This window comes from Pseudooceanicola nitratireducens (assembly GCF_900109195.1).
GTDB classification, from domain to species: domain Bacteria; phylum Pseudomonadota; class Alphaproteobacteria; order Rhodobacterales; family Rhodobacteraceae; genus Pseudooceanicola; species Pseudooceanicola nitratireducens.
On sequence record NZ_FNZG01000002.1, the window covers coordinates 696,733 to 812,075 of the forward strand.

100 protein-coding genes (2 of these 100 only partly in view) are annotated in these 115,343 nt (G+C 64.9%); 50 read left to right on the forward strand and 50 right to left on the reverse strand.

Going from position 1 to position 115,343, the window contains the following annotated elements:
* Positions 1-960, reverse strand: partial view of a polyprenyl synthetase family protein gene (locus tag BMX99_RS09310; protein WP_093450447.1) — the 5' portion only. Its footprint begins 3 nt before the window's first position; the window shows 960 of its 963 coding nt (coding positions 1-960); the start codon lies at positions 958-960; its stop codon lies off the left edge, out of view.
* A gap of 108 nt (positions 961-1,068) precedes the next feature.
* Here BMX99_RS09310 and BMX99_RS09315 point away from each other — a divergent pair, with 108 nt between their 5' ends.
* From BMX99_RS09315 to BMX99_RS09325, 3 genes are all read left to right on the forward strand, one after another.
* Positions 1,069-1,284: a putative signal transducing protein gene (locus tag BMX99_RS09315; protein ID WP_093451294.1), complete on the forward strand. Its 216-nt coding sequence runs from the start codon at positions 1,069-1,071 to the stop codon at positions 1,282-1,284.
* Positions 1,281-2,045, forward strand: coding sequence for a tRNA1(Val) (adenine(37)-N6)-methyltransferase (locus BMX99_RS09320; RefSeq protein ID WP_093450449.1), 765 nt, complete (start codon positions 1,281-1,283; stop codon positions 2,043-2,045). Before BMX99_RS09315 ends, BMX99_RS09320 begins: the two co-directional genes overlap by 4 nt.
* A 110-nt stretch (positions 2,046-2,155) precedes the next feature.
* Positions 2,156-2,323: a YdcH family protein gene (locus tag BMX99_RS09325; RefSeq protein ID WP_093450451.1), complete on the forward strand. Its 168-nt coding sequence runs from the start codon at positions 2,156-2,158 to the stop codon at positions 2,321-2,323.
* A 67-nt stretch (positions 2,324-2,390) separates the two neighbouring features.
* Here BMX99_RS09325 and yddG read toward each other — a convergent pair whose 3' ends face one another.
* The 5 genes from yddG to BMX99_RS09350 all read right to left on the reverse strand — a co-directional run bounded on the left by yddG (position 2,391) and on the right by BMX99_RS09350 (position 7,120).
* Entirely contained in the window at positions 2,391-3,254 is an 864-nt protein-coding gene (yddG, locus tag BMX99_RS09330) for an aromatic amino acid exporter YddG (RefSeq protein ID WP_093451297.1), read from the reverse strand.
* A gap of 135 nt (positions 3,255-3,389) precedes the next feature.
* Positions 3,390-4,112: an acetoacetyl-CoA reductase gene (phbB, locus tag BMX99_RS09335; protein ID WP_093450453.1), complete on the reverse strand. Its 723-nt coding sequence runs from the start codon at positions 4,110-4,112 to the stop codon at positions 3,390-3,392.
* Positions 4,113-4,311: 199 nt separating this feature from the next.
* Complete coding sequence (locus BMX99_RS09340) at positions 4,312-5,487, reverse strand: acetyl-CoA C-acetyltransferase (RefSeq protein WP_093450455.1); 1,176 nt, start codon at positions 5,485-5,487, stop codon at positions 4,312-4,314.
* A gap of 120 nt (positions 5,488-5,607) precedes the next feature.
* Positions 5,608-6,450 carry an EAL domain-containing protein gene (locus BMX99_RS09345; RefSeq protein WP_093450457.1) on the reverse strand — a complete coding sequence of 281 codons (843 nt, stop codon included), beginning with the start codon at positions 6,448-6,450 and terminating at the stop codon, positions 5,608-5,610.
* Between the two features lie 121 nt (positions 6,451-6,571).
* The gene (locus tag BMX99_RS09350; RefSeq protein WP_093450459.1) at positions 6,572-7,120 is read right to left on the reverse strand and encodes a TlpA disulfide reductase family protein; all 549 of its coding nucleotides are present in this window, start codon (positions 7,118-7,120) and stop codon (positions 6,572-6,574) included.
* A gap of 21 nt (positions 7,121-7,141) precedes the next feature.
* Between BMX99_RS09350 and argH the strand changes: the two genes are divergently transcribed.
* The 5 genes from argH (at position 7,142) to BMX99_RS09375 (ending at position 12,983) form a co-directional block, all read left to right on the forward strand.
* Entirely contained in the window at positions 7,142-8,533 is a 1,392-nt protein-coding gene (gene argH, locus BMX99_RS09355) for an argininosuccinate lyase (RefSeq protein WP_093450463.1), read from the forward strand.
* The gene (locus tag BMX99_RS09360) at positions 8,530-8,667 is read left to right on the forward strand and encodes an argininosuccinate lyase (RefSeq protein WP_093450469.1); all 138 of its coding nucleotides are present in this window, start codon (positions 8,530-8,532) and stop codon (positions 8,665-8,667) included. The genes argH and BMX99_RS09360 overlap by 4 nt, the downstream gene beginning before the upstream one ends.
* Positions 8,667-8,981, forward strand: coding sequence for a DUF2834 domain-containing protein (locus tag BMX99_RS09365; RefSeq protein ID WP_093450473.1), 315 nt, complete (start codon positions 8,667-8,669; stop codon positions 8,979-8,981). Before BMX99_RS09360 ends, BMX99_RS09365 begins: the two co-directional genes overlap by 1 nt.
* 23 nt (positions 8,982-9,004) lie before the next feature.
* Positions 9,005-10,270, forward strand: a complete 1,266-nt coding sequence (gene lysA / locus BMX99_RS09370) for a diaminopimelate decarboxylase (protein ID WP_093450476.1) — start codon at positions 9,005-9,007, stop codon at positions 10,268-10,270.
* A gap of 100 nt (positions 10,271-10,370) precedes the next feature.
* Entirely contained in the window at positions 10,371-12,983 is a 2,613-nt protein-coding gene (locus BMX99_RS09375) for a TIGR02302 family protein (protein WP_093450479.1), read from the forward strand.
* A 430-nt stretch (positions 12,984-13,413) separates the two neighbouring features.
* On the opposite strand, the gene BMX99_RS19660 is transcribed toward BMX99_RS09375, so the two are convergent.
* Positions 13,414-14,610, reverse strand: a complete 1,197-nt coding sequence (locus tag BMX99_RS19660; RefSeq protein ID WP_175480270.1) for a zinc-ribbon domain-containing protein — start codon at positions 14,608-14,610, stop codon at positions 13,414-13,416.
* A 145-nt stretch (positions 14,611-14,755) separates the two neighbouring features.
* Here BMX99_RS19660 and BMX99_RS09385 point away from each other — a divergent pair, with 145 nt between their 5' ends.
* Genes BMX99_RS09385 through BMX99_RS09395 form a run of 3 tightly spaced genes read left to right on the forward strand, consistent with a single transcriptional unit; the run spans position 14,756 to position 17,051 of the window.
* Positions 14,756-15,433, forward strand: a complete 678-nt coding sequence (locus BMX99_RS09385; RefSeq protein ID WP_093450481.1) for a cell division ATP-binding protein FtsE — start codon at positions 14,756-14,758, stop codon at positions 15,431-15,433.
* A gap of 5 nt (positions 15,434-15,438) precedes the next feature.
* Positions 15,439-16,332 (forward strand): cell division protein FtsX, encoded by an 894-nt coding sequence (locus BMX99_RS09390; RefSeq protein ID WP_093451299.1) that lies wholly within the window; start codon positions 15,439-15,441, stop codon positions 16,330-16,332.
* Positions 16,329-17,051: a lysophospholipid acyltransferase family protein gene (locus BMX99_RS09395; protein WP_093450484.1), complete on the forward strand. Its 723-nt coding sequence runs from the start codon at positions 16,329-16,331 to the stop codon at positions 17,049-17,051. Before BMX99_RS09390 ends, BMX99_RS09395 begins: the two co-directional genes overlap by 4 nt.
* A gap of 280 nt (positions 17,052-17,331) precedes the next feature.
* Here BMX99_RS09395 and lpdA read toward each other — a convergent pair whose 3' ends face one another.
* The 11 genes from lpdA to BMX99_RS09450 form a co-directional block, all read right to left on the reverse strand.
* Complete coding sequence (gene lpdA, locus BMX99_RS09400) at positions 17,332-18,720, reverse strand: dihydrolipoyl dehydrogenase (RefSeq protein ID WP_093450487.1); 1,389 nt, start codon at positions 18,718-18,720, stop codon at positions 17,332-17,334.
* 132 nt (positions 18,721-18,852) lie between these two features.
* A complete protein-coding gene (locus BMX99_RS09405; protein WP_093450490.1) occupies positions 18,853-19,263 on the reverse strand; it encodes an MAPEG family protein in 411 nt (136 codons plus the stop codon).
* Entirely contained in the window at positions 19,260-19,784 is a 525-nt protein-coding gene (locus BMX99_RS09410) for a hypothetical protein (protein ID WP_093450492.1), read from the reverse strand. The genes BMX99_RS09405 and BMX99_RS09410 overlap by 4 nt, the downstream gene beginning before the upstream one ends.
* Positions 19,785-19,842: 58 nt before the next feature.
* Positions 19,843-21,366: a 2-oxoglutarate dehydrogenase complex dihydrolipoyllysine-residue succinyltransferase gene (gene odhB, locus BMX99_RS09415; protein ID WP_093450494.1), complete on the reverse strand. Its 1,524-nt coding sequence runs from the start codon at positions 21,364-21,366 to the stop codon at positions 19,843-19,845.
* A gap of 75 nt (positions 21,367-21,441) precedes the next feature.
* Positions 21,442-24,411 carry a 2-oxoglutarate dehydrogenase E1 component gene (locus tag BMX99_RS09420; protein ID WP_093450498.1) on the reverse strand — a complete coding sequence of 990 codons (2,970 nt, stop codon included), beginning with the start codon at positions 24,409-24,411 and terminating at the stop codon, positions 21,442-21,444.
* Positions 24,408-24,905 carry a DUF805 domain-containing protein gene (locus BMX99_RS09425; protein WP_093450500.1) on the reverse strand — a complete coding sequence of 166 codons (498 nt, stop codon included), beginning with the start codon at positions 24,903-24,905 and terminating at the stop codon, positions 24,408-24,410. Before BMX99_RS09425 ends, BMX99_RS09420 begins: the two co-directional genes overlap by 4 nt.
* 184 nt (positions 24,906-25,089) lie before the next feature.
* Entirely contained in the window at positions 25,090-25,974 is an 885-nt protein-coding gene (sucD, locus tag BMX99_RS09430; protein ID WP_093450503.1) for a succinate--CoA ligase subunit alpha, read from the reverse strand.
* Positions 25,975-25,978: 4 nt separating this feature from the next.
* On the reverse strand, positions 25,979-27,172 hold the full coding sequence (sucC, locus tag BMX99_RS09435; RefSeq protein WP_093450505.1) for an ADP-forming succinate--CoA ligase subunit beta: 1,194 nt from the start codon (positions 27,170-27,172) through the stop codon (positions 25,979-25,981).
* 303 nt (positions 27,173-27,475) lie between these two features.
* Positions 27,476-28,849, reverse strand: a complete 1,374-nt coding sequence (locus BMX99_RS09440; protein ID WP_093450508.1) for a tetratricopeptide repeat-containing sulfotransferase family protein — start codon at positions 28,847-28,849, stop codon at positions 27,476-27,478.
* 79 nt (positions 28,850-28,928) lie between these two features.
* A complete protein-coding gene (mdh, locus tag BMX99_RS09445; RefSeq protein WP_093450511.1) occupies positions 28,929-29,891 on the reverse strand; it encodes a malate dehydrogenase in 963 nt (320 codons plus the stop codon).
* Positions 29,892-30,122: 231 nt separating this feature from the next.
* Positions 30,123-30,470, reverse strand: a complete 348-nt coding sequence (locus BMX99_RS09450) for a hypothetical protein (protein ID WP_244525511.1) — start codon at positions 30,468-30,470, stop codon at positions 30,123-30,125.
* Between the two features lie 260 nt (positions 30,471-30,730).
* Here BMX99_RS09450 and BMX99_RS09455 point away from each other — a divergent pair, with 260 nt between their 5' ends.
* From BMX99_RS09455 to BMX99_RS09510, 13 genes are all read left to right on the forward strand, one after another.
* Entirely contained in the window at positions 30,731-31,585 is an 855-nt protein-coding gene (locus BMX99_RS09455) for an HpcH/HpaI aldolase/citrate lyase family protein (protein WP_093450514.1), read from the forward strand.
* 42 nt (positions 31,586-31,627) lie between these two features.
* Entirely contained in the window at positions 31,628-32,173 is a 546-nt protein-coding gene (locus tag BMX99_RS09460; RefSeq protein ID WP_093450517.1) for an NnrU family protein, read from the forward strand.
* Positions 32,174-32,182: 9 nt separating this feature from the next.
* Complete coding sequence (locus tag BMX99_RS09465; RefSeq protein ID WP_093450520.1) at positions 32,183-32,386, forward strand: DUF1737 domain-containing protein; 204 nt, start codon at positions 32,183-32,185, stop codon at positions 32,384-32,386.
* 4 nt (positions 32,387-32,390) lie between these two features.
* A complete protein-coding gene (locus BMX99_RS09470) occupies positions 32,391-33,422 on the forward strand; it encodes a MaoC family dehydratase (RefSeq protein ID WP_093450523.1) in 1,032 nt (343 codons plus the stop codon).
* A gap of 372 nt (positions 33,423-33,794) precedes the next feature.
* Positions 33,795-34,466 (forward strand): VPLPA-CTERM sorting domain-containing protein, encoded by a 672-nt coding sequence (locus BMX99_RS09475; protein ID WP_093450526.1) that lies wholly within the window; start codon positions 33,795-33,797, stop codon positions 34,464-34,466.
* A 200-nt stretch (positions 34,467-34,666) separates the two neighbouring features.
* Positions 34,667-35,056, forward strand: a complete 390-nt coding sequence (gene sdhC, locus BMX99_RS09480) for a succinate dehydrogenase, cytochrome b556 subunit (RefSeq protein WP_093450530.1) — start codon at positions 34,667-34,669, stop codon at positions 35,054-35,056.
* An 11-nt stretch (positions 35,057-35,067) separates the two neighbouring features.
* Positions 35,068-35,439, forward strand: a complete 372-nt coding sequence (gene sdhD / locus BMX99_RS09485) for a succinate dehydrogenase, hydrophobic membrane anchor protein (RefSeq protein WP_093450533.1) — start codon at positions 35,068-35,070, stop codon at positions 35,437-35,439.
* A 21-nt stretch (positions 35,440-35,460) separates the two neighbouring features.
* A complete protein-coding gene (sdhA, locus tag BMX99_RS09490) occupies positions 35,461-37,269 on the forward strand; it encodes a succinate dehydrogenase flavoprotein subunit (RefSeq protein WP_093450536.1) in 1,809 nt (602 codons plus the stop codon).
* Positions 37,270-37,383: 114 nt separating this feature from the next.
* Positions 37,384-38,226 (forward strand): class I SAM-dependent methyltransferase, encoded by an 843-nt coding sequence (locus tag BMX99_RS09495; RefSeq protein ID WP_093450539.1) that lies wholly within the window; start codon positions 37,384-37,386, stop codon positions 38,224-38,226.
* A 14-nt stretch (positions 38,227-38,240) separates the two neighbouring features.
* On the forward strand, positions 38,241-39,020 hold the full coding sequence (locus BMX99_RS09500) for a succinate dehydrogenase iron-sulfur subunit (RefSeq protein WP_093450542.1): 780 nt from the start codon (positions 38,241-38,243) through the stop codon (positions 39,018-39,020).
* 258 nt (positions 39,021-39,278) lie between these two features.
* Positions 39,279-40,922, forward strand: a complete 1,644-nt coding sequence (locus BMX99_RS09505; protein ID WP_093450545.1) for an FAD-binding dehydrogenase — start codon at positions 39,279-39,281, stop codon at positions 40,920-40,922.
* A gap of 108 nt (positions 40,923-41,030) precedes the next feature.
* Positions 41,031-41,186: a hypothetical protein gene (locus tag BMX99_RS19665; RefSeq protein ID WP_170848696.1), complete on the forward strand. Its 156-nt coding sequence runs from the start codon at positions 41,031-41,033 to the stop codon at positions 41,184-41,186.
* A 316-nt stretch (positions 41,187-41,502) separates the two neighbouring features.
* Positions 41,503-42,675, forward strand: a complete 1,173-nt coding sequence (locus BMX99_RS09510; protein WP_093450548.1) for a type III PLP-dependent enzyme — start codon at positions 41,503-41,505, stop codon at positions 42,673-42,675.
* Positions 42,676-42,856: 181 nt separating this feature from the next.
* On the opposite strand, the gene yghU is transcribed toward BMX99_RS09510, so the two are convergent.
* Positions 42,857-43,726, reverse strand: coding sequence for a glutathione-dependent disulfide-bond oxidoreductase (gene yghU, locus BMX99_RS09515; RefSeq protein WP_093450551.1), 870 nt, complete (start codon positions 43,724-43,726; stop codon positions 42,857-42,859).
* 116 nt (positions 43,727-43,842) lie between these two features.
* Between yghU and BMX99_RS09520 the strand changes: the two genes are divergently transcribed.
* On the forward strand, positions 43,843-44,718 hold the full coding sequence (locus tag BMX99_RS09520; RefSeq protein ID WP_093451305.1) for an urea carboxylase-associated family protein: 876 nt from the start codon (positions 43,843-43,845) through the stop codon (positions 44,716-44,718).
* Positions 44,719-45,213: 495 nt separating this feature from the next.
* On the opposite strand, the gene deoD is transcribed toward BMX99_RS09520, so the two are convergent.
* From deoD to BMX99_RS09545, 5 genes are all read right to left on the reverse strand, one after another.
* Positions 45,214-45,918 carry a purine-nucleoside phosphorylase gene (deoD, locus tag BMX99_RS09525; protein WP_093450553.1) on the reverse strand — a complete coding sequence of 235 codons (705 nt, stop codon included), beginning with the start codon at positions 45,916-45,918 and terminating at the stop codon, positions 45,214-45,216.
* 358 nt (positions 45,919-46,276) lie between these two features.
* Entirely contained in the window at positions 46,277-46,996 is a 720-nt protein-coding gene (locus BMX99_RS09530; protein WP_093450556.1) for an SDR family oxidoreductase, read from the reverse strand.
* On the reverse strand, positions 46,993-48,546 hold the full coding sequence (locus tag BMX99_RS09535) for an ATP-dependent DNA helicase (protein ID WP_093450559.1): 1,554 nt from the start codon (positions 48,544-48,546) through the stop codon (positions 46,993-46,995). Before BMX99_RS09535 ends, BMX99_RS09530 begins: the two co-directional genes overlap by 4 nt.
* Positions 48,547-48,693: 147 nt before the next feature.
* Positions 48,694-50,661, reverse strand: coding sequence for a protein meaA (locus BMX99_RS09540; RefSeq protein ID WP_093450561.1), 1,968 nt, complete (start codon positions 50,659-50,661; stop codon positions 48,694-48,696).
* Positions 50,662-50,906: 245 nt separating this feature from the next.
* Entirely contained in the window at positions 50,907-51,467 is a 561-nt protein-coding gene (locus BMX99_RS09545; protein WP_093450563.1) for a VPLPA-CTERM sorting domain-containing protein, read from the reverse strand.
* Positions 51,468-51,790: 323 nt separating this feature from the next.
* On the opposite strand from BMX99_RS09545, the gene ccrA reads away from it, so the two are divergent.
* Positions 51,791-53,080, forward strand: coding sequence for a crotonyl-CoA carboxylase/reductase (ccrA, locus tag BMX99_RS09550; RefSeq protein ID WP_093450565.1), 1,290 nt, complete (start codon positions 51,791-51,793; stop codon positions 53,078-53,080).
* Between the two features lie 269 nt (positions 53,081-53,349).
* Here the strand turns inward: ccrA and BMX99_RS09555 are convergent, their stop codons facing one another.
* Positions 53,350-55,842, reverse strand: coding sequence for a GcvT family protein (locus BMX99_RS09555; protein ID WP_093450568.1), 2,493 nt, complete (start codon positions 55,840-55,842; stop codon positions 53,350-53,352).
* Between the two features lie 101 nt (positions 55,843-55,943).
* The gene (gene ggt / locus BMX99_RS09560; protein ID WP_093450571.1) at positions 55,944-57,785 is read right to left on the reverse strand and encodes a gamma-glutamyltransferase; all 1,842 of its coding nucleotides are present in this window, start codon (positions 57,783-57,785) and stop codon (positions 55,944-55,946) included.
* Positions 57,786-58,013: 228 nt separating this feature from the next.
* Between ggt and BMX99_RS09565 the strand changes: the two genes are divergently transcribed.
* Both BMX99_RS09565 and BMX99_RS09570 read left to right on the forward strand, forming a co-directional pair.
* Positions 58,014-58,772, forward strand: coding sequence for an electron transfer flavoprotein subunit beta/FixA family protein (locus tag BMX99_RS09565; RefSeq protein ID WP_093450574.1), 759 nt, complete (start codon positions 58,014-58,016; stop codon positions 58,770-58,772).
* Positions 58,772-59,698: an electron transfer flavoprotein subunit alpha/FixB family protein gene (locus tag BMX99_RS09570; protein ID WP_093450577.1), complete on the forward strand. Its 927-nt coding sequence runs from the start codon at positions 58,772-58,774 to the stop codon at positions 59,696-59,698. The genes BMX99_RS09565 and BMX99_RS09570 overlap by 1 nt, the downstream gene beginning before the upstream one ends.
* A 97-nt stretch (positions 59,699-59,795) precedes the next feature.
* Here BMX99_RS09570 and BMX99_RS09575 read toward each other — a convergent pair whose 3' ends face one another.
* Positions 59,796-60,668, reverse strand: coding sequence for a DUF6473 family protein (locus BMX99_RS09575; protein ID WP_175480271.1), 873 nt, complete (start codon positions 60,666-60,668; stop codon positions 59,796-59,798).
* A 147-nt stretch (positions 60,669-60,815) separates the two neighbouring features.
* Here BMX99_RS09575 and BMX99_RS09580 point away from each other — a divergent pair, with 147 nt between their 5' ends.
* Positions 60,816-61,691, forward strand: coding sequence for a 3-hydroxybutyryl-CoA dehydrogenase (locus BMX99_RS09580; RefSeq protein ID WP_093450580.1), 876 nt, complete (start codon positions 60,816-60,818; stop codon positions 61,689-61,691).
* 40 nt (positions 61,692-61,731) lie between these two features.
* On the opposite strand, the gene BMX99_RS09585 is transcribed toward BMX99_RS09580, so the two are convergent.
* The 12 genes from BMX99_RS09585 to BMX99_RS09640 all read right to left on the reverse strand — a co-directional run bounded on the left by BMX99_RS09585 (position 61,732) and on the right by BMX99_RS09640 (position 75,996).
* A complete protein-coding gene (locus BMX99_RS09585) occupies positions 61,732-62,385 on the reverse strand; it encodes a DUF938 domain-containing protein (protein WP_093450582.1) in 654 nt (217 codons plus the stop codon).
* Between the two features lie 157 nt (positions 62,386-62,542).
* Positions 62,543-63,238 (reverse strand): hypothetical protein, encoded by a 696-nt coding sequence (locus tag BMX99_RS09590; protein WP_139199474.1) that lies wholly within the window; start codon positions 63,236-63,238, stop codon positions 62,543-62,545.
* 347 nt (positions 63,239-63,585) lie between these two features.
* The gene (locus BMX99_RS09595) at positions 63,586-64,671 is read right to left on the reverse strand and encodes a BMP family ABC transporter substrate-binding protein (RefSeq protein WP_093450588.1); all 1,086 of its coding nucleotides are present in this window, start codon (positions 64,669-64,671) and stop codon (positions 63,586-63,588) included.
* Positions 64,672-64,725: 54 nt separating this feature from the next.
* The gene (locus BMX99_RS09600) at positions 64,726-65,646 is read right to left on the reverse strand and encodes an ABC transporter permease (protein WP_093450590.1); all 921 of its coding nucleotides are present in this window, start codon (positions 65,644-65,646) and stop codon (positions 64,726-64,728) included.
* Positions 65,646-66,740, reverse strand: a complete 1,095-nt coding sequence (locus tag BMX99_RS09605) for an ABC transporter permease (protein WP_093450593.1) — start codon at positions 66,738-66,740, stop codon at positions 65,646-65,648. Before BMX99_RS09605 ends, BMX99_RS09600 begins: the two co-directional genes overlap by 1 nt.
* Positions 66,741-66,878: 138 nt before the next feature.
* Positions 66,879-68,393, reverse strand: a complete 1,515-nt coding sequence (locus tag BMX99_RS09610) for an ABC transporter ATP-binding protein (RefSeq protein WP_093450595.1) — start codon at positions 68,391-68,393, stop codon at positions 66,879-66,881.
* Complete coding sequence (gene xdhC / locus BMX99_RS09615; RefSeq protein ID WP_093450597.1) at positions 68,390-69,340, reverse strand: xanthine dehydrogenase accessory protein XdhC; 951 nt, start codon at positions 69,338-69,340, stop codon at positions 68,390-68,392. Before xdhC ends, BMX99_RS09610 begins: the two co-directional genes overlap by 4 nt.
* A complete protein-coding gene (gene xdhB, locus BMX99_RS09620) occupies positions 69,333-71,768 on the reverse strand; it encodes a xanthine dehydrogenase molybdopterin binding subunit (protein ID WP_093450600.1) in 2,436 nt (811 codons plus the stop codon). Before xdhB ends, xdhC begins: the two co-directional genes overlap by 8 nt.
* The gene (locus BMX99_RS09625) at positions 71,765-73,135 is read right to left on the reverse strand and encodes a xanthine dehydrogenase small subunit (protein WP_093450602.1); all 1,371 of its coding nucleotides are present in this window, start codon (positions 73,133-73,135) and stop codon (positions 71,765-71,767) included. Before BMX99_RS09625 ends, xdhB begins: the two co-directional genes overlap by 4 nt.
* A gap of 208 nt (positions 73,136-73,343) precedes the next feature.
* Positions 73,344-74,117: a LamB/YcsF family protein gene (locus BMX99_RS09630; protein ID WP_093451308.1), complete on the reverse strand. Its 774-nt coding sequence runs from the start codon at positions 74,115-74,117 to the stop codon at positions 73,344-73,346.
* Positions 74,114-75,145 (reverse strand): 5-oxoprolinase subunit C family protein, encoded by a 1,032-nt coding sequence (locus tag BMX99_RS09635; protein ID WP_093450604.1) that lies wholly within the window; start codon positions 75,143-75,145, stop codon positions 74,114-74,116. Before BMX99_RS09635 ends, BMX99_RS09630 begins: the two co-directional genes overlap by 4 nt.
* Positions 75,142-75,996, reverse strand: a complete 855-nt coding sequence (locus tag BMX99_RS09640) for a 5-oxoprolinase subunit B family protein (RefSeq protein WP_170848697.1) — start codon at positions 75,994-75,996, stop codon at positions 75,142-75,144. The genes BMX99_RS09635 and BMX99_RS09640 overlap by 4 nt, the downstream gene beginning before the upstream one ends.
* Here BMX99_RS09640 and dnaE point away from each other — a divergent pair.
* The gene (gene dnaE, locus BMX99_RS09645) at positions 75,995-79,495 is read left to right on the forward strand and encodes a DNA polymerase III subunit alpha (protein ID WP_093450606.1); all 3,501 of its coding nucleotides are present in this window, start codon (positions 75,995-75,997) and stop codon (positions 79,493-79,495) included. The two genes, BMX99_RS09640 and dnaE, sit on opposite strands and share 2 nt — an antisense overlap.
* A gap of 77 nt (positions 79,496-79,572) precedes the next feature.
* Positions 79,573-80,502 carry a hypothetical protein gene (locus BMX99_RS09650; protein WP_093450608.1) on the forward strand — a complete coding sequence of 310 codons (930 nt, stop codon included), beginning with the start codon at positions 79,573-79,575 and terminating at the stop codon, positions 80,500-80,502.
* Positions 80,503-80,547: 45 nt separating this feature from the next.
* On the opposite strand, the gene BMX99_RS09655 is transcribed toward BMX99_RS09650, so the two are convergent.
* Positions 80,548-80,742 (reverse strand): SlyX family protein, encoded by a 195-nt coding sequence (locus BMX99_RS09655; RefSeq protein WP_093450610.1) that lies wholly within the window; start codon positions 80,740-80,742, stop codon positions 80,548-80,550.
* 164 nt (positions 80,743-80,906) lie between these two features.
* On the opposite strand from BMX99_RS09655, the gene hisS reads away from it, so the two are divergent.
* Genes hisS through hisG form a run of 3 tightly spaced genes read left to right on the forward strand, consistent with a single transcriptional unit; the run spans position 80,907 to position 84,204 of the window.
* Positions 80,907-82,391, forward strand: coding sequence for a histidine--tRNA ligase (hisS, locus tag BMX99_RS09660; protein ID WP_093450612.1), 1,485 nt, complete (start codon positions 80,907-80,909; stop codon positions 82,389-82,391).
* Positions 82,391-83,512: an ATP phosphoribosyltransferase regulatory subunit gene (locus BMX99_RS09665; protein ID WP_093450613.1), complete on the forward strand. Its 1,122-nt coding sequence runs from the start codon at positions 82,391-82,393 to the stop codon at positions 83,510-83,512. The genes hisS and BMX99_RS09665 overlap by 1 nt, the downstream gene beginning before the upstream one ends.
* Positions 83,509-84,204 carry an ATP phosphoribosyltransferase gene (gene hisG / locus BMX99_RS09670; protein ID WP_093450615.1) on the forward strand — a complete coding sequence of 232 codons (696 nt, stop codon included), beginning with the start codon at positions 83,509-83,511 and terminating at the stop codon, positions 84,202-84,204. Before BMX99_RS09665 ends, hisG begins: the two co-directional genes overlap by 4 nt.
* Positions 84,205-84,329: 125 nt before the next feature.
* Here hisG and BMX99_RS09675 read toward each other — a convergent pair whose 3' ends face one another.
* A complete protein-coding gene (locus BMX99_RS09675; RefSeq protein WP_093450617.1) occupies positions 84,330-84,761 on the reverse strand; it encodes a DUF1489 family protein in 432 nt (143 codons plus the stop codon).
* A gap of 157 nt (positions 84,762-84,918) precedes the next feature.
* Here BMX99_RS09675 and BMX99_RS09680 point away from each other — a divergent pair, with 157 nt between their 5' ends.
* Positions 84,919-87,189, forward strand: a complete 2,271-nt coding sequence (locus BMX99_RS09680; protein ID WP_093450619.1) for an adenosylcobalamin-dependent ribonucleoside-diphosphate reductase — start codon at positions 84,919-84,921, stop codon at positions 87,187-87,189.
* A 116-nt stretch (positions 87,190-87,305) separates the two neighbouring features.
* Here the strand turns inward: BMX99_RS09680 and BMX99_RS09685 are convergent, their stop codons facing one another.
* A complete protein-coding gene (locus BMX99_RS09685; protein ID WP_093450621.1) occupies positions 87,306-88,265 on the reverse strand; it encodes a DUF808 domain-containing protein in 960 nt (319 codons plus the stop codon).
* 224 nt (positions 88,266-88,489) lie between these two features.
* On the opposite strand from BMX99_RS09685, the gene BMX99_RS09690 reads away from it, so the two are divergent.
* The 4 genes from BMX99_RS09690 to rpsD all read left to right on the forward strand — a co-directional run bounded on the left by BMX99_RS09690 (position 88,490) and on the right by rpsD (position 92,609).
* Positions 88,490-89,446 carry an agmatinase gene (locus tag BMX99_RS09690; protein WP_093450624.1) on the forward strand — a complete coding sequence of 319 codons (957 nt, stop codon included), beginning with the start codon at positions 88,490-88,492 and terminating at the stop codon, positions 89,444-89,446.
* 87 nt (positions 89,447-89,533) lie between these two features.
* Positions 89,534-90,520: a lipid A-modifier LpxR family protein gene (locus tag BMX99_RS09695; RefSeq protein WP_093450627.1), complete on the forward strand. Its 987-nt coding sequence runs from the start codon at positions 89,534-89,536 to the stop codon at positions 90,518-90,520.
* A gap of 149 nt (positions 90,521-90,669) precedes the next feature.
* Positions 90,670-91,734, forward strand: coding sequence for a Hint domain-containing protein (locus tag BMX99_RS09700; RefSeq protein WP_093450629.1), 1,065 nt, complete (start codon positions 90,670-90,672; stop codon positions 91,732-91,734).
* Between the two features lie 254 nt (positions 91,735-91,988).
* Positions 91,989-92,609: a 30S ribosomal protein S4 gene (gene rpsD, locus BMX99_RS09705; protein ID WP_093450631.1), complete on the forward strand. Its 621-nt coding sequence runs from the start codon at positions 91,989-91,991 to the stop codon at positions 92,607-92,609.
* A 130-nt stretch (positions 92,610-92,739) separates the two neighbouring features.
* On the opposite strand, the gene BMX99_RS09710 is transcribed toward rpsD, so the two are convergent.
* The 3 genes from BMX99_RS09710 to BMX99_RS09720 form a co-directional block, all read right to left on the reverse strand.
* On the reverse strand, positions 92,740-94,188 hold the full coding sequence (locus tag BMX99_RS09710) for a UdgX family uracil-DNA binding protein (protein ID WP_093450633.1): 1,449 nt from the start codon (positions 94,186-94,188) through the stop codon (positions 92,740-92,742).
* 66 nt (positions 94,189-94,254) lie between these two features.
* Positions 94,255-95,484 (reverse strand): putative DNA modification/repair radical SAM protein, encoded by a 1,230-nt coding sequence (locus BMX99_RS09715; RefSeq protein ID WP_093450635.1) that lies wholly within the window; start codon positions 95,482-95,484, stop codon positions 94,255-94,257.
* Between the two features lie 89 nt (positions 95,485-95,573).
* Positions 95,574-95,966 carry an MAPEG family protein gene (locus tag BMX99_RS09720; protein WP_093450638.1) on the reverse strand — a complete coding sequence of 131 codons (393 nt, stop codon included), beginning with the start codon at positions 95,964-95,966 and terminating at the stop codon, positions 95,574-95,576.
* Positions 95,967-96,134: 168 nt separating this feature from the next.
* Between BMX99_RS09720 and hisC the strand changes: the two genes are divergently transcribed.
* The 3 genes from hisC to BMX99_RS09735 are packed head-to-tail and all read left to right on the forward strand — an operon-like array spanning position 96,135 to position 98,928.
* Positions 96,135-97,223 (forward strand): histidinol-phosphate transaminase, encoded by a 1,089-nt coding sequence (gene hisC, locus BMX99_RS09725; protein WP_093450641.1) that lies wholly within the window; start codon positions 96,135-96,137, stop codon positions 97,221-97,223.
* Positions 97,220-98,140, forward strand: a complete 921-nt coding sequence (locus BMX99_RS09730; RefSeq protein WP_093450645.1) for a prephenate/arogenate dehydrogenase family protein — start codon at positions 97,220-97,222, stop codon at positions 98,138-98,140. The genes hisC and BMX99_RS09730 overlap by 4 nt, the downstream gene beginning before the upstream one ends.
* Positions 98,137-98,928: an extensin-like domain-containing protein gene (locus BMX99_RS09735; protein WP_093450646.1), complete on the forward strand. Its 792-nt coding sequence runs from the start codon at positions 98,137-98,139 to the stop codon at positions 98,926-98,928. The genes BMX99_RS09730 and BMX99_RS09735 overlap by 4 nt, the downstream gene beginning before the upstream one ends.
* Positions 98,929-98,953: 25 nt before the next feature.
* Here BMX99_RS09735 and BMX99_RS09740 read toward each other — a convergent pair whose 3' ends face one another.
* Positions 98,954-99,946 carry a DUF2125 domain-containing protein gene (locus BMX99_RS09740; protein ID WP_093450647.1) on the reverse strand — a complete coding sequence of 331 codons (993 nt, stop codon included), beginning with the start codon at positions 99,944-99,946 and terminating at the stop codon, positions 98,954-98,956.
* Positions 99,947-100,011: 65 nt separating this feature from the next.
* Between BMX99_RS09740 and BMX99_RS09745 the strand changes: the two genes are divergently transcribed.
* The 3 genes from BMX99_RS09745 to BMX99_RS09755 are packed head-to-tail and all read left to right on the forward strand — an operon-like array spanning position 100,012 to position 103,966.
* A complete protein-coding gene (locus BMX99_RS09745; protein WP_093450648.1) occupies positions 100,012-100,554 on the forward strand; it encodes a gamma-glutamylcyclotransferase in 543 nt (180 codons plus the stop codon).
* Positions 100,555-100,606: 52 nt separating this feature from the next.
* Entirely contained in the window at positions 100,607-101,839 is a 1,233-nt protein-coding gene (locus BMX99_RS09750) for a biopolymer transporter ExbB (protein ID WP_093450649.1), read from the forward strand.
* Between the two features lie 3 nt (positions 101,840-101,842).
* A complete protein-coding gene (locus BMX99_RS09755; RefSeq protein ID WP_093450650.1) occupies positions 101,843-103,966 on the forward strand; it encodes a peptidoglycan -binding protein in 2,124 nt (707 codons plus the stop codon).
* 10 nt (positions 103,967-103,976) lie between these two features.
* Here BMX99_RS09755 and BMX99_RS09760 read toward each other — a convergent pair whose 3' ends face one another.
* From BMX99_RS09760 to gloB, 3 genes are all read right to left on the reverse strand, one after another.
* Positions 103,977-104,975, reverse strand: a complete 999-nt coding sequence (locus BMX99_RS09760) for a M23 family metallopeptidase (RefSeq protein ID WP_093450651.1) — start codon at positions 104,973-104,975, stop codon at positions 103,977-103,979.
* A gap of 2 nt (positions 104,976-104,977) precedes the next feature.
* Positions 104,978-107,308: an ATP-dependent Clp protease ATP-binding subunit ClpA gene (gene clpA / locus BMX99_RS09765; protein WP_093450652.1), complete on the reverse strand. Its 2,331-nt coding sequence runs from the start codon at positions 107,306-107,308 to the stop codon at positions 104,978-104,980.
* A gap of 168 nt (positions 107,309-107,476) precedes the next feature.
* Positions 107,477-108,241 (reverse strand): hydroxyacylglutathione hydrolase, encoded by a 765-nt coding sequence (gene gloB, locus BMX99_RS09770; protein ID WP_093450653.1) that lies wholly within the window; start codon positions 108,239-108,241, stop codon positions 107,477-107,479.
* 61 nt (positions 108,242-108,302) lie between these two features.
* Here gloB and BMX99_RS09775 point away from each other — a divergent pair, with 61 nt between their 5' ends.
* A complete protein-coding gene (locus tag BMX99_RS09775) occupies positions 108,303-109,058 on the forward strand; it encodes a class I SAM-dependent methyltransferase (RefSeq protein WP_093450654.1) in 756 nt (251 codons plus the stop codon).
* 335 nt (positions 109,059-109,393) lie between these two features.
* Here the strand turns inward: BMX99_RS09775 and BMX99_RS09780 are convergent, their stop codons facing one another.
* The gene (locus BMX99_RS09780) at positions 109,394-110,923 is read right to left on the reverse strand and encodes a calcium-binding protein (protein ID WP_093450655.1); all 1,530 of its coding nucleotides are present in this window, start codon (positions 110,921-110,923) and stop codon (positions 109,394-109,396) included.
* A gap of 654 nt (positions 110,924-111,577) precedes the next feature.
* Between BMX99_RS09780 and BMX99_RS09785 the strand changes: the two genes are divergently transcribed.
* The 4 genes in view from BMX99_RS09785 to atpD are tightly spaced (at most 18 nt apart) and all read left to right on the forward strand, a layout consistent with a single transcriptional unit that may run on beyond the window.
* On the forward strand, positions 111,578-112,144 hold the full coding sequence (locus tag BMX99_RS09785; protein ID WP_093450656.1) for a F0F1 ATP synthase subunit delta: 567 nt from the start codon (positions 111,578-111,580) through the stop codon (positions 112,142-112,144).
* A complete protein-coding gene (atpA, locus tag BMX99_RS09790; protein ID WP_093450657.1) occupies positions 112,144-113,682 on the forward strand; it encodes a F0F1 ATP synthase subunit alpha in 1,539 nt (512 codons plus the stop codon). Before BMX99_RS09785 ends, atpA begins: the two co-directional genes overlap by 1 nt.
* 12 nt (positions 113,683-113,694) lie before the next feature.
* Positions 113,695-114,573, forward strand: a complete 879-nt coding sequence (locus BMX99_RS09795) for a F0F1 ATP synthase subunit gamma (RefSeq protein ID WP_093450658.1) — start codon at positions 113,695-113,697, stop codon at positions 114,571-114,573.
* 18 nt (positions 114,574-114,591) lie between these two features.
* A protein-coding gene (atpD, locus tag BMX99_RS09800; RefSeq protein ID WP_093450660.1) for a F0F1 ATP synthase subunit beta crosses the window boundary here: on the forward strand, positions 114,592-115,343 show its 5' portion. Its footprint extends 673 nt past the window's final position; only the first 752 of its 1,425 coding nucleotides appear in the window; it begins with the start codon at positions 114,592-114,594; the stop codon falls past the right edge of the window.

Consider the following 115,343-nt stretch of genomic DNA (forward strand, 5'->3'; position numbering starts at 1 on the left):
GCGCAGCCGGGCGACCACGTAATCGGCCAGATCGGACAGATGCGTGTTCAGGATGTGATCCGGCAGCAGGGTCAGCGCAGCCTTGGCGCGGTCGGCCCAGCCAAGCGCGGTGGCGCGGGTCGATCCAAGGGCGTCGTGCTTGTCCAGAAGGGCGCGGGCGGTGGCCAGGTCGTCTTCGGTCTGGCGGCCCTTTTCGATGGTGCGCGTCCAGAAGGCGCGTTCCTCATCATCGGCGGCGGCGATGGCCCGGATCAGCGGCAGCGTCAGCTTGCGTTCGCGGAAGTCGTCGCCGACGTTCTTGCCGGTCTGGGCGGCGTCGCCCATCCAGTCTAGCAGGTCGTCGGCCATCTGGAAGGCGATGCCAAGCGCGTCGCCATAATCATAGAGCGCCTTGATCTGCTCGGGGGTGGCGCTGGCGATCTCGCCTCCGGCTTCGGTGGCGGCGGAAAACAGGGCGGCGGTCTTGCCGCGCACGACCTGAAGATAGGTATCTTCGGTGGTCTTGATGTCCTGGGCGGCGGTCAGCTGCAGCACCTCGCCCTCGGCGATGGTGGCGGCGGCGTCCGACAGGATCTCCAGCACGCGCAGGTGGCCGGGTTCGACCATCAGCTGGAAGGCGCGGGCGAAAAGGTAATCGCCCACGAGGACCGAGGATTTGTTGTCCCACAGCAGGTTGGCCGTCGGGCGGCCCCGGCGCTGTGCGCTTTCGTCGACCACGTCGTCGTGCAGCAGCGTGGCGGTGTGAATGAACTCAACCGTCGCGGCCAGATGCACGTGATAGGGGCCGTCATAGCCGCACATGCGGGCGGCGGCGAGGGTCAGCATCGGGCGAATGCGCTTGCCTCCGGCCTCGACCAGATGGGCGGTGACTTCGGGAATGCGCGGCGCGTGCCGCGAGGCCATACGCTCGCGGATCAGCGCATTCACGGCGGTCAGGTCCTCGGCCAGAAGGCTGGCCATGGCCTCGTGTGGTTTTTCGACGGGTTTGTCCAAAGCCCGCTATCCCCTCACAGTGCTTATCGGCCTTGGCCTCTCGACTTCGGTCAGCGCTGTTCTTATGTCCCGAGTGTGGAACAACTTTTGCGTACAAACAACATGGCGGACATGGCGTTTGCCCAGGCCCTGCTTCAGGGCGAGGGTATAGACTGGTTCGAAATGGACGTAAACATGAGCGTACTGGATGGATCCATAGGTATCCTTCCGCGTAGGTTGATGGTCCGGTCAAAGGATCACGCCCGCGCCGCCCGTGTCCTGCGCGACAACGGGTTCGAGCTGGAGCCATGAGCGATCTGCCCCCCGACAGCGCCGTGACCCGGGATCTGATCCTGGGCGGGCGGGTCGTTCTGAACCAACCGAAAAAGGGCTATCGCGCGGGGGTCGACCCGGTTTTCCTGGCCGCTGCCGTGCCGGCCCGTCCGGGGCAAAGCGTGCTGGATCTGGGCTGTGGCGTTGGCGCGGCGGCGCTGTGTCTGGGCGCGCGGGTGCCTGGCCTTCGGCTGGCCGGGTTGGAGCGTGAACCCGGATATGCCGATCTGGCGCGACAAAATGCGCAGGAAAACGCGCAGGATTTCAGCATCTTCGAGGGCGACTTGGCCGCGATGCCCGCTGCGCTGCGGCAAATGTCCTTTGATCACGTTCTAGCGAACCCGCCCTATTTCCGGCGGGATCAGTCGGTGCGGGCCGATCACGCTGCGCGTGAGGCCGCCATGGGCGAAGAAACCCCGCTTGCCGCCTGGGTTGCCGCCGCCGCGCGCCGCTGCAAGCCGCGCGGCACGGTCACCTTCGTGCATCGGACCGAGCGGCTTCCCGACCTTTTGTCGGCCTTTCAGGCCTGTCTTGGATCGCTGGTGGTCAAGCCGCTGATTCCCCGGCAGGGGCGTGAATCGCAGCTCTGCCTGGTGCAGGGCCGGAAAGAGGGGCGGGCGGCCTTTCGTCTGGCCCATGGGCTGGTGGTGCACGACGGGCTGCGGCACGAACGGGATGGCACGGACTATACCCCTGATGCCGCTAACATTCTTGGCGCGGCAGCCGCGCTAGAGATGTAATCTGGATTTACCTTTTCTTAACCTCGTCGGCGGAAGGTTGCAGGCGCAGCGTGACAGATTTGTAAAACTGTGGTCCACTCGGATCCGTACCCAACAGAGAGGAGACACGAATGAGCTTGAGTTCCCACCTGGAAGAACTGAAGAAGAAACATGCATCCCTCTCGGTCGCTGTGGAAACGGCACAGCGGTCGCCCGGGGTTTCGACCCTGGAAATCAAACAGATGAAAAAGGAAAAGCTGCGCCTGAAAGAGGAAATCAGCCGTCTAGCCATGCACTGAAGGTGCATCCTCGGCGGCCCCTGGCCGCCGTTTCGCCGGGGCGCTCTGGCCGTGTTGTTCCTGGTCCTTAACGCTTACGCAGGCTGGCGCGCGCTGCAAGCGCCGCGCCACCTGTAATCAGAAGTGTCGCCATGGCCAGACGGGCCGTCGGTTCGGCGATGCCCGTCGCCACCAGAACCAGCGTCGACAGCAGCGGGGCCGCGTAAGAGGCCACGCCCAGGATCTGAATGTCGCCGCGTTTCACCCCGATATCCCAGGTATAGAAGGCCAGGCCCACGGGGCCGAGGCCAAGCGCCAGGATCGACAGCCAGCCGATCGTGCCGTTCGGCGCGACGGTGTCTTCCAGCGCAAGGTGCAGCAGCGCCGACAGGGCGGCGGTCAGCAGGCAGAAGATTGTCACGGCACTTGTCGGCACTGCCCCGAAGCGGCGTGACAGTACGGAATAGCCAGACCAGGTCAGCGCGCAGGCCAGCGCCAATGCATATCCGGTCAGGTGATCGGCGGACAGCCCGCTGACCCCGCCGATGATCAGCGCCGCGCCGAAGAACCCGGCCAGCGCGCCGATCAGGTGTCCGGCGCGCAACGTCTCGCCCGGCAGAAGGCCCGAGAAGAGCACGATCAGCAGGGGCCAGAGATAGGCGATCAGCCCGGCCTGGGCAGGGGGCGCATTGCGCAGCGCCGCGAAATACAGCGCGTGGTAGCCAAAAAGCCCGATGGTGCCGAGCGCCAGGGCCGGCAGGGGGATGCGCGTCAGGGTCTTCAGCTGGCCGGTCGCCACGGTCCAGATCAGCCCGAGCGTGCCGCCGACGGCAAAGCACATGGCGTTCAGCTGCAGGGGCGGCACCGGAGCGCTGCCCACGGTGAACAGGGCCAGCAGGGCCCAAAGCAGGATGGCGGTGAAACCGATGGCGGTGGCGCGTGTCTTGGTCATCGCCATGGCATGGCCCGGATGGTGGCCCGGGTCAATCGGTCCAGCGGTCGGAATGCGAAAGGGGCCGGTGCAATGCACCGGCCCCGGGGTCTGCTTGTCGGCCCTTGCAGGCCTCCGCGCGGGTTTCTGCGTGGATCAGACGAAGAACTGACCGCCGTTTGCCGTGATGGTCGAGCCGTTGACGAAACCGGCGTCGTCCGATGCCAGGAAGACCACGCAGCGGGCGATTTCTTCGGGCTCGCCCAGGCGGCCCGTGGGGATCTGACCGATGATGGCTTCGCGCACCTTCTCGGGCACGGCCATGACCATGTCGGTGGCGATGTAGCCGGGGCAGATCGCGTTGGCGGTGATGCCCTTGGCCGCGCCTTCCTGCGCCAGGGATTTCACGATGCCCAGGTCACCCGCCTTGGTCGCGGCATAGTTCACCTGACCGAACTGGCCCTTCTGACCGTTGATCGACGAAATCACGACGATCCGGCCAAAGCCGCGTTCGCGCATGCCGGGCCAGACCGGGTGCACGGTGTTGAAAACACCGGTCAGGTTGGTGTCGACGACCTCTTTCCACTGCTGCGGGGTCATCTTGTGGAAGGGGGCGTCGCGGGTGATGCCGGCATTGGCGACGACCACGTCGATCGGGCCCAGCTCGGCCTCGACCTTGGCGATACCTTCTTTGGAGGCGTCGTAGTCGGCGGCGTTCCACTTGTAGGTCTTGATGCCGGTTTCCTCGGTGAACTTGGCCGCGGCCTCGTCGTTCCCGGCATAGGTGGCGGCCACCGTGTATCCTTCGTTCTGCAGTGCTTTGGAGATAGCTGCGCCGATTCCGCGCGATCCTCCGGTGACCAGTGCCGTACGTGCCATGATTCCTCCTGGGTGTTTAAGGCTTTGGTAATCCTGTTACCTATTTGGTATTAGTTGCGCAACATTATTGCGCGATGAATCTATGCGACTCGGTCTTCGACCTTCGTCGCCCTCCCGGCTTACCATACGGAATGTAAAAACAAATAAGGGTGCCCGAATGGGCACCCTTCGCAGGCGTATGTACGCCGTTTTGCCCGAATTACGGGCGTTCGAGGCACATGGCCACACCCATGCCGCCGCCGATGCACAGGGTCGCGAGACCTTTTTTCGCGCCGCGGCGCTGCATTTCGAACAGCAGGGTGTTGAGGACGCGCGCGCCCGAGGCGCCGATCGGGTGACCGATGGCGATGGCGCCGCCGTTCACGTTCACGATCGACGGATCCCAGCCCATGTCCTTGTTCACGGCACAGGCCTGGGCGGCGAAGGCTTCGTTGGCCTCGACCAGGTCAAGGTCCTCGGGTTTCCAGCCGGCTTTCTCCAGCGCCTTGCGCGACGCGTAGATCGGGCCAACGCCCATGATCGACGGATCAAGGCCTGCAGTGGCGTAGGAGACGATGCGCGCCAGCGGCGTGATGCCGCGCTTTTCCGCGTTCTCGGCGGTCATCAGCAGGGCACCGGCGGCGCCGTCGTTGATGCCCGAGGCGTTGGCGGCGGTCACCGTGCCGTCCTTGACGAAGGCGGGGCGCAGTTTCTGCATCGCCTCGATCGTGGCACCGTGGCGGATGTATTCGTCCTGATCGACGACGGTTTCGCCCTTGCGGGTCTTCACAACGAAGGGGACGATTTCGTCGACGAACTTGCCGGCCTTCTGCGCGGCTTCGGCCTTGTTCTGCGAGGCGAGGGCGAATTCGTCCTGCTGGTCGCGGCTGATCTGCCATTTTTCGGCAACGTTTTCAGCGGTCTGACCCATGTGGTAGCCGTTGAACGCATCCCAGAGGCCGTCCTTGATCATCGAATCGATGTACTTGACGTCGCCCATCTTGTGACCGGCGCGCAGGTGCGCGACGTGGGGCGACAGGGACATGCTTTCCTGGCCACCGGCGGCCACGATGTCCGCATCGCCAAGCTGGATGTGCTGGGCGGCAAGCGCCACGGCGCGCAGGCCCGAGCCACAGACCTGGTTGATGCCCCAGGCGGCGGAGGCTTCGGGCAGGCCGGCGTTGATATGCGCCTGGCGGGCGGGGTTCTGGCCCTGGCCGCCGGTCAGAACCTGACCCAGAATGGTTTCCGACACTTCGGATGGGGCGATGCCGGCGCGCTTGACCAATTCGGCCAGGACGGTGGCCCCAAGGTCATGGGCGGGCGTATTTGCAAACGATCCAAGAAAAGAGCCGACAGGCGTACGTGCTGCCGATGCGATGACGACATTCGTCATGATGTGGTCCTCCACTGTTCGGACGCAGGAGATTCTCCCCCCACGCCTCTGGGCAAAGGGGTAGTGCAGAACCGGCAAAATCTCAATGCGCTGCGCTGCAGCAGAGACTTAAGTCGCGGGTCAGGTGCCGGTTGCGGCGGTTTCCGGCCTGTTTTCGGGCATGTCCCAGGGGCGTTGGATCGTGGGCGCGGCGAAATAATATCCCTGAAGGCAGTCGATTCCGTTCCGGGTCAGCCAGTCCGCATCGTCGGCGGTTTCGACCTGTTCGGCGACGGTCAGCATGTCCATCTGTTCGGCGATGGCGATCAGGGCGCGGGTCAGTACCTGGTTGTCGGGATCGGTCGCGGTGTCGCGCACGAACTGGCCGTCGATCTTGAGGATGTCGAAGAGGAAGTCCCTGAGATAACGGAAGGATGTATAGCCGGCCCCGAAATCGTCCAGCGCAAAGCTGATGCCGTGGCGGCGCATTTCAGTCATGAAGTTGACCACCAGTTCGGGGATCAGCATGGCCGAGCTTTCGGTGATTTCCAGGATCAACCGTTCGCCGATCGTCTGGTCGCGCATCAGCGCCTTGCGCAGGATGCGCATCCATTTGGGATAGCCGATCGATCGGGCCGAGAGGTTCAGCGCCAGGCGGATGTCGGGCACCTCGGACAGGACCTTGAGGCCCTGTTCCAAAGCCGCGCAGTCGATCAGCCGGCCGGTTTCCGTTTCCTCGACCTGTTGAATGAAATCACCGGCGGGAATCACCCGGCCGGTTTCATCGAAGATGCGGATCAGCCCTTCGTAGAAAGCAACGCGATCCGGGGCGCGGGCCTGCAGCACCGGCTGGAAAGCCAGGGCGACATTGCCGTGTTTCAACGCCTCTTGCACCATCTTGATCGTGGACCTGTCCCGCGATGCCACCGCATAGCTAAGGGGATCCAGATCGCGTCGTTCAATATCCGTCAGGTCATGTTCCATTGCCGTGTTCGCCCCAAGTCACCAACCAGGGACATCTTTCGGCGCGATGGATTAAGAATCGCCTAAGGGCTTGGGCAAAAATCGGGTCGAATTTTCTGTATCCGACCTGAGGGACCCCGGATCAATCGTCGGCGATCAGCGCCTGGACGATGGCGCGGGCGCTGTCCGAATGCCAGTCGGCGGTGCCGGTCAGCCGGGCGATTTCCTGCCCCTCGCGGTTCAGAAGCACGGTCACCGGCAGGCCCAGAACGCCCGAGGCGCGGGCAAGTTTGCTGCTGGGATCGCGGTACTTGGGCAGGTCCCGCACGCCGATCTCTTCAAAAAACGCATCAATCGCGGGCGGGGCGTTCGGCCCGGTGGCCAGGGTGACGACGGCGAAATCCTCGCCTCCGAATTCGCGGTTCAGCGCGTCCAGCGTCGGCATTTCTTCCCGGCAGGGGGCGCACCACAGCGCCCAGAAGTTCAGAACAACGACCTGACCACGGTAGTCCGCAAGGCTGACGGGGCCCTCGGGGCCTTGGAACGCAACGTCGGCCAGATCCTTGGGCGCGCTGTGAACGACCAGCTTGCGCAGGTCTCCTTCGCGCAGATCAGATAGGCCTTCGGCGTGGCCAAGGTTTGCACCAAGGACCAAGCCCGTATAAAGGAGCGCCCTGAACAGTTTCTTCATCTTTCCTCCGACGGGTGGCCCATGACCGACAAAAGCGCAAACCAGATGTGGGGTGGCCGTTTCGCCGCCGGACCCGATGCCATCATGGAGGCGATCAACGCCTCGATCGGGTTCGATCAGCGCATGGCGGCCCAGGACATCGCCGGCTCGCGCGCCCATGCGGCCATGCTGGCAGCAACGGGCATCGTTAGCGATAAGGATGCCGAGGCGATGAGGGAAGGGCTTCTCACGATCTTGTCAGAGATCGAGGGCGGCAAATTTGCCTTCTCGACCGCGCTGGAAGACATCCACATGAATGTCGAGGCCCGGTTGAAAGAGGTCATCGGCGAACCTGCGGGGCGTCTGCACACCGGCCGGTCGCGCAACGACCAGGTGGCGACCGATTTCCGCCTTTGGGTGCGCGATCAGGTGGATGCGGCGATCGAAGGGCTTCAGGCGCTGATGCAGGCGCTGCTGGGCCAGGCCGAGGCCGGGGCCGACTGGGTCATGCCCGGCTTTACCCATCTGCAGACCGCGCAGCCCGTCACCTGGGGCCATCACATGATGGCCTACGTGGAAATGTTCGCCCGCGATCTGTCGCGGTTCCGCGATGCGCGCGTGAGGATGAACGAATCGCCCCTCGGCGCGGCGGCGCTGGCCGGCACATCCTTCCCGATCGATCGGGACATGACGGCCCAGGCGCTTGGCTTCGACCGGCCGATGGCCAATTCGCTGGACGCGGTGTCGGATCGCGATTTTGCGCTGGAATTCCTGAGCGTGTCGTCGATCTGCGCCATGCACCTAAGCCGGATGGCCGAAGAGCTGGTGATCTGGTCCTCGGCCCAGTTCCGGTTCGTGACGCTGTCGGACCGTTTCTCGACCGGTTCGTCCATCATGCCGCAGAAGAAGAACCCCGATGCGGCCGAACTGATCCGCGCCAAGATCGGTCGGATCTTCGGCGCGAACGTGGCGCTGATGACGGTCATGAAGGGGCTGCCGCTGGCCTATTCCAAGGACATGCAGGAAGACAAGGAACAGGTCTTTGACGCGGCCGACAACCTGATGCTGGCGCTGGCGGCGATGACCGGGATGGTATCGGACATGTCGGCAAACCGTGCCTCGCTGGAAGCCGCCGCTGGCTCGGGCTTCTCGACCGCGACGGATCTGGCGGACTGGCTGGTGCGGGCGCTGAACATGCCGTTCCGCGACGCACACCATGTCACCGGATCGCTGGTGGCCATCGCGGAAAAACGCGGCTGCGACCTGCCGGACCTGACGCTTGAGGACATGCAGGGCGTGCATGCCGCCATCACGGACGAGGTCTTCGGCGTGCTGGGCGTGCACAATTCCGTCGCCTCGCGCCTGTCCTATGGCGGCACCGCACCGACCCGCGTGCGCGAACAGGTCGCCCGCTGGAAAGAGGCGCTGGCATGACCCGCCTTCTGCCCCTGGCCCTACTGCTGGCGCTGACCGCCTGCGGCGTCGACGGCGAGCCGGAACAGCCCGAGCCCGCGCCCAAGCCGGGGCTGAGCGTATCCGGCCGCGCCGCCGTCGGGGTCACCTTCTGATGTCCACCCTCCGCATCGTCTATCTACTGCTGGCGATCTGGGGGGCGGTGCATCCGATGCTGTATTTCCACGGCTGGCTGGCGGCGCATCAGTTCGATCTGACCACGCTGCTGGCGGCCTGGACGGCAAATGACGCGGTGACGGGGCTGTCGCTGGATCTGGTCATCTCGGCTGTTGCACTGATCGTCTGGATCCTGGCCGAGGTCGCCGTGCGGCGCAATTTCGGGGCGCTCTGGGCCGTGCCCGCGACGCTTTTCATCGGTGTCAGCTGCGGCTTGCCGCTTTATCTGTTTCTAAGAACTCGGCCCGTCTGAACGCGGCCAAAACGGGGAAAACCATGGATCATTTCCTTTACCGCGACGGCGCGCTTTTCGCCGAGGACGTGCCGGTGGCCGAGATCGCCGCGCAGGTCGGAACGCCGTTCTACCTGTATTCGACCGCCACGCTGACGCGCCATTTCCGCCTGTTCGACGAGGCGCTGCATGGCATGCCGCATATGGTCTGCTACGCGATGAAGGCGGCCAGCAACCAGGCGATCCTGAAGACCCTGGCCGACTGCGGCGCGGGCATGGACGTGGTGTCGGGCGGGGAATACGCGCGGGCTATCGCGGCCGGTGTGCCGGGCGACAAGATCGTCTTCTCGGGCGTTGGCAAGACCGAAGAGGAAATGCGCACCGCGCTGACCCACGGCATCCGCCAGTTCAACCTGGAGAGCGAGCCCGAGATGGAGCGGCTGAACCGTGTCGCGATCTCCATGGGCGTTGTCGCCCCGGTGACCGTGCGGGTGAACCCGGACGTCGATGCCAAGACCCACGCCAAGATCGCCACCGGCAAGTCCGAGAACAAGTTCGGCATCCCGATCGCCCGGGCGCGCGAAGTCTATGCCCGGATCGCGCAGATGAAAGGCCTGAAGGCCGTCGGCATCGACGTGCACATCGGGTCGCAGCTGGTGGATCTGGAACCCTACCGCCTGGCCTTCCAGAAGGTGGGTGAGCTGACCGATGCCCTGCGCGCCGATGGCCACGACATCCAGCGGCTCGACCTGGGCGGCGGCCTGGGCATTCCCTACACCCGCGGCAACGAGGCCCCGCCGCTGCCGATGGATTACGGCAACCTGATCCGCGAAACCCTGGGCGACAAGGGCTGCGAGATCGAGATCGAGCCGGGCCGCCTGGTCGCCGGCAACGCGGGCATCATGGTCAGCCAGGTGGTCTATGTGAAATCCGGCGAAGGGCGGGATTTCCTGATCCTTGATGGCGCGATGAACGACCTGATCCGCCCGGCGATGTACGACGCGCATCACGATATCGTCCCGGTGGTCGAACCGGCGGCGGGGGTCGAGTATCAGCCCTATGACATCGTCGGCCCGGTCTGCGAATCCGGCGACACCTTTGCCAAGCAGCGGATGATGCCGCCGCTGGCTGAGGGCGACCTGGTCGCCTTCCGCTCGGCCGGGGCCTACGGGGCGGTGATGGCCAGCGAATACAACTCGCGCCCGCTGATCCCTGAAGTTTTGGTCAATGGGGATCAATTCGCTGTCATCCGGGCACGTCCAACCTTTGACGAGATGATAAACCGCGATACGCTTCCCGAGTGGTTGTAACGCGCGGGCGGCCCCTGGTCGCTTGTGCCGATCGGTCCGGCCTGGCCGGCGTCGCTGCATCCGCCCGTGGTGGTAGCCGTGGCTTTGCCGAAGGACCTGCATGACTGACCGTTCGATCCTTGCCCAGACCCTGACCCGTGTTGCGCGCCCGCTGGCGCTGACCCGGGCCGGACTGGTGGCGGAGCGGGCGGCGCGGGCCTTCTGGCCATTGTGGAGCGTGCTGATCCTGACGCTTGGCCTTTTGATGCTGGGCGTGCAGGACCTTGTCCGGGTCGAAGCCGTCTGGGCCACGGGCGCGGCGCTGGCGGTGCTGGCGCTTGGCGGGCTGGTCTATGGCGCGCGGATGTTCCGCTGGCCCAGCCGCGAAGAGGCCTTGCTGCGCCTCGATGCCTCGCTGACGGGGCGGCCGCTGCAGACGCTGCGCGATGCGCAGACCGTCGGGGCAGGGGACCTGGGGTCGGAACGGCTCTGGGCGGCGCACCAGGCACGCATGGCCGAGCGCGCGGCGCAGGCCCGTGCGGTCGAACCCGATCTGCGGGTCAGTAGCCGCGACCGCTTTGGCCTGCGTTTCGTTGCCCTGACGATCCTGATGGTCTCGGTCCTGTTCGGGTCGGTCTGGCGCGTCGGATCGGTGACCGGGATGGCCCCGGGGGCCGGGGCCGCGCTTGCGGCCGGGCCTTCGTGGGAAGGCTGGATCGAGCCTCCGTTGTACACCGGGTTGCCGGTGCTTTACCTGGCTGACCTGGACGATGTGATCCGGGTGCCGCAGGGATCCAAGGCCACCATCCGCCTTTATGGCGAAGTGGGGGCCTTGGCCGTTGAACAAACCGTCACCGACACCCCGGCCGAGGACGGGGCCATCGCCCAGGTCTTCCCGCTGGACCGCGACGGGCAAATCGCTATCACCGGCCCGGGCGGTGAGGCCTGGCAGGTCGCGCTGACCCCGGATGCGGTGCCACAGGTTGTCGCCACGGGGCCGGCGCGGGCCAGCCTGCGCGGTGAATTCCAGCTGCCGTTCCAGGCCAGTGACGACCATGGCATCGAAATGGGCGAGGCCGAGATCACGCTGGATCTGTCCCGCGTCGACCGCCGCTATGGTCTGACGATCGATCCCGAACCGCGCGAGGCGATCCGCCTGCCGCTGCCCCTTCCGATCGCCGGCGACCGCACCGCCTTTTCGCAAGAGCTGATCGACGATCTGTCCGAACATCCCTACGCCAACATGCCCGTGACCATCGTGCTGCGTGCCACCGATGCCGCCGGGCAGACCGGCGTCTCTGAACGGTTCGAGACGGAACTGGCCGCGCGCCGGTTCTTTGACCCGCTGGCCGCGACACTGATCGAACAGCGCCGCGACCTGCTGTGGAGCCGCGACAACGTGCGCCGCATCGTTCAGGTGATGAAGGCCGTGTCCTGGCAGCCCGAGGGGCTGTTCCGGTCCGACACCGCCTATCTGCGCATGCGGGTGCTGCTGCGCCGGATGGACACGGTCAGCCGCTACACCCGCCTGTCCGATACCCAGGTCGAAGACATGGCCCAGGCGCTGTGGGATCTTGCCCTGCTGATCGAGGACGGCGACCTGGACGACGCCCGCGAACGGATGCAGCGCGCGCAGGAACGCCTGTCCGAGGCGATGAAGAACGGTGCCACCAACGAGGAAATCGCCCGCCTGATGCAGGAACTGCGCGATGCCACGCAGGATTACATGCGTCAGCTGTCGCGCGAGGCGGCCGAGGATGGCCAGATGGGCGAAGAGCTGTCGGCCGAGCAGATGGAAAACGCCATGCGCCTGGGGCAGGACGACCTGCAGGCGATGATGGACCGCATCCAGGAGCTGATGGAACAGGGCCGCATGGCCGAGGCCCAGCAGGCCCTGGAAGAGCTTCAGCGCATGATGGAGAACATGCGCGTCACCCAGGGCCAGGGCGGGCAGCAGCAATCCCCGGGCCAGCAGGCGATGGAGGGGCTGTCGGAAACGCTTCGTGATCAGCAGGGTCTGTCGGATCAGGCCTTCCGCGACCTTCAGGAACAGTTCAACCCGAACGCCAATCGCGGTGAAAGCCAGCAGAACCAGGGGCGCAGCGGCAACCAGGGGCAGGGCCAGCAGCACGGCCAGGGTCAGCAACCCGGCCAGCAGGGCCAGGGTCAGCAGCCTGGTCAACAGCCGGGCCAGCAACCCGGTCAGCAACCTGGCGGATCGCAATCGGGCGGCGGCATGGAGGGCGACCTGGCCAACCGCCAGCAGGCCCTGCGTGACGAATTGAACCGCCAGCGCGGCAACCTGCCGGGCATGAGCGGTGAGGCCGGGCAAGCCGCGCGCGAGGCACTGGAACGCGCCGAACGGGCCATGCGCGGGGCCGAGGACGCGCTGCGCAGCGACGATCTGGCCGAAGCCATCGACCAGCAGGCCGAGGCAATGGACGCCCTGCGAGACGGTATCCGCAACATGGGCGAAGCCATGGCCGAGGAACAGCGCCAAGCTGGCAGCCAGCAGGGCCAGGCCCAGGGCAATGCCGGCGGCGAACAGAACGACCCGCTTGGCCGCAACGCCGGCACCAGCGGCGAGATGGGCAGCCAGCGCGACATGCTTCAGGACCGCGACGTCTATCGCCGCGCGCTGGAACTTGAGGAAGAACTGCGCCGCCGCTCGGGCGAAGGCGACCGCCCCGAAGTGGAACGCGATTACCTGAAACGGCTTCTGGAACGCTTCTGATCCTATAGTCGCGGGGCCCGTTCAGGCCCTGCGCGCCGATCGTTGGATTGGGCCATTCGGCGGCGAAGCCCCGGACCCTGTGGTCTTTATGGGCTGCGCATGTCCCGGTTTTCCGGTCCTCGCTCCGGCGGCAGCGATCTATCGGCCTTCGATCCACGGCCCCTTGTCCATTGCAAGCCGATCCTTCGAACTGCATCAGGCCGGGCCCAAAAGGACGGCTCTGCAGTCCTTGGCCCCGCGATGCACCGGCCTAAGATCTGGGCCCCCTTGACCCGCGGACGACAGGGGAAATTCCCGCGGTGCCGGTCAATGCTCCGCGAAGCCCTGCGACACCGTCGCTGGCCCTCGGGTCGCGGGACAAACCGAATGCGACGGCCCAAGCCAAGGCTCGTACCCCGTCTTGCCAAGAGACTTGACCTATAGGCCTTGATTACTGCCCGTCGCCCGTTGCGGCGTCCAGCTTGTCGGCCAGGATCTCGGCCTTTTCGTCCAGCCAGACCCGCCCGCGATCGACGGTTTCGGTATAGGCCGTCATCACGCCGTTCAGGGCAGGGATCGCCTGGCCGATCTTGGGGGCCTGCAGATAGATCACCGCAGCCACCACCATCAGGATCAGGATCGACATGAATCCGCTGCGGAACCCGCGCCGCTGGTCCTTGGCGGCCTGGCGGCTGTTGCGGGGATCCACCTTGCGGCCGGGTTCCCCGCGACGGCGCAGCGAGGAATTGATCTCTTCGATATCGGGCAGCAGGTCGCGGCGGGGCGCGGCCTGGGCGGGGTCGGCGCTGCGGCCCGGAGTGGCGCTGGCCGGGACAGGCGGGGCCGGGGGCTCGGCCTGGCGGACGCGGGCCAGGCGGCTTTCGGCGGCCACCTCTCGGCGCGGCGGGGGCGGCGGCACGGCGGCGGGCACGTCCAGGCCCAGCTCGGGCTGGCTTTCCAGCGGATCGCTCTGCCTTGCGCGTTCTTCGTACTGCGCCTCTTGCTGGAGGATCGATTTCACCTCGTCCGACAGAGGTTTACGGCGCGGCTGAAGGCCCGGGGGCGGCCCGGCGCTTTCCTCGTCGTCCTCATCCTCATAATCGTCGTCTTCGCTGTCCCAGTCGATATCGTCCAGGCTTTGCACATCCGGCATCACAGCCCGCGTGGGCGCAGCGGGGGCTTCAGGATCATCCGGCAGCGGCGCGAAGGCCTCGGCCGGGCTGTCCTGCGGGCGGGCTTTGGTCCCCTGGTCGGTCATGGGGGCGTCGTCGACATCGACCATCCCGTCCTCGGTGCCGACATCGGCGATGTCGCCTGCGTCGTCCTCGGGATCTTCGGGGTCGAAATCGTCGATGTCGTCCAGCGGGTCCAGCTCGCCTGCCTCTGCGGCGGCGCTCAGCTCATCGACATAGTCTTCGGGTTCGCTGTCCTCGCTGTGGTCGTCACCGGACCAGGCGTCTTCGTCCTCGGCCTCATCCAATGCAGCGGCCAGGGCGGGATCATAGTCTCCGTCCTCGTTCAGCTGATCGGGGTGATACTGATACCAGGTGTCGCCGCAATTCGAACATTGCACGTCACGCCCAGAGGCTGGGATGACCTCGTCCGGCACATCGTATTCCGCGCCGCAATTCGGGCATGTCAGTCGCATCAGTCCTCCGCCTGCTCCGCGGCTTGATCCAAAGGATGGCTTATCTTGTATCTGCTTAGGGGAAAAACGCAATCTTCCCCTGCGCCCTTGCAATTGAATCCTTGGCCCGCGTGGTGCAGATATGAGCGACAGAACGGGGGCGCGCGTGATCGAGCTTGAAAATCTTGCCTATAGCTACGGCGGGGGCGAATTGCTGAGTGACGTGTCGCTCAAGCTGGCCCCGGGGTCGTTCCATTTCCTGACCGGCCCGTCCGGCGCGGGCAAGACGACCTTTCTTAAACTGTGCTATGGCGCGCTGGTGCCGACATCCGGTTTCGTGCGGATCTTTGACCGGGACGTGCGGGACATGTCGCGCGATGACGTGGCCCAGATCCGCCGCCGGATCGGCGTTGTGCACCAGGACTGCCAGTTCCTGGACCACCTGCCGCTTTATGAAAACGTGGCGCTGCCGCTGACGGTCGCGGGCTTCGATGTCGCGGGCGAGGCCGAGAACCTGCGCGACCTGCTGGCCTGGTGCGGGCTGGAGCCGCGCGCCAACGCCCTGCCGCCGCAGCTGTCGGGCGGGGAACGTCAGCGGGCGGCGCTGGCCCGGGCGGTGATCCTGTCGCCCGACGTGGTGCTGGCGGATGAACCCACGGGCAACGTCGACTGGGAGATGTCTCAGCGGCTGCTTACCCTGCTGGTCGAGCTGAACCGCATGGGCAAGACGGTGCTGATCGCGACCCATGACCTAGGCCTGATCCGGGCGGCGAAACAGCAGGTGCAGGCACGGGTGCTGCGGATTTCCAACCGGCGGCTTCAGCTGGCGGGGGCGGACCTGTGAAACAGCTGCGCAAGATCCGCGATTTCCTGTCCGGCGATGCCTCGGCCGACCGGGTGGTGCCGCCCTCGGGGCAGACGGCGCATCTGACGCTATTTGCCTCAGCCGTGATGGCCTTTCTGGCGGTCTTTGCCCTGGCCCTGTCGCTGGCAGCCGGCCGCCTGGCCGACAAATGGAGCGATGAGCTGGCCCGCGCCTCGACCGTGCGGATTTCGGCCCCCGAGGATCAGATGCAGGCACAGACCCAGGCCGCGCTGCGGGTGCTCGAGACGACCGAGGGCATCGCTTCGGCCCGGGCGCTGACGGCGCAGGAACAACAGGCGCTGCTGGCCCCCTGGTTCGGTCAGAACGTCCCGGTCGAGGCCCTGCCGGTGCCGCAGCTGATCGAGGTGATCGAGACCGATGCAGGCTATGACGGCGCGGGCCTGCGTCTGCGCCTCTCGGCCGAGGCCCCTGGTGCGGTGCTGGACGATCACACCCGCTGGCGGCGGCCCCTGGTGCAGGCGGCGGAACGGCTTCGGCTTCTGGCGGTGATGTCGATCCTGCTGATCAGCGGGGCCATGGCGGCGATCATCACGCTGGCGGCCAATGCGGCGCTGGCCTCCAATGCCCAGGTCATCGGCGTGCTGCGCCTGGTCGGGGCTGAGGACCGCTATATCGCCAATGCCTTCGTGCGCCGCTTTACCCTGCGCAGCCTTGCGGGCGCGCTGGTCGGCATGGGGGTGGGCGCGATCGCGATCCTCTTCCTGCCGTCGGCAGCGACCGAGATCGGGTTTCTCACCGGGCTGGGATTTGCCGGGGCGGAATGGTTCCTGCCGCTGGTCGTGCCGTTGGTCGGCGCGGCGGTGGCCTATCTTGCGACGCGCCGGGCGTCGCTGCGGGTGCTGGGGGCGCTGACATGATCCAATACATCCGGTCCGTGGTGTTCATCATCCAGATGTACGCGGCCATGGCGATCATGGCGGTCTATTACACCCCGCTTGCCATCTTCCGCCGCGACGCCGCCTATGACGCGGTGCGGACCTATTGCCGCTACGTGCGCTGGTCGGCGCGCTGGCTTGTCGGGCTGCGGTCCGAAGTGCGCGGTGAGATCCCGACCGGAGAGGTCATCATCGCCTCGAAACATCAAAGCTTCTTCGACATCATCCTGATCGTCAGCGAAGTGCCGCGCCCGAAGTTCATCATGAAGGCGAGCCTCGTCTACGCGCCGATCCTGGGCTGGTTCGCCCTGCGCATCGGCTGCGTTCCGGTGAACCGCGGCAAACGCGCCGAGGCGATCCGCCAGATGATGCGCGGCGTGACCGCAGGCGATGCGCCCGCGGGTCAGCTGATCATCTATCCGCAAGGCACGCGCGTCGCGCCGGGGGTGGACAAGCCCTACAAGGTCGGCACGGCGGTGATCTACGAGGAAACAGGCCAGATCTGCGTGCCGGCGGCGACCAATGTAGGCGTCTTCTGGCCGCGCCAAGGCCTTCTGCGCAAACCGGGCCTCGCCGTGGTGGAGTTCCTGCCGCCGATCCCTCCGGGCCGGGACCGCAATGCCTTCATGGAAGACCTCGAACGCGAGATCGAGACCGCCAGCGATGCCCTGATGCGCGACGCAGGCTTTCCGCTGACCTAATCGCCCGAGTTCCAAAGGCGTAATCCAATAGCGCGCCTGCGGCGCATTCCATTCAATTTAAAGGGGGCCAGCCCCCTTGCGACAAAGCTGAAGCTTTGCCGCTATCCCCAGGGATATTTGTGAAAACCAAAGAGGCATGACACCTGCTCTCTTTGGTTTTTGAAAATATCCCCGCCGGAGGCATCCGAGGCGTCAGCCCCGCCTGCGGGGATGACGGCGAGTAGAAAAGATTGCGTCGCCCCGAGGGGCGGCGCTCAATTGGGTCAGGGGCGGTGGCGGATCACATGTGGATCGGGCCGTCGCCACAGGCGAGGGCGGCTTCGCGGACCGCCTCGGAATAGGTCGGGTGGGCGTGGCAGGTCAGGGCCAGGTCCTGGGCCGAGGCACCGAATTCCATGGCCACGCAGATCTCGTGGATCAGGTCGCCGGCGGCGGGGCCAACGATATGCGCGCCCAAGATGCGGTCGGTTTCCTTGTCGGCGAGGATCTTGACGAAGCCGTCGCCGGCAAAGATGGCCTTGGCGCGGGCGTTGCCCATGAAGGAGAACTTGCCGGCCTTGTAGGCGCGGCCTTCGTCCCTCAGCTGCTCTTCGGTCTTGCCGACGGATGCGACCTCGGGGTGGGTGTAGATCACGCCGGGGATCACATCGTAGTTCACGTGCCCATGCTTGCCGGCGATGACCTCGGCCACGGCCATGCCTTCATCCTCGGCCTTGTGGGCCAGCATCGGGCCTACGATGGCGTCACCGATGGCATAGACACCCTTGACGTTGGTTGCCCAGTGGCCGTCGGTCTTGACCTGGCCGCGGTCGGTCATCTCGACGCCGAGGTCGGACAGGCCGAGGCCGTCGGTATAGGCTTTGCGGCCCGTGGCGATCAGCACGACATCCGCGTCCAGCTGGGTTTCGCTGTCGTCCTTGCGGGACTTGTAGGTCAGCTTGGCCTTGGTTTTGGTGGTCTCGACCGATTGCACGGCGGCGTTCAGGATGAACTCCATCCCCTGCTTTTTCAGCAGCTTCTGCAGCGTGCGCTGAACTTCCTTGTCCATGCCGGGGGTGATGTGGTCGAGGAATTCGACAACCGTCACCTCGGTCCCCAGGCGGGCGTAGACCGAGCCCATTTCAAGGCCGATGACGCCGGCACCGACGACGATCATCTTCTTGGGGATCTTGGGCAGCGACAGCGCGCCGGTCGAGGAGACGACGATCTTTTCATCGATCTCGATGCCGGGCAGGGAGGAGGGTTCGGAGCCGCTGGCGACGATGATGTTCTTGGCCTCGTGGACCTCGTCCCCGACCTTGACCTTTCCGGCCTCGGGGATCGAGCCCCAGCCCTTCAGCCAGTCGATCTTGTTCTTCTTGAACAGGAATTCGATGCCGCCGGTGTTGCTGTCGACGACGGACTGCTTGTAGTCCTGCATGGTCGGCCAGTCGACCGAGGGGGCCTTGCCCTTCAGGCCCATTGTGGCAAAGTTATGCTCGGCCTCGTGCAGCTGATGGGTGGCATGCAGCAGCGCCTTGGAGGGGATGCAGCCCACATTCAGGCAGGTGCCGCCCAGGGTTTCACGGCCTTCGACCACGGCGGTCTTGAGGCCCAGCTGTGCGCAGCGGATGGCGGCCACGTAGCCGCCGGGGCCGGCGCCGATCACGATCACATCATAGGATGCCATTGGTTTCTCCTTGGTCTGGCCGGTCCGTCAGGGGACCGGTTCGGGTTGGTCCGGGGAAGGGGAGGGAAGGGGCGCTGCCCCTCTTGGCCGTGCCGGCCAATTCACCCCGGGATATTTCGGGCAAGAGGATGATCATATCAGCGCCGCGATCAACATGGTTGTCGTGGCCGCGAGGCCGGTCAGCCAGATCAGGCTGCGCCAGGGCACCCAGCCGAAGGCATAGGCGGGCACATAGGCCAGGCGCGCGGCGAGATAGATCCAGGCGCAGGTGGCGGTCAGCGGGGTGGATTGATCCCCGAGCGTCACGACGAGCACCGCAAGGGTGAAGAGGATCAGCCCTTCGAAATGGTTGTTCATGGCGCGGAAGATCCGGCCGGTGCGGGGGCTGACCTGGTCGATCAGCGGCCCGCCGAGTTTCTGCGGATCGCGCGGTCCGAGCGTCTTGCCCGAGGGGAGTTCAAGGTTCGCGGTCACGGACATCAGGGCTATCTGGCCGACCTGCAGCAGACCGGCGAGGGTCAGGGCGGTAAGTTCGGGTGTCATCGCGGGACCTCGTATTGCTGGGCCAGGGTGGAGAGGGTCGAGAGGACCTGGGGCGAGACCGTCCCCTGGGTGGTGTCGTCAAGCAGGTCCCTGAGCAGGTACCATTCGTCGTCGTTGGCGATCTTCCCGCGTTTCACCACCTTGTCGGCGGTTTTCTTCAGCAGACCGGCCTCGGCCAGGAACGAGATGTCGGTTCTTGCCTGGACGTCGGAAAGGAAGGCGGCGACCGCCTGGGAGAGGTCGGCATCGCCGGACCGGCGCATCCAGGTCAGTTCGCCGGCGGTGACGGAATACCAGGTCTGGATATCGCGCAGGAACTGGGCGTAGTGCGGGCCGGTATAGGCATCGAACCGGGCAAGGGTCTTTGCGCCGGGTTCAACGAATTCATCGGGATCGAAGGTCGCATCCGGGCCACGCACGGCCTGCCACCGGGCGATGCGCCAGTCGCGGTAGAGGTCCAGGCCGCGGAGCAGTCGGACGAGGTCTTGGCGGACCTGTTCTCTCGTGGCTTTGGGTGCCATGCGGGGGCCTCGGGCGGGAGGGTGCCCGGACCGCGGACGGTCCGGGCAGGATGTCGGATCAGAGATCCATCAGCAGGCGGCGGGGATCTTCCAGCGCTTCTTTCACGCGGACCAGGAAGGTCACGGCGCCTTTGCCGTCGACGATGCGGTGATCGTAGGACAGCGCCAGGTACATCATCGGGCGGATTTCCACCTTGCCGTTGATGGCCATCGGACGGTCCTGGATCTTGTGCATGCCAAGGATGCCGGACTGCGGGGGGTTCAGGATCGGCGAGGACATCAGCGAGCCATAGACACCACCGTTCGAGATGGTGAAGGTGCCGCCCTGCATTTCCGCCATGGACAGTTTGCCGTCACGGGCGCGTTTGCCCTTTTCGGAAATCGCCTTTTCGATGTCGGCAAAGGACATCTGGTCGACGTCGCGGATGACCGGAACCACCAGGCCCTGCGGCGTGCCTGCAGCGATGCCCATGTGGACGAAGTTCTTGTAGACCACGTCGGTGCCGTCGATTTCGGCGTTGACGTCGGGGACTTCTTTCAGGGCGTGGACACAGGCCTTGGTGAAGAAGGACATGAAGCCCAGGCGGACGCCGTGTTTCTTTTCAAAGGCGTCCTTGTACTGGTTCCGCAGGGCCATGACCTCGGTCATGTCGACCTCGTTGTAGGTCGTCAGCATGGCCGCGGTGTTCTGCGCGTCCTTCAGGCGGCGGGCGATGGTCTGGCGCAGGCGGGTCATCTTCACCCGTTCCTCGCGCGCGGCGTCATCGGCCGGCACGGGGGCGCGGGGGGCTGCGGCCGGGGCGGCCGCCTTGGGCGCTGCGGAAAGGGCCTTGGCCACGTCGTCCTTCATGATGCGGCCGTCGCGGCCGGTGCCGGTGACCTGGTCACGGGACAGGCCGGCCTCGGCCATGGCCTTCTTGGCAGAGGGCGCGTCTTCGACGTCCGAACGGCTGCCCTGACCGGCGGCGGGGGTCTGGTAGGCCTCGCCCTTGGAGCCTTCGGTCTGGACCTTGGGCGCGGCTGCGCCGGAGCCGGAGGTCATTTCGGCCAGCTGGGCACCGGCGGCGACGGTTTCGCCTTCGGCGGCCAGGATCTTGCCCAGGACACCGGCGGCGGGGGCGGGCACTTCGACCGAAACCTTGTCGGTTTCCAGCTCGCACAGCATCTCGTCGGCCTCGACGGTGTCGCCTTCCTTCTTCAGCCAGGTGGCGACGGTCGCCTCGGTCACGGATTCACCCAGGGTGGGGACCATGACGGCGATGGTTTCACCACCGGCGGCGTCGTCCGCTTCGGTCGCCTTGGTTTCGGCGGCGCGGGGCTTGGTTTCCTCGGGGCCGGCGTTGCCGGATTCCGAGATATTGCCCAGCAGCGCGTCGACGCCCACGGTTTCGCCTTCGGCGGCGACGATGTCCGACAGGACACCTGCGGCGGGCGAGGGGACTTCGACCGTGACTTTGTCGGTTTCCAGTTCGCAGAGCATTTCGTCCACGGCGACGGTGTCGCCGGGCTTCTTGAACCAGGTGGCGACGGTGGCCTCGGTGACGCTTTCGCCCAGGGTGGGCACGCGGATTTCGGTGGTCATCGGTGGCTTTCCTTCAGATCTAATCGGTTGTCCGTTTGGAGAGGCGGGCCCAGGAGGGGAGCCCGCCATAAGGCTTTAGCTGTCGAGCCCGAGCGCGTCGGCGACCAGCGCGGCCTGCTGGGCCTTGTGCTGGGCGGCCAGACCCGTCGCGGGCGAGGCGGTGGCGACGCGGCCGGCATAGACGGGGCGTTCATGCTTGGCGCCGATGCGGGTCAGAACCCATTCGATGTTGGGCTCGACAAAGGTCCAGGCCCCCTGGTTCTTGGGTTCTTCCTGGCACCAGATCATTTCCGCGCCCTTGAAGCGTTCCAGTTCCTTGACCAGCGAGATCGCGGGGAAGGGATAGAACTGTTCGAGACGCAGGATGTAGACGTCGTTCAACCCGGCCTCGTCCCGTGCCTCGAGCAGGTCGTAATAGACCTTGCCGGAGCACATCACGACGCGCTTGATCTTGCTGTCGTCAACCAGCTGCGCGGTGGACCGGCCCTTGCCGTACTGGCGGTCCGCATCGTCCCACAGCACGCGGTGGAAGGACGACCCGGTGGTGAATTCGTCGGCATCCGACACGGCCAGCTTGTGGCGCAGCAGGGATTTCGGCGTCATCATCACCAGCGGCTTCCGGAAGGACCGGTGCAGCTGACGGCGCAGGATGTGGAAGTAGTTCGCCGGCGTGGTGCAGTTCGCCACGATCCAGTTGTCCTGACCGCACATCTGCAGGAAGCGTTCCAGACGGGCCGAGGAGTGTTCCGGGCCCTGGCCTTCGTAGCCATGCGGCAGCAGGCAGACGAGGCCGGACATCCGCAGCCACTTGGATTCACCCGAGCTGATGAACTGGTCGAACATGATCTGCGCACCGTTGGCGAAGTCGCCGAACTGGGCTTCCCACAGGGTCAGCGCGTTCGGTTCGGCCAGCGAATAGCCGTATTCGAAGCCCAGCACCGCGTATTCCGACAGCATGGAGTCGATGACTTCATAGCGGCTTTGGCCTTCGCGGATGTTGTTCAGCGGATAGTAGCGTTCTTCGGTGTTCTGATCGACGATGCCCGAATGCCGCTGAGAGAAGGTGCCGCGGGTCGAATCCTGACCTGCAAGGCGAACCGGATAGCCTTCGGTCAGCAGGGAACCGAAGGCCAGCGCCTCACCCGTGGCCCAGTCGAAGCCGGTGCCGGATTCGAACATCTTCTTCTTCGAGTCCATCAGGCGTTCGACCGTCTTGTGGGTCGGGAAACCTTCGGGCAGGCGGGTCAACGCATCGCCGATCTGCTGCATGGTCTCAGGCGCGATGGCGGTTTCGCCGCGCTGGTATTCATCCTTTTCGCGGTCGAGCCCGGACCATTTGCCGTCCAGCCAGTCGGCCTTGTTAGGCTTGTAGTCCTTGCCGGCTTCGAATTCGTCATTCAGGTGCGCCTGGAAGGCGGCCTTCATGTCCTCGATCTCGCCCTCGGGGATCAGCCCGTCCTTGACCAGGCGATCGGTGTACAGCGACAGGGTCGTCTTATGGCCCTTGATCGTCTTGTACATGATCGGGTTGGTGAACATCGGCTCATCGCCTTCGTTGTGACCGAAGCGGCGATAGCAGAAGATGTCGATCACGACGTCCTTGTGGAACTTCTGACGGAATTCCGTGGCAACCTTGGCGGCGTGGACCACGGCCTCGGGGTCGTCGCCGTTGACGTGGAAGATCGGCGCCTCGACCATCAGGGCGATGTCCGTGGGATAGGGGGACGAGCGCGAGAAATGCGGCGCGGTGGTGAAGCCGATCTGGTTGTTCACCACGATGTGGATCGTGCCGCCGGTGCGGTGACCGCGCAGGCCCGACAGGCCGAAGCATTCCGCCACGACGCCCTGACCGGCAAAGGCTGCGTCACCGTGCAGAAGGATCGGCAGAACAGCGGTGCGGTCCGCGTCGTTCAGCTGGTCCTGCTTGGCGCGGACCTTGCCCAGCACCACCGGGTTCACGGCTTCGAGGTGGCTGGGGTTGGCGGTCAGCGACAAGTGCACTTCGTTGCCGTCGAATTCACGGTCGGAAGACGCACCGAGGTGGTATTTCACGTCGCCCGAGCCATCGACATCCTCGGGCTTGAAGCTGCCGCCCTGGAATTCGTTGAAGATCGCGCGATAGGGTTTGCCCATCACGTTGGCCAGAACCGACAGGCGGCCACGGTGCGGCATGCCGACGACGATGTCCTTCACGCCCAGGCTGCCGCCGCGCTTGATGATCTGTTCCATCGCGGGAATCAGGGCTTCGCCGCCGTCCAGGCCGAACCGCTTGGTGCCCATGTATTTGACGTGCAGGAACTTCTCGAAGCCCTCGGCCTCGACCAGCTTGTTCAGGATCGCCTTGCGGCCTTCGCGGGTGAAGGTGATTTCCTTGCCGTAACCCTCGATCCGTTCCTTCAGCCAGCCGGCTTCCTCGGGGTTCGAGATATGCATGTATTGCAGCGCGAAGGTGCCGCAATAGGTGCGCTTCACGATGTCGACGATCTGGCGCATGGTGCCGATCTGCAGACCCAGGACCTGATCCAGGAAGATCGGGCGGTCCATGTCGGCCTCGGCAAAACCGTAGGAGCGGGGGTCAAGCTCGGGGTGGTTGGACCCGTCGCGCATGCCAAGCGGATCGAGGTCGGCGGCCAGGTGGCCACGGATCCGGTAGGCCCGGATCAGCATCAGCGCACGGACAGAATCCAGCACGGCCTGCTTGATGGCCTCGTCGCTAACCGACACGCCCTTTTCAGCGGCCTTTGCTTTGATCTTGTCGCCGGCGGCTTTCATTTCGACCGGGGCGGGCCACTGGCCGTCCAGCGCGGCGGTCAGGTCGTCATTGGGCTGCGGCGGCCAGTCGGCGCGCGCCCAGGACGGGCCCTCGGCTTCTTTCTTGGCGTCCATCTCGCTGTCGCCCAGCTGACGGAAAAACTCGCCCCAGGCCTCGTCCACAGAGGCGGGGTCATTGGCCCATCTGGCGTGCAGCTGTTCCAGGTATTCCGCATTGTGCCCCTGCATGAAGGAAGAGGCGTGGAATACGTCGTTCGGACTTTGCTCGGTCATGCGTGGACCTCATTGGGGTTGGGGCCGTAGGTGTTCGGGCCGGGTTGCGTGGGGCGGGTAAGCCACCAGATGACGATCAGCGGAGAGAAGACCGCGATGAGAATGGAGAGGGCGAGGATGATGCCAACAACGCCGGAAAAGGCGGTGGCGAAATCCCCGGCCAGCAGGGGGCCGGTCGCGCCGACGAACCCCATGAAGGATGCGATGCCGACCCAGACAAGGATCGGATACAGCAGGTAAAGCCCCGAGCGTCCGGTATCGTGCATGCGCCGCCAGCCGGCGGCCAGCATCGGGATCAGCGTGGCCATGGAGAACAGAGAAGACAGCGGGCCATCGCCTTCGGACCCGCCGAAGATCACCGCGTCGACGGCACCCAGAACGAGGCTGCCCAGGAACAGGAAAAGGACGAAGTACCAGTATTCCGGTCGCGACGCCCGACCCGAGAAGGTGGCGTATTTCGACAGGCAGGTGCGGATGGCGGTCTGGAAGGTCATGCGCGCCCCCGAACGGCGAAGGGTGCCGGATGTGCGGGGAAAACAGGGCAGCGGAAACCGGGGCACCCGGAAAGGGCTGCCGTCGATCGTGTCTGCGCCGCGTCTGTCGTTGCGTGGCCCATGGCCAATCCTTCGGGTGCGGACCCGGGCGGGGATCGCCCGGGTCGGTCTTTGTTAAGGGGACTTAGCCCTTGATGGCTTTCAGAACAGCCTCGCCCAGGCCGGCGGGGCTGTCGGCGACCACGATCCCGGCGGATTTCATCGCCTCGATCTTGTCTTCCGCGCCACCCTTGCCGCCGGCGACGATTGCGCCTGCGTGGCCCATGCGGCGGCCCGGAGGGGCCGTGCGGCCGGCGATGAAGCCAGCGGTCGGCTTCCAGCGGCCCTTCTTCTTCTCGTCCGCCAGGAATTGTGCGGCTTCTTCCTCGGCCGAGCCACCGATCTCACCGATCATGATGATCGACTCGGTTTCGTCGTCCTTGAGGAACATTTCCAGCACTTCCAGGTGCTCGGTGCCCTTGATCGGGTCGCCGCCGATGCCGACGGCCGAGGACTGGCCAAGGCCCGCGTCGGTGGTCTGCTTCACGGCTTCATAGGTCAGGGTGCCCGAACGGGACACGACGCCGACGGACCCACGCTTGTGGATGTGGCCGGGCATGATGCCGATCTTGCAGGCGCCGGGGGTGATGACACCGGGGCAGTTCGGACCGATCAGGCGCGAAGAGGAACGCTGCAGCGCCGCCTTCACCTTCATCATGTCCAGAACCGGGATGCCTTCGGTGATGCAGACGATCAGCGGGATCTCTGCGTCGATGGCTTCCAGGATCGAATCGGCCGCGAACGGCGGCGGAACGTAGATCACGGATGCGTTTGCACCGGTGACGTCGACCGCTTCGTGGACCGAGTTGAAGACCGGCAGGTCAAGGTGCGTGGTGCCGCCCTTGCCGGGGGTCACGCCGCCGACCATCTTGGTGCCGTAGGCGATCGCCTGTTCAGAGTGGAAGGTGCCCTGCGAGCCGGTGAAGCCCTGACAGATGACCTTGGTGTTTTCGTCAACAAGAACTGCCATTGGATTAGCCCTTCACTGCTTTCACGATTTTCTCGGCACCGTCGCTGAGGTTGTCAGCGGCGATCACGTTCAGGCCGGAAGTTGCGATGATTTCCTTGCCCTTCTCGACGTTCGTGCCTTCGAGACGGACGACCAGCGGAACCTTCAGGCCGACCTCTTTCACCGCGGCGATCACGCCCTCGGCGATGACGTCGCAGCGCATGATGCCGCCGAAGATGTTGACCAGGATGCCCTTCACGTTCTTGTCGGACGTGATGATCTTGAAGGCTTCGGTCACTTTCTCCTTGGTGGCACCGCCACCCACGTCGAGGAAGTTCGCCGGTTCGGCACCGTAGAGCTTGATGATGTCCATCGTCGCCATGGCCAGGCCCGCGCCGTTCACCATGCAGCCGATCTCACCGTCCAGCGCGATGTAGTTCAGGTCGTACTTGGAGGCGGCGAGTTCCTTGGGGTCCTCTTCCGTCTCATCCCGCAGGGCGGCGACATCGGCGTGGCGGTAGATCGCGTTGCCGTCAAAGCCGACCTTGGCGTCCAGAACCTTGAGGTTGCCATCGGGCATGACGATCAGCGGGTTGATTTCCAGCTGTTCCATGTCCTTCTCGGTGAAGGCACGGTAGAGGTTGCCCAGCAGCTGAACCATCTGCTTCACGGCTGCGCCTTCCAGGCCAAGCGCGAAGGCGACCTTGCGGCCGTGGAACGGCTGATAGCCGGTCGCGGGTTCGATCGAGAAGGACAGGATCTTCTCGGGCGTCGAAGCGGCGACTTCCTCGATGTCCATGCCGCCCTCGGTCGAGCAGACGATGGACACGGCCGAAGTCTGACGATCGACCAGCAGCGCGAGGTAGAGTTCGCGCGAGATGTCGGACCCGGCTTCGATGTAGATGCGGTTGACCTGTTTGCCCTCGGGGCCGGTCTGATGGGTCACCAGCGTGCGGCCCAGCATCTTCTTGGCTTCTTCGGCGGCTTCTTCAACCGACTTGGCCAGGCGGACACCGCCCTTTTCGCCAGCGTCGGCTTCCTTGAATTTGCCTTTGCCGCGACCACCTGCGTGGATCTGCGCCTTGACCACCCAGAGCGGGCCGTCAAGTTCGCCGGCTGCGGTCTTGGCCTCTTCGGCCTTGGTGACCGGGCGACCGTCCGATACCGGGCAGCCATAGTCGCGAAGGATCGCCTTCGCCTGATACTCATGAATATTCATGAACTCCGTCCCTCGTGTTGGATACGATTGGGCACGGTAGTGGCACAGTGTGGAGGATGGATGAATCTTTTTCTGGTTCCACCGGCAGGAATTCGCAGAAAATGCAGGGTTTGTGATCACACGAATTGCAGCTGTGATCACATGCAGGGTGCCGAGGGGTAATGCCGCACCGATTCACGCTGAATCACGCGTTTCCATGCGGTTTGGGGCGCTTTGCCGGTCGTTCCGTGGCACCGGGGGATTCGCGGGCTGCATCCGTCGGGCCATGCCTGGGTGTCAGTCTTGCCCCGGGACGGGCGGAAATCAAGCGCGCCGGGCCTCGTAACTGGCGATCCAGTCTTCTCCGCCCAGGGCGTCGATCAGGGGGGACAGATGGGCGGCGTAGCGCTGCCACTTGTGCACCGACCCGGTGGTGATTTTCTGGCGCGCCTGGAACCGGCTGGCTGTGGCGATGACGCCTGTTGTCTTCTCGGGATGCACGCAGCCGTCGTGCCAGCCAAGCTGACAGAAGGTCAGGATCCGGCGCATCTGCCCCTGTGGATCCTGGACCAGCTTTTCGTAATCGACGTCCAGGATCCGGGTCGGGAGGACCGCTGTCCAATGCTGCATCAACTCGTCATAGATCCGGAAGTAGCCGCCAAGCGTGTCCAGCCGGTTGGAATAATCCAGCCCGGTGCGGAAGTTGGCGATGTAGTTCGACAACCCGGTGTCCAGCGGATGGCGGCGCATGTGCAGGATCGGCGCGTCGGCAAAGCAGGCGGCGATCAGCCCGATGTTCCAGAAATTGGTGGGCATCTTGTCGATGATCTGCGGGGCGGGGGCGTCGGCGCAGGGCGTGACCTGGGTGACATAGGCCCGGGCAATATCGGCCAGGGCGTCGCGGGTCATGGCCTGCCGGATCGCCGCGTCGGGGGGCATGCCGGGGCGCTGCGCCTGGTCGAAGAAGCGGGAGGAGAGGTGGTTGACCTCGGGCCGTTCGCCGGCGGTTGAGACCTCGGGGTGGGCGGCCAGCATCCGTTCCAGCAGGGTGGTGCCAGAGCGCGGCATGCCGACAATGAAGATCGGGCGCGGGGTGGTGCGGGCGGCGCCGGTCAGGCGCGTGCAGGTCTCGGCGGTGAACAGCGCCTTTTGTCGGTCGGCCACGGCGGCAAAGGTTTCCAGGCCGGTGAACGCGGGTTTGAGGTCGTTGCCGGCACAAAAATGGGCAAATGCGCGGTCATGGTCGCCGCAGTCCTGCCAGGCCTTGCCGAGGGCGAAGTGCAGAACGGACCTGTCCGGGTCGCTCATCGCGCCTTTCAGCGCTGCTTCGCCATGGGCGAAGAGCGGATCGCCCGGCGCAACCCGCATCGAATCGGTGAGGTTCACATAGGCATGGGCGGCGGCGGGGTTCAGGTCGATCGCCCTGCGCGCCGCCTGAACGGCCCCGTCGAAATCGCCCAGCATGTTGAGCGTCGCGGCGCGGGACTGGTGAACATGGGCATCGCGGGGCGAGACCTGCAGCGCGCGGTCCAGCAGCGACAGCGCCCGGGCGGCATCGCGGCGCAGGGTCGAGGCGCAGAGCGCGGCACCGACCAGGGCCTTCACGTTGGTCGGGGTGCTTTTCAGGATGCGGGTATAGATCGCTTCGGCCTCGCCCAGCCGGTCGGACTGGAAGGCCTGGGCAGCCCTAGAAAGCAAAGCGGCCCGGTCGTCGGGGGACAACCGGGCCGTTTGATGTTTCGATGCGTCAGACACGAGGGTCGGACCGGCAGGCCGATCAGGCCAGGGAGCCGTCGATGCCCTTGCAAGCCTCGACCAGGCCTTTGACCGCGTCGACCGACTTGTCGAACATCTCTTGCTCTTCCTTGTTGAGCTGGATGTTGACGATCTTCTCGATGCCGCCGGCACCGATCACGGTCGGCACGCCGACGTACATGTCCTTCACGCCCAGTTCGCCATCACAATAGGCGGCGCAGGGCAGGACGCGCTTCTGGTCTTTCAGGTAGGCTTCGGCCATTTCGATGGCGCTGGTCGCGGGTGCGTAGAAGGCCGAACCGGTCTTCAGCAGGCCAACGATTTCCGCACCGCCGTCACGGGTCCGCTGGATGATGGCATCCAGTTTCTCCTGCGTGGTCCAGCCCATTTTCACCAGGTCGGGCAGCGGGATGCCGGCGACGGTGGAGTAACGGGTCGAGGGCACCATGGTGTCGCCGTGGCCGCCCAGAACGAAGGCGGTGACGTCTTTCATGGAGACGTTGAATTCGGTCGCCAGGAAGTGGCGGAAGCGTGCCGAATCCAGGACGCCGGCCATGCCGCAGACCTTGTTCGCGGGCAGGCCCGAGAATTTCTGCAGCGCCCAGACCATGGCGTCGAGCGGGTTGGTGATGCAGATGACGAAAGCGTCGGGTGCGTTGGCCTTGATGCCTTCTCCGACGGATTTCATGACCTTCAGGTTGATGCCCAGCAGGTCGTCGCGGGACATGCCGGGTTTACGCGGCACACCGGCGGTGACGATGCAGACGTCTGCGCCGGCGATGTCGGCGTAATCCTGGGTGCCTTTCAGCGTGGCGTCAAAGCCTTCGGAGGGGCCGGATTCGGCAATGTCGAGGGCCTTGCCCTCGGGGGTGCCTTCCGCGATGTCGAAGAGAACGACGTCGCCCAGTTCTTTCAAAGCTGCGAGGTGAGCGAGCGTGCCGCCAATCTGACCTGCGCCGATAAGGGCGATCTTGGGTCGTGCCATGGAATGTATCTCCAGTCCGATGAAACTTTGGCGATGCGTAGGGTTTTTATGTGCTCAGCGCAAGGGTCAGGCCATGGGATGGCCCCGGATTGACCGGGGCTTGGCCGGAAAATGCATCGTGTTTTCCTTAAATTTCAGCATTTTGATCCTGTATGCGATCGTATGCGGGAAGGTGCCGGAAATGCTGCGATGCAGCCCCGTGGCGGGGTTGGGGGCTGCGTGTCGAATCTGTCAGGCGTCCTTTTCGGGCTTGGGCAGGCTTTCGGCCAGCACCTCGAACGCCTGGCCGCTGGCGACCAGGCAGGTGATGCCGCCGGGGCGGGTGACGGTGATGGTCCAGGACCCGGTTTCGGCCGATGCAAAGACCTCGACCATCTGGTTGTTGGCACCAAGGCCGATCGACTGGCGGGTTTCGCCGTATGTCGTGGCCAGGCGATTCAGCACGATGTCGCGCGGGGCGCAGGCGTTGCGGGCCTGTGCTGACGTGGGCAGGGCGGCGATCAGGCCCAGGGTGACGATCAGGCAGGGGACAAGGCCCCGAAGCAGGGCGGGCAAGCCCGAGGGAATGAATAGACGCATGGCGCAGTCCTTTCTGGTGGCCGGCCCCGGGTGGGGCGGCAGGGGTCCTCAACTGGTCTGTTCCTCGTCGTTGATCCTGCGCCCGGAGAGAGAACATCTGGTTAACGCCCCGGACGTTGCCCCGAGAAAGCCGTGCAACAGGGCCCGTGCGCTGCCAATTCGGGCGTTTTCTCTGCATCGCGGCGAAGATGCTATTGAACTATTCCCTTAAAAAGTGCCATTGATGCGCAAGATTGTTACTTTCAGCCCCGGAGGCCCCGATGGACAGCACTTTCCGCCCGTATCGTTCCGTACTTTATATCCCCGGTTCGAAAGAGCGGGCGCTGGACAAGGCGCGCGGGTTGGCCTGCGATGCGATCATCTTTGACCTCGAAGACGCTGTAACGCCGGATGCCAAGGATGCGGCGCGCGAAACGCTGAAGGCCGCGCTGGCCGAAGGCGGCTATGGTGAGCGGGCAAAGATCATTCGGATCAACGGGCTGGACACCGATTGGGGCCGCGATGACGTGGCCGTGCTGAAAGACGCAGGGGCCGATGCCTTCCTGCTGCCCAAGGTGAATTCCGCCAAGGATATCGAGGCGCTGGACGAACTTCTGGGTGGCCAGACGGCGATCTGGGCGATGATCGAAACGCCCCTTGGCGTGCTGAACGCGCTGGAAATCGCCGCCCATCCGCGGCTGGAGGGCTTTGTCGCCGGCACGAACGACCTGGCGAAAGAGCTGAACTGCCGCTCGCGCGACGACCGGCTGCCGATGATGTTCGCGCTGCAGCAGATGCTGCTGGCGGCCCGCGCGCATGACGTGATCTGCGTCGACGGCGTCTATAACCAGTACCTGAACGAAGAAGGCCTGGCCGCGGAATGCGAACAGGGCCGTGACCTTGGGTTCGACGGAAAGACGCTGATTCACCCTGCGCAGGTTGCCGGGGCCAACACCGCCTTTGCCCCGACCGAAGCCGAGATCGACCTGGCCAAGCGCCAGATCGAAGCGCACGAGGAAATCGAGCGCACGGGGCAGGGGGTTGCGGTGGTTGACGGCAAGATCGTCGAGAACCTGCACGTCGAGACTGCGAAAAAGACACTGGCCAAAGCCGAGGCGATTGCGAAGCTGGGCTGAAGCAGGCAATGTGAAGGCAATTTACATAGCCACAGGTGAGTCATGCTCCTTCTAGCTCTTGGTGTCCTTCTCTGGGCCGCGGCCCATTTCTTCAAACGTCTCGCCCCCGAGGCCCGGGCCCGCATGGGCAATGGCGGGCGCGGGGCGGTCGCGCTGGCGCTGGTCGTGTCGATCGTGCTGATGGTGCTGGGCTATCGCGCGGCCGAGGGCATGGTCTTCTGGGGGCGGCATCCCGCCACCGTGGGGATCAACAACCTGTTGATGATCGCGGCGCTTTACTTCACCTCTCCGGGGCCGAAGAAGGGCGCGCTGTTCTACCGGATGCGGCACCCGATGCTGACCGGGTTTTTCCTGTGGACCGTGGCGCATCTGCTGGTGAATGGCGATACGCCGTCCTTCCTGCTGTTCGGCGGTCTCGGGGCCTGGGCGCTGGCCGAGATGGTCGTGATCAACCGGGCCGAACCCGCCTGGACGCCGCCCGCCAAGGGCTCCATCGGCAAGGACGCGATGTTCCTTGTCGCCTCTGTTATTCTGCTGGGCGTGATCGGCATGATCCACACCTGGCTTGGCTATCCGACATTTGGATAAGGATCTGACATGAAAGCCTATCGTTTTCTGACTGCCGACGACACCTCGGCCTTCTGCCACAAGGTCACCGAAGCCCTGTCCAAGGGATGGGAGCTGTACGGCGACCCGACCTATGCCCATGACGCCACCACCGGCGTGATGCGCTGTGGCCAGGCGGTCGTGAAGGACGCCGAGGGCGACTATTCCCCCGAGATCAAACTGGGAGCCTTGTAAGCCGATGACCAAGACCAATCCGGGCCGTTTCTTCGAGGATTACAAGGTCGGTCAGGTGATCGACCATGCCGTGCCGCGAACCGTGTCGGGCGGGGAAAGGGCGCTGTACCACGCGCTGTATCCGATGCGGCATGCGCTTTATTCCTCGGATGAATTTGCGAAGGGCTGCGGATTGCCGGCGGCACCGATCGACGATCTGGCGGCCTTCCACGTGGTCTTTGGCAAGACCGTGCCGGATGTGTCGCTGAACGCGGTGGCCAACCTGGGCTATGCCGAAGGGCGCTGGCTGAAGCCGGTCTATGCGGGCGACACGCTGCGGTCCTCGTCCGAGGTGATCGGGCTGAAGCAGAATTCCAACGGCAAGACCGGGGTGGTCTATGTGCGCACCCGCGGCATGAACCAGCGCGACGAGGTCGTCATGGAATATGTCCGTTGGGTCATGGTGCGCAAACGCGACGTCGATGCGCCGGCCCCCGAGGTCGTGGTGCCCGAGCTGTCGAAGGTCATCGACCCCAAAGATCTGGTGATCCCCGAGGGGCTGGATTTCACCAATTACGATTTCACCCTGGCGGGTGAGCCGCATCGCTTTGGCGACTACGAGGTGGGAGAGGTGATCGGCCACGTCGATGGTGTGACCGTCGAAGAGGCCGAGCACATGATGGCGACGCGCCTCTGGCAGAACACCGCCAAGGTGCATTTCGACGCCACCTTCCGCCCCGATGGCCAGCGGCTGATCTATGGCGGGCACGTGATTTCCATGGCGCGGGCGCTGTCGTTCAATGGCCTTGCCAATGCGCAGATGATCGTCGGGCTGAACGGGGGCGCACATGCGAACCCCTGTTTCAGCGGTCTGACGATCAAGGCCTGGTCCGAGGTTCTGGACAAGGCGGAAACCGCAGCGCCGGGCGTTGGCGCGATCCGGCTGCGGCTGGTTGCGGTCAGCGATGCCTCGGTCGGAGAGCTGAAGGGCGAGGATGGCAAATACCTGCCGCAGGTGCTTCTGGATCTGGATTACTGGGCCTTGATGCCGATCTGATCCCGGCATTTCGCGAAATTTGTGCGCCCCGGTCTCAGGATCGGGGCGTTTTCTTTTTGACAGATATGGCGCGCAGCAGCGTCACGATTGTCACAACGCCGGACTTGCGCATTCGCGCACCGGTTGCTTCTGTGAACAGGCATTGGTTGCATTCGTGCATCGGTCCGGGCGTCGGGCCGGTGGAATGCCCGCGCTTTAATCCGCCTTTAAGGTGGTCTGTGTTTTAATGATTTACCTTTCCGCCCAATAGGGTGGGGCATCTGCTGAAACGGGGTGTACTCGGTCCCGGGAAGGTGGAAGTGGTTGGTTAACCGGGGCTCCGTACGGCCCGCCATTCGGAATTGATTGAAACAACCAAAGCGGGTGATTTCCTTGCTGAAACAAATTTCTCTTAGCGCCGCACTGCTGCTTGGCCTGGCCGGTGTCGCGCAATCCGCCGTCGTGTACGAACTTGATCGCCCGACGTTCGAGACGACCATCGCCGGAAGCCCGACGGTCTATTCCTTCGACTTCTCGACGGATGTTGCCGCAACCGATTATCTTGCGCTGACGCCGCAGATCGTCATCACCTCGGTCGGGAATGACTTCACCGTCTCTAACGGTCAGTTCAAGGGCAACGTGAACGGGTCCGTTCCCGTGGGGCAGACGGCGTCTTCGACGCTGGAGTCGTTCCAGGACTGGTCGCTGGCCGTTGACACCTATTTCTTCGGCTTCGACTATATCGGTTCGGGGCCGAAGACCACGACCGGGCAGAACATCGAACGGCTGCGCATCACCCTGGTCACAGCAACCGGCAACCACACCTACGTGGTTCCGGACCTGAACGGCACGCAGGGCGGCTTTGTCGGCTTCTCTTCGGACAGCGTGATCACGAGCGTCCGTTTCGACGGCACGAGCGAGGCGAGCCGCCGGACCTACTGGCTGGACAACGTCCTGATCGCGGATGCGCCCGTGGGTGCCGTGCCGCTGCCCGCCAGCTTCGGTTTCGGGCTGATCGGCGTTGGCGCATTGGCCCTGATGCGGCGCCGCAAGGCCCGCGGCTAGGGCTTTTCGGCGCGAAACGCGCCGCTATTTCCGACAAAAACACTTATATTTGTGCCTGTGATCACGGGCGCAAATTTCGTGATCACAATGCATAAAATCCGACCAATTTCTCGCAATTTTCTGCGCATGCGCGCTGTTGACCTGATGACAAGTTGGAAAAAAACGTTAGGACTTGGGCGAAATCAAACGAGAGGAATGTCATGGCTGACGTGAACCGGGGCAATCGCCCGCTTTCGCCTTTCATGCTTGGTCCGTACTACCGGCCCCAGATGACTTCGATGTCGTCGATCATGGTGCGGATCACCGGAATCGCGTCGTTCGGCGTCGTGTTCCTGATCGTCTGCTGGCTGCTGGCCGCGGCGTCGTCCGAAGCCGCCTTCACCTGGGTGAACTGGCTGCTGACCAGCTGGATCGGGGACCTGCTGATGCTGCTGGCCTCCTGGGCGATCTGGTATCATGTGCTGGGCCGTCTGCGGCATGTCATCTGGGACTTCGGCTATTGCCTGGACGTCGAGACGTCCGAGACCCTGGGCAAGGGCATGTTCATCGGCGCGACCGTGCTGATGCTGATCACGGCCATCGTGGTATAAGGAGCGCAACGATGCAATTTCTGACCGACCGCAAACGTGCCGTAGGCAATGGTGCCGGCAGCGAAGGCACCCACCACCACTGGAAGATGATCGTGTCCTCGATCTGCCTGGTGGTTCTTGCGCCCTTCTTCATCTTCACCTTCGGCAGCGGCCTGGGCGGCAGCTATGAAGAGGTCCTGGCATTCTTCTCGCGCCCCTTCGTGGCGCTGGTGATGGGGCTGGGCCTGGTCGTTGGCCTGAACCACTTCAAGATGGAAATCGACGAGGCGGTCGAGGATTACATCCACGGCATCGCCCAGAAACTGACACTGATCGCGGTCAGCGCAGCGACCTACACGCTGATGGCCGTCGGGCTGTTTGCCCTGTTGAAACTCGCCCTGTGACGGTCGGGAAGGAATAAGCTGATGACAGCAACTTACGAATACGAGACGCATGATTATGACGTCGTGGTCGTTGGTGCCGGCGGTGCCGGTCTGCGCGCCACGCTTGGCATGGCCGAACAGGGCCTGCGCACGGCCTGTGTGTCGAAGGTCTTCCCGACCCGTTCGCACACCGTTGCCGCCCAGGGCGGGATCGCCGCGTCGCTTTCGAACATGGGCCCGGACCACTGGCAGTGGCACATGTACGACACCGTCAAGGGCTCGGACTGGCTGGGTGACACGGATGCGATGGAATACCTCGCCCGCGAAGCCCCCAAGGCCGTGTATGAGCTTGAGCATTACGGCGTGCCCTTCTCGCGTACCGAAGAGGGCAAGATCTACCAGCGTCCCTTCGGCGGTCACACCACCGAATTCGGCGAAGGCCCCGCCGTGCAGCGGACCTGTGCCGCCGCCGACCGGACCGGCCACGCGATCCTGCACACGCTGTATGGTCAGTCGCTGAAGAACAACGCCGAGTTCTACATTGAATATTTCGCCATCGACCTGATCATGTCGGACGACGGTGTCTGCACCGGTGTCGTCTGCTGGAAGCTGGACGATGGCACGATGCATGTCTTCAACGCCAAGATGGTCGTTCTGGCCACCGGTGGATACGGGCGTGCGTACTTCTCGGCCACCTCGGCCCATACCTGCACCGGCGACGGTGGCGGCATGGTCGCGCGGGCCGGGCTGCCCCTGCAGGACATGGAATTCGTTCAGTTCCACCCGACTGGTATCTACGGTTCGGGCTGTCTGATCACCGAAGGCGCGCGCGGCGAGGGTGGTTACCTGACCAACTCCGAAGGCGAACGGTTCATGGAGCGTTATGCGCCCCAGTACAAGGACCTGGCCCCGCGTGACTACGTCTCTCGCTCCATGACCATGGAGATCCGCGAAGGCCGCGGTGTGGGTGAACATGGTGATCACATTCACCTGAACTTGTCGCACCTGCCGGCCGAAGCGCTGGCGGAACGTCTGCCCGGCATCTCGGAATCGGCCAAGATCTTTGCCGGTGTCGATGTGACCAAGGAACCGATCCCGGTTCTGCCGACCGTGCATTACAACATGGGCGGTATCCCGACGAACTATTGGGGCGAGGTGCTGAACCCGACCGCCGAAAACCCGAACCAGGTGGTTCCGGGCCTGATGGCCGTGGGCGAAGCGGGCTGTGCCTCGGTGCATGGGGCGAACCGTCTGGGGTCGAATTCGCTTATCGACCTTGTGGTCTTTGGCCGTGCCGCCGCGATCCGCGCCGGTCAGGTCGTCGACCGCGAAGCGGCGATCCCCGCGACCAACAAGGCATCCGTCGACAAGGCGTTTGATCGCTTTGATTTCTATCGCAACGCCAAGGGGGCCATCCCGACCGCGGATCTGCGCCTGGAAATGCAGCGCACCATGCAGTCGGACGCCGCCGTCTTCCGTGAATCGAAGACGCTGGCCGAAGGCGTCGAGAAGATGACCGCGATTGCCGCGAAGATCACCGACCTCAAGGTCACCGATCGGTCGCTGGTGTGGAACTCGGATCTGATGGAAACGCTGGAGCTGACGAACCTGATGCCGAACGCCCTGGCGACCATCGTCGGTGCAGAGGCACGTCACGAATCCCGCGGGGCGCATGCCCACGAGGATTACGCCGAGCGCGACGACGAGAACTGGCGCGTGCACACGATTTCCCGCGTGGAAGACAACAAGGTCGAGCTGAGCTACCGCCCGGTGATCACCGACCCGCTGTCGACCGAAGCCGAAGGCGGGATCGAGCTGAAGCGCATCGCGCCCAAGGCACGGACGTTCTGATGCGTCGGGCCCTGCCCCAGAACCATGCGCGTCCGGGTGGCCTTGCCGCCCTGATGCTGCATGGGGGCAGGGTCCCCGCGCGGATCCTTGATATCCGCAACGCAGGAGGCGCGCGTGTTCTTCGTTGAGACGCTGCAGCGCCGCAAGCGCGAGAACCGGCAGGGCAAACTGCTGCCGATCGGCCATCGCGCCGGGGCCAAGGCCCGGGTCCTGAAGGACCCGCGCGGAGAGACCCCTGAACCCGGTTTCCCGACTGTGGACGGCCCGCATTATTACGACGTGCTGGCGGCGCTGCATGATTTCGTCACGCCCGAGTGGTATTTCGAGATCGGCACCAACCGCGGCGGGTCGCTTGAGGTCTGTCCGGGCAAGTTCATCGCCGTGGATCCCCAGCTGATCCTGACTAACTTCTCGATGAAGGACCGGCCCGAGGGGCATTTCTTCCAGATCACCAGCGACGGGTTCTTCGACCTGGGCTTCCTGGAAGGCCTGGGCATCCGTCCCGAACTGGGGTTCCTGGACGGGATGCACCGGTTCGAATTCCTGCTGCGCGATTTCATGAACTTTGAAAAGCGGTCGGCCCCCGGGGCCATCGCGATCCTGCATGATTGCCTGCCCTTCACCGCTGCCATGACGGCGCGTGACTGGGATCCCAAGAAGACCCGGCAATGGACCGGGGATGTCTGGAAGACCCTGGCAATCCTGCTGAAACACCGGCCGGACCTGCAGATCGACGTGCTGGACGCCTATCCGACGGGGCTGGTCATTCTTCGCAATCTCGATGCGGAGAACACCACGCTGGCGGGGTGCTACGACGCCGTCGTCGCCGAGTTCCTGGACACGGATATCGCCGCGTTCGGTCCTGCCACCTACTTCGACATGTTCCAAATTCAAAGCAGCCACGCCGCGATCGCGGCGTTGCGGGCCACGGGCGGTCCTGCCGCCGCTGCTGCCTAGACGGAGTCCTGACCATGGTACAATTCACGCTTCCCAAGAACTCTCGCATCCGGACCGGCAAGACCTGGCCCAAGCCCGATGGCGCAACCAACGTGCGCAAGTTCAAGATCTATCGCTGGAACCCCGATGACGGGGAAAACCCGCGGGTGGACACCTATTTCCTGGATATGGACAAATGCGGTCCGATGATCCTGGACGCGTTGATCAAGATCAAGAACGAGATCGATCCGACGCTGACCTTCCGCCGGTCCTGCCGGGAAGGGATCTGCGGCTCCTGCGCGATGAACATCGACGGGATCAACACCCTGGCCTGTATCTATGGCCTGGACGAGGTGAAGGGCGACGTGCGGATCTATCCGCTGCCGCACATGCCGGTGGTCAAGGACCTGATCCCCGATCTGACGCATTTCTATGCGCAGCATGCCTCGATCATGCCCTGGCTGGAAACCAAGACCAACCGCCCCGCGAAAGAGTGGAAGCAATCCATCGAGGACCGCAAGAAGCTGGATGGTCTGTATGAATGCGTCATGTGTGCGTCCTGCTCGACCTCGTGCCCGTCCTACTGGTGGAACGGCGATCGGTATCTTGGGCCTGCCGCGCTGCTGCATGCCTATCGCTGGATCATCGACAGCCGCGATGAAGCGACCGGTGAGCGTCTGGACGAGCTGGAGGATCCCTTTAAGCTGTACCGCTGCCACACGATCATGAACTGCGCCAAGACCTGCCCCAAGGGTCTGAACCCGGCGGCGGCGATTTCGCACATCAAGCAGATGATGGTCGAGCGCACCGTCTGATCGGTTGGAACGGCGTGTTTTTGGAAGGGCCCTTTCGGGGGCCCTTTTTCTATGTGGCGGGATCCAATTGTGCGGGGGCCGGGGGCCCCCGCGTTCCATTCTACTCATCCCCGCCCCCGCAGGCGGGGGCAGGGCTTCGGGGCCTCCGGCGGGGATATTTTCGAAAACCAAAGAGGGGCTGACGTGGCGTTCTGCTTTGGAGCCCGGCGCAGGGGCGCATAGGCTTTGCGGGAGGGCTTGGGCTTGGGAGGAGCGGCCATGCAGAGATACCGGGCGGATGTGATCGTCGTGGGGGCGGGGCTTGCGGGACTGGTGGCCGCCGTTGAGGCCGCGGATCGCGGGCGCAGTGTCCTGTTGCTGGACCAGGAAGGGCCACAGAGCCTGGGCGGGCAGGCCTTCTGGTCGCTTGGCGGGTTGTTCATGGTGGATACGCCGGAACAGCGGCGGATGAAGATCCGCGACAGCCGGGAGCTGGCGGCGCAGGATTGGTATGGCTCGGCCGGGTTTGACCGGGCGGAGGATGCCAACCCGCGCGCCGTGGCCGACGCCTATCTTGATTTTGCCGCCGGTGAGATGCGCGATTGGCTGTCGGGCCTTGGAATGCGCTGGTTTCCCGTTGTCGGCTGGGCCGAGCGGGGCGGCGCGCTGGCGCATGGGCATGGCAATTCGGTGCCGCGCTTTCACCTGACCTGGGGCACCGGGCCGGGGGTGATTGCGCCTTTCGTGGCGCGGGCCGAGGCGCTGGCGAAATCCGGGGCGCTGACCTTCGGGTTCCGGCACAGGGTCACTGAGCTGGACCTGAAGGCGCGCCGGGTGGCGGGGCAGGTTCTGGTGGAGAGTGACGCGCCGCGCGGGGTGTCGACATCGCGCGAGGCGATAGGTGCCTTTGAGGCGGAGGGGCAGGCGTTGATCCTGACCTCGGGCGGGATCGGCGGGGACCATGACAAAGTGCGGCGGCACTGGCCGGTCGAGAGGCTTGGGGCGGCCCCAAAGCGCATGGTGTCGGGCGTGCCGGATTACGTGGACGGGCAGTTGCAGGGCCTGGCCGAGGCGGCAGGCGCGGGTGTGATCAACGGCGACCGCATGTGGCATTACTGCGAAGGCATCCAGAACTGGGATCCGATCTGGCCCAACCACGGGATCCGCATCCTGCCGGGGCCGTCGTCGCTTTGGTTCGATGCAAAGGGGCAGCGGATGGAGGCCCCCTGTCTGCCGGGGTTCGACACGCTGGCGACCCTGCGGCGGATCCTGTCGACCGGAGAGGATCACAGCTGGTTCATCCTGACCCAGGCGATCATCAAGAAGGAATTCGCCCTGTCCGGGTCCGAGCAGAACCCGGATTTCACGTCCGGGAAGTGGGGGGAGGTCATCAAGGCGCGCATCCTGAACAAGGCGGCAACAGCACCGGTCGAGGCCTTCAAGGAACACGGCGCGGATTTCGTCGTGGCCGACACGCTGGAGGCGCTGGTCGAGGGCATGAACCGGCTGGAGCCGCAAAGCCCGCTGGACCCGGCCCGGATCCGGGCCCAGGTCGAGGCGCGGGACCGCGAGATGGAGAACCCATTTACCAAGGACGCGCAGGTGACGGCGATCCACGGGGCGCGGAGGTACCTGGGCGACCGGCTGGTGCGGACGGCAAAGCCGCATCGGATCCTGGATCCCAAGGCGGGGCCGCTGATCGCGGTGCGGCTGAACATCCTGACACGCAAGTCCCTGGGCGGGCTGCACACGGATGTGAAGGCGCGGGTGCTGGATGCCCGGGGCGAGGTGATCGAGGGTGTCTATGCCGCCGGAGAGGTCGCAGGCTTTGGTGGCGGTGGCTATCATGGCTACAACGCGCTGGAGGGGACGTTCCTGGGCGGCTGCCTTTTCACCGGGCGCGTGGCCGGGCGCGAGGTCTGAGATCTGCAATTGCTGCAATGCGGCATTGCGAAAACTTCTGCTGTCATTTCGGCGCTTTGGGGCCATGTAGTGGGGCAGGGAGGGGCCTTTGATCCAATGAGGCACCTGATGGACAAGATCGCAAAACCCAGCCAGGAGCAGCTGCGCAAGGCGCAGGATGCCCTGAACGCCCTGAACCAGGCTTACGAATATTTCGAACCGCTGCCGCAGGTCACCGAGAGTGCCGCGCAGGGCGAATACTTCGAATACGTCAAAGCCGCCTGATCGATTTCCGGTACTTTGGCCGATGCAACTCTGCCACGGTTCTTTCCCTGCCGTGGCGGAGTTCATAAATTTTATCAATGGCTTAATCCCCGTATGCAGGGGTGGCCCAAAAAAATTTCCTCCGGGGACATTTTTGGTATTGATCGAATCCGGGTTTGGCCCGATATGGCGACTTACATAGACGCCAACGCACGCGCCTCTGGCGAGAGGGCTAAGACTATAAGCCCTGCGGTTACGTAGCGACGGTAACGTCTTCACTGGAACTGAGCGGTCTGCGCCGAGCAATCGGAATGGCCGGGTCTTTTGGAGATGACCAATGAACGCATACGTAGCCGATTTTTCGGTCCGCACTTCTATTCGCCGTGAATCCCGCGTGGAATCCTTCATCCGTTCGACCGTGTTCGACCGCCCGACGCTGGTCATCGACGTCGACCGCGTGGAAGAGCAGTACCACGCGCTGAAGGCCGGCCTGGGTCATGCCCGCATCCACTATGCCGTCAAAGCCAACCCGCAGCGCGAGATCATCGAGCGTCTGGTTGACCTCGGCTCGGGCTTCGACGCGGCATCGCGCGCGGAAATCGAACTCTGCCTGTCGCTGGGTGCCCGCCCCGAGAACATCTCGTTCGGGAACACCGTCAAGAAGGTGCGCGATATTGAATTCGCCTTCCACGCCGGTGTCACCCTGTTCGCGGCCGATGCGGAAGAAGAGCTGGAAAAGATTGCAGAATTCGCGCCCGGTTCGGATGTCTACATCCGTCTGATCGTCGATGCCTCGGAAGCGGATTGGCCGCTGTCGCGCAAGTTCGGCTGTGCCCGTGACAAGGCCGTGTCGCTGATGGACATGGCGGTCGAGCTGGGCCTGAAACCTGTCGGTTTCTCGTTCCACGTGGGTTCGCAAACCAAACGCGCCGAAATGTGGACCGCCACGCTGGACCAGGTTGCCGCGATGTGGAAAGCCGCCCATGAAGCAGGTCACGAGCTGACCCTGCTGAACATCGGTGGTGGTTTCCCTGCCTACTACGGTGAGGAAATCCAGCGTCCGACGGCCTACGCCGCCCGCGTGATGGAGCTGATCGAAGAGCGTTTCGGCCATGTCGCCCACGTGATGGCAGAGCCCGGCCGTGGCCTGGTTGCCGAAGCTGGTGCGATTGCCGCCGAAGTTCTGCTGGTGTCGAAGAAATCCGACAGTGACCTGCACCGCTGGGTTTACCTGGACATCGGTAAATTCTCGGGTCTGGCCGAAACCATGGACGAAGCGATCCGCTACCAGTTCCTGACCGACCGCGATCACGAAGCCACCGGCCCCTGCATCCTGGCAGGTCCGTCCTGCGACAGCGCCGACGTGCTTTACGAAAAACGCCCGGTCGAGCTGCCGATGGGTCTGCGTTCGGGCGACCGTTTCATCATCCGCAACTGCGGTGCCTATACCTCGACCTATGCGTCGATCGGCTTCAACGGCTTCCCGCCGCTGGACGTGGTGGTGATCTGATCACCGCTTGAGCCCCGCGAGGGGAGGCGGGGTTCGCGTGTTCGGGCGCAGGGGGAAACCTCTGCGCCCCTTTTCATTCTGGAATGCGCTTTGGTTTGCCCCGTCGACGGTGTCCTGCGCCGGGCCAAGGGCGCAAAAAAGGCCCCGGATGTGGGGCCCTTTTCCTGGTCTGATCGGGGGATCAGCCCTCAAGCTTGTCCTGGGTCTTCGTCTCGAAGTCGCTGGCGTCATGGCGTTCGCGCAGCTGTTTCGACGGATCGCCCGAGGCCGCGTTGACCATGCGGCCGCGCTGCACCGCGGGGCGGGCAAAGATCGTTTCGGCCCATCTGACGACGTGTTTGTAGTCGCCCGCCTGCAGGAAGGTCTTGCCTTCTTCATAGGCCCCTTCGGTGGCCATGCGGCCATACCAGGGGGCAGTGGCCATGTCGGCGATCGAATAGTCGGACCCGGCCAGGAATTCATTCTTCTCCAGCTGCTTGTCCAGGACGTCCAGCTGGCGCTTCACCTCCATCGCGAAGCGGTTGATGGGGTATTCCATCTTGAAGGGCGCATAGGCGTAGAAATGGCCAAAACCGCCGCCCAGATAGGGGGCAGAGCCCTGCAGCCAGAACAGCCAGTTCATCGCCTCGGTCCGTGCGCGGTGATCGTTGGGCAGGAAGGCCCCGAACTTTTCCGCCAGGTAGAACAGGATGTTACCGGATTCAAAGACGCGCAGCGGCGCATCGCCGGAATGGTCGACCATGGCGGGGATCTTGGAGTTCGGGTTGGCCTCGACAAAGCCGGAGCCGAACTGGTCGCCGTCCCCGATGTTGATCAGCCAGGCGTCATATTCGGCGTCGGAATGACCGGCGGCCAGCAGCTCCTCGAAGAGGATCGTGACCTTCTGGCCGTTCGGCGTTGCCAGCGAATAAAGCTGATGGGGATGCTTGCCGACGGGCAGATCCTTGTCATGGGTCGCGCCAGAAATCGGACGGTTGATGCTGGCAAAGCGGCCGCCGCTTTCCTGGTCCCAGGTCCAGACCTTCGGCGGGGTATAGTCGTCTTGGCTCATGATCGTCTCCTATGTTGCGGGCACTAGAGCAGGCTTGCGCAGCGGGCTCAACGCAGAAGGCGTGGCGGTGATGTTCATGATTGCGCAAAGACGCCGTCGCGGTCAGTCTGGCCCGCATGACCGCCCCAGTGACACCCCCCGCGAATGAGACTTTCCCGGCCCCCGCAGACGCCCAGGCCCGGCGCCGGATGGCCCCGGTGATCTGCTACCCGACCGACAGCCTGCCGCCCGCGCCGCTAGAGCTTTACGCCCGTGCGCGGAAGGGGGCGCAGAAGACCGGTGAATGGGTGGCACAGCCCCGCGATGCGGCAGCCTTCCGGGTGCCGGCGGGATCGTTCTTTCGCATCACCTGTGTTGAAGGCCCCCAGGTCGGGGATCTGAACCTCTGGTCCGCGGATATGTCCGAGCGGTTTTACTCCGGCAAAACCCGTGCCTTGCATGGCACGCACCTGGGCGTCGGCAACCGGATGTGGAGCAGCTTTCCCTCCCTGCGCCCCATGGCGACGATGGTGGCGGATACGCTGGCCTGGTACGGCGCGGATGAATTTGGCGGGCGGGTGCATGACGTGATCGGCACGCGCTGCGATCCGCATACGCACCACCTTCTAAGCGGGGGGCAGTACCACCACTGCTGCCATTCGAACCTGACCCGCGCGGTCGTGGCTGAGACCGGGCTGCCGGTCGATCAGGCCGCCACGCTGGTCCACGATGTGCTCAACGTCTTCATGTGCACCGGCTTCACCCGCGATACCGGCCAGTACTTCATGAAGGCCAGCCCGGTGCGGCCCGGCGATTATGTCGAGTTCTTCGCCGAAATCGACCTGGTCGGCGCGCTTTCGGCCTGCCCGGGAGGCGACTGCGGCTCCGAGCATTCGTCCGACACCGCCCCCTGCCACCCGCTGCTGATCGAGCGCTTCACCCCGGATGCGGCTGCCCTCTCCGGCTGGTCCAGCCCCGCGCGCAACGGCTATGACGGCACGCATGGGCTCTGACCCGGGTTGACGGTGTTTTGGGGCGGGGTATTGCCCGTTGAGCCGTTGAGCCGTTGAGCCGTTGAGCCGTTGCTCCGTTGCTCCGTTGCTCCGTTGCTCCGTTGCTCCGTTGCTCCGTTGCTCCGTTGCTCCGTTGCTCCGTTGCTCCGTTGCTCCGTTGAACCACCAGCCACGTTTCGCACACCGGCCTTCGGCTGGGCGGGCGAGCAACATCCCACGCACCAAAACATGCGGGGTCTGCACAAGCGGTCAGATGCGCCGCAAGACATGTCGATCAGCATCGAATTCTGGTCCCCTGGCGAAGCCACTTTCTGGCCGAGGAAACTCTGGGGCGGCCGAAGCTCGGCACCCCATGCAAAATCACGCAGGCCGTCCTCAGCGCCCGTCACATCGCCCAAGAAGAAGTCGATCAGCACCACGCTCCGGTCACAGGGCGAAGCCAATCAAACCGCGCGCCGCACCAATCAAACCAAGCCCATCCCTCGCTCAAACCCCTCAGGCGAAAGCCGCCTCAAGCGCGATCTCGACCATCTCGCCAAAGCTCTTTTCCCGATCTTCCGAGGGCAGCGCCTCGTGCGTTTTCAGGTGATCCGACACCGTCAGCACCGCCAAAGCCCGCCGGCCGTAGCGCGCGGCCAGGGTGTAGAGCTCGGCCGCCTCCATCTCGACAGCTAGGATCCCGTGACGCTCCATCGTCTCGTCCAGGTCGGGACGCTCGGCATAGAACACGTCCGCCGAATAAATCCCGCCGGTATGCGTCGTAACGCCCCGGGCTTCGGCGGCCTCATAGGCCGCCTTCAGCAGGCCGAAATCGGCGGTCGGGGCAAAGTTGACCTCCTTGAAGAAGCCAAGCGACGGGGTCGAGATCGATGTGGCCGACATCGCCAGGATCACGTCGCGGATCTTCACCTTGTCCTGCATCGCCCCGCAGGACCCGATACGGATCAGGGTCTGCGCCCCATAGTCGCGGATCAGTTCATTCGCGTAGATCGAGAGAGAGGGCATGCCCATCCCAGATCCTTGGATCGTCACGCGATGGCCTTTCCAGGTCCCGGTGAAGCCCAGCATGCCGCGCACTTCGTTTACCAGTTCGGCCCCGTCCAGAAAGGTCTCTGCCGCCCATTTCGCGCGATAGGGATCGCCCGGCATCAGAACAGTTTCCGCGATCTGGCCTGGCTTGGCCCCGATATGGATGGTCATGGATCAGCCTCCGTTTGCTGGCCCGACTATCCCGCCGTCCCCGGCATTTGTCCACGCCCGACCCCGGGTCACGTCCTCAGTTAACCTCCCTTCGCTCCGCATAGGGTCCACCCCCCGCCGATTGTCGGCCCGACAACGCTTACGGGGGGCTTCACCAAAGGCGGTCACCGGCGTCACCGCCAAAACCGCCCCACGACACTCCACGATTCCAGTTAAGAAACCCTTTCCGCGCATCCTCTTGCCGAAAATATCCCGGGGTAGGCGGCAAATGCCCAGGCATTTGACGCCAAGGGGCAGCGCCCCTTGCAGATAAAACGGAATGCGCCGCAGGCGCTCCTTTGGATCGGTCCCGGCGAACCTAGCCGCGCCCGATATAGGGCATCTTGGTCGCCATGATCGTCATGAACTGCACATTGGCCTCGGGCGGCAGAAGCGCCATATTCAGAACTGCCTGCGCCGCGTGCTCCACGTCCATGGACGGTGGCGGGGCCGTCGGATTGGCATCTATGATCCCCTGAAGAAGATCCGTGCGCGCATTGCCGATGTCGATCTGACCGCAGGCGATGTCAAAGGCCCGCCCGTCCAGCGAAAGCGTCCGCGTCATCCCGGTCACTGCATGTTTGGTCGCCGTATAGGCCAGGGATCCCTCGCGCGGGACATGGGCGGAAATCGAGCCGTTGTTGATGATCCGCCCGCCTTGTGGATCCTGTCGCCGCATCTGGCGAAACGCCGCGCGGGCCGCCAGGAACATGCCGGTCAGGTTCAGATCCACGACCGCACGCCATTCCTCTAGCGTGATCCCGTCGATCGTATCGGCCCGCCCGAAGGTGCCGGCGTTGTTGAACAGCACATCCAGCCGTCCGGTCCGCGCCACCAGCTGTTCGACCGCCGCATCGACGGCGGCCTCATCGGTGACATCCGCGGGCAGGATCATCGCGTTGTCGTCTCCGCCAAAATTCGCGCTCAGCGCGTCTGCGCGCCGGGCAAGGCATCCGACCTGCCAGCCCGCCTTTAAAAACGCCTGGGCGGTGGCCAGGCCGATGCCGCTGCTGGCCCCGGTGATCAGGATCGTCTTCATGGCGCGGTCTCCTCGGTGGTGCTCAGGCTCAGCGGCGCGGGGGGCGCGGCGCGCAGATCGTCGACCGACAGGGGCGCGGTCGGCCGCGACAGCCGGTTGCGCACGATCCAGTGCAGCCGCGTCTCGGCCCGGGTGATCGCCACATAGGCCAGCCGTTTCCACAGCGGCTGCCCGGCCTCGACCCGACCGACGCGGGCGGCGGCGTAAAGGTCGGGGGCAAAGACCTGCACCTCGGGCCATTGCGAGCCCTGCGCCTTGTGGATCGTCACCGCCGCGCCATGCAGAAAGGTCGCGCCCATGCGGGCGGCATAAGGGATGAAGGGCTCTTCCTCGTCCGGTTTCTCAATCTTCACGATCGAGGCCGCCGAGACCTGCGGGCTTTCCGCCCCCATCACGTGCAGACGCGAAAACCCGGGCTTGGACCCGGGGCCAAGGTAGACAACCTGTGCCCCCTTGATCAGCCCGCGCGCTTCCAGATCAAGGCGCTTCTTGCGGTGTTTCAGAGGCAGCTCGATCCCGTCGCAGATCAGCGGCTCTCCGGGCAGAAGGGCGTCTTCGGGGGCGTCATGCACCCGGCGGAAGGCATTGATCAGGCGGATGCGCGTGACGTTGCGCCAGACCAGGACCGGCGATCGCGCCATCAGGTCGACCTCGACCCGCTGGCCCCAGATCACCCGGTCGTCGGCGCGGGCCTTGTCCTCGATCATGCGCTCGAAGTCCTCGAAGCTCAGCTGCGGGTCGGCCAGGGCATGGGCCAGGTCAAGGATCGGGTTGTCCGCGTCCTGGCGGTGGACCCGGTCCAGGTGCATCAGGTTGGGCGCGGCGACGCGATCAAAGACCATGCGGCCGGATTGGCCGACCGGGGCCAGCTGGGCGGGATCGCCGAAGATCAGAAGCGTCGGGAAGATTTCGCGCAGATCGTCGAACTGCTTGTCGTCCAGCATCGAGGCCTCGTCGATCAGCCCAATGTCCAGCGGGTCATCGCGCCGCTTCCATCCGGTGATGAAATCCGACCCGCGCAGCCCGGCTGCCGCCAGAGCGCCGGGGACGGATTTGTTGGTCTCGAAGAAGGCCATGGCGCGGTCCAGCGCTTCATCTGTCAGCCCTTCGATCTCGGGTCGGTCGCCTTCTCCGGCCAGCCATTCCGCGATGCGTTCGTATTGCGGGTCATAGACCGGGGTATAGAGGATGCGGTGGATCGTCGTCGCGGGCACGCCGCGCAGCCGCAGGACCGAGGCCGCCTTGTTCGTCGGTGCGAGGATGGCCAGCGTCCGGCGGTCCTTGTGCTTGCGCGGTTCGTAATCCCCCGAGATCAGCGTCACGCCGGCCTCTTCCGCTGCGCGCGACAGCGCCGAAAGAAGAAGCGTCTTGCCCGAACCGGCCTTGCCGGTGACGGCCAACACCCGACCCTTGCCCGCGCCGGGGGGCTGGGTGAAGCCGTCGGTCAGATCGACCCCGTCTTCGCGCAGGGCTTCGGTGATGCGATCGAAGGCATCGGCCTGATCGTGCGAAAAGGTCACCGAGGGCAGGGAGGCGGGGGTCTGCGTCATGCGCGGACGCTACAGCGCTTTGGGGCGGAGTTCCATATGGTCCGCGCCCGCGCCCGTCGTTCCATGGGTATGCTTTTGCGGTGTCGGCTTCGGCCGCCCCCGCGGGGGCGGGCGCGTTGTGGAAGGGGCGTAGCGCGGTGGCGAGGGTTACTCGGCGGCGACCGACTTGGGATCGGCCAGCTCGACCACGTCCATCATGATCGTGTTCAGCTGGAAATCCTTCGGCGTGTAGACCCGGGCAACGCCCATGGCCAACAGGCGTTTTCCGTCCTCGTCGGGAATGATCCCGCCGACGATCACGGGGATATGCGAAAGGCCGGCGTCGCGCATGCGGGTCATGACCTCTTCGACCAGCGGCAGGTGCGAACCGGACAGGATCGAGAGGCCAACGACATGCGCCTCTTGTTCCTGCGCGCGGGTGACAATTTCTTCGGGCGTCAGGCGGATGCCGTCGTAGTTGATGTCCATGCCGCAGTCGCGGGCGCGGAAGGCGATCTGTTCGGCCCCGTTGGAATGGCCGTCCAGCCCCGGCTTGCCGATGACGAACTTCAACCGGCGGCCCAGCTTGTCCGACACGGCATTGACCGCGTCGCGGATGTCGTCCAGCCCCTCGGTCTGGTTCGACACGCTGGCCGAGACGCCCGTGGGACCACGGTATTCGCCATGCACGGCGCGCATCTGGGCGGCCCATTCGCCGGTGGTGACGCCGGCCTTGGCCGCGGCAATCGAGGCGGGCATGCAGTTTTCCCCGGCCGCAGCGGCGGCACGCAGATCGGCAAGGGCCTTTTTCACCGCGTCTTCGTCGCGGGCGGCGCGCCAGGCGATCAGGCGCTCGACCTGGTCGGCCTCGACCGCCGGGTCGACCGTCATGATGCCGCCGTCTTCGCCCATCAGGGGCGAGGGCTCGGCCTCGGTCCATTTGTTCACGCCGACGACGATGGTCTTGTCGGTCTCGATCTTGTTCACACGCTCGGCGTTGGATTCCACCAGGCGCGACTTCATGTAGTCGATCGCGGCCACGGCCCCGCCCATGGAATCGAGGTTCGCCAGTTCAGCGCGCGCGCCTTCCTTCAGCGCCGCGACCTTGGCATCCACCGCCGGGTTGCCGTCGAAAAGGTCGCCATATTCCAGCAGGTCGGTTTCATAGGCCATGATCTGCTGCATGCGCAGCGACCATTGCTGATCCCAGGGGCGCGGCAGGCCCAGGGCCTCGTTCCAGGCGGGCAGCTGCACGGCGCGGGCGCGGGCCTTTTTCGACAGGGTCACGGCCAGCATCTCGATCAGGATGCGGTAGACGTTGTTTTCGGGCTGCTGTTCGGTCAGGCCGAGAGAGTTCACCTGCACCCCATAGCGGAAGCGGCGGAATTTCGGATCCTCGACGCCGTACCGCTCCTGGCAGATCTCGTCCCAGAGATCGACGAAGGCGCGCATCTTGCACATCTCGGTCACGAAGCGGATGCCGGCGTTCACGAAGAAGGAGATCCGGCCCACGACCTGGGGAAAATCCTCGGCCGGGACGCGCGGGCGGAGTTCGTCCAGAACCGCCATGCCGGTGGCCAGCGCATAGGCCAGTTCCTGTTCCGGCGTCGCGCCGGCCTCTTGCAGGTGGTAGGAACAGACGTTCATCGGGTTCCACTTGGGAACCTCCTTGTAGCAATATTCGGCCACATCCGCGATCATCTTGAGCGAGGGGGCAGGCGGGCAGATATAGGTTCCGCGCGACAGGTATTCCTTGATTAGGTCGTTCTGCACGGTGCCCTGAAGCGTGGCGGGATCCGCGCCCTGTTCCTCGGCAACGGCGATATACAGCGACAGCAGCCAAGGCGCGGTCGCGTTGATCGTCATCGAGGTGTTCATCTCGGCCAGGGGGATCTGATCGAAGAGCGTGCGCATGTCGCCCAGATGGCTGATCGGCACGCCGACCTTGCCGACCTCACCGCGCGCCAGCACGTGATCGCTGTCGTAACCGGTCTGGGTCGGCAGGTCGAAGGCCACCGACAGGCCGGTCTGACCCTTTTTCAGGTTGGTCCGGTACAGTTCGTTCGAAGCCTTGGCCGTGGAATGGCCCGAGTAGGTGCGGAACAGCCAGGGGCGGTCTTTCTGGGTCTCGGTCATGCGGTGCCTCGGTTCGTTGATGGGATTCGGGTGCGCAACTAAATTTCGTCTTGAGGTCAGTATCTGAAAGAATGTGGCGATGTCAATTCGCTGCGGCGCGGCGCATTCGATTGGTGGGTGCTGTGCTGCAGCAAAGGGCGATCAGGCTGGGGCGCGTTGATCGAAGGGGCAGACGGGAAAGGGGGGCACATAGAAAAACAGCGCCCCGAAGTGGGACGCTGTTCGTGTCGTGGCTGCGGCAAGGGTCAGCCCTTGCGGCGGATCAGGCCGAAGCCCGCCAGCGCCGATCCCATCAGGACCAGACCTGCGGGCAGGGGCACCGCGGGTGTCGTGGTGAAGCTGAGGTTGTCGGCGTAGACGTTGTTTTGGGTGTTAAAACCTTCCCCGAAGAAGATCACGTAGGCGATGTTGGACAGGCTGCTGACGTTGAGCGTGGTCATGCCCGAGACGCCCGCAGCAAGGGAGCCCGTGGCGCTGTCCAGTTCGTTGCCAAGCGAGTCATAGGCGAAGAGGAACAGGGCGTCGGCGTCCTGGCCATAGTCGCCCATGTCGACGGAAAATGCCGTGACATCCGTGGCCGAGAAGTCAGCGCGGTACTTCTGCGTGTAGTCAGATCCGGTCGGCAGGATGGCTTTGGTGCCGTTCGGTCCCGAGCTGACAAAACCGGTGGCCAGCGTCAGGCCGCCCAGGTCGGTGCCAGCGATGGTCGTGCCGGTCGCAAACGATTCGAAATCGATGGTCGTGGTGGCCGCCTGGGCCGAAAAAGCCAGCATGGACAGGCCGGCGGCTGCAAGAATGGTTTTCAAGACAAGGTCCCCCTTTTGGGTAAAGCGCGTCGCATTCAGGCGCGCCAACCCCAAATGCCGCGTGGCAGAATAAGGGATGGCGGCAACGCGCAGGGGTCAGATGTGGTCTGAAGTCCGACCAAGTCAAGTTGGCGCTGCAGTCTGTAAAAATTGGGCATTTTCCTGCTTCTCCGGCCTGCTTCGGAGGAGAGTTGAAATTTCACGACGACAGAAAATTACAAAAAATCCACTTCCCTTGTTGCAAAGTTGCGCGATGCATTTTACTTCCATGTTTGCAGCTGCAGCGATTCTGCGTTGCGGCAAACGAGACACAGGAGGTCCCCATGGCTCTGGATACTGATTCCGCGATCGCGGCTTATGACGCGCCCAAAAAAGACCTGTATGAAATCGGTGAAATGCCCCCCCTGGGGCATGTGCCGAAGCAGATGTACGCCTGGGCGATCCGCCGTGAGCGCCACGGTGAGCCGATCACGTCGTTCCAGAAGGAAGTCGTCGACACCTGGCAGATCGACAGCCACGAGGTGCTGGTTCTCGTCATGGCGGCCGGTGTGAACTACAACGGCGTCTGGGCCGGCAAGGGCGAGCCGATTTCGCCGTTCGACGTGCATGGTCAGGACTACCACATCGCCGGGTCCGATGCCTCGGGCATCGTCTGGGCCGTGGGCGACAAGGTGAAGAACTGGAAAGTGGGCGACGAGGTCGTGATCCACTGCAACCAGGACGATGGCGACGATGAAGAGTGCAACGGCGGCGATCCGATGTTCTCTCCGACGCAGCGGATCTGGGGCTACGAAACCGGCGACGGGTCCTTCGCGCAGTTCACCCGCGTGCAGGCGCAGCAGCTGATGCCGCGCCCCAAGCACCTGACCTGGGAAGAGGCCGCCTGCTACACGCTGACGCTGGCCACCGCCTACCGGATGCTGTTCGGTCACCACCCGCATGAGCTGAAACCCGGCCAGAACGTTCTGGTCTGGGGTGCCTCGGGCGGTCTGGGCTCCTACGCGATCCAGCTGGCGACCACCGCGGGTGCAAATGCGATCGGCGTGATCTCGGACGAGAGCAAGCGCGACTTCGTCATGGCCCAGGGTGCCAAGGGCGTGATCAACCGGAAGGACTTCAACTGCTGGGGTCAGCTGCCGAAGGTCAACAGCCCCGAGTACAACGAATGGCTGAAAGAGGCCCGCAAGTTCGGTAAGGCGATCTGGGAGATCACCGGCAAGGGCGTGAACGTGGACATGGTCTTTGAACACCCCGGCGAGGCGACCTTCCCGGTGTCGACCCTGGTGGTCAAGAAGGGCGGGATCGTGGTGATCTGTGCCGGGACCTCGGGCTTCAACACCACCTTCGACGTGCGCTACATGTGGATGCACCAGAAGCGTCTGCAGGGCTCGCACTTTGCCAACCTGAAACAGGCCGCATCGGCGAACCGCCTGATGATGGAGCGCCGCCTGGACCCCTGCATGTCCGAGCTGTTCCCCTGGGACGAGATCCCCGAGGCGCACATGAAGATGCTGCGGAACGAGCACAAGCCCGGCAACATGGCGGTGCTGGTGCAATCCCCGCGCGCCGGGTTGCGCACGGTCGAGGAAGTGCTGGACGCTGGCCGCGGCTGAGTGTCGCCCGGGGTCTTGGACAGCTGTCCGAGGCCGGGAGTTGAATAGCGAAATGAGAAAGGGCCGTCCGGATTTCGGGCGGCCCTTTTGGATTTGTCGGGGTGGTGTTGTTAAGTTGGCCGGGCCTGCTGGCCCGGTTTGTATCTGTTTGTCCGGGCCTGAAGGCCCGGACGGGGGTGAGGGGCGCTGCCCCTCACACTCCCCGGGATATTTTCGGCAAGAGGATGAGGGGGGGCTTTTCAGGGCGGTGTGGCCCTGCCAGGGCCTGGTCAGGCGTCCTTGCGGATGGTTTCGTTCTTGGGGTCGTAGGGGCTGTCTTCGGTGATCGTGGCGTCCCACAGCTGATCAAACATCCGCACCTTGAGCTTCGTGCCCGGTGTGGCGAGGTCGGGAGAGACATAGCCCATGCCGATGGATTTGCCGAAGGCCACGGAATAGCCGCCCGAGGTCAGGCGGCCGACCTTGGTGTCGCCGTCATAGAGCGCCTCGCGCCCCCAGGGGTCGGCATCCGCGGGGCCGTCGATCAGCAGGGTGACGCATTTGGCGCGGATGCCAGTGTCGGCCATGGCCTGTTTGCCGTGGAAGTCTTTCGACAGGTCGACAAAGCGGGGCAGATCGGCCTCGAGCGGGGTGGCGTCGCGGCCCAGTTCGGTACCGAAGGCGCGGTAGGATTTCTCCTGCCGGAGCCAGTTCTGAGCGCGGGCCCCGACCAGTTTCAGCCCATGGAATTCGCCCGCCACCATCAGCTGATCCCAGAGGTAATTCTGCATCTCGATCGGGTGATGCAGTTCCCAGCCCAGTTCGCCGGTATAGGCGACGCGGATGGCGCGGACGGGGCACATGCCCAGTTCGATCTCGCGGCAGGACAGCCAGGGGAAGCGTTTGTTGGTCAGCGCCGTGGCCGGGTCCGCATCGCGGATCAGGCTGTTCAGCACGTCGCGCGATTTCGGCCCGGCGATGGCAAAGACGCCCCATTGCGTGGTCACGTCATGGCAGGAGATCCAGCCGAAGTCGGGGATCTTGTCCTCGATCGCCTTCATCAGGAAATCGCTGTCATAGGCGGTCCAGGCCCCGGCGGAGACGAGGTAATATTCGTCCTCCGCAAGGCGGACGATGGTGTATTCCGTGCGGGTCGTGCCGGCGGTGGTCAGCGCATAGGTCAGGTTGATGCGGCCGACCTTGGGCAGCTTGTTGCAGGTGAACCAGTCGAGGAAGGCGGTCGCCCCCGGCCCCTTGAGCAGGTGTTTGGTAAAGGCCGTGGCGTCGATCAGGCCGACGCCTTCGCGGATCGCCTTTGCCTCGTCCACCGCGTGTTGCCACCAGCCACCGCGGCGGAAGCTGCGGGCGGCGTGATCGTCGAAGCCGTCGGGCGCGTAGTAGTTCGGGCGTTCCCAGCCGTTGACCTGGCCGAATTGGGCACCCGCGGCCTTCTGGCGGTCATAGGCCGGAGAGGTGCGCAGGGGGCGGGCCGCTTCGCGTTCCTCGTCGGGGTGGTGCAGGATGTAGACGTGTTCGTAGGCTTCTTCGTTCTTGGCGATGGCATAGTCGGTCGTCATCCACGACCCGTAGCGTTTCGGGTCGAGCGAAGCCATGTCGATCTCGGCCTCGCCTTCGACCATCAGCTGGGCGAGGTAGTGGCCGGTGCCGCCGGCGGCCGTGATCCCGAAAGAGAAGCCTTCGGCCAGCCACATGTTGCGCAGGCCCGGCGCGGGGCCGATCAGCGGGTTGCCGTCGGGGGTATAGCAGATGGGGCCGTTGAAATCGTCCTTCAGGCCCACGGTTTCCGACGAGGGGATCCTGTGGATCATGGACATGTATTCCTCTTCGATCCGCTCCAGGTCGAGGGGGAAGAGGTCGGCGCGGAAGCTGTCGGGCACGCCATAGGCAAAGCGCGCGGGCGCGTTGCGTTCATAGGGGCCAAGGATCCAGCCGCCGCGTTCCTCGCGCACGTACCACTTGGCGTCGGCATCGCGCAGGACGGGGTGTTCCGCGCCGCCATTCTGGCGATAGGCGACCAGTTCGGGGTCGGGCTCGGTGACGATGAACTGATGTTCCACGGGGATGGCGGGCATCTTGATACCCAGAAGCCGCGCGGTGCGCTGGGCGTGGTTGCCGGTGGCGGTGACCACGTGTTCGGCGGTGATGACCTGTTGTTCCTCGGACGGCACAAGGTTGCCGCCGCGTTCGACCATCTTGGTCACGGTCACGCGCCAGTCGGACCCGGTCCATTCATAGCCGTCGACCTGCCATTTGCGTTCGATCAGCACGCCGCGCTGACGGGCCCCCTTGGCCATCGCCATGGTAACATCTGCGGGGTTAATGTAGCCGTCGGTCGGGTGGTAGATCGCGCCTTTCAGATCCTCGGAGCGGACCAGGGGCCAGCGGTCTTTGATCTGGGCGGGGGTCATCCATTCGTAAGGCACCTCGGCGGTTTCCGCGGTCGAGGCATAGAGCATGTATTCGTCCATCCGCGCATCGGTCTGGGCCATGCGCAAGTTGCCGACGATCGAGAAGCCGGCGTTCAGCCCGGTTTCAGCCTCGAGCGACTTGTAGAACTCGACTGAGTATTTGTGGATGTGGGTCGTCGCGTAGGACATGTTGAACAGCGGCAACAGACCGGCGGCATGCCAGGTCGAGCCCGAGGTCAGTTCGTCCCGTTCCAGCAGCATGACATCGTCCCAGCCGGCGCGGGCCAGGTGATAGGCGATCGAGGTGCCGATGGCACCGCCGCCGACGACCAGAGCTTTGACATGGGATTTCATCTGCGGATTCCTTCGCTTGGACCTTTCTTCCGGTTTAGCAGGCCGGGCGCGGGGCGCTGTGTCCAGCCGACACATGGAGGCCTGAAACCGACCTCTTGTCGCTATTCCCCATAGGCGATGCCTTCGCGGCGCGGATCGGCCCCGCCTTCCAGCCCCTGTGGCGTCAGCGCGATGCCATGCAGGCCCGAGTTCAGGTCGCGAATCGAGGTCTTGAACCCGCGCTCCGTCAGCTGGGCGGCGAGGGCCTCGGCCTCGGGGGTGGCCTCGATGTCATAGGTGCCGAAGCGGTTCACGGCATGGGGCAGGGCGATGGCGGTCTGGATGTCGTGGCCCTCGACCAGGTGTCGCCAGATGGTTTCCGCCACATAGCCGATGATCCGGCTGCCACCGGGCGATCCGATCACCAGAACCGGCGCGCCGTCCTTCATCACGATAGTCGGGGCCATCGACGACCGGGGGCGTTTGCCCGGCTCGACCCGGTTGGCAATGGGCACGCCGTCGCTGTGGGACCGAAACGAGAAATCCGTCAGCTGGTTGTTCAGCAGGAAGCCCCCCGCCATGACACGCGAACCAAAGGCGTTTTCCACCGACGAGGTCATCGACAGCGCGTTGCCGTATTGATCGACGATCGACATATGCGTGGTCGAGGGCAAGGCGCGGCCCACGTGATCGGCCCAGTTCAGCGCATGGTCGAACTCTGGCGTGCCGGGGGCGGCGTCTTCGATGGCGCGGTCGGCGCTGGCGGCCCCGGCGCGATCCTTCATGTAGTCGGGGGCCAGGAGGCCGGGCAGCGGGACGGGCACGAAATCGCTGTCGGCCAGGTACCGGCCGCGGTCGGCAAAGGCCAGGCGCGCGGCATTGCCCAGAAGCGTCAGGTCATCCAGATGCGCTTTGCTGCCGAAGGCCAGTTGCGGGTCCGAGGAGATGGCCGAGCCCGACAGGTCCCCGCCGCGATAGGCCTGCGCCGTGCCCAGGATCTGTGCCACGGTCACCCCGCCGGACGAGGGCGGGCCCATGCCGCAGACCTCATACCCCTGGAAGGGCAGGCAGACCGGGTCGCGTTCCTTCACGGTGTAGTTCCGCATGTCCCATGGCGTCAGCAGCCCGGGCTGGATCGCCTGGTTGACGGCTGCGGTGATGGTTTCGGCCAGGGGACCTTCGTAGAAGACCTGCGCGCCGCCGGTGGCGAACTGGCGCAGGGTTTCGGCATAGGCCGGGTTTGTCAGCGTGTCGCCCGCCGCCAGCGGGGTGCCGCCGGGCAGGAAATATCCGGCGGTGGCGGGGTGCAGCATCAGCCTGTCGCGGTCAAAGCCGATCATGGCCGCAAGCCGCGCCGAGACGGGAAACCCCTGATCGGCGGCGGTGATGGCGGGGGCCAGCAGGTCGGGCCAGGCCGAGCGTCCCCATCTTTGGTGCGCCGCGTCCATCAGGGCGGGGGTGCCCGGCACGCCAACCGACAGCCCGCCGATCACGGCGTCGAAAAAGCCCATGGGCGTGCCGTCGTCCTTCTGGAACAGGCGCGGTGTGGCCTCGGCCGGGGCGGTTTCGCGGCCGTCCAGCGTGGTCAGCATGCCGCTTTCGGCGTCGAAATAGACCAGGAACCCGCCCCCGCCCAGGCCCGAGGACTGCGGCTCTACCAGGCCCAGCATGGCCTGCGCCGCGACCATGGCATCGGCGGCGGTGCCGCCTGCGCGCAGCACATCCGCCCCGGCGGCAACGGCCATCGGATGGGCGGCGGCGATCATCCAGTGCTCGGCCCGGACGGGGGCACCGCTGCGCTTGGCCTCCTGCGCAGCGCGCAGGGCAGGATCGTCGATCGGCGCGGCCAGGTCGGTGGTCATCTCTGGCGGGATCGCATCGGTCGCCTGCTGGGCGATGCCGGGCAGGGACCCCGCGAAAGTGAACGTTAGGGAAAGCAGCAGAGAGGGCAGGGAGCGCAGCATCGGAGTCGTCTTTCAGCGTCAGGTGATTCTTCGACCATCTTAGCGGAGGATTGTGATCGCTCACATTTTCCGAATTGCGGAATATCATGCTGTTTTGCGGAAAAAAGCGGCGCTGCGTCGCGGCGTCACGTCGCTTTTCCACTGTCCTGCCCGAAGCAGAGCCTATATCAAACGCCAGAGCCGCCCCCGCCCGGGGGTGCAGGAATGCAATCTAGGGAGTGACCGCAGATGAAGGTGTTGGTGCCTGTCAAACGCGTGATCGACTACAACGTGAAAGTCCGTGTCAAAGCGGACGGCAGCGGTGTCGATCTTGCCAATGTGAAAATGTCGATGAACCCGTTCGACGAAATCGCCGTCGAAGAGGCGATCCGCCTGAAAGAGGCCGGGAAGGCCGAAGAGGTTGTCGTCGTCTCCATCGGTGTGAAACAGGCGCAGGAAACGCTGCGGACCGCGCTGGCCATGGGTGCCGATCGCGCGATCCTGGTGGTTGCCGCCGACGACGTGCACACCGACATCGAACCGCTGGCCGTTGCGAAGATCCTGAAAGGGGTCATCGACGAGGAACAGCCTGGTCTGGTCATCGCCGGCAAGCAGGCGATCGACAACGACATGAACGCCACCGGTCAGATGCTGTCGGCGCTGCTGGGCTGGTCCCAGGCGACCTTCGCAAACGAGCTGGACATCGACGGCGACAGCGCCGTTGTGAAGCGTGAAGTGGACGGCGGCCTGCAGACCATCAAGGTCAAGCTGCCCGCCATCATCACCGCCGACCTGCGCCTGAACGAGCCGCGCTATGCCTCGCTGCCGAACATCATGAAGGCGAAGAAGAAGCCGCTGGATGAGAAGACTGCCGATGACTACGGCGTCGATGTCTCCCCGCGTCTGGAAATCGTCAAGACGTCCGAGCCCGAAGCGCGCAGCGCCGGCGAAATGGTGGCGGATGTCGATACGCTTGTGGCGAAACTCAAAGAGAAGGGGATCGTGTAATGGCCGTTCTTCTGCTTGCTGAAATCAACGACGGTGAACTGGCGCTGGACGCCACCGCCAAGGCCGTTTCCGGTGCAAAAGCCCTGGGCGACGTGACGGTTCTGGCCGTTGGCGCGACCGCAAAGGCCGCTGCCGAAGCCGCTGCCAAGATCGACGGTGTGGCATCGGTGCTGGTCGCCGAAGACGCGCTGTACGGTCACCGCCTGGCGGAACCCGTTGCCGCGCTGATCGTGTCGCTGGCCGGTGATTATTCGCACATCGTGGCCCCCGCCACGACCGATGCGAAGAACATCATGCCCCGCGTCGCAGCCCTGCTGGACGTCATGGTCCTGACCGATGTGACCGCCGTGGTCGACGCCGACACGTTCGAACGTCCGATCTATGCCGGTAACGCGATCCAGACCGTGAAGTCGAAAGACGCCACCAAGGTCATCACCTTCCGGACGTCGACCTTCGACGCCGCCGGTGAAGGTGGGTCGGCTGGTGTGTCTGACGTCGCAGCCGCCGACAACCCCGGCCTGTCCGAGTGGGTCGAGGACGCGATGGCCGAAAGCGATCGCCCCGAGCTGACCTCGGCCGGTGTCGTGGTCTCTGGTGGTCGCGGTGTCGGGTCGAAGGAAGACTTCGCCATCATCGAGAAATTGGCCGACAAGCTGGGTGCCGCCGTTGGTGCATCCCGTGCCGCCGTCGACTCGGGCTATGCTCCGAATGACTGGCAGGTTGGTCAGACCGGCAAGGTCGTCGCACCCGAGCTTTATGTCGCCGTCGGTATCTCCGGCGCGATCCAGCACCTTGCTGGCATGAAGGACTCCAAGGTCATCGTCGCGATCAACAAGGACGAAGAAGCCCCGATCTTCCAGGTCGCGGACTACGGCCTGGTTGCCGACCTCTTCGAAGCCGTGCCCGAGCTGACCGAGAAACTGTAAGCCACCGCGCTTTCAGAGCTTAAGGAAAGGCCCGCTGATCTGGCGGGCCTTTTTCTTTGGCCATGGTCCCAATGCCCGGCCTGGACCACGCGGGCGGTTAGCGACCGGTCTGAGGCGTATTCTGTGGCATGGTCTGGCGCGACGGGATCCCCGGCACCCGATCGCGCAGCGCCGAAGACAGGATCCGGGCCAGGTCGATATGCGCCTGAAGGCCCAGCATCTGCCGGGCGGCGCTAGCCTCCATCGGGGAAAAGATCATGCCGTCGGTGTGATCGCCCTTGGCCGTGCCCATGGCAGGGGCGGGGACATAAAGGATGTCCTGCACTTTCGGGCGCAAAGCCTCGATCATCTCGTGCGTGACCTTCAGCGGGTCGGGGCCGTCGTCGTTCCGGCAGTCGTGCGCGTCGAACCAGATCAGGATGACCGGGCCCGCCAGCCGGTCGATCACATCCTCCATTCGCGCGACCCAGGCCTTGCGAAGTTCGACCAGCAGGACAAGGAACATCTCGTCGTCCTGGTGCTGAAGGTGCCGCATCAGATGGCCGGTAAAGTGGAATTCGGAAAAATCCACGTCGCGGAAGATCGTGCGCAGCACCGGGCTGGCCCTCAGGAACCGGTCATTGCGGCGGGGGTGCACGGAATAATAGCGGTTCGACAGGTTCTGCACCGTGGGCACCTGCATCACCGTCGCCTGGGCCTTCAGGCTGAGGTTCGTGGCGGTGCGGTCGTGCAGGTAGACATCCGGCCCGCCGTTCACCAGGCCAAGATTGACGCTGGTCACGCCTAACCTTTCCTGAACCAATGCCGGGTAGGGTGTGCGCAGGAACTTGCCATAGGTCTCTGTCCCGCCAAGGAACAGGGTGTAGGGTCCGCGCAGATCGGCGCGCGGCCCGCGATATAGCGTGCGCGATGTGCCGTACCGGCACGGCAGGTAGTCGATCGGACGCGGTCCGAATTTTTCGCAAGTCATCTTGCCCACCACTTGTTAACCCGCCCTCCTTTTGCCCGTGATTCACTTCCAAAGTCTTAAATTCCGCATTCAATCCAAATGGTGGGTACTTGCAGCCAGTGCGCGGATCGGGTCAGTGTGTCCGCGACCAGTAAAGGGAGACCGGGGATGGACATCCGTACGATTGGCGTGATCGGCGCAGGCCAGATGGGCAACGGCATCGCACATGTCTGTGCGCTTGCGGGCTATGACGTTCTGCTGAACGACATCAACCAGGAAGCCCTGGACCGCGCGATGACGCAGATCGATCGCAACATGGCCCGTCAGGTTAGCCGCGGTCACGTGTCGGAAGACGACGCGCAGGCGGCGAAGGGGCGGATCAAGTCGACCCTGGCGCTGACCGACCTGGGCCAGATGGACCTGGTGATCGAGGCCGCGACCGAACGCGAAACGGTCAAGGACGCGATCTTCAAGGAGCTGGTGCCGCACCTCAAGGACGACACGATCCTGACCTCCAACACCTCGTCCATCTCGATCACCCGTCTGGCCAGCCGCACGGACCGGCCCGAAAAGTTCATGGGGTTCCACTTCATGAACCCGGTGCCGGTGATGCAGCTGGTGGAACTGATCCGCGGCATCGCCACGGATGAACCGACTTACAAGGCCTGTCTGGCCGTGGTGGAACGCCTGGGCAAGACTGCCTCCTCGGCCGAGGATTTCCCGGCCTTCATCGTGAACCGCGTTCTGGTGCCGATGATCAACGAGGCGGTTTATGTCCTGTACGAAGGCGTCGGCAACGTGCGGTCCATCGATGAGGCGATGAAACTGGGCGCGAACCACCCCATGGGTCCGCTCGAGCTGGCGGATTTCATCGGGCTGGACACCTGTCTGGCGATCATGAACGTGCTGCACGACGGGCTGGCGGATACCAAGTATCGCCCCTGTCCGCTGCTGACCAAATATGTCGAGGCCGGGTGGCTGGGTCGCAAGACGGGCCGGGGCTTCTATGACTACCGGGGCGATGTGCCTGTCCCGACGCGCTGATTAGGCCGGGGGCTGATTGGCCTCCGATCATACGCGCCGCTTAGTTCCGCTGTGCGATGAAGGCAAGGTTGTTGGCCGGCATGTCCACCATGTCGGCCAATGTCATGTCCGCCGCAATGATCCAGTCGGCCACGTCGAAATCGTCCTTGTAGCCGATCTCGGGGTCGGCGGCGCGCAGTTCGGCGTGGAAGCGGGCGTCGCCTTCGGATGTCAGTTCGCCGCCGCGCATGAATGGCCCATAGAGCATGAAGATCCCGCCGGGGCGCAGGGCCTGACCGACCTCGGCGATCAGGGTCTGCACCTCGGGTTCGGAAATCAGGTGGGTCAGGTTGACCAGCAGGATCAGGTCCTGCGGCGGCAGGGTCGCGGACCAGCCGGGCCGGGTGGCATCCAGCATCAGCGCGGGGCGGATGTTCGTCGCCTCGGTCGCATAGGCGTTGATCGAGGCCAGTCGGCCCGCGTCCACGTCACTGGGCTGCCAGGTGATCTGCGGATGGCGCAGGGCGTGGCGCAGGATGTGCTGGCCGGTGCCGGATGCGATTTCCAAAGCGTTGCGGATGTCGTTGCCGCCGATGGTGCGGGCGACCAGATCCTCGATCGGCTGGCCGTTGCGGTCTGCGGCAGGCATCACCTGGCGGTCGCCGTTCGCAGGCTGCGTGACAGAGGCCGAAGGGGGCAGGCTGCGTTTGGTCATCTGGTCCTCGGGCTTCGGGGGGCTTCTGGTCTGGGGTGGAGACAGACTTGGACACCGGGCCAGCTGGGGTCAAGGAAAAGGGCGCGGAAGATCCGCGCCCTCAACCGGCTTTTCGTATCGGCCCCTCGTGTGGGGCGAGGGGCCTGTTCCCTCAGGCTCAGCCGCGCTTGCGACGCAGGCCAAGGAAGCCCAGGCCACCGGCCAGCATCAGGGCCGACGCCGGCAGTGGCACGGCGGGCGTGGTGTCCAGCGTGCGGAAGTTGTCCAGCGTGGTGTCAGCCGCGAAATCGGTCTGGATGTCGACCAGCGACAGGATCACCGAATCCACCGAAGTCAGATCGACGCCGGTGAATTCCGAGAAGGACACCAGCGCGGTCTTGTTGGTGACGAAAGACCCGGTGTAACCGATCGAAGAGGTGGACGAGATGCCCAGGATATCGGTGACCGAGATCGTGTAGCCGACGTTCACGTCCGCCGCGACGATGTCGAAGGCAAAGGCGTCGGACACGCCGCCGTCGGTCAGGTCAACGCCGCCAAGGCCGCTGTCGCCCAGGCCGTTGTAGACCACGGACATCTGCCCCTGCACGCCGGCGTCGTTCGAAAACGTCAGCTGGCCCTGGTTGGCCGCGCCGGTGGTCGCATCCGGAGAGATGCCGTCGCCTTCGACCATGATCTCGCGAAAGCCGCCCAGTGCGCTCGGTGCGGCGTCCTCGATCGAGGCGCTGGCCCCGGCATAGGCGCTGACGGGCCCGGAGTCGGTGGTGTAGAGGTCGATGGTCGCGGCGCTGGCCGTGCCGGCAAAGGCGATCAGGCCAAGCGCGGCGGCGGATGTGGTTGTGAAAATGCGGGTCAAGTTTGAATACCCCTCGTTAAGTGTGTCGGTTTGGCAGGCGCTGAATGCGGCCATGCCCTTGGAGAACTGGGGCAATGCGCTGCAGGAAAAGGGGCGAAATCATGTCTTGTTCTCGTGGTTTACCTTCTGGGTTAATAAATATTCCGATGGTGGAATTTCTTGGAACCATCCCGAGGGCGCGGCGTTGTGCGGGATATTTTTAGGGGATGAGGCAGGGACAGGTTCGCGCGGCTTCGGCCCGGCCCCGAGACAAGCGAACCCAGCAAATCGACGCGAAGCGACAGCCGCAAAGAAAATGGCCGCGCCCCGGGGGGCACGGCCATCGTGATGCTTGAAAAGGCGCGCGCTTACTGCGGGATGTCGCCTTCGATGCCTTCGACGTAGAAGTTCATGCCGGCCAGGGTGCCGTCATCCGCCGTCTCGCCTTCGGCCAGCCAGTCGGAGCCGTCCTGCTTTTTCAGCGGGCCGGTGAAGGCGTGGTATTCGCCCGAGGCCAGCGCGTCCTTCAGGGCCAGGGCTTCGGCTTTCACCTCGGCCGGAACCGCGTCGGAAATCTCACCGATGCCGACCATGCCCGGGCCGATGCCGTCCCAGGTGTTGGTCGAGGTCCAGGTGCCGTCCATCACGGCCTGGGTGCGCGCGATGTAGTAGGGGGCCCAGTTGTCGATGATCGAGGAAACACGCGGTTTCGGCCCGTATTCCGCCATGTCCGAGGCCTGGCCGAAGGTGATCACGTTCCCGGCTTCCTGCGCGGCGGCCTGCGGCGCGGTGGAATCGGTGTGCTGCAGGATCACGTCGGCACCCTGTTCGATCAGCACCTTGGCGGCATCGGCCTCTTTCGCCGGGTCGAACCAGGTAAAGGCCCAGACGATCTTGAACTGGACGTCGGGGTTGACCTTCTTGGCGTGGATATAGGCCGAGTTGATGCCACGGATGACTTCCGGGATCGGATAGGACCCGATGTAGCCGATCACGTTGCTTTCGGTCATGTGGCCCGCGATGGTGCCCTGAACGGCGCGGCCTTCGTAGAAGCGGGCCGAGTAGACGGACACGTTGTCGGCGGTCTTGTAGCCGGTGGCGTGTTCGAACTTCACGTCGGGGAATTTCTTCGCGACGTTGATGGTCGGGTCCATGTAGCCGAACGAGGTGGTGAAGATCAGGTCAGCGCCGTCCAGCGCCATCTGGGTCATCACGCGTTCGCTGTCCGGGCCTTCGGGCACGGATTCGACAAAGACGGTTTCGACCTTGTCGCCGAAATGCTCTTCGACGGCCTGGCGGCCCTTGTCGTGTTCATAGGTCCAGCCGCCGTCGCCGACGGGGCCGACATAGACAAAGCCGACCTTGGTCTTGTCCTGCGCCAGGGCAGGGCCGGTGGCGGCGAGGCCAAGGGCCATGGCGGCCCCGGTCATCAATGCGCGTTTGGTAAGTTTCATGGATCTCCCTTTCAGATCTTTCTTCTTGGAGTTTGGCTTGGAAAATGTGCGGCCTCAATGCGTCGCATGGAAGATGCGACCCAGGGAAGCCGGGGCACGGGATTTGTCGGCGGACATGATGACCAGCACGACGATGGTGATGATGTAGGGCGACATCGACAGGTACTCGACCGGGATGGCGATGCCTGCGGCCTGCAAGTTCAGCTGCAGCACGGTGACGCCGCCGAACAGATAGGCCCCCAGCAGAACGCGCCAGGGTTTCCAGCTGGCAAAGACGACCAGAGCCAGGGCAATCCAGCCGATGCCTGCGGTCATGCCTTCGGTCCATTGCGGCACGCGGACAAGGCTGATGTAGGCCCCGCCCAGCCCGGCCATGGCCCCGCCAAAGGCGATGGCCAGGACGCGGATGCGCACGACCTTGTAGCCAAGCGCATGGGCGGCATCGTGGTTTTCCCCGACCGCGCGCAGGACCAGCCCGGCGCGGGCGTATTTCAGGAAGGCCCAGGTCGCGGCCACAAGCGCCAGGCCGAAATAGACCATCAGGTCATGGCCAAAGACGATCCGCCCGACCCAGGGCAGATCCGACAGAACGGGGATGTCCAGGCGCGGGGTCGAGGGCGGCTTGATCCCCTGGTACCCCTGACCCAGCAGGGCCGAAAGGCCCAGCCCGAACAGCGTCAGCGCCAGGCCCGACGCCACCTGGTTGGCTAGGGCAAACTGCGTCAGGAAGGCAAAGAGCATCGACAAAGCCGCGCCCCCGGCGGCGGCGGCAATGAACCCGGCGGTCGGTGACCCGGTCTGCACGGCCACGGCAAAGCCGCAGATCGCGCCGGTGATCATCATGCCCTCGACGCCCAGGTTCAGCACGCCCGCGCGTTCGACGATCAGCTCTCCGATGGCGGCGATCATCACGGCCGTTGCGGCCACCATGAGCGAGGCGATCAGCAGGACGGGATTGATAGCGGACAGATCCATCACGCGGCCTCCCCTTCCTTTGTGGCCCCGCCAAGGCGCAGGCGGTATCCGGTCAGAACGTCGACGGCCAGCAGGAAGAACAGCAGCATCCCCTGGAACATCTGGATGGCGGCGGCCGGCAGGCCCAGACCCGATTGCGCGATCTCGCCGCCGATATAGGTCAGCGCCATCAACAGCCCTGCCAGAAGGATCCCCACGGGATGCAGCCGGCCCAGGAAGGCCACGATGATCGCGGTGAACCCGTACCCGGTGTTGAAATCAATCGTCACCTGGCCCGCGGGGCCAGAGACTTCGAACATCCCCGCCAGCCCGGCGCAGGCCCCCGAGATGCCGAGGCAGAACAGCACCAGCCGCGTCGGCGACACCCCCGCAAACCGGGCGGCGCGCGGGGCTTCCCCGGTCAGGCGGATGTGATAGCCCAGCTGGTGCCGGGTCAGCAGGATATAGGCGAAGATCACAGCAATAAACGCCGCTGCCACGCCCCAATGCATGCCGGTGCCGGCGATCAGTTCGGCGTTATGGGCGCTGTCGTATTGCTGCAGGTTGCGCGATCCCGGAAAGCCGAAGCCCTGCGGGTTCTTCAACAGCCCAAGCGAGACCGAGGCCAGCAATTGCTCGGCTACGTAGACCAGCATCAGCGACACGAGGATCTCGTTGGTGCCGAATTTCACCTTCAACAGCCCCGGGATCATCGCCCAGACCAGGCCGCCAAGGGCGCCGGCGATCACCATCAGCGGAAAGATGAACCAGCCTTCCATCGGATAGAAGGCCAGGCCCACGCCCGCGCCGCAGATCGCGCCCAGGATGTACTGCCCCTCGGCCCCGATGTTCCAGATACCGGCGCGGAAACCCAGGCTCAGCCCGATGGCGATCAGGATCAACGGCCCCCCCTTCACCAGAAGCTGCGGCCGGTAGTAAAACGCATGCTGCCCGAACAGCGGATCCCAGAAAATCGTGCGGATCGCCACCAAGGGATCCTTGCCAAGCGCGGCAAACAGCAGCCCGCCAAAGATCATCGTCGCCACGACGGCCAGAACCGGGGTCGCCCAGGCAAAGGCCCGGCTTGGCTGGCGCCGCTTCTCAAGTCTCAGCATGCCAATGCCCCCCCGTGGACCACCGGGCAGACGCGCCGCGCCCCCCCGATCATCTTGCCAAAAATACTCCCGCCGGAGGCGTCCCCACGCCCCCGCCAGCACTGCCCCGGAAGTACCGCACAACGTCCGATCGCCGGATCACACATGCGCCACCTCCATGCCGTGGGACCCGCCCATCATCAGGCCGATCTCCTCGACGCTCAGCCCCTGTGCGGGGCGGATGTCGCTCAACCGGCCCTCGTTCAGGGCGGCGAACCGGTCCGAGACCTCCATCAGCTCGTCCAGGTCCTGGCTGATCACCACCACGGCCGCGCCGCCGGTGGCAAGATCCAGGATCGCCTGGCGGATGGTCGCGGCGGCGGCGGCGTCGACACCCCAGGTCGGCTGGTTCACCACCAGGACCTGCGGGTCCTGCAGGACCTCGCGGCCGATGACGAATTTCTGCAGGTTACCGCCCGACAGCGATCGTGCGGCGTTCTCGGTGCCCGGCGTGCGGACGTCGAACCGGTCGATGATCTCGCGGGCAAAGCTGCGGGCGCGGCCCCAGTTCAGGAACCCGGCGCTGGCGATGCCCCTGCGCTCGGCCCCGGTCAGGGCGGCGTTCTCGGTCAGGGACATGTCGGGGGCTGCGGCATGGCCCAGCCGTTCCTCGGGCGCGGTCAAAAGCCCCATCCGGCGGCGTATGGCGGGGCCGGTCGCGCCGACGGGGGTGCCATCCAGCACCACCATGCCGGCCCCGGCGCGGATCTCTCCCGAGAGCACGCCCAGAAGCTCGTCCTGCCCGTTGCCGGCAACACCGGCCAGGCCCAGCACCTCTCCGGCGCGGACCTCGAAGGATATGCCCTTCAGGGCGGTGCCGAACTGGCTGGGCGAGGGCACGGAAAGATCCTTCAGCGCCAGCCGCACCGCGCCGGGCGCGCGGGTGTCGCGCGTGGGCACATGCAGCTCGGCGCCGACCATCAGCTCGGCCATCTCGCGGGCGGTGGTGTCGCGGGGCGTGCAGGTGGCCACCTTGCGGCCCAGCCGCAGGATGGTCGCCTCATCACACAGCGCGCGGATCTCCTCCAGCTTGTGCGAAATATAAAGGATCGAGGTGCCTTCCGCCTTCAGCTTGCGCAGCGTCTCGAACAGGATCTCGACCTCCTGCGGCGTCAAGACGCTGGTCGGTTCATCCATGATCAGCAGTTTGGGGTCCTGCAGCAGGCAGCGGATGATCTCGACCCGCTGGCGTTCGCCCGCGGACAGGTCGCCCACCACACGCCAAGGATCCAGTGGCAGCCCGTATTGGTCGGACACCTCGCGGATCCGCGCCGCCAGGTCGCGCATGGCCGGCGGTTCCGCCATGCCAAGGGCAATGTTCTCGGCCACGTTCAGCGCGTCGAACAGCGAAAAATGCTGGAAGACCATCGCCACCCCGGCGGCCCGCGCCGCCTTGGGCTCGCCCGGGGCAAAGGGCTGGCCGGTCATGGTCATCTCACCGCTGTCGGGCTTCACCAGGCCATAGATCATCTTGACCAGGGTCGATTTGCCCGCGCCGTTTTCGCCCAGAAGGGCGTGGACCTCACCGGGCTGGATGTCGAAGGACACGTCGTCATTGGCCACGACGCCCGGATAGGCCTTGGTCAGGCCCCGTATCGAAAGAAGTGCTGTCACCCTGTCATGTCCCTTTCGGCGTCTTGCTGCGCCGTCATCCCTGATAGCGTCCCTAATAGCGAATGCACGACGCCGACGGCAATCTGTTGCGGATGTTTCCCGAAACGCGGGGTGCCGATCGGGCAGGAAATGCCGTGGATGCGGGCATCCGCATGGCCCATGGCCCCCAGCCTGCGCCGGAATCGCGCCCATTTGCTGGCCGATCCGATCAGCCCGGCGCTGGCAAAGCCGTGGCGCAGCAGCGCGTCGCACAGCGCCAGGTCCAGCGTATGGGAATAGGTCAGCACCAGGTGATGCGCCTCGCGCGGCGCATGGGGGATCAGCTGTTCGGGCCGCGCGGCGGGGACCATGGTCACGCCCTGCGGGATCTCCTGCGGAAAGCGGTCGGCGGCGACGTCGATCCAGGTGACCTCCACCTCGGGCAGGGGGGCGGCCATGGTGACGATCGCGCGCCCCACGTGCCCCGCGCCCCAGACCCAGAGCGCTGCGTGGCGGCGCGCCACAGGTTCGATCAGCCAGCCTTCGATCAGCTGGATCGCGGGGGGCTGCCCCCCGTTGCGGATCTGCGCCATCGCCCTTTGCACCGACAGGGGCACGGTCGGGGGCAGTGGGCCGCCCACAAGCCGCCTCAGGATCACACCGTCTGTCGCTTCAGGCAGGGCCTCGATCTGGTCATAGGCCAGGGTCACCGCCCCGCCGCAGCATTGCCCCAGGTCGGGCCCAAGCGCGCGTGTCTCCACCCTCGGGCCGGTCAGCCCGCGCGCCTTTTCGATTGCCTCAAATTCCAGCGCCCCGCCGCCGATGGTGCCCGCGATGCGGCCCTCGGGCCCGACCAGCATCGCGGCCCCGGCATCGCGCGGGGCCGACCCGCGCGCCTCGGCCACGACGACGCGGACCAGCGGCCCATGGGCCTCCAGCGCATCCGTTAGGGCGTCCAGATCAACCATGGCGCACCCTCCGCACCGCAGCCAGCACCTGTTCCGGCGTCGCGGGCGCATCCAGTGCCGGATAGGCCGCGCCACAGGCCCCGACCGCATCCGACAGCGCCATGAGCGCCGAAATTCCCAGCATGAACGGCGGCTCACCCACGGCTTTTGACCGATAGATCGTCTCCGCCGCATTTTCCCCGTCCCAAAGCGCCACGTTGAAGACCTCTGGCCGGTCGCCACAGGCCGGGATCTTGTAGGTCGAGGGCGCGTGGGTCCGCAGCCGGCCCTTGTCATCCCAGACCAGTTCCTCCGTGGTCAGCCAGCCCGCGCCCTGCACATAGCCGCCCTCGATCTGGCCGATGTCCAGCGCCGGGTTCAGCGAGCGTCCCACGTCATGAAGGATATCCGTCCTCAGGATGCGGTATTCGCCGGTCAGCGTGTCGATCACCACCTCGGTGCAGGCGGCACCATGGGCAAAATAGAAGAAAGGCCGCCCGGTTCCCGCCTTGCGGTCCCAGGCCAGGTCGGGCGTCTTATAGAACCCGGTGGCCGACAGGCTGACGCGGTTCTCATAGGCCAGCTGCGCGGCGCGGGGGAATGAGATCTCCTCGGCCCCGATCCGCACCCGGTTCTCGGCAAAGACGACATCCTCGACCGGCACCTGGTACAGACCGGCCAGACAGTCCGCCATACGCTCCCGAATGGCATCGCAGGCGCGTTTCACCGCCATCCCGTTCAGGTCGGACCCCGATGACGCCGCCGTGGCCGAGGTGTTGGGCACCTTGCCGGTGTCCGTGGCGGTGACCTTGATCGCCTCCAGACCCAGGCCAAAGCTCTCGCCCGCCACCTGCGCCATCTTCTGATACAGCCCCTGGCCCATCTCGGTGCCGCCGTGGTTCACCTGCACCGACCCGTCCTGGTAGACATGCACCAGGGCGCCGGCCTGGTTCAGATGCGTCAGCGTGAACGAGATCCCGAACTTCACCGGCGTCAGCGCAATCCCACGCTTCAGCAGCGGATTTCCGGCATTCCACTCCGCCACCCGCGCCCGCCGCGCGTCATACTCGCAGCGCGCCGCCAGATCGTCGGTCATCCGGTTCAAGATGAAATCCGTCACCGCCATGCCATAGGGCGTCGTTTGCCCCTCAGCCTCGCCCACCACATGCGGTTCCGGCACATCCAGCGCCCCCCGGCTGGCCAGATCCCCGCTCTCTTTGGTTTTAGAAATATCCTCGGGGGGGGCGACATTCCCTTGGGAATGTTGCGGGGGGGCAGAGGGCCCCCCCTCCGCGCCCGCCGCAGGCGCATCGGCATAATAGTTCACCCGCCGCACGGTCAGCGGATCCAGACCCAGATCATGGGCGATGTGATCCATCACCCGCTCGATCCCGACCATGCCCTGCGGCCCGCCAAAGCCGCGAAAGGCGGTGGCGGAACAGGTGTTGGTCTTCAGCCGGTGGCTCTCGATCCGGACGTGGTCCAGCAGATAGGCATTGTCCGCATGCAGCATGGCGCGGTCGGCCACGGGCAGGGACAGATCCTGCGCCCAGCCACAGCGTATCAGGTGGCGAAATTCGACCCCCAGCAGGCGACCCGTCTCATCAAACCCTGCGCGGTATTCGATCCGCAGATCATGGCGCTTGCCGGTGATGACCATGTCGTCGTCGCGGTCATAGCGCATCTTGCAGGGCCGACCGGTGGCGCGGGCGGCGACAGCACAGGCGACGGCCAGCGCATTGCCCTGGCTTTCCTTGCCGCCAAAGCCTCCGCCCATGCGCCGGGTCTCGACCCGCACGTCGCGCATCGGCAGGCCAAGCGCCTCGGCGACCTTGTGCTGGATCTCGGTCGGATGCTGGGTCGAGCTGTGCACGACCATCTCTCCGCCGTCCTGCGGCAGGGCCAGGGCGGCCTGGCCTTCCAGGTAGAAATGCTCCTGCCCGCCGACTTCTATCTGCCCCTGCACGACGCGGGGGGCGGTGGTAATGGCGACCTCTGCCTGACCCTTGGTCCAGATCACCGGGCCGTCCTCGAACCGGCTGTCGGCGGCCAGGGCCTCGTCCACCGTCAGGATCGGGGTTTCTTCGGCGATCTCGGGGGTTCCGAGACGCGCGGCCGTGCGCGCGGCGAGGTGGCTGGTGGCCACCACAAGAAACAGCGGCTGACCGACGTAGTGCACCCGGTCGGTGGCCAGCAAGGGCTCATCATGGACTGAAGGCGAGACATCATTGGCAAAGGGCAGGTCATCCGCCGTCAGCACGGTGACGACCCCCGGTGCGGCGCGTACCGCCGACAGGTCCATCGCCGTCAAAGCCCCGCGCGCCACGGGCGACAGGCCAAAGGCCAGGTGCAGCGTGCCGGCAGGCGTGGGGATGTCATCGACATAGCGTGCGGCCCCGGTCACATGCAGGGCGGCGGTGTCATGGGGAAGCGGTTTTCCGACGCTCATGCCCGCACCTCCCGCACGTTGGTCTGCCGGCCCTGGCTGTCTTCCCAGTAGCGTTGCAGCATGTTGCGCGCGGCCTCCTGCCGGTAGGCGGCGCTGGCGCGCATGTCGGACAGGGGCGTGAAGTCGCGGTCCCAGACCTCGGCCAGGCGGGCGGCGATATCACCATCCCAGGGCTGACCGATCAGTGCGGTCTCGACGTGTTTGGCGCGTTTCGGGGTGCCGGCCATGCCGCCAAATGCGATGCGTGCGGCGCTGACCTTGCCGCCTTCGATGGTCACGTTGAAGGCCCCCAGCACCGCCGAGATATCCTGATCAAACCGTTTCGACAGCTTGTAGCAGCGCAGCGCGGGGGCGGATTTCGGTATGCTGACCGCCTCGACGAATTCGCCGGGGGCGCGGTCCTGCTTGCCATAGTCGATGAAGAAATCCTCGATCGGGATCGACCGGCGGGTGTCGCCGTGGCGCAGGTGCAGGGTGGCATCCAGGGCGATCAGCGCGGGCGGGTTGTCCCCGATGGGCGATCCGTTGGCGATATTGCCGCCGATGGTGGCGGTCTGGCGCACCTGTTCCGACCCGTAGCGCCGCACCATGGCGGCATAGCCGGGGTGGTGGGCTTCGAGCACGGGCAAAAGCTCGGCCATGGTGACTGCGGCCCCGATGCGCAGGCTGTCGCCCTCATCCTCGATCCGTTTCAGATCGGCGCAGCGGTTCAGGAAGATCACCCGCCCCAGGTCGCGCAGCTGCTTCGTGACCCAAAGCCCCACATCCGTCGCCCCGCCGATCAGCATGGCGTCGGGCTGGGCGGCATAGATCGCGGCCAGCTCGTCCGAGGTCTCGGGCGCGATGTCCAGCGGATCGACCGCGGGCGCGGGATCGCTGACCCATGTGGGCACGGGGGCCTCCTGCGCGGCCTGGGCGGCGCGGACGATCGGCGCATAGCCCGTGCAGCGGCATAGGTTCCCGGCCAGCAGGGTGTCGTGATCCGTCTTCCCGGCGGTATGGGCCGTGACCATCGAGGCGATGAAGCCCGGCGTGCAGAACCCGCACTGGCTGCCGTGGTGGTCGACCATGGCCTGTTGCACCGGATGCAGCGTGCCATCGGGCGCGGCCATGCCTTCGACGGTGCGCACGGATTTGCCGTGCAGCTGCGGCAGGAACAGGATGCAGGCGTTCAGCGCCTTCACGGCCTGATCGCTGTCGGGATCGGTGACCATCACCGTGCAGGCCCCGCAATCGCCTTCGTTGCAGCCCTCCTTGGTTCCGGTCAGCCCGCACGCCTCGCGCAGGTAATCAAGCAAAGTGGTGGTCGGCGGCACCTCGGGGGAGAGGTCCACGCGGTCTCCGTTCAGGTGAAAGGAGATGGTCATATCATTAGTCCGCCGCCTTACCCCATTGGCCGAATGTCCCAGGTTCGATGCGGCGTAGAACCCGGGCGAGCTTACCGGCACACAGGAAAGCCAATGACGGGCCACTTGGCAAGCTTTTGCTGAAAATTCAGGCGTTGCCCTTGGGAAAGTCCCGCCGGATTTTGTCGGAAATTGCTGAAAATGCGGGCATTCGCCTGGATTTCGCGGGTCAGAGTGGGGCCAGCGTGATCCCCGACCCCGACAGCGCATCCCGGACCGACCGGGCGATCTCCAGCGCCTCGGGCGTGTCGCCATGCAGGCAGATCGTGTCGATGCGGGTGCGGATCCGCTTGCCGCTGGCGGTGATGATCGCGCCTTCGCGCACCATCTCGGCGATGCGGGGCCCGGCGAGGGCGGCGTCATGGATCACTGCACCGGGCAGGGACCGGTCGACCAGCGTGGCGTCGTCGTTATAGGCGCGGTCGGCAAAGATTTCGCCGGCGCGGTTCAGGCCCAGTTCCTCAGCGGCGGCTTCCTGCGCGGTGCCGGCGAGGGTCATGATGACGATGCCCGGCTGCACGGCCTCGGCCGCGGCATAGCAGATGCGCGCCATTTCCTTGTCTTCCGACGCCATGTTGGACATGGCCCCGTGCAGCTTGAGATGCCGCAGGCTGCCCCCGGCGGCCCGCGCCATCGCCTGGGCCGCGCCCAGTTGATAGGTCACCAGATTGGTCAGCTCCTCGCCCGAGAGCGACAGGCGGCGGCGGCCAAAGCCCTGAAGATCGGCAAAACCGGGATGCGCGCCAATGCCTACGCCCTTGTCGATCGCGGTGCGGAAGGTGCGCGCCATGACGTTCGGATCACCGGCGTGAAAGCCGCAGGCGATATTGGCCGAGGTCACGATATCCAGGATCGCGGCGTCCTGGCCCATGACCCAGGGGCCAAAGCTTTCGCCCATGTCGGCGTTCAGATCGACCTTGGGTTGGGTGCCATTCTGGGTCATCTGCATGGGTCCTTTTCGTCGTGTTCATCGCCACGGATCATGCCGCTGATCAGTTGATAGGACAGCAGGTCGGGGATGTCATGGGGATCGCGCCGCAGCGGCGTGACCGCCTTGCGCAGCGCCTTCAGCTGCGCGGCCTCGTTCGTCCACAGCGCGTCGGCCTCATCGACCGTGACGGGGATGAAACGCAGGTCCGTGCCGGGGGCGGCCTGGGCCACGCGGGGCAGATCGGCGGGGATCACCGTGCCGATCCGGGGATAGCCGCCCATGGTCTGGCATTCGGACAGCAGCACATAGGGCACGCCGTCGCCGGTCATCTGCACGTCGCCCGGCTGGATGATGTCCGAGGCCAGCGATCCGCCCGTGGTTCCGAAGGCCGCTCCGGGCTGGTCCAAGCGCACCCCCTGGCGGTTGCCGGTTGGGGCGCGGGTGAAGGCGGTGGCGTGGAAACGGTCGCGGGTGGTGGCGTCGAACAGCCCCGTCTGCGGCCCGGGCATGATCCGCAGCGTGCCGCCGGTCAGGCGGTCTGTGGGGTTCAGCGCCATGGGCGGGGTGTCGGGCGCAGGATCCTCGCCCAGGGGCAGGCTGTCGCCCGCCGCCAGGGGCCTGCCGATGCCGGCGGTCAGATGGGTGGCGCGGGCCCCCATGACGGGCGGGGTGGCGATGCCGCCCGCAGGGGTCAGATAGCCATAGACGCCCGCCTTCACGGCCCCGATCCGCAGCCGGTCCCCGGGCGTAAGCAGAAGCGTGGTGTTCCAGGGCACCGGCGTGCCGTTCAGGCTGGCCTGCATCAAGGCCCCGGTCAGGGCGATGCGCATGGGCGCGGTGACCGAGACCTCGGCCCCCATCAAAGCCATCTCCACCCCCGCGACGGGGGCGGGCTGGGTCAGCAGGGCGGCGGCCTCGATCAGGGCCAGCCGGTCGGCGGCCCCGCCGCGCGACAACCCCTGTGCCAGCGCGCCTGGGCGGCCCATGTCCTGAACCGTGACGCCGGCCCCTGCGCTGTGAAGGGTCAGGCGCGCGCTCATGCCAGATCCTCCTGCCGGGCCCCGCCAAGGCCCCCGGGGTTGTCGGCCAGCAGGGCCTCGATCTCGGACGGGAAGGCGGGGGCAAAGCGGATCTCGTCCCCGGCGCGTAGGGGCATGGCCGGGCTGCGGTCAGGATCGAAGCCCAGGAACGCCGTCTGCCCGATCTGTAGCCAGCCGGTCGGCGTGGGATTGGTAAAGACGATCAGCTGCCGCACGGCGGTGACCAGCGCGCCACGCGGCACGTTCGGCGTGATCTGCGACAGGCGGGGGATGTCCCAGTCTGGCGGCAGCAGACCCATATAGGGCAGGCCGGGCGCAAAGCCGATGGTCAGCACCCGGAGCGGCGTCGACAGGATCACGTCGCGCGCGGCGCTTTCGGTCAGCCCGGCGGCCCGGGCGGCGTCGGTGAATTGCGGGCCATGGTCCCCGCCTAGCGAAACGGGGATGGTCCAGCGCCGCGCGGGCGCAGGCAGTGTCGCGCGCGCAAGGTCCGTCTGATCGGCGATCTGTCGGGCCAGATCCACTAGTGCCGCGCGCGTCGTCCGGCCCGGATCAAAACGCAGAAAGACCGAGGTCAGCGATCCGGCGATTTCGGTAACGCCTTGCAGGGCCTTGGTTTCCAGCGCCTGCCGCAGAACGCCGACCGCCGCCAGCGTTGCGGCATCGGGCGTCAGCCCAAGACGCAGGACGATGCCGTCCGGGCCATGGGGCAGGATCTCGACCTGCGGTGTCGTTTCGGGTGTGTCTGGGGGCGTCTGGGTCGGCGTCATCTTGGCCCGACCATCCCGTGATTTCGCCGCCAGCGCAACAGCAGTTCCGCCCGCCGGAAATCCGCGATAGCCTGCGCCCATGAGCAGTGATCCCCGATTCATCCATCTCCGCGTGCACACCGAGTATTCCCTTCTGGAAGGGGCGGTGCGTCTGAAGAAACTGCCCGGCCTGTGCAAGGCCTCTGGCATGCCCGCCGTGGCGGTGACCGACACGAACAACATGTTCTCGGCGCTGGAATTTTCCGTGACCGCCAGCGGGGAAGGGCTGCAACCGATCATCGGCTGTCAGGTCGATCTGAAATATCTGGAGCTTCAGCCCGGAGAGAAACCCAAAGCCCCCGCGCCGCTGGTCCTGCTGGCGCAGAGCGAGGCCGGGTATGAAAACCTGATGCGGCTGAACTCTTGCCTCTATCTGACGAAGCCGGGGGAATTGCCGCAGGTCACGCTGGATGAGCTTGAGGAATTTTCGGCAGACGTGATCTGTCTGTCGGGCGGTCCGGATGGCCCTGTGGGGATGCTGTTGCAGGCCGGCCAGCGCCCGGCGGCGCAGGCCATGATGGACCGGCTCAAGGGCATGTTCGGCGACCGGCTTTACGTGGAACTTCAACGGCATCCGGGCGAAAGCGGGCTGCCGCAGAACGAACGCGCCACGGAACGCGGCTTTGTCGAAATGGCCTATGCGATGGAGCTGCCCCTGGTGGCGACCAACGATGTCTATTTCCCCAAGACCGACATGTACGAGGCGCATGATGCGCTGATCTGTATCTCCGAAGGGGCCTATGTCGATCAGCAGCAGGACCGCCGCCGCCTGACGCCGCAGCATTACTTCAAGACGCCCGAAGAGATGGCGACACTTTTTGCTGATCTTCCTGAAGCGCTTGAAAATACGGTCGAGATCGCAAAGCGCTGTGCCTTCATGGCCTATCGCCGCGACCCGATCCTGCCGAAATTCGCCGATGACGAGGTCGCGGAACTGCGGCGCATGGCGAATGACGGGCTGCAGGCGCGTCTGGCGGTGATCCCCCATGCGGTCAGCCCCGAGAAATACCAGGAACGGCTGGATTTCGAACTGGGCATCATCGAGGGTATGGGCTTTCCCGGCTACTTCCTGATCGTTGCTGACTTTATCCAATGGGCCAAGGATCACGACATTCCGGTCGGGCCGGGGCGGGGGTCTGGTGCGGGCTCACTCGTCGCCTATGCGCTGACGATCACCGACCTTGACCCGCTGCGCTATTCGCTTCTGTTCGAACGGTTCCTGAACCCCGAACGGGTTTCGATGCCCGACTTCGACATCGACTTCTGCATGGACCGCCGGGAAGAGGTGATCCGCTACGTGCAAGAGAAATACGGCCGCGACAAGGTGGGGCAAATCATCACCTTCGGCGCGCTTCTGTCCAAGGCCGCCGTGCGCGATATCGGCCGTGTCCTGCAGATGCCCTATGGCCAGGTCGACCGGCTGTCCAAGATGATCCCGGTCGAAGGGGTCAAGCCCGTGTCGATCGAACAGGCGCTGATCCAGGAAGACCGGCTGCGCGAAGAGGCCCGCAACGAAGAGGTCGTGGACCGGCTGTTGAACTACGGCATGCAGGTCGAAGGGCTGCTCCGCAATGCCTCGACCCACGCGGCAGGGGTGGTGATCGGCGACCGGCCCCTGGACCGGCTGGTGCCGCTGTATCAGGATCCCCGGTCCGACATGCCCGCGACCCAGTTCAACATGAAATGGGTGGAACAGGCCGGGCTGGTGAAATTCGACTTCCTCGGGCTGAAGACGCTGACGGTGATCCAAAACGCGATCAACCAGATCCACGCGGGCGGGCGGCCGCTGCATGTCGCTGCAGACGGGACTGAAATCTATGAACCGGCCGAGGGGGCCGAGAACCAGATCAACGCTATCCCGCTGGATGATGCCAAGACCTATGAGCTGTATTCCGCGGCCAAGACAGTTGCGGTGTTCCAGGTCGAAAGCTCGGGCATGATGGATGCGCTCAAGCGCATGAAGCCGACCTGTATCGAGGACATCGTGGCGCTTGTGGCGCTCTATCGTCCCGGCCCGATGGAGAACATCCCGACCTATTGCGAGGTCAAGAACGGGCTGCGCGAAATCGAATCCGTGCACCCGCTGATCGACCATATTCTTGAGGAAACTCAGGGTATTATCGTCTATCAGGAACAGGTGATGCAGATCGCCCAGGTCATGGCGGGCTATTCGCTTGGCGGCGCGGACCTGCTGCGCCGCGCCATGGGCAAGAAGATCAAAGAGGCGATGGACGCCGAACGCCCGAAGTTTGAAAAGGGCGCGGGCGAAAACGGGGTGGATGCCAAGAAGGCGTCCGAGGTCTTCGACCTTTTGGAAAAGTTCGCCAACTACGGTTTCAACAAATCCCACGCGGCGGCCTATGCGGTGGTGTCCTACCAAACCGCTTGGCTGAAGGCGAACCACCCGGTCGAATTCATGGCCGGCGTGATGAACTGCGATATCCACCTGACCGAAAAGCTGGCCGTCTACTTCGAAGAGGTGAAGAAAGCGCTGAAGCTGCCCTATGTGCCTCCCTGCGTGAACCGCTCGGACGCGTCGTTCAAGGTGGTCGATGGCGCGTTGGTCTATGCGCTTGGCGCGTTGAAGAACGTTGGTCTGGACGCGATGCGGCTGGTGGTCGAAGGCCGGGACGGCAAGGATTTCGTCAACCTTTTCGACTTTGCCCGCCGGGTCGAGCTGAAGCGTGTCGGCAAGCGACCGCTTGAGATGATGGCCCGCGCCGGGGCCTTCGATCAGTTGGACGGCAACCGCCGCCGGGTCTTCGACAGCCTGGACGGGCTGGTGCAATATTCCGCCGCGATCTGGGAACAGAAGCAATCGAACCAGGTGTCGCTGTTCGGCGACGCGGGCGAGGATCTGCCCGAACCGCGTCTGTCCCCGGTGCAGGACTGGCTGCCCGCCGAACGCCTGGCCGAGGAATTCCGCGCCATCGGCTTCTACCTGTCCGGCCACCCGCTGGACGATTACGCCGGGGCGCTGAAGCGCAAGGACGTCAAGACCTTGGACGAACTCACCCATCTGGCGCAGGGTGGTCCGCTGGTGGCGAAACTGGCGGGGATCGTGTCTGGCCGGCAGGAACGCAAGTCGCTCAAGGGGAACCGGTTTGCCTTTGTCCAGGCCTCGGACATGACGGGCGCTTATGAATGTACAGTCTTTTCTGACACGCTTGAAGCCTCCCGCGATTACCTGGATGCCGGGTCGATGATCGTCGCCACGGTCGAGGCCACGATGGAAAGCGACCAGCTGAAACTGCTCGCCCGGGGGATCGCGCCGCTGGACACGGTGGTGGCCGATGTGGGCGGTGTCGGGCTGAAGATCTTCGTCGACGCGGCCGAGGCGATCCCGGCGGTGGCCGAGGTTCTTGCAAACGCCCAGGCCTCGGCGGCGAAGGTGGCCAAGGGGCCGATCAGCTTCTGCCTGATGGACCTGGGTCTGCCGGGCGAGGTCGAGATCGACGCCGGGCAGGACTTCCCCGTGACGCCACAGATCAAGGGCGCGATCAAAAGCCTGAACGGCGTGATGGAAGTCGAAGAGATCTGAGCAGGGCCCGATTCGGAAGACTGGACACAGCGAATCAAATTTGATTCACTCTATACAAAATATAGAGGAAACGAGCTGTGGCCCGCCAACTTCTGCCCCTGGCCCTGGTCAGCCTATGTGCCTGTCAGGGTCCCTGGGGTGATATGGAAACGCTGTCCGATCAGACCCTTGCCCCCGGTTCGGGCCAGGTCGAGGCGGTGGCGGGCACTGAAGGCACGGACCGGGTCGGATCCTCGGAAGACCTGGCGGCGCGGGCCGCTGTTGCGCAGATCGAAGCCGGCGAACGCAAGGGGTTTCTGTCTGTACTGAAAAGCCTGATGCCCGAGAAATCAGCCGAAACCCAGGCCGCCGAAGTCGCGCTTGCCGGTCTGGTGATCGAAGATGAGCTTCCCCAAGAAAGCCCCGCCGCACCGGAAGACGACAGCGCCCGGATGCCCGGCCTCTTCGGTCTGTTCAGCCAAGGGGCTGGGGTAACTCCCGACAAGGCTGCCGAGGTACGCAAGGGGCCGGAAAAGGACGTCGTGCCGGGCACGGTCATGGCCTTTGGCAATATCGGTCGCGTCTGTGAGCTGAAGGTCGAGGATCTGGGCGAAAAGGTCGCGTCCTATCCCGAGGAGGCTGCGAAATACACGCTGTACGACCCCGATCCCGAAAGCACCCGGATGCGCAGCCTGTACCTGACTGGCTTCGAAGACGGTTGTGTGCGCCAGATCTCGGGCGCGATGGCGATGTTCGGTGATGTCGAAATGCACGAGGTTCTGCGCTTTGGCACCGCCGGCAGCATCGGGCCGGAGACCGAGGTCGCGAAGGCCTATAACAAGGTCAAGCGGCAGGTCTGCAAGGTTCGCGCCAGCAAACCCTGCGGCGATCGGATGTCCGAGCTGCAGAAGGACACGGTGTTTCTAAGCGTCTATGAAACCTTCGGGGCGGGCGGGCGCTGGAACAATGTCCTGCTGCACGGCGGTTATGTGGAAGCAGCGAGCCTTAATCTTCGCGAAGATCAGTAATTCCTGAAAACCCTGCCAGCGGTGAAAGCGCTCGGAAACGGGGCGTCAGTAATGCGGCGGGCGTTCGTCGCCTATGATCACCGCATCGCCTTGGGATGCCTCGCGCTCGGCCTCGCGTTCCAGAAGCATCTGAACCCGGCGGGTCAGCTGGGCGATCTCACGCTCTTGCCGGGCGATGATGGTCGACAGATCCTCGACCGTGCGGTCCAGGTGGGCCAGGCGTTCTTCGATTTCGATCATATCTGGGTGCTCGTATCAGGGGCAGGGCTTTGGCCCCGAGTCTGACCGCCCTGCGCATCCTGCGCAAGGGGGCTTCGGGGGGCAGCGACGGGGGCACCTGCACCCTTGCCGCGCGGGGGGGCATAGGCTAGACCCCGCCGCGAGCCAATGCGCAGAGGGTCCAGATGGCGAAACAGAAAAAAGCCCCGCGCCCCAAGGCCGAGACGCCGAAGGGGTTCCGCGATTATTTCGGCACCGAGGTGACCGAACGCACCGAGATGCTGCAAGGCATCGAAGCGGTCTATCATCGCTATGGCTTTGATGCGCTTGAATCTTCCGGCGTTGAAACGGTGCAGGCCTTGGGCAAGTTTCTGCCCGACGTGGACCGTCCGAACGAAGGTGTTTTCGCCTGGCAAGAGGCCGATGACGACGGCAATGGCGACTGGCTGGCGCTGCGCTATGACCTGACCGCGCCGCTGGCGCGCGTCTATGCGCAGCACCGCAACGACCTGCCGACGCCCTATCGCCGCTATGCCATGGGCCCCGTCTGGCGCAACGAAAAGCCGGGGCCGGGGCGGTATCGCCAGTTTTATCAATGCGATGCGGATACGGTTGGCACGGGTAGCGTCGCGGCGGATGCGGAAATCTGCGCCATGCTGTCGGATTGTCTGGAAGAGGTCGGCATCCCGCGCGGCGATTACCTTGTGCGGGTCAACAACCGCAAGGTTCTGAACGGCGTGCTCGAGGCCATGGGCGTCGCGGATGAAGGCCAGCAGGCCGACGTTCTGCGCACCATCGACAAGTTCGACAAGGTCGGCGAAGCGGGCGTGCGCGAGCTGCTGGGTAAGGGGCGCCTGGATGCCTCGGGGGCCTATATCGACGGTGTGGGGCTGGCGGCGGAACAGGCCGAGCCGGTCATCGCTTTCCTGACCTCCAAGGGTGCAACGGCGGCTGACACGCTGGCCAACCTGCGCGCGGCCATCGGCGACAGCGCCGTGGGGGCCGAGGGCGTGGACGAGCTGGAACAGATCGCGGCGCTGCTTGAGGCCGGCGACTATGGCAGCGACCGGATCGAGATTGATCCGTCGGTTGTGCGTGGCCTGGGCTATTACACCGGCCCCGTGTTCGAGGCCGAACTGACCTTTGAAATCCTTGATGAAAAGGGCCGCAAGCGGCAGTTCGGGTCGGTCGCGGGCGGCGGACGCTACGACGACCTTGTTGCGCGGTTCACCGGGCAGAAGGTGCCGGCGGTCGGTGTCTCGATCGGGGTGGACCGCCTGCTGGCGGCGCTGCGCGAAAAGGGTCGGATGAGCGGCGAAAGCGAAGGTCCCGTGGTGGTCACCGTAATGGACCGCGACCGCATGGCCGACTATCAGGCCATGGTGGCCGAGCTGCGCCAGGCCGGGATCCGGGCCGAGGTCTACCTGGGCAACCCCAAGAACTTCGGCAATCAGTTGAAATACGCGGACAAGCGGAATTCTCCGGCTGCCGTGATCGAGGGCGCGGACGAAAAAGACCGCGGCGTGGTGCAGGTCAAGGACCTGATCCTTGGCAAGAAAATCGCGGAAAACGCGACGCTCGAGGAATGGAAGGAACGCCCGTCACAGGCTGAAATTCCGCGCGATCAGTTGGTTCAGCATATTCAGAAACTCCTGAAAGGGGACAGCTGATGCCTTTGTGGCAGGGGCACACCCCCGAGCTTCGCGCGCGTGTCCGCAGCTGTGCCGCACGGCTGCGCGACGGGTTCGAGGCCGCCGGGGCCGTTCCGGTGGAATGCCCGATCCTGCTGCCCGCAGCGACGCTTCTGGACCTGTACGGCGAAGACATCCGGGCGCGGGCCTATGTGACCTCGGACGCGCTGCGCGGGGAACAGATGATGCGCCCCGACTTCACCGTTCCGGTGGTGGAAATGCACATGGCCGACGGGGCAGAGCCTGCACGCTATACCTATTCCGGAGAGGTTTTCCGCCGTCAGGAGGAAGACGAGGCGCGGGCCAACGAATACCTGCAGGTCGGGGTCGAGATCTTTGACGGATCCAACCCGGCGGCGGCCGATGCCGAGGTCTTTGCTCTGACGCGCAAGGCCGTCGAAGGGCTGAACCTGCGTGCGGCGACCGGTGACATCGGCATCCTGATGGCGGCGGTGAACGGGCTGAACACATCCGCCCCGCGCAAGGCCGCGCTGTTGCGCCATATCTGGCGGCCGCGCCGGTTCCGGGCGCTGTTGGATCGCTACGCTGGCCGCGCGCCGGTGCCCGCCGCACGTGCGGCGCTGCTGAAGGCCGAGGATCCCTTTGCCAAGGCGGGCATGCAGATCGGTCTGCGCAGCCGGGCCGAGGTTGAAGAACGCATTGCGACGCTGCGCGAAGATGCGGGCACGGATCCGATTTCTGACCGTGAGGTCGGGTTGATCGACGCCATCCTGTCGGTGCGCGAAACGCTGCCCTTCGCGCTGGAACGGCTGCGCGATATCGCCGTGGACATGCCGTCGATTTCCGATGCGGTCGAAGGGCTTGCCGCCCGCGCCGCAGCGCTGGACGCACGCGGCATCGACATTGCTGCGCTGGATTTCGAGGCCGCCTATGGCCGCACCCACATGGAATACTACGACGGGTTCGTCTTTGGCCTCTATGCCGGGTCGCGGCCCGATCTGCCTCCGGTGGCCAGCGGCGGGCGCTATGACACGCTGACCCGGCTTCTGGGCCGCGCCAACGGCCGCCCCGAGGGCATGCCGGCGGTCGGGGCCGTTGTGCGTCCCGGACTGGTCGTCGAGCTGGAGGAAAACGCATGAGCATCAAGCTGGGCGTGCCCTCCAAGGGGCGGCTGATGGAGAAGACCTTTGACTGGTTCGGCGAGAGGGGGATCACCTTGGGCCGCGCCGGGTCGGACCGGGAATACGCCGGCCGGGTCGAGGGGATCGAAGGCGTTGAACTGGTGCTTCTTTCCGCCGGAGAGATCCCGCGTGAACTGGCCGCGGGGCGGATCCATCTGGGCGTGACCGGCACCGACCTGGTGCAGGAGAAGCTGGCGAACTGGGATCAGCAGGTCGAGAGCCTGGCCGAGATGGGCTTTGGCCACGCGGATCTGATCATCGCGGTGCCGGCCTGCTGGGCAGACGTGGACGGGTTGGACGACCTGGACGCGGCGGCGGCGCTGTTCCGGGCGCGGCACGGCTTCCGGCTGCGGATCGCGACGAAGTATCACCGGCTGGTGCGGGATTTCCTGCGCGACAACGGCGTGGCGGATTACCAGCTGGTCGACAGCCAGGGCGCGACCGAAGGCACCGTGGCGAATGAAACGGCAGAGGCGATTGCCGACATCACCTCGACCGGGGATACGCTGCGGGCGAACCACCTGAAGATCCTGAGCGACGGGCTGATCCTGCGGTCCCAGGCGACGCTGTTCCGGTCGCGCAAGGCGCAGCTGTCGGATGACGACCGCCGGGTGCTGGGCGCGCTGGTCGAGCGGCTGAAGATCGACTGAGCTTTGCCGGGTGGCGGTGCCGCGATCCTGTTCGGGGCAGGGGCGCTGATGGGTCTGTTTGCCTTCGGCGAGAGTATTTTGGGCAAGATGATGGGGATCGGGCGCGCGTCCGGTCCCCTTTGTATTTAAAGCACGCCGATGTCCGCCAGGGCCTGGGACAGGTCGGCGGGCAGCGCATCGTCATTGGCGCGTTTGGTCGAGAGGTCGGGGGGCGTATCCTCGGGTTTGAGGTAGCGCCAGCCCTGGAAGGGGCGGCGCGGCGAGGCGGCGGTGTGGTGCAGTTCCGGGTCCAGAACAATGGCGCAGCGGCGGATGCCGTCACCGCGGTCGACCTCGTCCAGGGAGAGAATCCGCTGGCGGCACTGGATGATCCCTTTGATGACCCAGTAGATCGAGCCACCGTCCAGGATCTCATCGACGCGCTTGGGGAACATCCGGGTGACGTGGCGCGGGTTGCCGTCCGCGGCCAGCGCCTGGCGGGTCTTCTGCCAGGCGGCGAGGTCCGCGACGCTTTCGGTGCCGACGGAGAGTTTGATCAGGTTCACGTGTTTTGCCATGATCCCCCCAGATCTGGTAAGCTGTCGTTAAGGATAAACCATCCGTTGATGTCCGCAAGGGCGGGGACTCGTCCGCGTGGGGCATTTCTGATGGCACTCGGCTCAAGATAGTGTAGGAAGGCCGCCCGTACACCCAGCTGCTGATAAGGTGATTCCCATGACCCGCTTTGCCGCGCCCATTGCCGAACAGGTATGGGATATGAAGTACCGTTTGAAAGAGGCCGATGGTACGGCCATTGATCGCACGGTCGAAGACAGCTGGCGACGGATCGCGCGCGCCCTGGCGGCGGTGGAAAAGGACAGCGACACCTGGGAAGAGCGGTTCTATGGCGCGCTGGAGGATTTCCAGTTCCTGCCCGCCGGCCGGATCACCGCAGGGGCCGGCACCGCGCGCAAGGTGACGCTGTTCAACTGTTTCGTCATGGGCACGATCCCCGACAACATGGGCGGCATTTTCGACATGCTGAAAGAGGCCGCGCTGACCATGCAGCAGGGCGGCGGCATCGGCTATGATTTCTCGACCATCCGGCCCAAGGGCGCGGATGTGAAGGGCGTGGCGGCGGATGCATCCGGCCCGCTGTCCTTCATGGATGTCTGGGATGCGATGTGCCGCACGATCATGTCCGCAGGCTCGCGCCGGGGTGCCATGATGGCGACCATGCGCTGCGATCACCCGGACGTGGAGCAATTCATCGCCGCCAAGTCCGATCCGGCCCGGCTGCGCATGTTCAACATGTCCGTGCTGGTCACCGATCCCTTCATGGAGGCCGTGAAGGCCGACGGGTCCTGGGATCTGGTCTTTGACGGCAAGGTCTATCACACGCTTCAGGCGCGCGATCTGTGGAACCGCATCATGCAGGCGACCTATGATTACGCCGAGCCGGGCGTGATCTTCATCGACCGCATCAACCAGGCCAACAACCTGAGCTATTGCGAAACCATCGCCGCGACCAACCCCTGCGGGGAACAGCCGCTGCCGCCCTATGGGGCCTGCCTTCTGGGCTCGGTCAACCTGGCGCGGATGGTGGTGAGCCCGTTTGAGGACGCCGCACAGCTGGACGAGGCCAAGCTCGCCAATCTGGTGCGCATGGCCGTGCGGATGATGGACAATACCGTCGATGCCTCGAACTTCCCGCTTGAGGCGCAGGCCCGCGAGGCCGAGGCCAAGCGCCGCATCGGTCTGGGCGTTACCGGGCTGGCGGATGCGCTGCTGATGGTCGGACTGCGCTATGGCTCGGACGACGCGGCGGCGCAGACCGAAGCCTGGATGCGCCTGATCGCGCGCGAGGCCTATCTGGCCTCGGTCGATCTGGCGAAGGAAAAGGGCGCGTTTCCGCTGTTCGATGCGGAGGCCTACCTGGCCTCGGGCACGATGCAGGCGATGGACGAGGATGTGCGCGCAGCGGTGGCCGAACACGGCATCCGCAATGCGCTGCTGACGTCCGTTGCGCCGACGGGGACGATTTCGCTTTATGCCGGGAACGTCAGTTCCGGGATCGAGCCGGTCTTTGCCTATGAATACACCCGCAAGGTGCTTCAGAAGGACGGGTCGCGCACCGAAGAGAAGGTCACCGACTACGCCGTGCAGATGTGGCGCGACGTGAAGGGCGACGCCCCGCTGCCCGACTATTTCGTAAACGCCCAGACGCTGGCCCCGCTGGAGCATGTCAAGATGCAGGCAGCGGCGCAGAAATGGGTCGACAGCTCGATCTCGAAGACGATCAACTGCCCCGAGGACATTTCCTTTGACGACTTCAAGGACGTCTACATGGAAGCCTGGGACACCGGCTGCAAGGGCTGCACGACCTACCGTCCGAACGATGTGACCGGGTCCGTCCTGTCGGTGGAATCCTCGAAAGAGGAAGATCCCGCGCCGATGCCCACGGAAGGCGGCGACGTCATCCACCTGCAGGATCCGCTGGACCGCCCGCAGACGCTGGAAGGCAATACCTACAAGCTGAAGTGGCCCGACAGCGAACACGCGATCTATCTGACGATCAACGACATCATCGTCGGTGGCCGCCGCCGTCCCTTCGAGGTCTTCATCAATTCCAAGAACATGGAGCATTTCGCCTGGACCGTGGCGCTGACGCGGATGATCAGTGCCGTGTTCCGGCGCGGGGGCGATGTGTCCTTTGTGGTCGAAGAGTTGAAGGCCGTCTTCGACCCGCGCGGCGGGGCCTGGATCAAGGGCAAGTACATCCCCTCGATCCTGGCGGCCATCGGCGGCGTGATCGAAACGCACCTGGTTGCCACCGGCTTTATCGAAAGCGAAGGGGCCGGGCTGAAGACCGACCCGACCGCCCGTGTCGTCGGGCTGGAAGGCGCGAACCGCGGCAAGGCCTGCCCGTCCTGCGGTCAGTATTCCATGGTGATGATCGAGGGCTGCATGACCTGTTCTTCCTGCGGTCATTCCAAGTGCGGCTGATCGCGGTCTGACGTGACATGAAAAGGCCCCCGCAGAGCGATCTGAGGGGGCCTTTTGTTTGGTGCGGGGCCATTGTTTTGGTGAGGGGGGCGGCGGCGTGGCCCGCCGCTTCCGGATCAATGGGCGGGTTTCTTGCCGAACAGGCCCGACACCGCGCCGACCACGGGGATCAGGATCGCGCCGGTGATCAGCCCGATCACCCCGTCCAGGAAGGCGGTCACGGTCCATTCGACCGCTCCGGCCAGGTCGGCTGCCCCGCTGGCCAGGTCGACAGCAATGTGGTGGATCGTGTCATAGGGCAGGTGCCAGCCCAGTTCGTTCAGGCCATGCACAAGGATCGACCCGCCGACCCAGATCATCGCGGCGGTGCCGACGATGATCAGCAGCTGCATGAAGACGGGCATGGCGCGCACGATAAAGGCGCCCAGCCGCCGGGTGATCCCCAGACGGCCATGATCGGCCATGGCCAGCCCAAGGTCATCGGCCTTCACGATCAGCGCCACCGCGCCATAGACCGCAAGGGTGATCAGGATACCGGCCACGCCCAAGGCGGCGGCCTGTAGCCAGAAGGGCTGACCCTCGGGCAGGGCGGAAAGCACGATGGTCATGATCTCGGCCGAGAGGATGAAATCCGTCTTGATCGCGCCCTTGACCTTCTGTTCCTCAAGATGCGCGCCGGTCTTTTCCATCTTGGCCACCGCATCGGCCTGATCGTGGTGCTTGGGACTAAGCGCGTGCCAGACCTTCTCTGCGCCTTCATAACATAGGTATCCGCCACCCAGCATCAGCAGCGGATAGATCAGCATCGGCAGGAAGGCCGATAGCAGCAGCGCAATGGGCAGCAGGATGACGATCTTGTTGAACAGCGATCCGCGGGCGATCTTCCAGACGATGGGCAATTCGCGCTCGGCGCTGAAGCCGTGCAGGTATTTCGGCGTCACGGCGGCGTCGTCGATCACCGCCCCCGCCGCCTTGGTCGAGGCCTTGACCGCCTGGCCCATCACGTCATCGACCGAAGCGGCCGCGATCTTTGCGATGGCCGCCACGTCATCCAGAAGGGCTAGAAGTCCGCTCATGTCACTCGTCCCGTGTTCGCGTTTGTCACAACATAGCCTCTGATGCGGATCGGAAAAGGGTGCAATTGCCGGATCTTGCTGCGGGACAGCAGGCGCGAAATATGCCCTAATGGGGGCAAAGGCCCCCGCTGTGGCATCAATTTGGATGCCGGTGTTGCGCGGGGTAAGGGCAGGGTCAGGACGGGGACCGGACCCGCAGAAGACGGGGACAGAACGGGGACAAGATGAAACACGGCTATGACAACGGGCGGCTGAACCTGCCATTCGTCGGGATCTGCACCTTCGGGAAATACCCATATGTCGAGGATTGGGACACGATCGACGCCGATGTCGCGGTGATGGGCGCGCCCTTTGACGGGGGCACCCAGTGGCGCACCGGCGCGCGGATGGGGCCGCGCGCGATCCGCGAGGCCTCGACCCTGTTTTCCTTCGGGCACGCCGGGGCCTATGACCACGAAGACGACATCACCTATCTTGAACCGCACCGCGTTTCGATCGTTGATATCGGTGACGCGGACATCGTGCATACAGATACCGCGCAAAGCCATCGCAACATCGAATACGGCGTGCGCAAGATGCTGGCGGCGGGGGCGCTGCCGGTGGTGATCGGCGGCGATCATTCGGTCAATATTCCCTGCATCAACGCCTTCGACGGGGAAGAGCCCTTTCATCTGGTGCAGATCGACGCCCATCTGGATTTCGTCGACGAACGCCACGGTGTGCGCAACGGCCATGGCAATGCGATGCGGCGGGCGGCGGAAAAGCCCTGGGTCTCGGGGCTGACCCAGATCGGCATCCGCAACGTGTCCTCGACCGCGAAGGACGGCTATGACGCGGCGCGGGGCATGGGGTCCGACATCATCTCGGTCCGGCAGGCGCGCAAGATGGGCGGCGAGGCGCTGATCGCCCGCATCCCCGAGGGCGAGCGCTATTACCTGAGCATCGACATCGACGCCTTCGACCCCTCGATCGCGCCGGGCACGGGCACGCCGAGCCACGGCGGGTTCCTTTATTACGAGGTGCTGGAGCTGATCGACGCCCTGTCGCAGCGGGGCGAGATCGTGGGCCTGGATCTGGTCGAGGTCTCGCCGGATCACGACCCGGCGGGCGTGACCTCGATCCTGGCGGCGCAGCTGCTGATGAACGTGCTGGGGCGGGTGTTGCATCACCGGGACGGCTAGGGCGAATACACGCGGAACGGGTGCGGCTTTGCTTGGCGCGTGGCGCGCGGCGGGCTATTCAGGATCCGTCCAGTAGGAGCCCGCGCCATGCGCCAGATGTCCCCCAATTTTGGCCCCATTTCCCGTCTTGTTTCCGCGCTGGCCATTTGCCTGACGGTCGCCCTGATACCTGCGGTCACCCTGGCCCAGGGCACGCGGGACAAGGATGCGCCGCGCCGGATCTTTGGGCTGCCTTTCCTGGGGCATGAACGCCTGGTGGTGAACGATGTCTTCGGGGATCGCTATGACCGCTGGCGCACCGGGTCCGTCGCGTCGTCCTATATCTTCGGATCGGAGTGGACCGGCGCGCTGCCCACACGCCCCGGCGCGCTGGTGGAATTCCGCGTGCTGGGCGAAGTCATCGCCCCCGCCCGGCTGGATCTGAACTGGACCGGCGACCGGCCCTATTCCCAGGCGCTGTCCTTCGGGCTGCACAGCCATTTCGCCCGGGGCGGATGGGACATCGCGGCCGGGGCCGATGCCGTCATCACCGGCCCGCAGGTGCATCTGATCGACTTTCAGCACTGGCTGCACCGGGTGACACGCTTTGATCACACGGCCTCGGCTTTGGTGCGGGCGTCGCAGATCCCCAATGGCGTGCACGGGTCTGCGGTGATCGAGGCCGGGCGCAGCTATACCCTGGCCGACGGCGCGCGGCTGCGCCCCTTTGTCGAGCTTCGCGGCGGGGTTGAGGATATGGTCCGCGTCGGGTTCGACTTTGCCCTCGGCCCCGCCGGAGAAGGAGAGCTGATGGTGCGCGATCCGGTCACCGGCTTCCGCTATCGCGCGGTGCGCCGTGCGCCCGACGGCATCACCTTTGTCGCCGGGGCGGATGTGGCCCATGTGGGGCAAAGCCTCTACCTGCCGGCCGCGCGCAACCAGATTACCGATGCCCGCACGCGGGTGCGGCTGGGCATGCACTGGCAGAAGGACCGCTGGCGCGGGTTCTACGGGCTGACCTGGCTGGGGCCTGAATTCAAGGGCCAGTACGAAGGCCAGCTGATCGGCGGGCTGCGGATCTCGTACCAGTATTAAGGATGCGGCCGGGGCGCGGGAGGGGCGAAACGCCCCTGTGCTTGTGGACTCTTTTCGCGCCATGCGAAGTTTGCTAACCTGATCTCAATCTGATCGGTCGAAAAAGACCGGCGTGAGCAGAACCCAAGAATGGGAAGGCGGATACAGGCATGGCAACGGGCTATAAGGGCACGTTCGTCATCGCATGGGACCAGACGGCGCTTGACGGTCTGCGCGGTGCGGGTGTGCACGCACTGCGGATCGGGGCCAGCTGGTCATGGCGGGGCGAGGCAACCCGGGTCGACGGACCGGGCGATCTTCTACATCTGGACATGGGCGATGACGGGCGCGACCTGCGCCGGCGGGCGGCGCGATCGGTGCGGCGTCTGGTCGGGCAGGTGCTGGCGGACGGCACCGCGGACGAACCGGGGTACGAAGACGATCCCCTGATGGACGGCGGCTTTGCGGTCACCGACGGGCGGTTTTCCTATGCGGCGACGCTGATCGAACTGGGCAATGGGCTGGCCCCTTTGGTGATGTTCGTCGATGGGGTGCCGCCGCAGCGCCGCGACCTCTGGGTCGTGTCCTACCGTGCCGCGACGCGCCGCCGGGCCCGAATGGGGCAGGGCGGTGGCGGGGTGATCTGTTTCACCCCCGGCACGCGGATCGCCACCCCTTACGGCGCGGTCCCGGTCGAGGATCTGCGCGAAGGCGACAAGGTGCTGACCAAGGACAATGGCGCGCAAGAGGTGCTCTGGGCCGGGGCCCGCCGCATGTCCGGCGCGCGGCTATACACCATGCCCGAACTGCGCCCGATCCGCATCCGTGCCGGGGCCTTCGGTATCGACCGGCCGGACGACGAATTCCTTGTCTCGCCGGAACACCGGATGCTGGTGACAGGCCGGGTGGCGCAGGCGCTGTTCAACACCCCCGAGGTGCTGGTGCGGGCCCGCGATCTGGTCAACGGGTCTTCGGTCGTGCAGGACCTGCGTCTGCGCGAGGTCACATATGTCCACCTGCTGCTGCCCGCGCATCAGGTGATTTGGGCCAATGGCGTCGAAACCGAAAGCTTCCACCCCGCCAGCGCCGCCCTGTCGGCCCTGTCGCAGTCGGACCGCGATCGTCTGCTGACCGGCATGCCCGACGTGGCCGAGGATCCGATGACCTATGGCGGCTATGCCCGGCGCAACCTGACCCGGGCCGAGGCGGCGATCATGATGCACGACGCCGCCTGACGCGGGCGTTCTGGCGAACGGCCGGACCCTGCACGGCGGGGCGGGCGGTTTTCCCGATCACAGCTGTTGACTCCCTCCAATCAGCCCGTATAAGCGCGGCTTCATTGGTGTTGGTGGCCCCCGCAAGGGGAATCCTGTCGGCCAAGGCAACTTCCCCACGGGGACAGGCGCTGCGGCAAAGGACAACGCCCTTCACACATCGGTGCGAAAAGGCCCGCAAGGGCGGATGAGCACCCCAAGAAGGAGATCAGACCGTGACCAAGCGTACGTCTGCCAAGTACAAAATCGACCGCCGGATGGGCGAAAACATCTGGGGTCGTCCGAAATCCCCGGTCAACCGTCGTGAATACGGCCCCGGCCAGCACGGCCAGCGCCGCAAGGGCAAGATGTCCGACTTCGGCCTGCAGCTGCGCGCAAAGCAGAAGCTGAAAGGCTACTACGGCGACCTGACCGAAAAGCAGTTCAAGCGCATCTACGGTGACGCAGCCCGGACCAAGGGTGACACCGGCGAGAACCTGATCGGCCTGCTCGAGCGCCGCCTGGACGCCGTCGTCTACCGCGCCAAGTTCGTGCCGACCGTCTTCGCAGCCCGTCAGTTCGTCAACCACGGCCACGTGACCGTGAACGGCAAGCGCGTCAACATCCCCTCCTACCGTGTGAAGGAAGGCGACGTGATCGAGGTTCGCGAGAAGTCCAAGCAGCTGGCCGTCGTTCTGGAAGCCGTGCAGCTGCCCGAGCGTGACGTTCCCGACTACATGGAAGTCGACCACTCCAAGCTGACCGCGACCTTCGTGCGCACCCCCGGCCTGTCGGATGTGCCCTACCCGGTCATCATGGAACCGAACCTGGTTATCGAATACTACGCACAGAACTAATTGCTGAACTGATCCGACATTTCGGACAACAGTTTGCGAGGGACAGGGGCCGCACCGGATGGTGCGGCCCTTTTTCGTTGTCCGGTCGGTTTGTGGTGTCTGGATCGGTCGCGCTGTTCAGGGCTGCAATTTATGCCCGGCCCTGCGCCCGCAGGGGCAGGGCCAGCCCCGTCATATGCGCCGCCTTGGCCAGGTCCTGGGTATAGGCGTCCAGCGCCTCGGCCCGTGCGGTCGCGTCCGCCAGGCGCAGGATATAGGCCGGGTGCAGGGTCAGCAGAACCGGGCCATGGGCGGTTTCCTCGACCCCGCCGCGCCGTGCCAGAAGGCCGTCTTTCCGGCCGGTCAGGGTCAGCGCCGCCGTGCCACCCATGGCCAGGATCAGCCGCGGGCGGGTCAGGGCGATCTCATGCTCCAGCCACCATTTGCCATGCGCGATGTCGCCCCTATCGGGCGGGTGGTGCAGCCGCCGCTTGCCGCGCAGGGTATAGCGGAAGCGCTTGACCGCATTGGTCACGAAGCAGGCCTTGCGCGGCAGGCCGGCGGTCTGGGCGGCGCTGTCGAACATCTGGCCGGCGGGGCCGACAAAAGGGCGGCCCTGCTGGTCTTCGACATCGCCGGGCTGTTCACCGATCACCATCAGCGGCGCGGGCTGCGGCCCTTCGCCCAGAATGATGCGGCCATAGCCATTGTCTTGCGTTTCATTGGCCGCAGCGGCGCGGGCGCGCAGGGCATCCATGGTCTGAACGGGCGCTTCGGGCAGGCTGCGGCGGATGGCAGCGGCACGGACCGGAGGGAGCGAGGGCGCACGGTCGGCCATCTCGCGGGTGCGGGCCTCGGCCTCGGCGATCAGCCGGGGGATGTGTTTCGCCTCGGGCATGTTGTGCCAGTACTTGCGCGGCATCTCGGATGTCATGGCGCTGATCTTCACCCGCGCGGGGTTGAAGATGTTGCAGAAATAGGTGCCCCACAGCTCTTCCGTCGCATCCTCGGGCAGGTCGGGACGGGGGGAGCCGGGGGAGAAACGCAGCACACCGTCCTCGAACCGGGCGGTGACATCAGGGGTGACGATCATCCAGTCCATGTCGGCAAAGCGGCGGGCGAAGAAGGGGGCCGTGGGTTCGACCGTGTGGTGCGTCGGTTCGAACCAGGCGGCAAAGCGGCGGCGGCCGTCCGTCCCAGGGGCGATGTCGCGAAAGCGCACGAAGGCCTTCATCTTGTGGGCGCAGCGGCGGGTGTTTTTCTCCATCTGGCGCAGCTGGATCAGGTCGGGATCGGCGGTGTCGCGGATCAGCCCGGGCTGTGATTTCAGCCGCCAGAAGAAGGCATAAAGCCGGGCGAAGCGCTGCGGATCGGCGTGCCAGACGACGCGGTCGGCCAGGTCCAGCGCGGCGCGCGGCATGGTCAGCGCGGGGGATGGTGTGGGGGCGGGTGCCTCGGGACTGCCGAACAGGTCGGTCTGCGCCGGGGCGTCGAAGGCCCACAGCAGATCCTCGGGCGGGGTGCCGAGGCCAAGGTGCCGACGCGCGGCATCACGCCAGGCATGATCCGTTCCGATCCGGGGCAGGGCGATGGTCTGCATGGAAAGCTCCTGATCTGCCCCCGAGGGGGCAGAGCCTCCGGCGGGGATATTTTCGGCAAGAGGATGTCAGAAGAGCGAGAGCTGTTCCGGCGGAGGCGCGAAGCGGGCACGCAGGTCGGCGCTGTCGGTGAGGGCCCCGGGCGACCAGTGGCGCAGGGTGATGAAGGGGTGGGCGTTCTTCAGGTTGGCCCCGGTGCGTTTCAGGTCGTCATAGGCCAGGGTTCGGTGACGGCGCGCGGTCAGGATGCGCTGCACGGTGCGGGTGCCGAACCCCGGCACGCGCAGCAGCAGGTCGCGGTCGGCGGTCTGGACCTGAACCGGGAAAAGGTGGCGGTTTGCCAGTGCCCAGGCCAGTTTCGGGTCCAGCTGCAGGTCGAGGTTGCCATCGGCGCGGGCGGCGGTGATTTCGCCCACGTCGAAGCCGTAGAACCGCATCAGCCAGTCGGCCTGATAAAGCCGGTGTTCACGGATCAGCGGCGGCTTGATCAGGGGCAGCATGGCGCTGCTGTCGGGGATCGGAGAGAAGGCCGAGTAATAGACGCGGCGCAGGCCGAAATCACCGTAAAGCCGGGTGGATTGCGACAGGATCGTGCGGTCGGTCGAGGCATCGGCCCCGACGATCATCTGCGTCGATTGACCCGCAGGTGCGAATTTCGGCGGCCGCTTACCCGTGTGGGTGCGGTCCTTGCTGGCGGTGCGGCGGGTTTTCACCCGCTGCATGGCGTCGCGGATCGTGGCCGGGGATTTCTCGGGCGCATAGGCGCGCACGGATTGTTCGGTCGGCAGTTCGACGTTGATCGACAGCCGGTCGGCATAGAGGCCGGCCTGGTCGATCAGCTCCTGCGCGGCGTCGGGGATGGTCTTGAGGTGGATGTAGCCCTTGAAGCCATGCTCCTGCCGCAGTTTGCGGGCGATGGTGACCATGTCCTCCATCGTCGCATCCGGAGAGCGGATGATCCCCGAGGAGAGAAACAGCCCTTCGATATAGTTGCGCCGGTAGAATTCCAGCGTCAGATCGATGACCTCCTGCGGGGTGAAGCGGGCGCGCGGCGTGTTGGAGGATGCGCGGTTGATGCAATAGGCGCAGTCGTAGATGCAGAAGTTCGTCATCAGGATCTTCAGCAGGGAAATGCAGCGTCCGTCCGGCGCATAGGCATGGCAGATGCCCGAGCCTTCGGTCGATCCCAGCCCGCCCGAGCGGCTGTCGCGCCGGCTCGTGCCGGAGGACGCGCAGGAGGCATCGTAGCGCGCGGCGTCGGAGAGGATGGCGAGTTTTTCATCAAGCGTTCTGGGCATGTGTTCATGATATGTTCACATGGGCGCAGGCGCAAGAAAAGCCCGGGCAAGGCAGTATACCCGGGCGTCAAAATTTTCGTGAGGAGGGGTCAGCCCGCAGTCGCCGCCCAGCCGATCAGCGCGATGCCGAGGATCGAGACCAGCCAGATCAGCGACCGGATGCCCGGCGTACCCTTGGCGTAGATCGGAAGATAGGCCGCGCGGGCCGCAAGGTAGATCCAGCCGCCGGTGGTAACGCGCCAGTCCTCGGTGCCCGAGACCAGGCAGATCAGCATCAGGGTGGCGAAGAAGGGGAAGGTTTCCAGGAAGTTGGCCTGTGCCCGGCGCAGGCGGCCGACGATCACCGGCACGTCCTCGGGGTCGGTATGGTCGCGCGGACCGGCGTTCCAGGCCGACCCGCGGATCCGGGTTTCAACCAAGATGGCCGCGAAGATATGCACAAAGCCCAGAACAGAGGCGAGGATGAGAAGCGTGACGGTCATGGCGGTCCCCCGGGGTCGCGTTAATGGACTGGATCCTAACCCGGGCGCGTCACAGGTCCAGTGTGCCGCAGCGGAACATTGTGGTGTGAAAGCCTCAGCTTGACGCGGGGTGCTGGCCTTGCGCGGGATCGCCCGCTAAGACGGTCGGGAACAGAAAGCGGTGTCGTGATGAGCGAACAGATCAAACCCCAGCCGGGGATCCTTGAGATCGAACTTTACAAGAGTGGCGCGTCCAAGATCGAGGGCGTCACCGACGTGGTCAAACTGTCTTCGAACGAAAACCCCTATGGGGCCGGAGAGGCGGCGCGCGATGCCTATATGCGCGCGGGCCATGATCTGCATCGCTATCCCAACACCGATCACGCGTCGCTGCGCGGGGCGATCGGCGATCAATACGGGCTGAACCCCGAGCAGATCATCTGCGGTGTCGGCTCGGACGAGATCCTGACCCTGCTGGCCCAGGCCTATGCCGGTCCGGGGGACGAGGTGATCTATACCGAACACGGGTTCTCGATGTATCCGATCTTCGCCAACATGGTGGGGGCGACGCCGGTGAAGGTGCCGGAACGCGACCGCGTGGTTGACGTCGATGCGATCCTGAACGCCTGCACCGACCGGACGCGGCTGGTCTATCTGGCGAACCCCGCCAACCCGACCGGCACGATGATCGGTGGCAATGCGGTGGCGCGTCTGGCCGCCGGCCTGCCCGAACAGTGCCTGCTGGTGCTGGACGGGGCCTATGCGGAATATGTCGAAGGCTATGACGGCGGCGTGCGGCTGGTCGATGGCCGGTCGAACGTGGTGATGACGCGGACCTTTTCGAAGATCTACGGGCTGGGCGGGCTGCGCATCGGCTGGGGTTATGGCCCGCAAGAGATCATCGACGTGCTGAACCGTCTGCGGCAGCCCTTCAACCTGTCGAACACGCAGCTGGCCGTGGCCGAAGCAGCGGTGCGCGACCAGGCGCATGTCGAGAAGTCGCGCGACAACAACACCCGGCTGCGTGCCTGGATGGCCGAGGCGCTGGCCGAACACGGCGTGCCCTCGGACACCTCTTGCGCGAACTTCATCCTGGCGCGCTTCGCCAGCGCGGAAGAGGCCGAGGGGGCGGATGCCTACCTGCGGTCGCAGGGGCTTCTGGTGCGCCAGACCGGCGGCTACGGGCTGCCGCAGTGCCTGCGGATCACCGTGGGCGACGAAAGCTCGTGCCGGCGGGTGGCCCATGCCATCGGCCAGTTCAAGGGCGGCGCGCGATGAGCGTGATCTACAACAAGGTCGCGCTGATCGGTCTTGGTCTGATTGCCTCGTCCATGTTCTGGGCGATGAAGCGCGGTGGCGTCGCGGGTGAGGTCACGGGCTATGCCCGGTCCGAGGCCACGCGCGACACGGCGCGGCGGATCGGGCTGTGCGACAGGGTCTGCGACAGCGCGGCCGAGGCAGCGCGGGATGCGGACCTGGTGGTACTGTGCGTGCCCGTCGGGGCCATGGCGCAGGTCGCGCAGGATATCGCGCCGGTGCTGAAGCCGGGCGCGACGGTGACGGACGTGGGATCGGTCAAACAGTCGGTGATCGACGCGGTGGCCCCCCATATCCCCGAGGGCGTGCATTTCGTGCCCGCGCACCCGATGGCAGGGACCGAACATTCCGGCCCCGAGTCCGGCTTTGCCGAGCTTTTCGACAACCGCTGGTGCCTGATCGTGCCCCATGGCGCGGAAGCCGAAGCCACCACCCGGCTGGAGCAGTTCTGGCAGGCGCTTGGCGCCCAGACCGAACAGATGGACGTGGGCCACCACGATCAGGTCTGTGCCGTGGTCAGCCATATCCCCCACCTTATCGCCTATACGATGGTGGGCGTGGCGGATGACCTGAACCGGGTGTCCGATCAGGAGGTCATCAAGTTCTCGGCCGCGGGTTTCCGGGATTTCACCCGGATCGCGGCCTCGGACCCGACCATGTGGCGCGACGTCTTCCTGACCAACAAGGATGCCACGCTGGAAATCCTTGGCCGCTTCACGGAAGAGCTTTTTGCGCTGCAACGGGCGATCCGCACCGGCGATGGCGACCAGCTGTTCGATTACTTCACCCGCACACGCGCGGTGCGGCGCGGCATCATTGATGCCGGGCAGGACACCGCGGCCCCGGACTTTGGCCGCGGCGGGCCGAAGAAGGCATGAAACGGGGCCTCGCCCTTGTGCTTGTGGGCCTGATGGCCGGGCAGGCCTGGGCCGAGGTTCCGCAATCGTCGCTGCGTCCGCAGCTGCGCGCCGATGGTTCGGTTTCCGCCCGCGCCTTGCCACGGATCCCGGACCGGCCCGAAACGCTTGGCGTGGCCCGGCAGGTTCAGCCCAAGGTGGCACCATCCCTGACGCGCGTTCTGCGCCCCCGCAAGCGCAGCGATGAAGTCGAAGAGGCCGGCCGCCGCAAGCAGGCCGCCCGGCGGCGCGGGGCGGTCTGTGGCGATCTGGACATCCAGGGGGTCGAAGTCGGTGCCGTCGGCGGCCCCGGGGCCTGCGGGATTTCCCAGGCGGTGCGGGTCAGCGCGGTTTCGGGCGTGGCGCTGTCGACCCATGCGCTGATGGACTGCAAAACGGCGAAAAGCCTGAAGACCTGGGTGGATCGCGGCATGAAGCCGGCGGTGCGTCAACGCGGCGGCGGGGTGTCCCAGATCCGGGTCGTGGCGCATTACGCCTGCCGGACGCGCAACAACCAGAAGGGCGCGAAACTGTCCGAACATGGCAAGGGGCGGGCGGTGGATGTGGCGGGCTTCACACTTGTCGACGGCACCAAGATTTCCGTCCTTGAAGGCTGGGGCACGCGGCGTGACGGCAAGGTGCTGAAGCGAATGCACAGCGCGGCCTGCGGCCCCTTTGGCACGGTGCTTGGCCCCGATGCCAACCGCTTTCACCGCGACCACTTCCACTTTGACACGGCGCGCTACCGGTCGGGCAGTTACTGCCGCTAGGCCGCGCGGAAGATCAGCGCAAAGTTTAACGCAGACGCAGCGGCGGCACGGGACCAAGCGGGATGAACCCCAGGTAGGCCTGGCCGTCGCGCAGCGTGATCTCGGCGTCCAGCCGGTCGGGGTTGCCCGAGGCCTGGGCGGCCATGGACAAGACCCCCTCGGCCATGCGGGCGGCGGTGTCAGTCAGCGCACCAGACTGGCGCGCAATGGTCAGCATGTCCTGCCAGCGCGTCGCCTGAAGGTTCACCGTGCCCGTGGCCCGACCCTGGGCGTCGGCCTCGATCCGGCCCTTGGCCTGGATCTTCATCACGCCCCATTGCGCATCCAACGTCGTCAGGTCGATGATCTGGGGCTGCGGGCGGGCGGTTTCGATCGCAGTGATGTCCCAGGGGCGGTCGAAGGTGACGGTGGCGTCCAGCGTCAGGCTTTCCATCCGGTCGGGCAGGGCGTCGGTGCCCAAGACCTCTTGCAGCAGGGCCATGGGCGGGGTGAGCCCCTTGGCATTGATGCCGGTGCGATAGGTGGCGTCGTCTCCCAGACGTTCGGCGGCCAGGTTCAGATGCGACAGCCCGGCGCTTTCGGCCCCAGAAAGCAGCAGGTTGTCGCCTTCCAAAACCGCGCGTTCCAGTTCCAGCGCCGCGTCCGGCGTCAGGCGAAGCGAGGCGCGCAGCTGATCGCTAGCCAGGGTGAATTTCTGGGCCGGCGTGGCGATGCCGATGGCATGGGGGCCGACGGCAATCACATGGGTCGGACGATAGGACAGCGCCAGAAGCTGGAAGATCGGCAGATCGAAGGCCAGGCCGCTGTCGGGGTCGGCCAGGCTCAGCCCTTCCCAGGTGGCGTCGAAGCGATTGGGAAAGCCGCGCAGGGCAAAATCGTCATACTCGGCCACCCAGCCTTCGGCCCGGCGGTCCTCGAACCAGGTGGTGAAGGCGGATCGGCTGCTTTGCGCCCCGACCAGCCAATAGGCAGACCACAGGGCGGCGGCGGCAAGGACGACAATCAACAGGCGTTTCAACGGGCGGCCCCTTTTGCTGGATCGGTGATGCCGTTATAGGCCGGAGGAAGGAAAGGACCAGTGCCATGACGACTTGGGTTTTCGGCTACGGATCGCTCATTTGGAACCCGGAGTTCACTCCGGCCGACCGCGGGATCGCCACGTTGACGGGCTATCACCGCAGTTTCTGCTTGTCCTCGATTCACCACCGCGGAAGCGAGGAAAAGCCGGGCCTGGTTCTGGCGCTGGACGAAGCCGCGGGCGCGATCTGCCGGGGCGTGGCCTTTGCCATCCCCCAGGCGGACGAAGCCGCGATCCTGGCGGCGCTGCGGGAACGGGAGCTCGTCTCCTCGGCCTACCGCGAAGAGGTGCTGCCGGTGGTGTTGGACGATGGCCGCCGGGTGCAGGCGCTGTCCTATGTGGTGGACCGTGCGCACCGGCAATACTGCGGGGCGCTGACGCTGGAAGACCAGGCGCAGATCATCGCCCGCGCACATGGGCGCAGGGGGCCGAACAGCGAATACCTGTGGCAGACCGCAGGCCATCTGACCCAACTTGGGATTGCAGACCCGGATTTGGATCATTTGTCGGTCAGAGTACGAGATATAGTGGATAATGGCTTGGCTTAACGCTTGATACCCCTTAGCCTGAGCCAAATTTCCAGTGTCAGGAGCTGTCCGCATGGACCAGCCGGACCGCGAGGCCGATCCGCAATTCTCTCAACCCGTGCGTCAGATCGTGATGATGCTGATCGCGCTTGGACTGGCCGTGACGGCGGGTGTCTTTGCCGGCCCGTCCGTTCTTCCGATCTTTGAAGCCAACCCCTATCTGAACGGCGTCATCTTCTTCGTCTTCGTGATCGGCGTGGTGGCCTGTTTCTGGCAGGCCGGGCAGCTGGTGTCGTCGGTCCGCTGGATCGAGGCCTTCGCCCGTGGCGGTGCCGAAGGCGTCCGGGTGCCGCGTCTGCTGGCCCCGCTGGCAACGCTGCTGCGGTCGCGCAACAAGCGAATGCAGCTGTCCTCCAGTTCCACCGCCTCGATCCTGGATTCTGTGGCGACGCGGATCGACGAGGCGCGGGAAATCACGCGCTATCTGACCAACCTTCTGATCTTCCTGGGTCTTCTGGGGACGTTCTATGGCCTGGCCACCACCGTTCCGGCCGTGGTCGACACGATCCGCAGCCTGGCCCCCCAGGACGGAGAGGCCAGTCTGGATGTCTTCAACCGCCTGATGAAGGGGCTGGAAAGCCAGCTGGGCGGCATGGGCGTGGCCTTCGGGTCGTCGCTTCTGGGTCTTACCGGATCGCTGATCGTCGGCCTGCTGGAACTGTTCGCCGGGCATGGTCAGAACCGGTTCTACCGCGAGCTCGAGGAATGGCTGTCGGGCATCACCCGCATCGGCCTGTCCAGCGCCGAGGGCGAAGGTGGTGCCGATACGCAGGTGCTGTCGGCGGTCATCGACACGATGAACGAACAGATCGACATGTTGCAGCAGACGTTCAGCAATTCTGAACTTTCCCGCAATATGGTCGACGAAAAGATCGCCCATCTGGCCGATACCATCGAACGCCTGCTGCATCGCACCGGCGATCAGGGGCCGCTGAACGACACCATGCGCCGCGTGGCCGAGGGGCAGGAGGCGCTGTTGCGCCACCTGGAAAAGGCCGAACCTGCCGCGGGCGACGGGCTGGACGCGGAAAGCCGCATGCGCCTGCGGTCGATTGATGTGCAGATGCTGCGCATCCTCGAAGAGATCTCGGGCGGGCGCGAAGAAACCATGGCCGAGCTGCGGGCCGATATCACCGCGCTTGGCCGCACCCTTACGGGCGCACGGTCTGCGCCCACGCCGCAGCAGACCCGCCCGCTGTCGGCCTTTACCGACGCGCCCAAGAAGCCCTCGGGCGGGGGGGAGTGATCCATGGCCCTGTCGCGGCGCTCGGGGAACCGGTTCCAGGGGGCGATCTGGCCTGGCTACGTGGATGCTGTCACCGGGCTTCTGATGGTGCTGACCTTCGTGCTGACCATCTTCATGGTGGTGCAGTTCGTGCTGCGCGAAACCATCACCGGCCAGGAGACCGAGCTGGATCAGCTCTCTTCCGAGGTGACGCTGCTTAGCCGGGCACTTGGGCTTGAACGCGACCGTGCCAACCAGTTGGAGCAATCGCTGGACCGGACCTCGGGCGCGCTGGACCAGGCGCGGGAAGAGCTTGCGACGCAGTCTGCGCTGATCGCATCTCTGACCCAGCAGCGGGCCGATCAGGATCGCGCCCTGGCTCAGGCCCGCGCGGATATCACCAATTTCGAAGCCCAGGTTGCCACGCTTCTGTCGGAACGCGATGCGGCCCGGGGGACGGTCGCCGATCTTACGGCGGAACGTGAAACCCTGCTGTCCGACAAAGAGGCGCTGGAACTGGCGCTGGCCACCGCGCGTGAGGAAATCGACGCCGGGCAGGAGGCCGCCCGCCTGGCTGCCGCCCGGCGCGAGGCGCTGGAGGCGTTGATCGCGGATCTGGAACGCCAGGCCGCCGAGGGCGAGGATGCGCGCGGGGTGCTGTCTGACCGCGTGGCCGATCTGGAAACCGCGCTGAGCGACGAGGAAAAGGCCCGCCTGGCCGAAGCCGCCGCCGCCGAGGCGCTGCGCGAAAAGCTGGCCAATGCGGATGCGGAACTGACCGCAATGACGCTGGCGCTGGAAGAAGAACGCCGCAAGGCCGAGGAAACGCTGACCCTTCTGGCCGCCGCCGAAGAAGCGCAGGAGGACCTGGACCTGCGGCTGGCGGCAGCATTGCTGAACCTGAACGAAAGCACTGGCCAGGTGTCAGAGATCGAGGCGCAGTTGCAGGCGGCCCGGGATCAGCTGGCGCTGGCCGAACAGGGCGCGTCGGACCGCGATGCCGCCGTGGCGCAGCTTCAGGCGGATCTGGCGGCTGCGCAGGCCCGGGCCTCGACCCTGCAGGCGCAGCTGTCCGATACCGAGGAAACCCGTGGCGGGCTGGCCGCACAGCTGGCCCAGGCCGAGGCCGGGCAGGCGGAGTTGCAGGCGCGTCTGGATGCGGCCCTCGCCGCCTCGGACGGGGCAGAGGCGCTGCGCCAGGACAAGGCTGCGCTGGAAGCCTCGATGGCGGATCTGCGCGCGCGACTGACAGCGGCGCTGGCTGCGCAGAACGCGGCCCAGGCGGATCAGGTGGATCGCGACGACCTGCGCGATCAGCTGGCGGCGGCGCTTGCGGCCAAGTTGAAGGCCGAACAGGCGGCGGAAACCACGCTAAGCGAGGCCGAACAACGCGCCGCCCTTCTGGCCCAGGCGCGCAGCAATCTGGCCGAGGAACAGGAACAATCCGCCGAAGCCGCCCGGCGCACGGCGCTGTTGAACCAGCAGGTGGCGCAGCTGCGCACCCAGCTGGGCAGCCTGCAATCGCTGCTGGACGACTACAAGGCGCGGGACGCGGCGAACCAGGTGCAAATTCAGTCGCTTGGCACCGACCTGAACGCCGCGCTGGCGCAGAAGGCGGCCGAGGAAAGACGCCGCCGCGAGCTGGAGGAAGCCGAGCGCAAGCGGTTGGAAGCCGAGCGCGATCAGCTGGAGAAATACCGGTCGGAATTCTTCGGCCAGCTGCGCGATGTCTTTGCCGGGCAGGCCGGTGTGCAGATCGTCGGCGACCGGTTCGTGTTCTCGTCAGAGGTGCTGTTTGCCCCGGGCAGCGCGGATCTGTCCCAGGCCGGGCAACAGCAGATCGCCGGGATCGCCGCGACCCTGCGGTCGCTGGCAGCCGAGATCCCGCAGGGCATCGACTGGATGCTGCGGGTCGACGGGCACACCGATGACGTGCCGCTATCCGGTCTGGGCGAATTCCGCGACAACTGGGAACTGAGCCAGGCGCGCGCCCTGTCGGTCGTGCGTTACATGGTTGATTTCCTGGACTTCCCGCCGGATCGTCTGTCGGCCAATGGCTTTGCCGAGTTCCAGCCGATTGCCCAAGGTACGTCCGAGGAAGCACGGGCCGCAAACCGCCGGATCGAGCTGAAGTTTACCGAACGCTAAGCTTCGGGGGCTAGTCTACCCGCGTCGTGACCTGCCGCTGCGACACGATCTGCTTGTTGCGGATCAGGGTGATGGTGCCGGTGTAGTTCCCGACGGGCAGGGGGGCTTTCAGACGCTTGCCGCCGGCACGGAAGAACTGGGCCTGGTCCTTCTTGATCAGCTGGCGGGTGTTGAAAACGCGCCCCTCGGGGCCGGTGATCGTCAGTTGCAGCACATCGGCCCGACGGCCGCCAAAGGCGTATCCCCACAGCACGATGGCCGGGGCGTCGCCGGGCAGGGGCGATACATTGGGCGTACCGGCCTTGATGGCGTCATAGCTGGGCACATCGACCGAGAAGCCCGCAGCGACCACGCCGCCGGGCTGGTAGGCGATGTCGTCAATCCAGAGCGTGCGGGCATCGCCGCCGCGACATGTCCCCGGATCGCCATCGGGGGTAAAGGGATCCACCGGCGCGCCATCGCGCCGGACCGAGATATGCAGATGCGGGAACTGGGTGCGCCCGGACAGGCCGATCTGGCCAAGTGCGTCGCCTGATCTGACCATCTGGCCGTTGCGCACCTGGACCGAGCCCTGTTTCAGGTGGCAGTACTGGGTTTCCCAGCCATCCGCATGCAGCAACACGACGCCATTGCCGCAGTCGCGTCCGTCGATGCGCGCATCCTCGGCCTCGGTGTAGCGGCGGTCGATCATCCCGTCGCGCGCGCCTTTCACAACGCCGTCGGCGGCGGCGCGCACGGTGACGCCGCGGGCCATCTCCGACAGGGTCGGCAGGGCGAAATCGGTGCCCTTGTGGGTGTCATAACTCAGCCCGGCGCAGGTGAAATCCTGCGCGCCGGGGCCGGGATCGCGGTCCATGTAGTTCTGGATGAAACAGGTGTCGCCCAGGGTGCAGTCGACGGGCATGGCCAGGCGCGGTTCGGCCATGGCCGGGCCGGGCAGGGCCGACAGGCATAGCAAAAGGGCGGGGAAGATCCCCGCCCTCTGCCCCGCTAGACGCGGTGTCTTCATGATCAGTCGGCCGTCAGCAGGGGCGGCTTGTCGCCCGAGAGACGCGGGCTTTCCGGCCCTTCGATGCGCAGGTCGATCTTGCCGTCCTTAACGCCGACCTGTACCAGCCCGCCCTTGGCAAGCTTGCCGAACAACAGTTCCTCGGCCAGGGGCTTCTTGATGTGTTCCTGGATCACGCGGCCCAGGGGACGGGCACCCATCTTGTCGTCATAACCCTTGTCGGCGAGCCATTCGGCAGCCGGGCGGGTCAGTTCGATCGACACGTTGCGGTCCATCAGCTGTGCTTCTAGCTGAAGCACGAACTTCTCGACCACCTGCAGGATCACCTCTTTGCCGAGCGGCGCGAAGGAGATAACCGCATCCAGACGGTTGCGGAATTCCGGCGTGAAGGTGCGTTCGATCGCGGCAGTGTCTTCGCCTTCGCGACGGTCGCGGCCAAATCCGATCGCCGCCTTCGCCTGTTCCGAGGCCCCGGCGTTCGAGGTCATGATCAGGATCACGTTGCGGAAGTTCACCGTGCGGCCGTTGTGGTCGGTCAGCTGACCGTTGTCCATCACCTGCAGCAGGATGTTGTAGACGTCCGGATGCGCCTTTTCGATTTCGTCCAGCAGCAGCACGCAATGCGGATGCTGGTCGACGCCGTCGGTCAGCAGGCCACCCTGGTCGAACCCGACATAGCCCGGAGGCGCGCCGATCAGACGGGAGACCGCGTGTTTCTCCATGTACTCGGACATGTCGAAGCGCAGCAGTTCCACGCCCAGGCTGTCGGCCAATTGCTTGGCGACCTCGGTTTTGCCGACACCGGTCGGACCGGCGAACAGGTAGTTGCCGATGGGTTTTTCCGGTTCGCGCAGGCCCGCGCGGGCCAGTTTGATCGCGGACGACAGGGCCTCGATCGCGTTGTCCTGACCGAACACGACGCGTTTCAGCGTGGTTTCCAGATCCTTCAGAACCTCGGCATCGTCCTTGGTGACGTTCTTCGGCGGGATGCGGGCGATCTTGGCCACGACGGCCTCGATCTCTTTGGTGCCGATGGTCTTGCGACGCTTGGATTCCGCGACCAGATGCTGGGCGGCGCCGGCCTCGTCAATGACGTCGATGGCCTTGTCCGGCAGCTTGCGGTCGTTGATGTAGCGGGCCGAGAGTTCGACCGCCGTCTTGATCGCGTCCGCGGTGTAGCGGATGCCGTGATGCTCTTCGAAATAGGGCTTCAGGCCCTGCAGGATCTTGATCGAATCCTCGACCGAGGGTTCGTTCACGTCGATCTTCTGGAACCGGCGCGACAGCGCGCGGTCCTTTTCGAAATGCTGGCGGAATTCCTTGTAGGTGGTCGATCCCATGCAGCGCAGCTTGCCGCCCTGAAGCGCGGGCTTCAGCAGGTTCGAGGCATCCATTGCACCACCAGAGGTCGCGCCGGCACCGATCACGGTGTGGATCTCGTCGATGAACAGGACCGCGTCGGGATGATCCTCAAGCTCGGTCACGACGGCCTTCAGGCGTTCTTCGAAATCGCCGCGATAGCGGGTGCCGGCCAGCAGCGCCCCCATGTCGAGCGAATAGATCGTGGTTTCTGACAGCACCGCAGGGGTTTCGCCGGCGACGATCTTGCGCGCCAGACCTTCGGCGATGGCCGTCTTGCCGACGCCCGGATCGCCAACCAGCAGCGGGTTGTTCTTGCGGCGACGGCAGAGCACCTGAATGCAGCGCTCAACCTCGTGGGCGCGGCCGATCAGCGGGTCCACGTCGCCTTCGCGGGACTTGGCGTTCAGGTCGACGCAATACTTGGCCAGGGCGGATTCCTTGCCATCGCCTTCTTCGACCTTGGTGGCCTGCGCGACGGCTTCTTCTTCATTCTCGGCACCGGTGACCGGGCGGCTTTCACCGAATGCCGGATCCTTGGCGACGCCGTGGGCGATGAAGTTGACCGCGTCGTAACGGGTCATGTCCTGTTCCTGCAGGAAATAGGCCGCGTTGCTTTCGCGTTCGGCAAAGATCGCGACCAGGACATTGGCGCCGGTCACCTCGGTCCGGCCCGACGACTGGACATGGATCGCGGCGCGCTGGATCACGCGTTGGAAGGCGGCCGTGGGCACGGCCTCTGACCCGTCGATGTCCGTGACAAGGTTGGAAAGATCGTCTTCGACGAATTCCAGCAGGGTCTTTCGCAGGTCTTCGATATCGACCGAGCAGGCCATCATAACGCGGGCCGCGTCCGGTTCGTCGATCAGCGCCAGCAGCAGATGCTCCAGCGTTGCGAATTCATGACGCCGCGCATTGGCCAGGGCCAGGGCAGCGTGGATTGCCTGTTCGAGCGTATTCGAGAATGAGGGCACTCGCATGCTCCTTTTGATCTGGGTTGGAGCGCGGGGGCGGGCCCCGGCGTCAACCATGGCCTCATAGTATTAAATTTTGGTCTATTGGCGGCCGTCTTCAAGGGTTTTCTGTCGCGTTCCGTTCACATTTATTCGCTTGACAGGGTTTCGGCCCTGCTTTGTGGCAAATCAGAAGCTGTCCTTGCGTTTGCGGACCTCGGCAAAGACCTGTTCCGGGGTCGCATCGGGTAGTCCGACGGCCCGGGCCACGGCCGGAACGTGGCAGCGCAGGAAGGGATTGGTCGCCAGTTCCTCGGCCAGAGTGACGGGCACGGTCGGCTCCCCCCGGTCGCGCTGCGCCTTCACCTTTTCGGCACGGGCCAGCAGGTCGGGATTGTCCGGCTCGATCGACAGGGCGAATTTCATGTTGCCCAGGGTGTATTCGTGGCCGGAATAGATCAGCGTTTCGGGCGGCAGCGCGGCGAGCTTCTGCATCGTGGCGTGCATCATCTCCATCGTGCCTTCGAAGACGCGGCCGCAGCCCCAGGCCATAAGGCTGTCGGCGGTGAAAATCACCCCGGCGTTCGGAAAGTGAAAGGCGATGTGTCCCAGGGTGTGGCCCGGCACGTCCAGAGGTACGGTATAGGCATCCCCGTTGCCACCGTTCATGCCTTCGGTCAGCGCCATGTCCAGGGGGGGCATCTTTGCCTCTTCCGTCTTGGGGCCCATGACCTTTAGGCCGGGGAAGGCGGCGCGCAGCTCGGCCGTGCCTTCGGTGTGGTCGCCGTGGTGGTGGGTGATCATCAGCGCGCCCGGGGTCCAGCCGCGCGCTTTCGCGGCGGCGATCAGGGGCGCGGCCTCGGGTGCGTCGATGATGCAGACCCCGTCGTCGCCCTTCACCAGGTAGGCGTAATTGTCCGACCGGCAGGGCACCGTCACGATCTCGAGGGGCATGGCAAAACCTTTCGCGCTTGATATGGTCGGGCCATGGAAACCCAGACAGGGGCGAGTTGCAATGCATCTGGACGTGCAGGATCTGCGCAATTTCTACTACCGCTCGACCCTGGGACGCGCGGCGCAGACCTTCGTGCGGGCCGAGATGGCGCGCTTCTGGCCCGAGGCGCAGGGGCTGACGGTGGCGGGCTTCGGCTTTGCCGCGCCCTTGCTGCGGCCCTACCTTTCGGATGCCAAACGGGTCATCGGGCTGATGCCGGGGCCGCAGGGGGTGATGCCCTGGCCGCAGGGCATGGCCAATGTGTCCGTGCTGTGCGACGAAACGCGCTGGCCGATCGAGACCGGGCATGTGGACCGTCTGGTGGTTCTGCACGGGCTGGAGACGTCCGAGAACCCGTCAGATCTGCTTGAGGAATGTTTCCGCGTGTTGGGGCCGGGCGGCAAGGCCGTCTTTATCGTGCCGCATCGGTCGGGGCTGTGGTCGCGGTCCGATGGCACGCCCTTCGGCTATGGCCGGCCCTATAGCCAGGGCCAGCTTGAGGCGCAGCTGAAACGGCATTCTTTCTTGCCCGAACGTCACGCGCACACGCTTTATCAACCTCCGTCGCATAAACGGTTCTGGCGCAAGACCGGACCGTTCTGGGAAAAGCTGGGGCGCAGCTTTTCCATGGTGCTCTCCGGTGGCGTGCTGATGGTCGAGGCGTCCAAGCGCGTGCATTCCCCAAGCGGGCCGGGGGAGCGCGTGCGCAAACCCTCGGGCCTGCGCGTGTTGGAGGGGCTGACCGCCCCCTCGGCCGAACCGGCGCGCAAGGTCTGAGGCGGGTTTGGCGGGGGTCTGATGCGTGTTCGGGCGTCAGGGCCGGCGTAGTGGGCCCGTGAACGTAATGGGCCCGTGCACCCAATGGGCCTGAGAACGGAATGGGCCCGTGAACATAGCGGACCTGTGAACGCGGGGGCAGCGCCCCGCGATCCGGGTTTATTCGGTCAGAAGGCTGACCCTTTGCCGATCAACCTGCCCGGAACCGGCTGCCGGTTTCGACCCGTAGGCTGTGCGGATCAGAGTGCCCGTATTAGAGTGCCCGTGTCGGGGTGTGTGTCGGTCAGGCGGACCCGGACCGACACTATCAGGTGACGAGCCTCCGGCCGCCCCGATCACACCGTAGCGGCCGCCGGTTGCACGACCATCAGGCTGTCGGCGTCAAAGGTGGTGACGCCCAGCAGACGGAAGGTGCGGGTCAGCTCGGGCTCTCCTGCCTCGGAAGAGGCGATCTTGACCGAGACATCCACCGCCGTCTGCCCGGCCACCGGGGTCGTGGTGACCGACGACAGGGCATAGCCCGTGCCGTCGTCGGGCAGTTCAAGGATGATCGTATCCTCGGCCGGGTTGTAATCGGTGATCGTGCCGATGTCGTCCGTGGCGGGGAAGGCGGTGGCCAGCAGATCGGCCTCGGCTGCGCTGCCGGGTTCCAGCACCGTGTCGTCCAGCGCGTAGATCCGGGGCACGAACATCTCGTTCGTCAGGATGAAGGTATCCGCGCCGGCCCCGCCCGTGGCGGTGATGTTCAGCTGACCGGGGTCGCCGGGTTCGACCGGGTCGATGGCCCCGTTTTCGTCGAACAGGATGGTATGGGTGAAGCCCAGCAGATCATCGCCCGAACCTCCGTACAGCGTCGCATTGCCGTCGGCGTTGACGATGTCGTTGCCCGCGCCGCCGATCGCCGTGCCGCCCCGGCTGACGAAGATCGTGTCGTTGCCGAGGCCACCGTCGACCACGTCGGGGGCGATCAGCAGGCGCGCACTGTACAGATCATCGCCAGAGCCGCCGTAGTAATCCGCGTGGCCATAGCCCTCGATGCTGTCGTCGCCCGCGCCGCCATAGCCGGTGCCGCGCCCGGGGCCGTAGTAATTGCCGTTGTCGTTGAACGTGTCGTCACCCTGACCGCCATAGGCGGTGGCATTCGCGCCGATGGTGAAATCGTCGTTGCCGGTTTCGCCGTAACCGGTGGCGTTGTCGTAAAGGACAAAGCTGTCGGCACCCTTGCCGCCCCGGCCAAGCGCATCGCCGAACAGGTTCAGCGCATCGTCCCCGGATCCGCCGACAACCGTGCTGTCGCCAAAGGCCGACAGCGTGTCGTCGCCTTCGCCGCCCCAGCCACGCGCCTGATCGCGCACGGTGATCGTGTCATTGCCAAGCGAACCACCGGCCTTGGCGAAATTGGCCGCCGTCATCGTGTCATCGCCCGAACCGCCGGTGATCGTGGCATAGCGGTTGGCGAACATGGTGTCCTGACCCGCGCCACCATAGGCTGTGGACTGGTTGTAGGCGCTGATCACGTCGTCGCCCGCGTCGCCATGGCCGATCCCGGCATTGCGGGTCTCGATCGCGTCATCGCCCGCGCCGCCGTAACCCTTGGAGACGTCGTTGACGAAGATCGTGTCGTTGCCGGCCCCGCCCTCGGCGCGGGAATAGCCGCCGACCTCGAGCGTGTCGTCACCGCCCAGCCCCGAGATCACGCCACGGCCATCGTGTTCGAAACTGTCCGCGCCCTCGGTCCCGGTCCAGAACAGCAGATCATCGGGGGGAAGGGTGTCATCACCCGAGGTGGCGACGATCGGGTCGTCGTCCTGACCAAGCGATGTTCCAAGGAGGGAAGCAAAGAGAAGCAGAAAAAGAAAAGACATGTCAGCCCTGCGTAAACGCGTGAAGGACGGCCCCGCGTGGGCGGTGGTCCGGTCTTGTCCGGGCCCGATCCGATCGGGTCCCGGCGCGCGGAACGCCAGTGAAATGACTGGGTGTACGCCCGGCGTGGAGCCTGTCCGTTAAGCAATCGTTAACCATTGAGGCGAAACTGTGCCAGTGGTCTTCGATGGCGAAACTGATTGTTTCCACAGATTCGGATATCCCGTTTATCTGCTTGAATTTTTTGTGACGGGTGGCGCGAAATGACGCAGGCAAAATTGTGGCGCGATGCGTCGACGTATGGTGTTTGCGGTAACCTTGGTGCTTATCTGGCAGGGCAGGGCGCGCGTTCCGCAGGGCGGAATCACCCCCGCCGGATTCGTCTGGGGCCTGAAAGGTAAAGGAATCGGAAACCTTTAGCGGCTTTTCGGGGGCTTCCCGCGCTGTGACGCGGCGTCCCGAAACGGGGTGCAACCCGGGGCGGCACGGCTTTACGCCCGTAAAACAAGAAGCATCGAAAGCCGTTCCATAGCGGGTTGCTAGGTCGTGAGCGCTTTGCTAAACCCACGCCGATTTTACCGCTCTGGCTTCGGTCCGGGCATAACGCCCCCTGCCTGCGCGGAACGCGTGCGATCAGGGGCCAAGTAATCGGAAGGGTGGACGTGTCCGAACCAGCTTCGATCTCATCCGGCATCGCGCAGCGCTATGCCACCGCGATTTTCGAAATCTCTCGTGACAACAAGGATCTTGGTTCGCTCGAAGCCGGCGTGGACGCGCTGGCTGCGGCACTGGATGACAGCGCCGATCTGCGCGACCTGATCCAATCCCCTGTCTACTCGCGCGATGCACAGGGCAAGGCCATGGCCGCACTGGCGGACAAGATGTCCCTGCCGGTCGTGCTGAAGAATTCGCTAGGTCTGATGGCCGAAAAGCGCCGTCTTTTCGTTCTGCCCCAGCTGATCGCGCAGCTGCGCGACCTGATCGCCGCCGAGAAGGGCGAGGTCACTGCCGAGGTCACCAGCGCGAAGGCGCTGACCAAGACCCAGGAAACCAAGCTGTCCAAGGTCCTGTCGGCCCAGGTCGGCAAGGACGTCAAACTGAATACTGCCGTCGATGAAAGCCTCATCGGTGGTCTTATCGTCAAGGTGGGCTCCAAGATGATCGACACGTCGGTCAAATCGAAGCTCTCCGCACTCCAGAATGCCATGAAAGAGGTCGGATAATGGGAATCCAAGCAGCCGAAATCTCTGCCATCCTTAAGGAGCAGATTTCCAACTTCGGACAAGACGCCGAAGTTGCAGAAGTGGGCCGTGTGCTCAGCGTCGGTGACGGGATTGCCCGTGTGCACGGCCTGGACAGCGTACAGGCCGGTGAAATGGTCGAATTCCCCGGTGGTATCCGCGGGATGGCCCTGAACCTCGAAGCCGACAACGTCGGTATCGTTATCTTCGGTTCGGACCGCGACATCAAAGAAGGCGACACCGTCAAGCGCACGAACTCGATCGTGGACGTTCCCGCCGGCGAAGCGCTGCTGGGCCGCGTTGTCGACGGTCTGGGCAACCCGCTGGACGGCAAGGGCCCGATCGAAGCCTCTGAACGTCGCATCGCCGACGTGAAGGCACCGGGCATCATCCCGCGTAAATCGGTTCACGAACCGATGGCGACCGGCCTGAAGGCCATTGACGCCATGATCCCGATCGGCCGTGGCCAGCGGGAACTGATCATCGGTGACCGTCAGACCGGTAAAACGGCTGTGGCGCTCGACTCAATCCTGAACCAGAAGTCCTACAACGACGCCGCCGGCGACGACGAGTCCAAGAAACTGTACTGCGTCTACGTGGCTGTCGGTCAGAAGCGTTCCACCGTGGCGCAGCTGGTGAAGAAACTGGAAGAGACCGGCGCGATCGAATACTCGATCGTCGTGGCCGCAACCGCGTCCGACCCGGCCCCGATGCAGTTCCTGGCACCCTATGCCGCAACCGCGATGGCCGAATACTTCCGTGACAACGGCAAGCACGCGCTGATCATCTATGATGACCTGTCGAAGCAGGCCGTTGCCTATCGTCAGATGTCCCTGCTGCTGCGCCGCCCGCCGGGCCGCGAAGCCTACCCGGGCGACGTTTTCTACCTCCATTCGCGCCTGCTGGAGCGTTCGGCGAAGCTGAACGAAGACTTCGGTTCCGGTTCGCTGACGGCTCTGCCGGTCATCGAAACCCAGGGCGGCGACGTGTCCGCGTTTATTCCGACCAACGTGATCTCGATCACCGACGGTCAGATCTTCCTGGAAACCGAACTGTTCTACCAGGGTATCCGCCCGGCCGTGAACACCGGTCTGTCGGTGTCTCGTGTGGGTTCGTCCGCGCAGACCAAGGCGATGTCCTCGGTTGCGGGCCCGGTGAAACTGTCGCTGGCCCAGTACCGCGAAATGGCGGCCTTCGCCCAGTTTGGTTCGGACCTCGATGCCTCCACGCAGCGTCTGCTGGCCCGTGGTGCGCGTCTGACCGAGCTTATGAAGCAGCCGCAGTACGCGCCGCTGACCAACGCTGAAATCGTCGTCGTCATCTTTGCCGGCACCAACGGTTTCCTCGACAAGGTCGCCGTGAACGATGTGGGTCGTTTCGAAGCTGAACTGCTGAAGTTCATGCGCACCCAGAAGCAGGATGTGCTGGACTGGATCACCAACGAAGATCCCAAGATCAAAGGTGAGCCCGCGGACAAGCTGAAGGCAGCGATCGAAGAGTTTGCCAAAGACTTCGCCTAAGGGAGAGAGCTTATGCCTTCTCTGAAGGACCTAAAACTGCGGATCGAGTCGATCAAATCGACCCGCAAGATCACGAAGGCCATGCAGATGGTGGCCGCCGCAAAACTGCGGCGGGCACAGGATGCAGCCGAGTCGGCACGCCCCTACGCAGAACGTTTCAACGCCGTTCTGGGTCAGCTGGCGGCTTCGGTTGGCGGGTCTGACACTGCGCCCCTGCTGCTGCGCGGCACGGGCAAGGATGAAGTCCATCTGCTGGTCGTCATGACCGCGGAACGTGGTCTTTGCGGTGGTTTCAACACCAACATCGTCAAGCTGGCGCGCAAGAAGATCGAAGATCTGAAAGCCGCCGGTAAGACCGTCAAGATACTGACTGTCGGCAAGAAGGGCCGTGAACAGCTGAAGCGTGAGCACGCAGATCTGTTCGTCGGTCACGTGGACCTGAGCGAGGTCAAGCGCATCGGCTATGCCAATGCACAGGACATCGCGAAAGATCTGCTTGCCCGGTTCGACGGTGGCGAATTCGACGTCGCGACGATCTTCTTCGCGAAGTTCGAAAACGTCGTCAGCCAGGTGCCCACGGCACAGCAGGTGATCCCGGCATCCTTCGACGCGCCCGAAGAGGGCGAAGCCGAAGCGACGCTGTACGATTACGAGCCGGACGAGGAATCGATCCTTGCCGATCTGCTGCCGCGCGGTGTCGCCACGCAGATCTTTGCGGCCCTGTTGGAAAACGGCGCATCCGAACAGGGTGCCCGGATGTCGGCAATGGACAACGCAACGCGCAACGCGGGCGAGATGATCGACAAGCTGACCATCGAATACAACCGTTCGCGTCAGGCCGTCATCACAAACGAACTGATCGAAATTATCTCGGGCGCGGAAGCGCTCTAACGGAACCGGAGACGAAACATGGCAAACGCAAAAGGCAAAGTGACCCAGGTCATCGGCGCCGTTGTGGACGTGCAGTTCGACGATCACCTGCCGGAGATCCTCAACGCACTGACCACCGACAACAACGGCAACAAGCTGGTTCTGGAAGTGGCTCAGCACCTGGGTGAGAACACCGTTCGCACCATCGCAATGGACGCGACCGAAGGTCTGGTCCGCGGTCAGGCCGTCGAAGACACCGGCGCGCCGATCTCGGTGCCCGTCGGCACCGCGACCCTGGGCCGCATCCTGAACGTGATCGGTGAACCGGTCGACGAAAAGGGCCCGGTCGAGGCCGAGGAATTCCGCCCGATCCACGCACCGGCCCCGGATTTCGCCGACCAGGCGACCGAAGCCGAGGTCCTCGTGACCGGCATCAAGGTGATCGACCTTCTCGCCCCCTACGCCAAGGGTGGTAAGATTGGCCTGTTCGGCGGTGCCGGCGTGGGCAAGACCGTTCTGATCCAGGAACTGATCAACAACATCGCAAAGGTGCACTCGGGTCTGTCCGTGTTCGCCGGTGTTGGTGAACGGACCCGTGAAGGCAACGACCTGTATCACGAGATGATCGAGTCGGGCGTTCTGACCCCGGACAACCTGCCGGACTCGAAGATCGCACTGGTTTACGGCCAGATGAACGAGCCGCCGGGAGCCCGTGCCCGTATCGCGCTGACCGGTCTGACCCTGGCGGAACAGTTCCGCGACGCAACCGGGACCGACGTTCTGTTCTTCGT

Bases quoted from the DNA above. Each gene is read 5' to 3' on its own strand.
- BMX99_RS09320 (WP_093450449.1), top strand. From the start codon at position 1,281: ATGAGCGATCTGCCCCCCGACAGCGCCGTGACCCGGGATCTGATCCTG.
- BMX99_RS09325 (WP_093450451.1), top strand. From the start codon at position 2,156: ATGAGCTTGAGTTCCCACCTGGAAGAACTGAAGAAGAAACATGCATCC.
- yddG (WP_093451297.1), bottom strand. From the start codon at position 3,254: ATGACCAAGACACGCGCCACCGCCATCGGTTTCACCGCCATCCTGCTT.
- phbB (WP_093450453.1), bottom strand. From the start codon at position 4,112: ATGGCACGTACGGCACTGGTCACCGGAGGATCGCGCGGAATCGGCGCA.
- BMX99_RS09340 (WP_093450455.1), bottom strand. From the start codon at position 5,487: ATGACGAATGTCGTCATCGCATCGGCAGCACGTACGCCTGTCGGCTCT.
- BMX99_RS09345 (WP_093450457.1), bottom strand. From the start codon at position 6,450: ATGGAACATGACCTGACGGATATTGAACGACGCGATCTGGATCCCCTT.
- BMX99_RS09350 (WP_093450459.1), bottom strand. From the start codon at position 7,120: ATGAAGAAACTGTTCAGGGCGCTCCTTTATACGGGCTTGGTCCTTGGT.
- argH (WP_093450463.1), top strand. From the start codon at position 7,142: ATGACCGACAAAAGCGCAAACCAGATGTGGGGTGGCCGTTTCGCCGCC.
- BMX99_RS09360 (WP_093450469.1), top strand. From the start codon at position 8,530: ATGACCCGCCTTCTGCCCCTGGCCCTACTGCTGGCGCTGACCGCCTGC.
- BMX99_RS09365 (WP_093450473.1), top strand. From the start codon at position 8,667: ATGTCCACCCTCCGCATCGTCTATCTACTGCTGGCGATCTGGGGGGCG.
- lysA (WP_093450476.1), top strand. From the start codon at position 9,005: ATGGATCATTTCCTTTACCGCGACGGCGCGCTTTTCGCCGAGGACGTG.
- BMX99_RS09375 (WP_093450479.1), top strand. From the start codon at position 10,371: ATGACTGACCGTTCGATCCTTGCCCAGACCCTGACCCGTGTTGCGCGC.
- BMX99_RS19660 (WP_175480270.1), bottom strand. From the start codon at position 14,610: ATGCGACTGACATGCCCGAATTGCGGCGCGGAATACGATGTGCCGGAC.
- BMX99_RS09395 (WP_093450484.1), top strand. From the start codon at position 16,329: ATGATCCAATACATCCGGTCCGTGGTGTTCATCATCCAGATGTACGCG.
- lpdA (WP_093450487.1), bottom strand. From the start codon at position 18,720: ATGGCATCCTATGATGTGATCGTGATCGGCGCCGGCCCCGGCGGCTAC.
- BMX99_RS09405 (WP_093450490.1), bottom strand. From the start codon at position 19,263: ATGACACCCGAACTTACCGCCCTGACCCTCGCCGGTCTGCTGCAGGTC.
- BMX99_RS09410 (WP_093450492.1), bottom strand. From the start codon at position 19,784: ATGGCACCCAAAGCCACGAGAGAACAGGTCCGCCAAGACCTCGTCCGA.
- odhB (WP_093450494.1), bottom strand. From the start codon at position 21,366: ATGACCACCGAAATCCGCGTGCCCACCCTGGGCGAAAGCGTCACCGAG.
- BMX99_RS09420 (WP_093450498.1), bottom strand. From the start codon at position 24,411: ATGACCGAGCAAAGTCCGAACGACGTATTCCACGCCTCTTCCTTCATG.
- BMX99_RS09425 (WP_093450500.1), bottom strand. From the start codon at position 24,905: ATGACCTTCCAGACCGCCATCCGCACCTGCCTGTCGAAATACGCCACC.
- sucD (WP_093450503.1), bottom strand. From the start codon at position 25,974: ATGGCAGTTCTTGTTGACGAAAACACCAAGGTCATCTGTCAGGGCTTC.
- sucC (WP_093450505.1), bottom strand. From the start codon at position 27,172: ATGAATATTCATGAGTATCAGGCGAAGGCGATCCTTCGCGACTATGGC.
- mdh (WP_093450511.1), bottom strand. From the start codon at position 29,891: ATGGCACGACCCAAGATCGCCCTTATCGGCGCAGGTCAGATTGGCGGC.
- BMX99_RS09450 (WP_244525511.1), bottom strand. From the start codon at position 30,470: ATGCGTCTATTCATTCCCTCGGGCTTGCCCGCCCTGCTTCGGGGCCTT.
- BMX99_RS09455 (WP_093450514.1), top strand. From the start codon at position 30,731: ATGGACAGCACTTTCCGCCCGTATCGTTCCGTACTTTATATCCCCGGT.
- BMX99_RS09460 (WP_093450517.1), top strand. From the start codon at position 31,628: ATGCTCCTTCTAGCTCTTGGTGTCCTTCTCTGGGCCGCGGCCCATTTC.
- BMX99_RS09465 (WP_093450520.1), top strand. From the start codon at position 32,183: ATGAAAGCCTATCGTTTTCTGACTGCCGACGACACCTCGGCCTTCTGC.
- BMX99_RS09470 (WP_093450523.1), top strand. From the start codon at position 32,391: ATGACCAAGACCAATCCGGGCCGTTTCTTCGAGGATTACAAGGTCGGT.
- sdhC (WP_093450530.1), top strand. From the start codon at position 34,667: ATGGCTGACGTGAACCGGGGCAATCGCCCGCTTTCGCCTTTCATGCTT.
- sdhD (WP_093450533.1), top strand. From the start codon at position 35,068: ATGCAATTTCTGACCGACCGCAAACGTGCCGTAGGCAATGGTGCCGGC.
- sdhA (WP_093450536.1), top strand. From the start codon at position 35,461: ATGACAGCAACTTACGAATACGAGACGCATGATTATGACGTCGTGGTC.
- BMX99_RS09500 (WP_093450542.1), top strand. From the start codon at position 38,241: ATGGTACAATTCACGCTTCCCAAGAACTCTCGCATCCGGACCGGCAAG.
- BMX99_RS09505 (WP_093450545.1), top strand. From the start codon at position 39,279: ATGCAGAGATACCGGGCGGATGTGATCGTCGTGGGGGCGGGGCTTGCG.
- BMX99_RS19665 (WP_170848696.1), top strand. From the start codon at position 41,031: ATGGACAAGATCGCAAAACCCAGCCAGGAGCAGCTGCGCAAGGCGCAG.
- BMX99_RS09510 (WP_093450548.1), top strand. From the start codon at position 41,503: ATGAACGCATACGTAGCCGATTTTTCGGTCCGCACTTCTATTCGCCGT.
- yghU (WP_093450551.1), bottom strand. From the start codon at position 43,726: ATGAGCCAAGACGACTATACCCCGCCGAAGGTCTGGACCTGGGACCAG.
- BMX99_RS09520 (WP_093451305.1), top strand. From the start codon at position 43,843: ATGACCGCCCCAGTGACACCCCCCGCGAATGAGACTTTCCCGGCCCCC.
- deoD (WP_093450553.1), bottom strand. From the start codon at position 45,918: ATGACCATCCATATCGGGGCCAAGCCAGGCCAGATCGCGGAAACTGTT.
- BMX99_RS09530 (WP_093450556.1), bottom strand. From the start codon at position 46,996: ATGAAGACGATCCTGATCACCGGGGCCAGCAGCGGCATCGGCCTGGCC.
- BMX99_RS09535 (WP_093450559.1), bottom strand. From the start codon at position 48,546: ATGACGCAGACCCCCGCCTCCCTGCCCTCGGTGACCTTTTCGCACGAT.
- BMX99_RS09540 (WP_093450561.1), bottom strand. From the start codon at position 50,661: ATGACCGAGACCCAGAAAGACCGCCCCTGGCTGTTCCGCACCTACTCG.
- ccrA (WP_093450565.1), top strand. From the start codon at position 51,791: ATGGCTCTGGATACTGATTCCGCGATCGCGGCTTATGACGCGCCCAAA.
- BMX99_RS09555 (WP_093450568.1), bottom strand. From the start codon at position 55,842: ATGAAATCCCATGTCAAAGCTCTGGTCGTCGGCGGCGGTGCCATCGGC.
- ggt (WP_093450571.1), bottom strand. From the start codon at position 57,785: ATGCTGCGCTCCCTGCCCTCTCTGCTGCTTTCCCTAACGTTCACTTTC.
- BMX99_RS09565 (WP_093450574.1), top strand. From the start codon at position 58,014: ATGAAGGTGTTGGTGCCTGTCAAACGCGTGATCGACTACAACGTGAAA.
- BMX99_RS09570 (WP_093450577.1), top strand. From the start codon at position 58,772: ATGGCCGTTCTTCTGCTTGCTGAAATCAACGACGGTGAACTGGCGCTG.
- BMX99_RS09575 (WP_175480271.1), bottom strand. From the start codon at position 60,668: ATGACTTGCGAAAAATTCGGACCGCGTCCGATCGACTACCTGCCGTGC.
- BMX99_RS09580 (WP_093450580.1), top strand. From the start codon at position 60,816: ATGGACATCCGTACGATTGGCGTGATCGGCGCAGGCCAGATGGGCAAC.
- BMX99_RS09585 (WP_093450582.1), bottom strand. From the start codon at position 62,385: ATGACCAAACGCAGCCTGCCCCCTTCGGCCTCTGTCACGCAGCCTGCG.
- BMX99_RS09595 (WP_093450588.1), bottom strand. From the start codon at position 64,671: ATGAAACTTACCAAACGCGCATTGATGACCGGGGCCGCCATGGCCCTT.
- BMX99_RS09600 (WP_093450590.1), bottom strand. From the start codon at position 65,646: ATGGATCTGTCCGCTATCAATCCCGTCCTGCTGATCGCCTCGCTCATG.
- BMX99_RS09605 (WP_093450593.1), bottom strand. From the start codon at position 66,740: ATGCTGAGACTTGAGAAGCGGCGCCAGCCAAGCCGGGCCTTTGCCTGG.
- xdhC (WP_093450597.1), bottom strand. From the start codon at position 69,340: ATGGTTGATCTGGACGCCCTAACGGATGCGCTGGAGGCCCATGGGCCG.
- xdhB (WP_093450600.1), bottom strand. From the start codon at position 71,768: ATGAGCGTCGGAAAACCGCTTCCCCATGACACCGCCGCCCTGCATGTG.
- BMX99_RS09625 (WP_093450602.1), bottom strand. From the start codon at position 73,135: ATGACCATCTCCTTTCACCTGAACGGAGACCGCGTGGACCTCTCCCCC.
- BMX99_RS09630 (WP_093451308.1), bottom strand. From the start codon at position 74,117: ATGACCCAGAATGGCACCCAACCCAAGGTCGATCTGAACGCCGACATG.
- BMX99_RS09635 (WP_093450604.1), bottom strand. From the start codon at position 75,145: ATGAGCGCGCGCCTGACCCTTCACAGCGCAGGGGCCGGCGTCACGGTT.
- dnaE (WP_093450606.1), top strand. From the start codon at position 75,995: ATGAGCAGTGATCCCCGATTCATCCATCTCCGCGTGCACACCGAGTAT.
- BMX99_RS09640 (WP_170848697.1), bottom strand. From the start codon at position 75,996: ATGGGCGCAGGCTATCGCGGATTTCCGGCGGGCGGAACTGCTGTTGCG.
- BMX99_RS09655 (WP_093450610.1), bottom strand. From the start codon at position 80,742: ATGATCGAAATCGAAGAACGCCTGGCCCACCTGGACCGCACGGTCGAG.
- hisS (WP_093450612.1), top strand. From the start codon at position 80,907: ATGGCGAAACAGAAAAAAGCCCCGCGCCCCAAGGCCGAGACGCCGAAG.
- BMX99_RS09665 (WP_093450613.1), top strand. From the start codon at position 82,391: ATGCCTTTGTGGCAGGGGCACACCCCCGAGCTTCGCGCGCGTGTCCGC.
- hisG (WP_093450615.1), top strand. From the start codon at position 83,509: ATGAGCATCAAGCTGGGCGTGCCCTCCAAGGGGCGGCTGATGGAGAAG.
- BMX99_RS09675 (WP_093450617.1), bottom strand. From the start codon at position 84,761: ATGGCAAAACACGTGAACCTGATCAAACTCTCCGTCGGCACCGAAAGC.
- BMX99_RS09680 (WP_093450619.1), top strand. From the start codon at position 84,919: ATGACCCGCTTTGCCGCGCCCATTGCCGAACAGGTATGGGATATGAAG.
- BMX99_RS09685 (WP_093450621.1), bottom strand. From the start codon at position 88,265: ATGAGCGGACTTCTAGCCCTTCTGGATGACGTGGCGGCCATCGCAAAG.
- BMX99_RS09690 (WP_093450624.1), top strand. From the start codon at position 88,490: ATGAAACACGGCTATGACAACGGGCGGCTGAACCTGCCATTCGTCGGG.
- BMX99_RS09695 (WP_093450627.1), top strand. From the start codon at position 89,534: ATGCGCCAGATGTCCCCCAATTTTGGCCCCATTTCCCGTCTTGTTTCC.
- BMX99_RS09700 (WP_093450629.1), top strand. From the start codon at position 90,670: ATGGCAACGGGCTATAAGGGCACGTTCGTCATCGCATGGGACCAGACG.
- BMX99_RS09710 (WP_093450633.1), bottom strand. From the start codon at position 94,188: ATGCAGACCATCGCCCTGCCCCGGATCGGAACGGATCATGCCTGGCGT.
- BMX99_RS09715 (WP_093450635.1), bottom strand. From the start codon at position 95,484: ATGCCCAGAACGCTTGATGAAAAACTCGCCATCCTCTCCGACGCCGCG.
- BMX99_RS09720 (WP_093450638.1), bottom strand. From the start codon at position 95,966: ATGACCGTCACGCTTCTCATCCTCGCCTCTGTTCTGGGCTTTGTGCAT.
- hisC (WP_093450641.1), top strand. From the start codon at position 96,135: ATGAGCGAACAGATCAAACCCCAGCCGGGGATCCTTGAGATCGAACTT.
- BMX99_RS09730 (WP_093450645.1), top strand. From the start codon at position 97,220: ATGAGCGTGATCTACAACAAGGTCGCGCTGATCGGTCTTGGTCTGATT.
- BMX99_RS09735 (WP_093450646.1), top strand. From the start codon at position 98,137: ATGAAACGGGGCCTCGCCCTTGTGCTTGTGGGCCTGATGGCCGGGCAG.
- BMX99_RS09745 (WP_093450648.1), top strand. From the start codon at position 100,012: ATGACGACTTGGGTTTTCGGCTACGGATCGCTCATTTGGAACCCGGAG.
- BMX99_RS09750 (WP_093450649.1), top strand. From the start codon at position 100,607: ATGGACCAGCCGGACCGCGAGGCCGATCCGCAATTCTCTCAACCCGTG.
- BMX99_RS09755 (WP_093450650.1), top strand. From the start codon at position 101,843: ATGGCCCTGTCGCGGCGCTCGGGGAACCGGTTCCAGGGGGCGATCTGG.
- BMX99_RS09760 (WP_093450651.1), bottom strand. From the start codon at position 104,975: ATGAAGACACCGCGTCTAGCGGGGCAGAGGGCGGGGATCTTCCCCGCC.
- gloB (WP_093450653.1), bottom strand. From the start codon at position 108,241: ATGCCCCTCGAGATCGTGACGGTGCCCTGCCGGTCGGACAATTACGCC.
- BMX99_RS09775 (WP_093450654.1), top strand. From the start codon at position 108,303: ATGCATCTGGACGTGCAGGATCTGCGCAATTTCTACTACCGCTCGACC.
- BMX99_RS09780 (WP_093450655.1), bottom strand. From the start codon at position 110,923: ATGTCTTTTCTTTTTCTGCTTCTCTTTGCTTCCCTCCTTGGAACATCG.
- atpA (WP_093450657.1), top strand. From the start codon at position 112,144: ATGGGAATCCAAGCAGCCGAAATCTCTGCCATCCTTAAGGAGCAGATT.
- BMX99_RS09795 (WP_093450658.1), top strand. From the start codon at position 113,695: ATGCCTTCTCTGAAGGACCTAAAACTGCGGATCGAGTCGATCAAATCG.